The sequence below is a fragment of the Amycolatopsis antarctica genome, from assembly GCF_002262875.1.
Lineage (GTDB): Bacteria > Actinomycetota > Actinomycetes > Mycobacteriales > Pseudonocardiaceae > Amycolatopsis > Amycolatopsis antarctica.
Genome location: NZ_NKYE01000015.1, coordinates 57,032 through 172,072, shown reverse-complemented (window position 1 = coordinate 172,072; position 115,041 = coordinate 57,032). Strand labels below are relative to the sequence as shown.

Sequence of the window (115,041 nt, the reverse complement as noted above, 5' to 3'; positions counted from 1 at the left end):
AACTCGCCACCTCCCGGCAGGCCGAGGAGGCCGGCGAACTGCCGATCCACACCGACCGCGACCTGCTCTCCGCACGGCACGCCGTGCGGACCGCGGCGGTGGCCGAGGGCTTCGACCTGATCGGGCAGACGAAGCTGGTCACGGCCGCCAGCGAACTGGTCCGCAACGCCTACATCCACGGCAACGGGGGCGGCCTGACGATTCTCCCGCTGACCGGGCCCGGCGGCAGGCGCGGCCTGCGGCTGATCGTCCGGGACGACGGCCCCGGCATCCCGGACCTCGACGCGGCGCTCGCGGACGGCTTCACCACCGGCACCGGACTCGGGCACGGCCTCGGCGGCACCCGCAGGCTGGTGGACGAGTTCGACATCGACTCCACCGAGCGCGGCACCACGGTCGTCGTCACCCGGTGGACCACATGATCCCGGACCAGCAGGCACCGCTGTCCCGGCACATCCCGATCACCCATGTCAGCGCCGTGCACCGGGCGGCACAGACCGCCCGCTCCGTGGCCTTCGAACTGGGCCTGCCGTCCGCGCTGCCCGACCAGGCCGCGGTGATCGCCTCGGAACTGGCCAGCAACCTGGAGAAACACGCGGGCGGAGGCGAGGTGTACGTGCAGCCCGCGCTCGGCGCTCACGGCGTCGAGATCCTCGCCGCGGACGCGGGTCCGGGCATGGACGACCTGGCACGCTGCCTGGCCGACGGGCACACCACCACCGGCACGCTCGGTGCCGGACTGGGCGCGGTCCTGCGCATGGCCACCGACTTCGACGTGCACACCGTCCCCGGCGAGGGCACGCTGGCCGTCGCCCGGGTGCTGGTACCGCGTGGCCGGAACGAACCGCCGTACGGCAACGGGCGGCTCGGGTATCTGCGGCTCGCCGCCCCGGGCGAGGAGGTCAGCGGCGACACCCTCGCCCTCGCGGCGGACGGCGAGGAGCACACCCTGCTGATGGTGGACGGGCTCGGTCACGGACCCGACGCCGCCGAGGCCGCGCGGGCGGCCGCGGCGGTGTTCGCCGGCGACCCGCACCGGCCGCTGCCCGCACTGCTGAGCGCGGTGAACGCCGGTATCCGGCACACCCGCGGCGCCGCGGCGGCGGTGCTGCGCGTCCGTCCGGGGCTCGCCTCGTTCTGCGGGGTCGGCAACGTGAACGCGGTGCTGATCACCGGCGGCCGGACCCGGCACCTGCTCAGTCAGCCGGGGATCGTCGGCCGGGGAGCGGTGAAGCCGCTCGTGCGGCCGCTCGACCTCGAACCGGACGCGATCGCCGTCCTGCACACGGACGGCGTCGACGCCCGCTGGTCGCTGGGCGCCGGGCCGGGACCCGCGCTCGCTCCCGCGCTGCTCGCGGCGCGGCTGATGCACCGGCACCGCCGAAGCCGGGACGACGCCACCGTGCTCGCCCTCCGGGTCGACGGAGGCGCCGGTGCCGCCTGAGCACGCCACGGGGCGGCACACCGCCGCGTCGACGGACGCGCTGCGCACATTGTTGCGCTCGCTCTGCGACCGGCACGGCGTCCCGGTGGAAAGCCGGGCGCGGCTCGTCCTGTCGGTGCTGACGGTGGCACGTCCGTGCCTCGACGATGGTGGGACGGCGACACTCACCGCCTCGGTGGTCATGCCGGCCGGGGCCGTCGCCGATCCCGTCCGGGACGCCATCGCGGAACCCGCGGCGGATCCGGACGGGGATCCTGCCGAGCCGCGACCACTCCTGGTCGTGGGGTTGCGCCCGTGCACCGACATGCCGGTGCCGGCGGACACCGAACTGCCCCTGCCCGCGGTCACCGGGGAGGACGGGGACCTGGTGTGGCGCCTTCCGCTACCCGGACCGCCCGCACGGGACGGCACCGGGCCGGACGACCGCGGCGGTCCCGAGGAGGCGGAGCTGCGCGCCGTGCTCGCCCGTTCCGACGTGCTCGACCGCGACCAGCGCGCGCTCAAGCACGAGCTGGCGGAGACCAACCGCGGAGTACTCGCGATGTACGTGCAGCTCGAGGAACGCGACGAGCAGCTCCGGCGTGCGCACGCGGTCATCTTCCGGGAGCTGGAGGACGCCCTGCGCCCACCCCCGCCCTCGGTGGACGGGGTCGAGCTGGCGGTGCACTACGCCCCGGCGGGCGTCGACACGCCGGTCGGCGGCGACCTGTACGACTGGCTCGTCCTGCCCGACGGCACGGTGCACATCACGATCGTCGACGCCGTCGGGCACGGTGTCACCTCCACCCGCACGGCACTCGCGGTGGCGCACACCGTGCGAACTTTGGCGCTGGAGGGCCATCCGCTGCCGGAGCTGGTCGGCCACGCCGCCCGTACGCTCGCGCGGATCACCCCCGCGCACATGGCGACCGTCCTGCTGGCCCGCTTCTGCCCGCGTACCGGACTGCTCCAGCTCGCCAACGGCAGCCACCCTCCCGCGCTGATCACCGATGCCGCCGGGATCGGCGACTTCGCCCGCATCCGCGGCCGCGGCATCGGCTTCCCCAGCCCCGGCAGTGCCGAGGTCGAGTCCCGCACGCTCCGGCCGGGCGACCTCGCGCTGCTGTACACCGACGGGCTCACCGAAAGCCGGAAGGATCTCGACGAGGGAGAACGGCGGCTGCTCGCGGCCACCCGGCGGCACGCCGCGATGGACACCGCCCGCCTGCCCGCATCCATCGTCGAGGAGATGCACACCGAGGTACTGCACCAGGACGACACGCTCCTGCTTGCCCTGCGCTACACCGGGCCGCCCGCCTGACAATTCCGTCCATAGTGGACGGTCCCGCACCTGACCGTACTACCAGTGTCGAATCATTGTCCATTATGGACGCTCTGGGTGGCGTACCGAATCATTGGCGGGCAAGGGTTCCAGCGCCGGGACCCGCTCCGGCAGCGGACGACCCGTTCACGTCGAGGACCTGCCACACCGGTACCAGGAGGTCGTCGAGCGCGCGCAGGCACCGGTAACGGGCGAGCGGCACGGGGTCACGGTGACCGGCCCGTATCCCTCGACAAACCACGCCCGCTCGGTCGCGGACGCCGGTGCGGCCTCGACACCGAAATCCTCGTACAGCCACGTCGGCAGGACCGCCGGGTCCAGCTCGCGGGCACCTCGGGTCGGGTTCGTCGTGCGGCGACCCTGCCTGGCAGGCGACCCGATGACACCCGGAATCCCGCCGGACCGCGCCGCCCGCGAGACCTGGTGCCCCGAACCCGCCACCCGGCCCTACGCCGGCCCGGCAGCGGACCTCGAACCTGCGCCGGTCAGCCGACCTCGTTCAGCTTTCCGGTCGCGACGTCGAAGACGAAGCCGCGCACCGAGTCCTTCTTCGGGATGTACGGGCTGTTCCGGATGCGGGAGATCGACTGGCGCACGTCCGCGTCGAGGTCACTGAACGCCTCGGCGGCCCACGGCGGCTTCAGGCCGGTCTCCTCCTGGATCGACGCCTTGAACTCGTCGTCGGTGAAGGTCAGCATCCCGCAGTCGGTGTGGTGGATCAGCACGATCTCCTCGGTGCCGAGCAGACGCTGGCTGATCGCCAGCGAGCGGATCTCGTCCTCGGTGATCACCCCGCCCGCGTTGCGGATCACGTGCGCCTCGCCCTCGTTGAGCCCCAGGGCCCCGTAGACGTTGAGCCGCGCGTCCATGCACGCCACGACCGCGACGTGACGCGAGGGCGGCAAGGGCAGCGGCCCGGAGAATCCTTCCGCGTAACGCGCGTTGTTGCGTAGCAGTTCATCGGTGACCGACACGGTGATCGCTCCCTCGGAAGTTCGGAATCAGGCCGTCTCAGTCGAGTCGCCCATGCACACATGCGCAACCGGGACCGGATCGTGGAATCCCCGTCGGCCGCGCTCCGCACGGTGTAGGGGCGCTACTCGCCGCGGTATCGCGCGAGGTACCGCACGGTGGCGTCGTGCCCGGCCACCTCTCTGGCCTCCGCGCGGATTCGCTTGCCCGTCCCCCGCGGGATGCCGTTCTTGTGCAACCTGTGCTCGCAGCTCTCCTCGGCGTAGGCGAACGAGTAGAAGTAGCCGACGAGCGCCGCCATCAGCATCAGCGCCAGCCGCAGTCCGATGGGGGCCGGCAGCAGCAACCAGACCAGCACGAGCGGAGAGATCAGCACGGTGCTGCGCGCCGCGTGGCGGAGCAGCCAGGTGCTCGCGGTGACGTCGCGCAGGACCCATTCCCGGTGCACGGCGGGCAGGCGCCCGCCGACCGCGTACCAGAGCCACGCGAACGGACCGGGGCGGACTCGCTCCGCTGTCGCCACCATTCCTCCTCGTAGCACCGTGTTCTCCTGCCCGGCGTTCTCGCCGCGCTCTCGTCGCGCCGATGCCGGCACGCACGCCCGGTACCCCTAAGATAGTACCCTAATCATTAACGCGCTAAGCAATACGCACCGGAGGTCCTCCGGTGCCGGAGGGACGTAGCAGATGGCGATCGACCTCGGACCCAACCCGCTCGCGCTGGAGCGGCAGGTGTGCTTCGCGCTGTCGATCGCATCGCGCTCGGTCATCGCCATCTACCGGCCACTGCTCGAGCCGCACGGTCTCACTCATCCCCAGTACCTGGTGCTGCTCGCGCTGTGGGACAGCGCCCCCCGATCGGTCACCGAGCTGAGCCGGGTGCTGCGCGCGGAACCGGCCACGCTGTCGCCACTGCTCAAACGACTCGAGACGACCGGTTACATCTCCCGTGGACGCAGCGCCGAGGACGAACGGCAGCTCGCTGTCGACCTCACCGGCGCGGGCCGGGATCTACGTGCCGAGGCGGAGAAGATCCCGTACCGGGTGGTCGAGGAACTCGGCATGGGACTGGGCGAACTGGAGGACCTGCACGCCGCGCTCACCACCGTCATCCGCGCGACACGAGGCGCACCGGCGGGCTCACCCGGGCGTCGAGGGTCCCCGCAGGACCTCGACGGCGGCGAGCGCGGCGGGTGAGAGCAGATGCCGATCGGCCGGGCCGATCCACCGGACGTCCGCGATCTCGCCCGCTGGCCGGGGCGTGCCGGAACTTTCCGCGGTGTAACAGTGCATCCGCACGATCGCGCCGGCACGGCCGTGCGCCGGGGCGTCGACGGTGCCGACCCGGACGGCGGTCGCCGGATCCACCGCGACGGCCAGTTCCTCCGCCGCCTCCCGGACCAGGGCGTCCAGCCGGGACTCGCCCGGTTCGGGTTTGCCGCCCGGGAGGTAGTAGGCCTCGCGGCCACGGGTCCGTGCGGCGAGAATCGCGTCGCCGTCCCACCGGATCAGGGCGACCTTGTCGATGACGGACATGCTTCTCCCCTTCTCGTCCCGGAGTTCCCGTCGTCCCGGAGTCGACCGCACCGTCCGTCCGGGCCGAGCGGGACCACCGAGGCACCCCTGTGGCGCCGATGGTCGCACGGGCCGGGCGGCCGCCCGCGAACCCGGACGCCCCGGTGCACCGCACCGGGTGGGGTGCGACCATGGACAAGCACACGGGCCCGGTGACCGGGCGTCGCGACACCGGGGGGCACCGCGACCGATCACGTGTGACCCACGCGCTCGCAGGGTCTCCCCGGCGGCGCGGGGAGACCCGCGACAGCACGTCGGTGGCAGGCACCCGGCGGGAAGGCAGGCAGGCCGTGAAACGGACGTCCCCGCGCGTACCGTGCCCCCGCATCGACATCTTCCACCGGCACGTCCCGGCCACCGCGGCCGAGGTCAGCGCGGTGCGCCACGCCCTCGAACAGTGGGCCTCCGCCAACGGCTGCACCGGCGACACCGTCACCTCCATCGCGCTGGCCGCGCAGGAGGCGATGGCCAACGTCGTCGATCACGCCTACCCGGCCGGTCACGACGGATCGATGGCGGTGTTCGGCACCGTGGACGCCGCGACGGTGATGGTCACCGTGTCCGACCTGGGGCGCTGGAACCCGGCCGAACCGGCCCGTCCGGCCGTGGACGCTCCCGAACAGCAGCGCCGGGGCCGGGGCCTGATGCTGATCGACGCGCTGTGCGAGCACTCCGGGTTGATCAGCGACCGGTTCGGCACCACCCTGCGGATGCGGTGGACCACCGTGGAGGCAGACGCAGCCTGAGGTGATGGCACCGGCTCAGGCACCACGCAGGCCGTGCACGGACGGCGCCGGGAGCGGCTCCGGCGCGGGACGCAGCCCGGCCACCAGCAGCGCCAGGTAACGCCTGCGGTCCGCCCCGCCGGGATCGCAGGCGTGGACCGTCGCCAGGGTCATGACGACGATCGCGGCCAGATCGCGCACCTCGGCCTCCGGCCGCACGTGGCCGGCCTCGACCGCGCGGCCGAGCAGCCGGTCCATCGAGCGGAGATAGCGGTGCAGGCTGCCGACGTCGACAGCGTCCGTCTCGCGGGCGAGAGCCAGGATCACCCGCCGCCCGGCGAGCACGTCGACGGTGGCCTCGAGCGAGGCGACGAGATCCCGTAGCGGGTCTCCGGTTCCGGTGGCGATGGCCGGCTGGATCTCGACCGTCATCAGGTGGTCGAACACGGCGCGCACGACCTGCTCGCGATTGCGGAAACGGCGGTACACCGTCGCCACCCCGACCCCCGCGCGGCGGGCGACCTCGTCCAGTGTCGCGGTGGGCCCGATCTCCTCGAAGGCACGTCCGGCTGCCACCACGATCCGCTCGTAGTTGCGTGCCGCGTCGGCGCGCAGGTTCCGCCCCGGCGCCTCGGCGCTCACCCGGACCGGGCGCGCAGCGCGCCCGAGGGGCACAGTGACACGGCCTCCGCGGCGGCTTCGGCGTCACCGCCCGCGACGTCCTCGGCGAGTGCCAGCACGATGCCGTCGTCGTCCTGATCGAAGACCGCGGGCGCGGTCAGCACACACATTCCGGCACCGATGCAGGTGTCACGATCCGTTTCGATCCTCATCGTGTCCACTCTCCTGACTCACCAGGTGACGGGAAGCGTGTGCAGTCCGTAGACCACGTGATAGGCGCGGAATCCCACGTCCTCGTAGGGAACGGCGAGCGCCAGGTCGGGGAAACGCCGTAGTAGCGCGGGAAACGCGATCCGCATCTCCATCCGGGCAAGCGGCGCGCCGAGGCAGTGGTGCACGCCGTGCCCGAACGCGACGTGGCGCGGCGCGCCACGGGTGATGTCGAGTTCCTCCGGCCGTTCGACGAGCGCGGGGTCCCGGTTGGCGGCCGGGAGGGCCAGAATCACCTGTTCGCCTTCGGGGATCGTGTGCCCCGCGATCTCCACCTCGGTGGTCGTCGTTCGCGGCATGCCCGAGTGCACGATCGACAGCCAGCGCAGCAGTTCCTCCACCGCCGGCTCTACCCGGTCGGGATCGTCGCGCACCATGGCGAGCTGGTCCGGGTGGCGCAACAGCGCCAGAGTGCCGAGACCGAGCATGTTCGAGGTGGTCTCGTGCCCGGCGAGCAGCAGCAGCGAGGCGATGCCCGCGAGTTCGGAGGAGGTCAGGTCGTCGCCGTGTTCGCGCACCAGCATGCCGAGCATGTCCTCGCCGGGGGTGGCCCGCGCCCGCGCGACCAGCCCGGCCATGTACTCGCGGCTCTCCCGCTGCAACGCCATCCGCTCCTCGATCGGCAGCGAGACGTCGAGCAGGCGGCTGGTCCGGTGCTGGAACTCCGTGCGGTCGGCGTAGGGCACACCGAGCAGCTCGCAGATCACCAGCGAGGGCACCGGCAGGGCGAAGTCCGCCACCAGGTCCGCGGGAGCGCCGGTCCGGGCGAGCTCGTCGAGCGCGTCGTCCACGATCTCCACGATCCGTGGTTCCAGCCTGCGCATCCTGCGCACGGTGAACTCGGGGGTGAGCATGCGGCGCAGGCGCGTGTGGTCGGGCGGGTCGTACGCGAGCATCTGCCCCGCTCGCAGCTCGGCCTGTTCCTCCTCGGTGAACCGCGGTACGTCGGGCAGGGTGGACGGCCTGCGGGCGTTGCTGAACCGGCCCGCGTCCGAGAACACCTCGCGCACGTCCTCGTAGCGGCTCACCAGGTAGGCGGGAATGCCGAAGGGCGTCATCACCCGGGTCACGCCCTCGCTGTCGCGGGCCCTGGACAGTTCGTCGGTCGGATCGAACCGGGCGCGCCGCATCTGCAGGGGCAGCTCGGGAGCTTCCGTCATCGTCTGAATCCTCTCCGGCCGTGGTGGGGTCCTCACCGAACGTACCACCGAAGTGACAGTCACCTATCGCTTCGCCGGAGGCCACGCCGGGAACGGCGGCCCGTTCCCGGCGCGGTCGGTCAGCCGATGTCCGGAGCGGGGCCGACGGCGTTCAACGCGGTCACCACGGTCCGTTCCTCGTAGTCGAAATGCGCTTCCAGCCGGTCCGCCAGCCGTTCCAGTTCGCCGCGCAGCACCACTGGATCGCTCTCGCCGGGAACGTAGGACTCGACCAGCACACCGATCCGCTCCCGCAGGTCCGCCACCACCGCGTGTTCCGCACCGAGCCTGCGCAGGTCCGGGGCGAGCGCCGGAAAGCGTTGCGCCAGCATGGGAAACGCTCCCATGTCCTCCCCGATGTGGTGCTGTTCGAGCGCCGAGCAGAACTCGAGGCAGTGCGTACGCAGACGGTGCGCGGCACCGGGCGGAATCCGTTCCAGCGCACCGGGGGCAGCGTGCCCGTCGGCGATCCGGCCCACCTGACCGCGGAGTTCCGCCAGTTCACGCCGGAGCCAGTCGTGCCCCTCCACCAGGAAGTCACCCAGCCCGCGCAGCCGCTCCGCGCCCGGTCGCGGGTCGTCCCGGTGCAGGGTGACCACGGGGATGGCCCGGGTCGTTCTCGCCTGGTAGTCGGCGAATCCCGGCTCCGCCTCGACCACCCCGGCGAACAGCTCATCGCGTTCCCGTCCGGCGGGAATCGCGGCGATCGCCTGGTAGGTCTCGGTTCCGGTCTCGACGGTGACCACCGGGTCCCGGCGGATGTTGTGGTACCACGCGGGATGGGCGGGGCCGCCCATCGCCGAGGCGACGACGAGCGGCTGCCCGCCGATCTCCAGGTATGCCAGCGGAACCGTGCGGCGCAGACCGGTGCGCGCGCCGACGGTGGTCAGCAGGACGAGCGCCGATCCGGCGAACATGCCGCCGACGAGTCCCCGGTTCTCCCGGAACTCCGCGATCACGCCGCGCTGGAACCCGGCGATGTCGAATGGCTCGGGGTTGTCGGACGCCCGGTCCGGGGTCGCCCGGTCATCGGTGGCCCGGTTCGCAACCGTGTGGTGTTCGCTCATGTGGTCCTTTCGTCGAGATCGATCCGACCGGAGGCAGCCATCACCGGCAGGAGCGGGCACGACGAAGCCCCGTAGGCCGCTACGCGCAGGAAACCGCACTGTGCCGGGAAAACCGGAACGTCGGATGCGGAAGGCAGATGCGGAAAGAAACGGGAATGTGCCGTTCTCCGAGTGGTGGCTGAGTAGCCGCTACCTCCGTGCGTAGGCCCATACGGGGCTCGGTTCGAAGATTAACACGGTGCGCGCGGCCATCGTCAAGCGTCGGCACAGGCGGATTCCACGCGGTCAGCCGGGCTCCCCCGCACGCAGGCGGACGGTCAGCGGAAGCGCGGTCAGCACGACCACTGCGAGCACCACGAACAGGCCCCTCGGCCCGGACACCTGCGACACGGCGCCACCGGCGAGGGCGCCGAGTGGCCGTGCCGCCAGCGACAGCAGCCTGCTGCCCGCCGCGACCCGGCCGATCAGGTTCGCCGGCGCCAGCGTCTGGCGCAGGGACACCGTCATCACCCCACCGATGGCGGTGACGAAACCGGACGCGGCAAGCACCAGCGCCACCAGGGGTGGCGAGCTCGTCAGTACCGGCGTCGCGAAGCAGAGCCCCAGCGCCAGCACCACTCCGGTCAGCACGACCCGCGGCGACAGCGAACGGCATACCCGATCGGCCAGCGACGCCCCGGACACCGCTCCCGCCGCGGCCGCCGTGAGCAGCAGGCCGTACTGGAAGCTCGACAGTCCCATCGCCGAAGTGCCGCCCACGGCGAAGAGGATGAACACCGCGAAGAACGCGGAGTTGGTGAAATTGGAGATCGCCCCGTACATCGCGATCCGGCGGAGAACCACGTTGTCCCACAACGACTTCACCCCGGCCCACATCTCCTGCATCACCGTCGTGGGGGTGCCGCTCTCGGCGACGGCGGTGAACCTTCCGGCCAGCGGCAGCAGGGCGACGGCGGCGATCAGGTACAGCCCGGCGGGCGTGAGCACCGCGACGACGGTGGACAGGCCCAGCAGCGCCGCCCCGAGTGGCGCGCCGACGAAGTCGTTGGTGACGGTCTGCGTGCCGTAGATGCGGCCGTTGGCCCGGCGCAGTCCGTCCCGCTCCACCACCATCGGCACGATCGCCTGCCCCGCGGTGTCGCTGACGCATTCGGCGGTGCCGATGACGAAGGCCGCGACGAAGACCAGCGGCAGGGTGAGTGCGTCGAGCGCGATCGCGGCGGCGAGGCCGGCCATGGCCGCGCCCCTGATGGCACCCGCGTAGATGATCAGCTTCCGCCGGTCGAACCGGTCGACCAGGACGCCGACCGCCAGCCCGAAGATCAGCCCGGCCGCGGTCTGTGCCACCCGGACACCCGCGATCAGCGCGGGCGAGGTGGTCAGCGTGAGCGCGATCAGCGGCAGCACCATCAGGTACACCCCGTCGGCCAGGCCGGAGCACGCGGTGGACAGCCACAGCGGCAGGAACCGGGATCGCCGCGCGGGTTCGGCCGTCTCGGCCTGCCGGTCCTCGCTGCGGCCGGGGGCGCTCACGCGCGCACCCGGCCGGTGATGACCGAGAACGCGGGCAGATGCTGCGGGGCACCGGAGGCGACCCTGCGGATCGCCCTGGTCGGGGTGCCGCCGGCGTCCTGCCCGCGGGGCGCGCAGTACGTGCTGTAGAGGGCGGGCAGCGGATACAACCGGCAGAGGAGGCGGCCACCGCCGACGGTCACCGTCGCGAGCTGGTGGTGCACCAGATTGTCGATGATCTCCTGACCGCGGGCGGTGTCGCCGCCGGTCAGCGCGGCGACATCGGCCGCGTCGAACCCGCCCTCCCGCTCCCGCGCGGCGAGCAGCCGCACGGTGGGCATGTCGCGGGCACCCAGGTCGCGGTGGTGCGCGGCGATGCTCGACCGGACGCTCAGATCGCCCACCTGCAGGCGTTCCAGCCTGCCCGGGGCATCCGCCAGCAGGTTCGTCAGCGCGTGCAGCCCGCGATGCGGGCGGGCGGCGAGCCAGCAGCCCGCGATCCGCACCGCCAGCGGGAGGCCACCGCACTGCTCGACGATGGCGCGCGCCTCGGCGGGTTCGTCGGCGACCCGTCTCGCGCCGGCCACCCCGGCCAGCAGGGCGAGACCGTCGGCGGTGCCGAGTTCGTCCACCTGCCAGGTACGCCCCTGGGGCAGTGCCGGGAGCGGGCAGCGGCCGACCAGGATGAGGGCACTGCGGGCGGCGGCGGGCAGGAGCGACCGGACCTGTGCCTCGCCACCGACGTTGTCCACCACGACGATCACCCGTCGCGTGCTCAGCATCGCCCGCAGCAGCGCCGATCGCTCCTCCGCCCGCCGCGGCGGATCGGTGACGCCCAGCGATCGCAGTACCCGGCCGAGCACCGCGTCCGCGGACATCGGCTCGCATCGCGGTCCCTGGGCGTCGACGAAGATCTGGCCGTCCGGGAAGCGGGTGCGGACGCGGTGGGCGACATGCACCGCAAGGGCGGTCTTGCCCGCTCCCGGCTGCCCGGTCAGGATCGCCGGTCCCGCCGGGCCGGAGGGCGCCAGCAGGTGCTCCTCGATCCGTTCGACGAGCCCGGCCCGCCCGAACAGTTCGGGCGCGTCGGCGGGCAGTTCACAACGGGTGTCCCGCTCCTCCGGCCGCGCCTCGGCACCCGGGCAGGCCGGTCGTTCGGGGCGGACCCGGCGCCCGGTACGCAACAGCTCGTCGAGCACCGAGTCACTCAGACCGAGCGCATTGGCCAGCAGCACAACGGACTGCCGCTGCGGACGCCCGGTACGGCCGATCTCCATGTTCCGGATGGCGCGCACGCTGAGACAGGACAGCTCGGACAGTTCCTCCTGGGTCAGCCCGGCCGCGACCCGGTGGGTGCGCAACACCATGCCGAAGGTCTGCTCCGCGGTGAGAGCCGGCGCCGCGACGGCGAACTCGGCATTGTCCGCATCCATGAAATCGACAGACAACGCCAACCTCCGTGCTCATGACAATTTCTTGTTGTGAATGAACTCGCTCGAAAAAAGGTAATATGTGTCGCCGGTCATTACCGCGACCGGCATTGTCCGGCCCGTCGGCGCAAGCGTAGTCAAACGGCCGAAATCCTCCCGGGCAAGCATCCTCCGACCAATGCACTCTTTCAGAGCAATTTCCTTCCGCACTGTGACAGCACGCTTGCTGTGCGAGAAATCGATCGGGAGTACGACAAGTCACGAAGCCGTATCGATGCCGGATTGGGCCATCCGGCGCAGTTGGACGTTACTCGGCGCCACTTTCCTGATTCTGCCGACGACCGGTTCCATCGGCAGTGCCGCCGGTTCTGCCGGTAAAAGTACCTGGCGCACGGCACGGCTTCGCGGTTTCAATTTCCTCGCCCCGACGGCAGATCCTGCCGACCGGATCCACCGCTGCGAAAACGGCGTTATCCGCCCGTTCCCAGCAATCGGAACACATTCCCGAAGGGTGGTCCGGCCGGTCGTCCGGGGCAGGCGCGCGAACGAGACCGACCGGACGACCCGCGTACCGGCGCCCTCGCGCGGCTGACCAGCCGAATGGGGTTGTGATGAGCGAACTGGCGGACGTCGAGCAGCGGCTGCCCGCGACCGGGGCCGTGGCCGAACGTCGTGGGCTGCGGATCGACGGCGACCGGCTGCTCGGCCGGATCGACCGGCTCCGGCAGGTCGGCGGCACCGCCGACGGCGGCGTGCACCGGCTCGCCTTCACCAAGGAGGACGTCGCCGGCCGGGAGCTGGTCCGCGGCTTCATGCGGGAGGCCGGACTGGAGGTCCACACTGACGAGGCCGGCAACATCATCGGCAGCCGTCCGGCCGACTCGGCGCCCGCCGCGCCCACCCTGTTGATCGGCTCGCACACCGACACCGTCCCCGACGGCGGCGCCCTCGACGGGGCGTACGGCGTGCTCGCCGGCATCGAGGTGCTGCACACCCTGCACGACCACCGCGTCCGGCTCGAACGACCGGCGGCGGTGGTGGTGTTCGCCAACGAGGAGGGCGCCAGCGGCACCCGCGGCATGTGGGGCTCGCACGCCTTCGCCGGCGCACTGGAGCCCGGCGATCTGGCCATGTGCGACCGCGCCGGCACCCCGATCGCGGAGCTGGCCGCCCGGATCGGCGGCGACCTCGACCGGGTGGCCGACGCGGCCTGGCACCCCGACCGCATCGCCGCCTTCATCGAGTTGCACATCGAGCAGGGGCCGGTGCTGGAACACCTCGACGCGGAGATCGGCATCGTGGAGGCGATCAGCGGCAGGCTGACCGTCGACGTCATCGTCCGCGGCGAGGCGAACCACGCGGGCACCACCCCGATGGAACTGCGCCGGGACGCCCTGGCCGGGGCGGCCCACCTGATCGTCGAGGTACAGCGGCTGGCAGGCGCCGACGGCGTGGTCCGCGTCGCCACGGTCGGCAGCATCGCCATCGAACCGAACGCCTGGAACGTCGTGCCGGGCACCGCACGGATGCGTGTCGACCTGCGCGACGTGTCCGTGGAGGCGATCGAGGCGGGACTGGACCGGCTGCGCCGGGCGGCCGCGGAGATCGGGGACCGCACCGGCACGGTGATCGAGGTGCGGCCGGACCAGCTCGTCGACCCGGTCGCCTGCCATCCGCGTCTGCAGGGCCTGATCGCCGAGGCCGCCGACCGGCTCGGGTTCCGCCGGTTCGCCCTGCCCAGCGGCGCCGGGCACGACGCACAGGTGATCGGCAGGGTGGCACCCGCGGCGATGATCTTCGTCCCGAGTATCGGCGGCCTCAGTCACGTTCCGGCCGAGGACACCGCGCCGTGGCACCTCGTCGCGGGGGCCGACGTGCTGCTGCAGACCGTGCTGGGTTTCGACCCGGGCCCCGGCTGAGCCACCGGCGCCAGCGAGCACCGAGCCCGCCGTGCCGCGGGACCCGTCGACCGAGAGTGAGAGCGCGCATGTACGTCATCGGCATCAGCGGTATGCACAACAGCATCGACTTCAAGAAGCGTGAACTGCCCGGGCTCGATCCGCGGCACTACCGGATCGTGCAGGGCCTGGACGCCGCCGCCGCCCTCGTCTCCGACGAGGGCGTGGTGGCCGCGGCGGCCGAGGAACGGTTCACCGGGGAGAAGACCACGGGCGGCTTCCCGGTCAACGCCATCCGCTTCTGCCTGGAGCAGGCCGGAATCACGATGTCCGATGTGGACCACGTGGCGCACGGCTTCGACTACCGTCCCTCCGCGGCGCACGAGCTCAACGACTTCACCGCCGCGCGTTTCCACGAGGTCTACGCCTCCACGGTGCAGCGCGAGTCACTGGCCGCGCACTGGCCGGAACTGGACTGGGAGCGGCGTTTCGTCCCGGTGCCGCACCACCTGGCACACGCGGCGAGCACCTTCCACCTCAGCGGCTTCGACGAGTCGCTGATCCTGGTCGCCGACGGCATGGGCGAGACGGAGAGCATGACGGTCGCCGTCGGGCGCGGCAGGGACATCGAGGTGGTCCGGACCGTGCCCGCTCTGCACTCGCTCGGCACCCTCTACGGCGCCGTCACCCTGTACCTCGGGTTCGAGTTCGGCATGGACGAGTACAAGGTGATGGGCCTCGCGCCCTACGGCGACCGCGAACGCTTCTTCGCGGACGTGATGGGCATGATCCGGCTCGGTGAGCACGGTTCGTACCTGGTGCCCGCCCTCGCCGCGGCCAACCGCGACTGGCGCGAGCACGAGACGCTGGACGGTGTCGTCCGCACCCTGACCGAGCGCTTCGGCTCGCCGCGGTCACCCGGCGAGCCGATCGAGCAGCGGCACATGGACGTCGCCGCCGGCGTCCAGGCCGGGCTGCAGGCGACGCTGCTGCACGTGCTGCGGGCGGCGAAGGAGGACACCGGCCAGCGCAACCTGTGCATGGCCGGCGGGGTGGCACTGAACTGCACGGCGAACGGGCTCATCTCGCGCAGCCGGATGTTCGAAGGGCTGTTCGTCCAGCCCGCCTCGGGCGACGACGGTTCGGCGCTCGGCGCGGCGCTGCGGGTGCACACCCAGCGGTCCGGGATCGCCCCGGCCGGCCGCATGGCCATGCCGTTCTGGGGGCCGGGCTACTCCGGCGAGCGGCTGGCCGCCGCCGCCTCCGGTGACCCCGGCTGCCAGGCCCGCGCCTACCCGGACTTCGACGCGCTCGCCAAGGAGGTCTCCGGCCTGATCGCCGGCGGTGCGGTCGTCGCCTGGTTCCAGGACCGGATGGAGTTCGGCCCGCGCGCACTGGGCAACCGGAGCATCCTCGCCGACCCGCGCTCGGCCGGGATGCGCGACCACCTCAACGCGATCGTCAAGCAGCGGGAGGACTTCCGGCCGTTCGCGCCGGTGGTGCGGGCCGAGGACGTGCACCGGTTCTTCGAGATCGTGCCCGGGGTCGAGGAACGTTACGCGCACATGCTGTTCGTGGTCCGTACCCGACCGGAGCACCGCGACACCCTGCCCGCGGTGACGCACGTCGACGGGACCGCCCGGGTGCAGGTCGTCCGGCGGGAGGACAACGCGCGCCTGTGGACGCTGCTCGGCGCCTTCGGCGAGCGCACCGGCGTGCCGGTACTGCTGAACACCTCGTTCAACCTGCGTGGGCAGCCGGTGATCTGCGACCCCGAACTGGCCATGCGCACCTACGCGGGCTCGCGGCTCGACCACCTGGTCCTCGGCGACAACCTGGTCAGCAAGGTCGGTGCGGACGCGCGGGTGCCCGAGCCCGCCGCGGGCGGGAGCGTGCCGCGATGAGCGTCACCGTTCCGGCGGACCTGCCACCGCCCCCGGTACCCGGCTTCGTGCACGACCTGCACACTCACGAGCTCAGCCATCCGGTGCTGCCGGACGCGGGTCCGTGCTCCGCGGCGACAACCGTCGCCGCCGTCGGCGCGGTGCTCGCCCGCTACACCGGCACCACCGCCGTCACACTGCTGGCCGGGCTCGACGCCGCCGGGGAACCGGCCGCGCTGCTGCTGGACCTGCCCGATTCGGCCTGCCTCGGCGACCTCGCCATGGGCGCGGCGCGGGCGGCGACCGGTTCCGCCGCGGCGGCGAGGGTGGCGGTGTTCACCGGTCCGGCCGCGGCGCGCGATGGCATGCGCGCCCGTGCGGAGGCGCTGGTGGAACTGGACATCGTCCTCGTGCTGAATACCACGGGCACGGCCTGGACGCTGGACTGCCGGTACGACCCGGAGAAGTACCTGCCGGCGACCGTGCACGCACTGGCCGAGGACATCGACGGGGTCCTGTACGTCCTCGCCACGGCACCCGGGACGCGGCTGTCGGAGTTGCCGATCGCACCAAGGACGGCACCCGAGCCACGCCACGTCCCCTCCGCCGCACTCACGGTGGAACCGCCGCGCGGACGCTCGGAGACGCTGGTCGCGCAGACCTGGACCGAGGTGCTCGGCGAGACCGGTATCGGCCGCGAAGACAACTTCTTCGCGCTGGGCGGGCATTCGCTGGCCGCCATCGCGGTCTCCGGCAGGCTGCGCGAGCGCTTCGGTGTCGAGCTACCGGTCGACCTGCTGTTCGGCACGCCGACGGTGCGCGCGGCCGCCGAGGCGGTGGACCGGCTCCGTGCCGGGAACAAGCGCGTCGCGCTGCCGCCTCCGGTGCCGAGGGGGACTCCGCCGGCGGCGGCCCCGGTGTCGTTCAGTCAGGAACGGATCTGGTTCTTCGAGCAGTGGAGCCCGGGAACCGCGGCCTACAACCAGCCCTACGCGCTCGACATCGAGGGCGCGCTCGACCCGGCCGCGCTGGAGACCGCACTGCGCACGGTGCTGTCCCGGCACGACGTCCTGCGTACCACCTTCACCGTCACCGACGGCCTGCCCGTCCCGGTGTGCGGGCCCACTGGTGGCGTCCGGCTCGGCAGACACGAGGTGTCCGCGGCCGGCGACCGGCGGGCAGCGGCCGCGGATCTGGTCGCCGACCTGGCCCGGGAGCCCTTCGACCTGGCGAGCGGCCCGCTGCTGCGCGCGGACCTGGTGCGTCTGGGCACCGAGGAGCACGTCCTGCTGCTGACCCTGCATCACCTGGTCAACGACGGCTGGTCGTTCGACTTGGTTCTCGGTGAACTGGCCCGTGCGTACGAGTCCGCCGAGCGCGGGGACACGGCCCCGGCACCACGACCGGCGCTGCAGTTCGCCGACGTGGCCGCCTGGCAGCGTTCGGCCACCTACCGGGACGCGCTCGACGAGGCGGTGGGCCACTTCGAGGAGGCGCTGCGCGGCGCGCCCCCCGCCCTCGATCTGCCCGCCGACCACCCGCGTCCGCCGGTGCCCTCCTACGCGGGCGGCCAGGTGCCGTTCGCGGTGCCGGACGAACTCGCGGCCGACCTGCGCAGGCTGGCGGGCGCACACGGGACGACCCTGTTCTCGGTGCTGCTCGCCGCGTTCCAGACCCTGCTGCACCGGCTCAGCGGTCAGGACGACTTCCTGGTCGGCATCACCTGCGCCAATCGCGACCAGCGAGTACTGGAGGACGTGCCGGGCCCGATGTTCAACATGGTCGCGGTCCGCGCGGACCTGGCCCGGGATCTCCGGTTCACCGATCTGCTGGACCAGGCACGGCAGCGGGCACTGGGGGCGTTCGCCCGGCAGGAGGTGCCGTTCGAGCTGCTCGTCGAACGGCTCGCCCCGCGCCGCGACCCGAGCAGGTCGCCGTTGTTCCAGGTGCTGCTGGAACTGGAGGAGCCGGTCGGCGCCCGAGCGCCGGAAGGCCTGGTCTGGACCGGCCGGCCGGTCGGGACGGGCACGTCGAAACTCGACCTCACCCTGACGATGACGGGCGCCGCCGACTCGCTCACCGGGCTGTTCACCTACAGCACCGATCTGTTCGACCGGGCCACGGTACGGGGCATGGCCGGGAGCCTGCTGCTCGTGCTCGAGACGGTGTGCGCCGACCCCGACCTTCGAGTGTCCGAAGTGGACATACGGACCGAGAAGGATCGTGCCCTGCAGGCCGAGGTCAACCGCACCGCCCGCGCATATCCGGACACGGCGTGCCTGCACGAGCTGTTCCAGGAACAGGTGGCCAGGACGCCGGACGCGACAGCCGTGCGGGACTCCAGCTCCGCCCTGACCTTCCGCGAACTGGACGAACGGTCCAACGCGCTGGCGTGGCGGCTGCGCGGGCTCGGTGCCGGTGCCGAGACGCTGGTGGGCCTGTGCCTGGAGCGCTCGGCCGGGATGCTCGTCGGGATGCTCGGCATCCTCAAGGCGGGCGCCGCCTACGTGCCGATCGAGCCCGGGTACCCGGACGAGCGCAAACGGCTGCTCGCCGCCGACCTCGCGCTGGTGGCGGGCCACCGGGCCACGCTGGGCTGGCACGAGGGGGTCACCCTCCCGCTGGACGATCCGCGGGACACCGCGCCGGACGCCACGACCTGCCCGCCCCCGGTGGCGGGCCCGGGAAACCTCGCCTACGTCATCTACACCTCGGGCTCCACCGGCCGCCCCAAGGGAGTGCTGGTGGAACACCGGGGGCTGGTGAACTTCGTCGAATGGTGTGTGCGCTCCTACGTCGGCGAGGCCACCGGCGGCGCGCCGGTGTTCTCCTCGTTCGCCTTCGACATGCTGGTGCCGAACCTGTTCGCACCCCTGCTGTGCGGGCAGGCGGTGCACCTGCTGCCCGCGGATCTCTCCCCCGCCGAACTCGGCGAAGCCCTCGGCGCACACGCCCCGTACGCGTTCATCAAGCTGACGCCCGGACATCTCGACCTGCTCGCCGGGCAGCTCGGGGCGGCCGAGGCCGGCGCGCTGTGCTCGACCCTGGTCGTCGGCGCCGACGCCTTCTCCGCCAGGACTCTCGCCGCCTGGCGGGCACTCGACCCGCACACCCCCGTGCTCAACGAGTACGGCCCGACGGAGGCCTCGGTCGCCAACAGCGTGCTGCGCGTCGAACGGGCACCCGAGGGCGAACTGCTGCCCATCGGACGGCCGATCGACAACACCACGATGTACGTGCTCGACGCCGGGCTGCGGCCGGTCCCGGCCGGGACGCCGGGTGAGCTGTTCATCGGCGGCGGCTGTGTGGTCCGCGGCTACAGCGGGCGGGCATCGCTGACGGCGGAACGGTTCCTGCCGGACCCCTTCGCCGGATCGGCGGGCGCGCGGATGTACCGCACGGGTGACCGCGGACGGCTGCGCGGGGACGGTGCCTTCGAGTTTCTCGGCCGGCTCGACGACCAGGTGAAGATCGACGGCTATCGGATCGAACCCGGCGAGATCGAGGCCGCGCTGGCGTCCTGTCCGGGGGTGGACCGCGCCGTCGTCGTCCCGCGAGCCGACGCCACCGGCACGAACCGGCTGCTCGGCTGGATCGCGGCGGCCCCCGGGGTCGACGCCGATGCCGTCCGGGCGGTGGTCGCCGAACGGCTGCCCCGCCACCTGGTCCCGCACGCCGTCGTCCGGGTGGACGCGATCCCGTTGAACGCCAACGGAAAAGTCGATCGCGCGGCGCTGCCCGACCCGATTCCGCGACGGGCGGCAGCGGAGACGGCCCTGTCCGAACTCGAGGAGATCCTGCGGCACCTGTGGGGTGAGGTCCTCGCCCGTCCCGCCGAGACCATCGGCATCGGCGAGGACTTCTTCGGCCTGGGCGGGCGTTCCCTCGACGCCGTCCGGCTGATGTCCCGGACCAGGGAGCTGCTGCGCACCGCGGTGCCCACCGTCGCGCTGTTCCACGGACCCACCGTCGCCGCGCTGGCGCTTGCGATCGTCGCGCACGAGCGGGAACCGGGGATCAGCGCCCGGATGGCACGTGCCGCGCTACGGCTGCGGCGGTTGTCCCCCGCCGAACGCGCCGAATTGGCCCGCAGGCACCGGGCGAACGCCGAAGCGGCACCGATGCCCGATGCGGTGCCCGCCCAGGCCTGAGGCACACCACCGATCACGACACAACCACACACCGGACGGCCCGTGCGCCGCCGGCGAGGAGAAGGAGACGGCGATGCCGGAGACCACAGCGCAGCCGCGGTTCAAGGTCGTGCTCAACGACGAGGAGCAGTACTCGATCTGGCCTGCCGACCGGGACAACCCGCTCGGCTGGCGCGACGAGGGCGTCAGCGGAACCCGCGAGGAGTGCCTCGAGCACGTCGAGCGGGTGTGGACCGACCTGCGCCCGCGCAGCGTCCGCGAGCGCATGGCGGCACGGTGACCGATCCGTCAGCAAGCACGTGAGCGAGCGGACCCAGGAGGCGGCGTTGACGACGACCGGACGGATCGAGGTCGATCCCCTGCCACGGCACGGCCCCGCCGATCCCGGCTGCTGTGCGGCGACCTTCGACCTGCGCAGGCTCCAGGACGCACCGGGATGCGCCGCGGAATGCCCGCTCGGGCTGCTGCTGCGCGCCCGCGCGGCGCTGGGCGCCGCCGGGGCGACGGCCGATCCGGTGGCCGCGGCGGCGTCCACCGGGCTCGACGCGGCCATCCACCTGGTGGCGGCCACGGCGCGGCCGTCCGCCGATCCCGCGGGCGAACCGCTGATCTCGACCGGCCTCGCGGCCGCCAGGGCCGCCGTCGGCGCGGCACATTTCGCGCTGGTTCGCCTGCGCGACCGCCAACGGGATCCGGGTTCCTGACACCCGCCCCTCACTCCGTTTCCCACTCCCCCGACGCGGGCCCCGCGTGCGGCAAGCAGCGAAAGGCGCGGTTGGTCATGCGCGACAACACCGAGCAGTTCACCGACACCGACGAGGCCGACCTCCTGGCGCTCCTACTCGCCGAGGAGGACGGCGCCTCCGCGGCTCGCGGCACGACGGAGGTGGCGCCGGAGCCGGTGCCCGAGGTCGTCCCGCTGTCCTTCGCGCAGCGCCAGGTGTGGTTCTTCGAGCAGTGGCAACCGGGCACCCCCACCTACAACGTGGGCACCGCGCACTGGGTGGACGGCCCGCTGGACACCGATGAGCTGCGGCTGGCTCTGGCCGCCGTGATCGCCCGGCACGATGTGCTGCACAGCCACTACGAAGTCCGCGAGGGCACGCCCGTACAGGTGCTCGTGTCCGGGCCGGACGGCGCGGACGGCGCGCTGACGGTGGACGGGCTCGACGGCGTCGCCCCGGACTCGCGGGCGACCACCGCCGTCGAACGGGCCGAGCGCGAGGTGCGCCGTCCGTTCGCGCTGTCCGCGGAACTCCCGCTGCGCGCGCTGCTCCTCGCCGTCGCGCCGGAGCGCCACCTGCTCGTCCTGACCGTGCACCACATCGCCGTGGACGGGCTCTCGCTGGAGCTGCTGCTCACCGAGATCGCCACCGCCTACACCGATCCCAGTGCGGCCGCGGCCAGGCAGGCCCCCCGTTACCACGTCCTCGCCGCCCGGGAGCGCCGCCGCTGGGAAGCGGGCGAACTCGACGATCAGGTGCGGTACTGGCGGAACCAGCTCGCCGGGGCGCCCCCGCTGCTCGCCCTGCCCACCGACCGGCCCCGCCCCGCCATGCAGACCTTCACCGGCCGTACCCGCACGTTCGCCGTCCCCGCCTCCACCGCGGTGACGATGCGGGCCTACAGCGCCGCGGCCGGGGCGACACCGTTCGCCACGATGCTGGCCGCGTTCACCGTGCTGCTGGCCCGCACCAGCGGGCAGGAGGACGTCGTCGTCGGCACCCCGATGGCCACCCGGGACGGGCGGGACCTGGAGAACATGGTCGGCCTGCTCGTCAACACCGTCGCCCTGCGCACGGACGTCTCCGGCAACCCCGCCTTCACCGAGATCCTCGCCCGCGTCCGCGAGATCGTGGCGCAGGCGGTGGGCAACGCGGAGGTCCCGTTCGAGCGCCTGGTCACCGAGCTGGGCCTGGACCGGGTGCTCGACCACGGCCCGATCGCCCAGGTCGTGTTCGGGATGCAGGACGCGCCCGCAGAGCACCGCCTCGGCGCGGCGGGCCTGTCCGGTATCCCGGTGGAGCGCGGCACGGCCAAGTTCGACCTCACCTGGTCCGTCCTCGACGACGCAGGCGACATGCGAGTGGAGGTCGAGTACAACACCGACCTCTTCGACGAGGACACCGTGGAGCGGCTGATCGCGCGGTATCTGCGGGTCCTGGACCAGGTGCTGGCCGATCCGGCGCTGCGGGTCGGCGAGGTCGACCTGTTCACCGAGGCGGACCGGCGGCTGCTGCCCGCCGCCGGGGACGATCATCCGGTACGGGAGTGCCTGCACGAACTGGTCGCCGGGCACGCCGCCGCCAGCCCGCACGCGGTCGCCGTCACCGACGGCGCCGAGTCCCTCACCTACGCCGAACTGGACCGGCGGGCCAACCGGCTCGCACACGTCCTGCGGGCCCGCGGTGCGGGCCCGGAAACAGTGGTCGGGGTCTGCGCGGAACGCTCGGCCGGCCTCGTGGTGATGCTGCTTGCGGTGCTGAAGTCGGGTGGCGCGTACCTGCCGATAGATCCGCAGTATCCGTTGGAACGCAAGCGATTCCTGCTCGAGGACGCACGCGCGGCGATGGTGCTCGCCGATCCGGCGTCCGCGGGACTGCTACCGGAGGGCCCTTGGCCCGTACTCGGCCAGGACGATCTCGCTGCCGATCTCACCGCCGCGCCGGACACCGCCCCCCGCTGGCACGGTTCGCCGGACGATCTCGCCTACGTCATCCACACCTCCGGTTCCAGCGGCCTGCCCAAGGGGGTCGCGATCCCGCACCGCAACGTGGTGCGGCTGCTCGCGGCCACCCGGGACTGGTTCGCCTTCGGTGAGCAGGACGTGTGGACGATGTTCCATTCGTACGCCTTCGACTTCTCGGTGTGGGAACTGTGGGGCGCACTGTGTCACGGCGGGCGGCTGGTGACGGTTCCGCAGGCGGTCGCCCGGTCACCGCACGCCTTCCACGAGCTGGTCGCGGCCGAGGGGGTCACCGTGCTGAACCAGACCCCCTCGGCGTTCCGGGGCCTGGTCGAGGCCGACGCCGAGCGGGAGGACCTGCGCGAAGGGCTCGTCCTGCGGGTGGTGATCTTCGGCGGCGAGGCACTGGACGCGGGCAGCGTGCGGCGCTGGTTCGCCCGGCACGGCGAGACCGGTCCCCGGCTGGTCAACATGTACGGGATCACCGAGACGACCGTGCACGTCACCTACCGTCCGCTGTCGGCGTCCGATGTGGACGGTGAGGCGAGCCCGATCGGCGTGCCCATACCGGATCTGCGCGTGCACGTGATCGACCGCTGGGGCAGCCCGGTCCCGGTGGGCATCCCGGGCGAACTGCACGTCGGCGGCGCGGGAGTGGCCCGGGGTTACCTAGGCAGGCCCGGTCTGACGGCGGAGCGGTTCGTCCCTGACCCGTTCGGCGGCCTGCCGGGCGCCCGGCTCTACCGCACCGGCGACCTCGGCCGCTTCCGCGCCGACGGGCAACTCGAATATCTGGGGCGCAACGACGAACAGGTGAAGATCCGGGGATTCCGGATCGAGCTCGGCGAGGTCGAGGCCGAGCTGGGGCGGCATCCCGAGGTGCACGCGGCGGCGGTACGCGCCCAGGCGAACGCGGGTTCCGCCGCGCGGCTGGCCGGGTACGTCGTCGCCGGAGCAGGGGTCACCACCGGCGTGCTGCGGGAGTACCTGGCGCGCAGGCTGCCGGAGTACATGGTGCCCGCGGTCTTCGTCTTCCTCGACGAACTGCCGATGACGGTGAACGGCAAGGTCGACCGGCGCAGGCTGCCCGAACCCGAGTCGGTGCGGCCGGAACTCGCGCAGGCCTACCAGGCGCCGGCGACATCGGTGGAGGAGCGCCTGGCCGCGGTCTGGGGGGAGGTACTCGACGTCGACCGGGTCGGCGTGTGCGACAGCTTCTTCGACCTCGGCGGCGACTCCATCCGCAGCCTGCAGGTGCTGGGGCTGGCGAAGGAGCGCGGGCTGGAGTTCACCCTGCAGGACCTGTTCCGCACCCCGACGATCCGGGAACTGGCGGGCGCGGTGCGGGAAGTGGAGCGGACCGAGCGGGTGCGCACACCGTTCGCGCTGATCGCGGAGGACGACCGGGAGAAGCTGCCGGCCGGGCTGGTGGACGCCTACCCCATGTCGGTGCTGCAGGCGGGAATGGTCTACCACATGGTGGCCGACGCCGAGAACCTCCCGTACCACAACGTGAACAGCTTCCATCTGCGCGCGCGGTTCGACGCGGATCTCTTCGGCCGCGCCGTGGCCGACGTGGTGGAGCGGCACCCCATTCTGCGCACCGCCTTCGACATGGGCACCTATCGCGAGCCGATGCAGCTCGTGTACCCGACGGCCACGCTGCCCATCGAGGTGCACGACCTGCGCGGCCGTTCCGAGCGAGAGCAGGAGGCGGAGCTGCTGGACGTGCTGCACGCCGAGCGCCACCGCCCGTTCGAGCTGGCCGAGCCGCCCTTCCTGCGCTACCTGCTGCACCGGCGCACCGAGCACACCTTCCAGTGGACGGTCACCGAGCACCACGCGATCTTCGACGGCTGGAGTCTGTTCTCCACCCAGGCGGAGGTGCTGGGCCGCTACCTGGCGCTGCTGGACGACCCCGCGACCGCACCCACCCCGGCTCCGGCCTCCCAGTTCCGCGACTTCATCGAACTCGAACGCGCGGCCATCGCCTCGCCGGAGTCGAAGCGGTACTGGCAGGACACCCTGGACGGGTACGCGCCCGTCCCGCTGCCCCTGTGGCCGGCGCGGGCGTCCGGACCGGCCGGTGCGGACGACTACGACTCGGCGGTGCACGGCGAGACCGAGGGCGAGGTGCGGCAGTGGCGCTTCACCTCGACGCGCACCGCCAGCCACCGCTCGCTGGAGGCCCTGATCCCGCTGGAGGTGTGCGACGCGCTGCTGGAGCTGGCCGCGAAGGCCGGTGTGCCGTTCAAGAGCGTGCTGCTGGCCGCGCACATGAAGGTGATGAGCCAGTCGACCGGCCAGACCGACGTCGTGACCGGGCTGACCGCGCACGGCAGGCCGGAGGACGTGGACAGCACCGACGTGCGGGGCATGTTCCTGAACGTGCCGCCGATCCGGGCGGAGATCGCCGGGGGTACGTGGCTCGACCTGGTGCGCCGGGTCTTCCACGCGGAGGAGGACCTGCTGCCGCACCGGAGGTACCCGCTGGCCAGGATGCAGTGGGATCTCGGCGGCGTCGAACTGTTCGACAACACGTTCCTGTACAACCATTTCCACGTCATGCAGGACGTGATCGGCTCCGGCGTGGAGATCCTGGACGACCGGATCGAGTCGACCACCGAGTACCGCGCCGAACCGACCAGTTTCGCGCTGTCCACCGGTTTCCTGCGCAATCCGCGCTCCTCGCAGCTCCTGCTGCGGCTGGACTACTACACCGCGAAGCTCACCGACGAGCAGGCCGAGGCGATCCGCGGGTACTACCTCGCCGTGCTCACCGCGATGACCGAGGCCGAACAACGCCACGACACCTTCTCCCCGCTCGACACCGGGGAACGGGGAAAGGTCCTGCGCGACTGGAACATGCCCGCCGCCGAGTATCCCGTGGACCTGTGCGTGCACGAGCTGATCGAACGCCAGGCGTTGCGGACACCGGACGCGATCGCCGTGGTGGACGAGGACATCGAGCTGAGCTACGCCGAACTCGACGCCCGCGCCAATCGGCTCGCGCACCGGCTGCGCGCGCTGGGTGCCGGGCCGGAGTCCGTGGTCGGCGTCTGCCTGGAACGGGACGCGCACATGGTGGTCACGCTGCTCGGTGTGCTGAAGTCCGGTGCCGCGTACCTGCCGCTCGATCCGCAGTACCCGCACGAGCGCTTGCGGTTCCTGCTCGAGGACGCGGGCGCCGCGCTGGTGGTGACCCGCACGGCGGTGGCCGACCGGGTCCCCGGTGGCGAGTGGACGGTGCTCACCGCGGACGCCCCGGAGGCCGGGGTTGAGCCGCGGCCGTCGACCAGTCCCGGCCGGACCAGTGAGCCGGAGGACCTGGCGTACGTGATCTACACCTCCGGTTCCACCGGAAGGCCGAAGGGCGTGCTGGTGCCGCATTCCGGCGTGGTGAACTACCTCGGCTGGTGCGTGCAGGAGTACGCGAGCCGCGGCGACGGTGGCGCGCCGGTGTTCTCCTCCTTCGCCTTCGACATGATCGTGCCGAATCTGTACACCCCGCTGATCCTCGGGCAGCGCGTGTGCGTGCTGCCCGAGTCGCTGGACGCCGCGCGCCTGGGCAGGCGGCTGGCCGAACTCGCGCCCTTCTCGTTCATCAAGATGACACCCGGGCACCTGGACATGCTCGGGCAGCTTCTCGGCCGGGCGTCGGCCAGGAAACTCGCCGGGACGCTGGTGGTCGGCGCCGACGCGTTCCCGGCCCGCAACCTCGCCGCGTGGCGCGCGCTCGACCCGGACACCGTGGTGCTCAACGAGTACGGCCCCACCGAGGCCTCGGTGGGCAACACCGTCTACCACACGGACGGGCCGGTGGACTCCGATCTGCTGCCGATCGGCCGGGCGATCCCCAACACCACGATGTACGTGCTGGACGCAGCGATGAACCCGGCCCCGGTCGGTGTTCCCGGCGAGCTGTACATCGGCGGCGCCTGCGTCGTCCGCGGCTACGCCGGACGAGCCGCGCTCACCGCCGACCGGTTCGTCCCGGATCCGTTCGCCGACGGGCCAGGGGCCCGCATGTACCGCACCGGCGACCTCGGCCGCTGGCTGCCGGAGGGCAACCTGGAGTTCCACGGCCGGGTCGACGACCAGGTGAAGATCAACGGCTACCGGGTCGAGCCGGGCGAGGTGGAGATGGCGCTCGCCGCGCATCCCGCCGTCGCCCGGTCGGTGGCGGCCGTCGTCGGCAGGGATCGGGCCACCCGGCGCCTCGTCGGCTACTACGTGCCGAGGACCGAGGTCGATCCCGGTGAACTGATGGACTACCTGGCCGAGCGGTTGCCCGGCTACCTGGTGCCCTCCGCGCTGGTGGCGATCGAGGAGATCCCGCTCAACCCGAACGGCAAGGTCGACCGCAAGGCCCTGCCCGATCCGCGCATGCGCGGCGAGGAGGCGGCGCGCCGGTTCCGGGCACCACGGGTGCCGCTGGAGGAGCTGCTGGCGATGACCTGGGAAGAGCTGCTGGGGGTGGAGAGAGCCGGGGTCGACGACAACTTCTACGCGCTCGGCGGGAACTCGCTGCTCGCCACCCAGCTCGCGTTCCGCGTGTGCACCGCGCTGAACCTCGACATCGTGTTCGAGCCGTTCCTCGGCGCGCGAACGCTCGCGGAACTCTCCTCGGCGCTGGGCTCGGTGGTCCGCGAGCAGCACGGCGACGAGGTCGCCGCGGTGCTGCTCGAACCGGCGGAGGAGGTCGGGCGATGACGGTGGACAGTGCCGCCGGGGGCCGGGCCACCGCGGACGATCCGCTCGCCCGGCTGACCGGGCTCACGCCAGCGCAACGGGAACTGCTGGGCAGGCGGATGACGGCGCGGGCCGCCGGTCCGGCGCTGGTGGCCGCGCCACGGAACACCGGCACGCCGGTGTTCCCGGCATCGTCGGCGCAGCAACGGTTCTGGTACGCCCAGCAGCTCGACCCCGGCGGCGACGCCTACAACGTCCCGCTGGTGTGCGAGCTGACCGGGACGCTGGACGTCGCCGCGCTCGGCGACGCGGTGGCCGAGGTGGTGCGAAGGCACGAGATCCTGCGCACCGTCTTCGCCGAGGAGGACGGCGTGCTGACCCAGCACGTGCGCCCGGCACCGGCGGGGCCGCTGCTCCTGCTGGAGCCGCCGGCCGCGCGGATCGATGCGGAGGTGCACGCGCTGAGCACGCGCCCGTTCGATCTCCGCGAGGAGCCGCCGTTGCGCGCGGCACTCCTGCGCGCCGGGGCGCGGCGGCACGTGCTGGTGCTGGTCCTGCACCACATCGCCTTCGACGCCTGGTCCGAGCGGGTACTGCTGGACGCACTCGGCAGGTTCTACGCAGCCGGGGTGGCGGGCAACGCCGGGCGCGGCGCGGCGGACCTTCCGGCCGTGCCCCAGTACGGCGACCTCGCGGTCTGGGAACGTGACCGGCTGGCCGGCCCCGCGCTGGAGCGGCAGGCGGCGTACTGGCGGAGGCGGCTGGCCGGTCTGGTCGAGTACGAGCTGCCCGCAGACCGTCCCCGTCCACGGGTGCGGAGTCTCGCCGGTGACGCGGTGACGGTGGAACTCGGCGCGGACCTGTCGGCGGACCTGCGGGCACACTGTGCCCGGGAGTCGGTCACGCCGTTCGTGGCCACACTGGCCGCGTTCACCGCCGTGCTGCACCGCCGCACCGGCGACCGGGAGGTCACGGTCGGCTCGCTGGTCTCCGGGCGCACCCGGCCGGAGACAGAGCGGATGATCGGCCCGTTCCTGAACACCGTCGTGCTGCGCACGGACCTGGGTGACGATCCCGCGTTCGGCCAGCTGACCTCCCGGGTGGCCGAGGTGGTACGGGAGGCGCTGGCCAACCAGGAACTGCCGTTCGGTCGGGTCGTCGAGGACCTGGGCCCGGTGCGCGACCCGAGCCGGAGCCCGCTGTTCCAGGTGATGTTCCAGTTCGACGGGTCGGCCGCCGAGGCGATGCGGGAACTGCGGCTGGGAACGGCGCTGGCACGGCCGGTGGCACCGGCGTCCTCCCGCCTGGACACCGACCTGATCGTCGGCGTGACCGACGGGACGGCAGGCATGAGCGCGGTGTTCCAGTTCGCCGTGGACCTGTTCGACCGCGCGACGATCGAGACACTCGCGACGCAGTTCCGCACCGCCCTGCGGACGATGGTCGCGACACCAGGCACACTGGTGTCCACTGTGGACCTCGATGACGGGGCCCGGGCCGCCGTCACCGGTGGTACGCGCCGAGTGCTGGACCGGGCCGGGCGCCCGGTCCTGCTGGGCGGCACCGGGGAGCTGTGCACCGGCGAGGGGCCCGCCCGGCGCAGCGGCCTGCGGGCGCGTCTCGGTCCGGACGGCCTGATCACCGTGGCCGGGCCGCTCTCCCGGCGGGTGAAATCGGCGGGACTGCGGATCGACCTGGACCGGATCGACGCCGCCCTGCTCACCCATCCCGCCGTCGAGGACGCGGTCGTACTCGTCCACCCGCTCGGTGGCGGACGGCACGGGCTCACCGGCTACGTCACCGCCGGCACCGAAGTGTCCGAAGTGGACCTTCGAGAGCACCTGCGGCCGATCGTGCCGGGACACCTGGTACCGCAACGGATCATCGCGGTGGACACCATCGCGCGTACCGCCGCGGGCACGGTGGACGCCACCGCGCTGCCCGCACCCGCTCCGGCCGAACCCGGCGGGGAGGCCGACCCGTCCGAGCTGGCCGCCCTGTTCGCCGAAGTGCTGGACCTGCCCGGCGTCCGCGCCGAGGAGGACTTCTTCGAACTCGGCGGAAACAGCATCCTGGCGATCCGGCTGATCAACCGCGTCCGCGCGGAGTTCGGCCGGGACCTGGCCGTCGGCGACCTGTTCCAGGCGCCCACCGTCACCCGGTTGGCCGAGGTGCTGGCCGAGGCGGACGGGGCGGCCCCTGCCCTGCGCGCCACACCGCGGCCGGACCACGTCCCGCTCTCGCCGGGACAGCGGCGGCTCTGGTTCCTGGACCGGCTCGGCGAGCTGGGCTCCGCCTACCACATCTCGTTCGCCGTCCGGCTCTCCGGACCGGTGGACACCGCCGCACTGGACGCCGCTTTCGGCGACCTGCTGGCGCGGCACGAAACCCTGCGTACGGTGTTCCCCGAGGACGAGGACGGGCCCGTCCAGCAGGTGCTGCCCGCGCACCGGGCCGGGCCAGTACTGGACACGGCGACCGGTCCCACGCTCGACGAGTCTGGCCTGGCGGCGGCGATCGAGCGCGATGTGGCGATGCCCTTCGACCTGGCGAGCGGCATCCCGCTGCGCGCCCACCTCTACCGGCTCGACGACGGCGGGCACGCGCTCGCCGTGGTGCTGCACCACATCGCGGGCGACGGGGTGTCGGCGGCGGTACTCGGACGCGATCTCGCCGCCGCCTACGCCGCGCGGCGCGCCGGCAGGGCCCCGGACTGGGTGCCGCTACCGGTGCAGTACGCCGACTTCACCTTGTGGCAGCGGGACACGCTCGGCGACGACCGCGACCCGGACAGTCCCGCGGGCAGGCAACTCGCCTACTGGACCGCGGCACTGGACGGCCTGCCGGAGCGGCTCGCCCTGCCCGCCGATCGGCCGGGTACGGACACCGGCCACCGGGGCGGCAGCGTCGAGTTCGACATCGGCCGCGGCACGCACGCCCGGCTCACCGCGCTCGCCCGCGACACCGGCGCGACGCCGTTCATGGTGCTGCAGGCCGCTTTCGCCGCCCTGCTCACCCGGCTGGGTTGCGGCACCGACATCCCGTTCGGCACCGTCGTCGCGGGCCGTCCGGACACCGCGCTGGACGACCTGATCGGCTTCTTCGTCAACACACTCGTGCTCCGGACCGACACCTCCGGCGATCCCTCCTTCAGCGAGCTGGTCACCCGGGTGCGCGCGGCCGACCTCGCCGCGTTCGGCAACCAGGACGTCCCGTTCGACCGGCTGGTCGAGGAACTCAACCCCTCCAGGTCCGGTGCGCACCACCCGCTGTTCCAGGTGATGCTGACGCACGAACGCGAACCGGTACAGGACATGCCGCTCCTGCCCGGAACGCGGGCCGAGGCGCTGCCGATCGCAAGGGGCACCGCGAAGTTCGACCTCGCGCTCGATCTCGCCGAACGCTACGCCGAGGGCTCCCCGGCCGGGATCCGCGGCGTCCTGGACCACCGCGCCGACATGTTCGACCGGGACACCGCCCAGGCACTCGCCACCCGCTTCGTTCGCTTCCTCGGCTTCCTGCTCGACGATCCCAGTCAACCACTGTCCACTATGGACATCGTGGACGCAGGCGAACACGCCCGGATACTGGGCGAATGGGGCACCGCCCGGCCCTCCCCCGCTCCCCGTTCGCTACCCACCCTGTTCGAGGCGCAGGTCGCGCGAACCCCGGACGCTCCGGCGCTCACCTTCGACGGCGGCTCACTCAGCTACGCCGAACTCGACGCCCGGGCCAACCGGCTCGCCCGCTCGGTCCGTGCCGCCGGCACGGGCCCCGGTGACGCCGTCGGCCTGCTTCAGCACCGTTCGGCCGAGCTGGTGGTCTCGATCCTGGCCGTGCTGAAGGCCGGGGCCGCCTACGTGCCGCTGCCACCCGGGCAGCCCGCCGCCCGGCTGTGGCGGGTCACCGAGGACGCCGGGGTGCGACTGCTGGTCACCGGCCCCGGCGGCACCGACGAGTTCGCCGCCGCCTGGTCCGCGTCCGGACGCGCGGTACTGGACCGGAGCGCTCCCGCCGAGGCCACCTCCGCCCGGCCCGCCGGCCCGGAGCAGGACCCCGGCCAACTCGCCTACGTCATGTTCACCTCGGGGTCGACCGGGGTACCGAAGGCGGTCGGTGTCACCCACGCCAACGTGGCCGCGCTCGCCGCCGACCACCGGTTCGCCGGCGGCGGCCACACCCGGGTCCTGCTGCACTCCGCACAGGCCTTCGACGCCTCGACCTACGAGCTGTGGGTGCCGCTGCTCTCCGGCGGCGAGATCGTCCTCGCCCCCGAGGGCGAGGTGGACACCCGCGAACTGCGGCGGCTGGTGACCGGGTTCGGCGTGACGGCGATCTGGCTCACCGCCGGGCTGTTCACCCTGATCGCCGAGGAGGATCCGGGCTGCCTCACCGGCGTCCGGGAGGTCTGGACCGGGGGTGACGTGGTGCCGCCGGACGCGGTCCGCGCCGTGCGGGCGAGCTGCCCCGGGGTCCGGGTCGTGAACGGCTACGGGCCCACCGAGACCACCACCTTCGCCACGGCGGGCGCGGCCGAGCCCGAACCCGGCGGCGGGGTGCCCATCGGCCGCCCACTCGACGGCACCCGCGTGTCCGTTCTCGACCGGGCGTTGCGGCCGGTGCCCGCCGGGGTGCCCGGCGAGCTCTACGTCGCGGGAACCGGTCTGTCACGGGGATACCTGGGCGCACCGGCGGCCACCGCACTGCGGTTCGTGCCCGATCCGCACGGCCCCGCCGGGACCCGGATGTACCGCACCGGCGACACCGTCCGGTGGAACCGGCGCGGCACGCTGGATTTCCTGGGCCGCGCGGACGAGCAGGTGAAGATCCGCGGGTTCCGCATCGAGCCGGGTGAGATCAGGGCCACCCTGCTACGCCACCCCGCGGTGGCCCACGCGGCGGTCGTGGTCCGCGAGGACGTGCCAGGGGAGAAGCGGCTCGTCGGCTACGTGGTGCCCTCGGGCCCGTCCGGCGGCGACGGCACCGGCCTGCTCGCCTGGCTGGGGCGGGAACTGCCCGCGTACCTGGTGCCCTCCGCTGTGCTCACCGTGGACGCGATTCCGTTGACCGGCAACGGGAAACTGGATCGGCGGGCGCTGCCCGCGCCGGCCGACGGCCGATCGCCCACCGGGCGGGCGCCGCGCACGCCGAGGGAACAGATCCTGTGCGCGCTCTTCGCCGAGGTGCTGGGGGTCGCGACGGCCGGTGTCGACGACGGGTTCTTCGACCTCGGCGGGCATTCCCTGCTCGCCGCCCGCCTCGCCGCGCGCGTCCGGTCCACAATGGACTTACAGCTTCCGATCCGGGAGCTGTTCGAGCATCCGACGGTCGCGGCACTGGCCGGCAGGCTGACGACCGCGGATCCGGCCCGGCCGGTACTGGCGCCGAGAGAGCGGACCGGCCCGATCCCACTGTCCTTCGCGCAGGAACGACTGTGGTTCCTCGATTCGCTGGACCGCTCCGGCACCGCGGGGCGGCCACCGGGCTCACCGGACCCGGCCACCCCCTATGCGGTCACCTTCGCCACCCGGCTCACCGGCGCGCTCGACGAGGCCGCGCTGGGTGCCGCGCTCGGCGACCTGTGCGAGCGGCACGAGAGCCTGCGCACGGTGTTTCCCGCGTCCGGTGGGATCCCCCGGCAGGTCGTGCTCGACGCGGGGGACCCGGGTCCGTGTACCGCCGACGCCACCGAGGCCACCCTGCCCGACCTGCTCGCGGCGGCCCGAGCACGGCCCTTCGACCTCGCCACCGAGATCCCCTTCCGCGCCCACCTGTTCCGGCTCGGCCCGGAGGAACGTGTTCTGCTGCTGGTGCTGCACCACATCGCGGCGGACGGCTGGTCGATCACCCCGTTGTGCCGGGACCTGGCCACCGCCTACGTGGCGCGGGCAGACGGCCGGGCTCCGCGATGGTCGGCACTACCGGTGCAGTACGCCGACTACGCGGTCTGGCAGCGGGAACTGCTGGACGGCGGCTCCCGGGACGCACCCACCGGGCGGCTCGGCTACTGGACGGCCGCACTGGCCGGGCTGCCGGAGGAACTGGCGCTGCCCGGTGCCCGTCCCCGGCCGTCGGCCGCGCGCCATCACGGCGACGTCACCGGCTTCCGGCTCGACGCGCCCCTGCACCGCGCCGTCACCGCACTGGCGGTACGGCACCGGGCGACGACGTTCATGGTGCTGCAGGCGGCGGTCGCCGCGTTGCTCACCAGGATGGGGGCGGGCACCGACATCCCGCTCGGAACGCCGGTCGCCGGCCGGGACGAGGACGCACTGGACGATCTGGTCGGGTTCTTCGTCAACACCCTCGTGCTGCGTACCGACACCGCGGGCGACCCGGGGTTCGGCGAACTGCTCGACCGGGTGCGCACCGCGGATCTGGCCGCGTACGCACACGCCGAGGTGCCGTTCGAGCGGATCGTCGACGCGGTCAACCCGCCGCGTTCGATGGCCCGGCACCCCCTGTTCCAGGTGATGCTGACCTTCCAGAGCGATGCCGGGCCCGCCGTCGAACTCGCCGGGACCACTTCCACCGTGCAGCCACTCGGCAACCGGTCGGCGAAGTTCGACCTGACCTTCGACGTCGCCGAGACCCGCACCGCCGAGGGGGACCCGGACGGGATCGCCGGATCGATCGAGTTCGACACCGACCTCTTCGACCGGGAAACGGTGCGGCTGCTGGCTTCGCGGCTCGTCCGGCTGCTCACCGCCGCCGTCGCCGAACCCGACCGGCCGATCGGCGACCTGGTCCTGCTCGACGAGACGGAACGGGCGCGCCTCGCCTCCTGGAACAGCACCGGCCATCCGCACGCGTCCGGCACGCTCGACGAGTTGTTCCGGCGGCAGGCGGCGCGTACCCCGGAGGCCACCGCCCTGGTCTCCGAGGACGGCTCGCTCACCTACGCCGAACTGGACGCCCGCGTCGAGCGGTTGTCCCGGCTGCTGCGCGAACGTGGAGCCGGGCCGGAACGATTCGTCGCGGTGGCCGTCCCCCGGCGCACCGAACTCGTCGTCGCCCTGCACGCGATCCTGCGCTCGGGAGCCGCCTACCTGCCAGTGGACACCGGGTATCCCGCCGCGCGGATACGCGACCTGATCGAGGACGCCGGCGTCGCGCTCGTGCTGACCACGAGCGACACCGTCCCGCTCCTGCCGGACGACGGAACCGCCCGGCTGGTACTGGACGAGGCCGAACCGGCAGGGCCCGGCCCCTCCCACCCACAGTCCACTGTGGACCCCGACCCGGGTGCGGGCGAGCCCGGCCGCCCGGCGTACCTGATCTACACCTCGGGCTCGACCGGTAAGCCGAAGGGTGTGGTGGTGACCCACACGGCGATCGTCAATCGGCTGATGTGGATGCAGCACGAGTACCCGCTGGACGCGGGCGACCGGATCCTGCAGAAGACCCCGGCCGGGTTCGACGTCTCGGTCTGGGAGTTCTTCTGGCCGCTGACCACCGGCGCGACCCTGGTTCTCGCCCGTCCGGACGGTCATCGCGACCCGCACTACCTGGCGGAGCTGATCCGCTCCGAGCGCATCACCACCGTCCACTTCGTACCGTCGATGCTGCGGGAGTTCCTGCACTCCGGCGAGGCCGGGACGTGCACCAGCCTGCGCCGCGTGTTCTGCAGTGGGGAGGCGCTGCCCGCGGACCTGCTCGACCGGTACCTCACACTGCTGGACACACCGCTGTACAACCTCTACGGCCCCACCGAGGCCGCGGTCGACGTCACCCACTGGACCTGCACCCCCGCCGACGCCGACGCCGACGCGGGTCAGGTACCGATCGGGCGGCCGATCCACAACGTCGGCACCTACGTGCTCGACGCCGCGCTGCGCCCGCAGCCGCCCGGCGTTCCCGGCGAGCTGTACCTCGCCGGGGTCGCCCTGGCCCGCGGGTACCTCGGCCGGGGCGGGCTCACCGCCACCCGGTTCGTCGCGAACCCGGCGGGCCCCGAGGGCGCACGCATGTACCGCACCGGCGATCTGGCCCAGTGGAACGCCGACGGCTCCCTGCGGTACCTGGGCCGCACCGACGACCAGGTGAAGCTCCGTGGCCAGCGGATCGAACTCGGTGAGATCGAGGCGGCTCTGAGCCGCTGCCCGGGCGTTGCCCACGCCGCCGTCCTCGTCCGCGAGGAGCGGCCCGGCGACCCCGCCCTGGTGGCCTACGTGGTCGCGGACGGCGCCGCCCGCGAGCCGGCCGTGCTGCGCGCCCACCTGCGCACGCTGCTGCCGGAGCACATGGTGCCCGCCGCCTTCGTTCCCCTCGGTGCACTACCGGTGACCGTCAACGGCAAGCTCGACCGCCGGGCGCTGCCCGCGCCCCAGGCACCCTCCGGTAGCGGCCGGGCACCGCGGTCACCCGCCGAGGAGGTACTGCGAGGACTGTTCGCCGACACCCTCGGCCGCCCGGACATCGGCGTCGACGACGGATTCTTCGACCACGGCGGCCATTCACTGCTGGCCGCCAGACTGGTCGGCCGGATCCGGTCCGTGCTCGGCGTGACGCTGCCGGTCCGGTCGCTGTTCGACACTCCGACCGTGGCCGGGATGGCGGAGACACTGGGAACCCTGGATGCCGCGCCGTCCGGGACCGCGCTCGCGCCGCTGCTGCCGCTGCGCGCGGCGGGTACCCGGCCGCCTCTGTTCTGCGTGCATCCCGGGCGCGGCCTGAGCTGGTGCTACGCCGGGCTGCTGCCGTGGCTCGATCCCGGGCAGCCGGTGTACGGCCTGCAGGCCAGGGGCCTCGCCCCGGACGGCTCCCCCGCCCCGGACCTGGCCGCGATGGTCGCGGACTACCTCACCCTCATCCGCTCGGTCCAACCCGCCGGGCCCTACCACCTGCTCGGCTGGTCCTTCGGTGGCGACGTCGCGCACGCCCTCGCCACTTCCCTGCGGGAGCAGGGCGAGGAGGTCGCGCTGCTGGCCCTGCTGGACGCCTATCCCCCGATGCCCGGGCACCGGCCCGCCGAGGCGGAGATCGCGCGCGGCCTCCTGCACGATCTGGGTCTGCCAACGGAGGACGGGGCAACACCCTCGCGACAGGAGCTGATCGACGCACTCGGCGACGGGATCCTGGCCGATCTCGATGAGCACGAACGCGGGGCCGTCGTGGACGTCTTCTCGAACAACGCCCGTCTGCTGGCCGGATTCACACCCGGAGTCTTCGACGGCGACCTGCTGATGTTCACCGCCGCGCATACCGGTCCGGACGCCCGCGACTCCGCGGACTGGCTGCCCCACGTCGGCGGGCGGGTCGAGGTGCACCCGATCGACGCCGCGCATCGCGAGATGACCGGCCCTCGGGCCCTGGCCACGATCGGATCCGTGCTCGCGCGCCGGCTGGACGGCCGACCGGCCGCCGAACCGGTCAGCGAGCCGTCCGCCGATCCGCCGCCGTGACGGTGCGCCGGCCACCGTCCCGCGCCGCCGAGGGTGCGCGGCGTTAGAGTCGGGACCATGGACAGGCACGGACCCAGCGCCGCGGACATGCCGGATCTGCACGGACGGACGGTGGTGGTCACCGGGGCGAACAGCGGTGTCGGACTCGGCACCGCCACCCTGTTCGCCCGCGCCGGCGCCCACGTCGTGCTCGCCGTACGGGACGCCCGGCGCGGTGAGGAAGCGGCGCGGGAGATCGGCGGCAGCCCCGAGGTGCGGCGGCTCGATCTCGCGGACCTCGCCTCGGTACGCGCGTTCGCCGCGGCCTGGGATGGCGAGATCGCCGTCCTGGTGAACAACGCCGGCGTCGCCATGGTGCCCGAATCGCGGACCGCGGACGGTTTCGAGACCCAGTTCGGCACCAACCACCTCGGCCCCTTCGCGCTCACCAACCTGCTGCTGCCGCATGTCACCGGGCGCGTGGTCACCCTGTCCTCCGGCGCCCACCGTGCGGGCACTATTCACTTCGACGACCTCGACCTGCGGGCGGGCGGCTACGGCCTGGTGAAGGCCTACGGGCAGTCCAAGCTGGCGAATCTGCTGTTCACGCTCGAACTCCAGCGGCGCCTCGAAGAAACCGGCTCGGCGGTACGCGCGCTGGCGGCACATCCCGGCTACGCCGCGACCAACCTGGGCACCAAGGGCCGCAACAGGTTCCTGGTCGCCGGGGTGCACCTGGCCGGCCGGTTCTTCGCGCAGACCCGTGAACAGGCTGCGCTGCCCACGGTGTTCGCCGCGACCAGGGACCTGCCGGGTGCCAGTTACGTGGGCCCGGACGGGCGCTTCGAACTGCACGGCAAACCCGCGCTGGTCGGCCGCTCGGCGGAGGCCAGCGATCCGGCCGTCGCACGCCGGCTCTGGGACGTCTCCGAGGGGCTCACCGGCGTCACCTACGGCCTGGGGTAACGAGCACGGCCCTCTGCTTTCGTCCACTTCGGACGGACGCCGAACCTCTGCGCGGGCCGGCGCCCGGTCTTCCGCTCAGTGTTCGTCGTAGTGCCCGTCGTGGGCCGCGTGGCGGTGACCGTCGTGCAGGTAGTCGACATGGTCGCCGTGCGGCACGGCGACGTGCCCGCAGCCGTGTCCGTGCTCGTGCTCGTGCTCGTGCTCGTGCTCGTGCGCCGGATGCTCGCTGTGTGCCGCCGGTTCGCACTCGTCGTAGTGACCGTCGTGGGCCGCGTGCAGATGGCCGTCGTGCGCGTAGTCGACATGGTCACCGTGCGGCACCGCGACGTGCCCGCACCCCTCGCCGTGCTCGTGCTCGTGTTCCCGGTGCGTCATGTGGGCGCTCGTCATGGAATTCCCTCCATCGGCGGTGTCGGCGCCAGAATAACCACGCATGCGAACATGCGCATGACTCACCGAATCAGGTGACACCGGGTCGCGGGACAGCTGCGGAAGGCCGGGGTTCCGGCTCGACACTCGCGGCCAGGTACTCAGGGCAGGATCGTCCACGGAGGCGGCGGCTCGCAGTGTGCCCACCACCGCTCCGGAATCTCCGCGGTGTTCCCGATGATCCCGCCGACCATCGCGCAGATCGTGTCCCGGTCGCCGCCGACACTCGCCGCCGTCCACATCGCCTCCCTGAAATCGGCGAGATGCGTTGCGGCACACCAGATCGCGAACGGCACCGTATCCAGGGCCCGAGTCTCGGCTCCGTTGCCGACCGCCGCGGCCACGGCGTTCGCCGGTTCGCCGGTCATCCGCCCGGTGCGCAGAATCCGGTCGCGCACCGGGCCGCCCCGGACGACGGTCGCCACCTCGCCGAGGAACTCGGCAGGCTCCGTGTCCGGACCGGACACCGCGGCGGTAGCCGCGGCGACGGCGATCGCCTCGGCGTGGCTGTGAGTCACTTCCGCGCTCAGTGCGGCCTGGCTCGTCGTGGCACCGGGATCGCTCGCGAACCACGCACCCAGCGGTGCCACCCGCATCGCCGCTCCGTTGCCCCAGGATCCCCTGCCCCCGAACGATTCGGAGGCGGCGAGCCGCCAGTGCGCGCCGCCCCGGATCCGCCGCAACAGGTCCGTGGTGCCCCGGCCGTAGCCGCGCCGCGCGTCGTGGCGCTCGGCGAACCTGCGCACCAGCGAGTCCTGCTCGACGTGGTGGTGCTCGGCCAGTTCGCCGGCGATCGAGTAGGCCATCTCGCTGTCGTCGGTCCACTCCCACCGGCCCGGCGGGAGCGTGCGGCCCTCCGTGCGGGGTACCGCGTCGACGGCCGCACCGAAGGCGTCACCCACCACGAGCGCGCGCAGAGACCGGACCAACCGGCACCGTGCCGGGAGTCCGGCCGTCCGAACCGCGTCCCCGCCCCCGTGCACATCGCCCCCGCTTCCGCCGCGCCCGGTGCGGACGGCACTCCCGCACAGTAGTGCCATCCCACCCGGCCCCGGCGCCGCCGGGAGTCACATGTTCTTGGCGCCCGCCTTGATCGCCTCGCGGATGCGGAAATACGTACCGCAGCGGCAGATGTTGCGGATCTCGTCGAGGTCCGAGTCCGCGATCTCGCGGCCCGCCGCCCTGGCCTGCTCGACCTTGGCGACGGCCGCCATGATCTGCCCGGGCTGGCAGTAGCCGCACTGGGCGACGTCCTGCTCGATCCAGGCTTCCTGCATCGGATGCAGGTCCCGGCCGACCGTCGCGGGCAGACCCTCGATGGTGGTGACCTCGTCGGTCGGCTGGATGTCACCGACGCGCACCGAGCACGGATTGAAGGCCTTGCCGTTGATGTGCGAGGTGCACGCCTTGCAGACGTTGATCCCGCAGCCGTACTTCGGACCGTCGACGCCGAGGACGTCACGCAGTACCCAGAGCAGCCGGACGTCGTCCTCGATGTCGACGGTGACCAGCCGGCCGTTGAGCTTGAACGTGTGTTGTGGCAACAGATCTCTCCTCAGAACGCGAAGTTCAGGCCGTCGGTCGGCGATTCCGGCACGGGCGGGATGACGGACTTCGGCGTGAAGCCGAGCGTGCCGTGGTTGATCGGGAAGCTCGTCGGCACGGTGCCCGTCGCCCTGGCGTAGGCACAGGCCACGGCAGCCATCGACGCCGCGACGCCGAACTCTCCCGCGCCACCCGGCCGTCCGGTGGTGGGCGGCATGATGACGATCTCCATCTCCGGCGGGGTGTTCCACTGCCGGGTGTAGAAATAGTCGTCCCAGCTACCTTCGAGGAACACACCGTCCTGCAGGTGCAGACTGGACGTCAGCGCCTGCGCGATGCCGTCCATGATCCCGCCCTGCATCTGGGCTTCCAGCCCGCGCGGGTTGATCGTCAGGCCGGTGTCGATCGCGGTGACCACCTTCGTCACCCGTGGTCCGGTGACGCCGTCGCGGATCGGCCGGTTGACCGTCTCCGGGCGGCAGTCGATCTCCACCATCGTCGCGTTGACGCCCTTGTACTCCTTGTGCACACAGATTCCCTGCGCCGTGCCGGGTTCCATCGGCCTGCCCCACTTGCCGACCTCGGCGGCCTTGTTCAGCACATCGAGCAGGCGCTGCTCGTCGAGGTACTCCTTGCGGAACTCGTACGGGTCCTTGCCGAGCTTGCGTGCCACCTCGTCGACGACGATCTCCCGGGAGGTGACCACCTCGGAGTTGAACAGGTTCCGCACACTGCCGGTGGGGAAGGTGTCGAACTCGTAGATCTCGTTGAGAAGCTGGGTGGTGACCCCGAACTTGTACGGCACGTTCGCGGTCAGCAGGAAGATCGGGATGGACAGCCCCACCTCGTTGGGGATGCCCAGCGGCGGCAGCTTGGCCACCTGGTTCACCAGGATCTCGCCGAAACCCTGTGTGTAGTCGGTGGAGACCCCGGTGTGCCGCTGTTCGAAGGAGAGCACCGCGCCCCCGGAGTGGGCGACCCGGATCCGCGAGGTGCACATCGGGTGCGTCCGGCCCTGACGGCACTCGTCGGTGCGGTGCCACATCAGCTTGACCGGCTTGCCGATCTTCTGTGAGATCTCCGCCGCTTCCAGCGCGACATCGCTGAACATGCGTCGGCCGAAGGCGCCGCCCGCCTGCTGGACGTGCACTGCGACCTTCTCCTGGGGCATGCCGAGAAGCTTCGCCACCTCCTGCTTGGTCAGGATCGGCGACTGCAGCGGCGCCCAGAGTTCCGCGCTGTCCTCGCGAACGTCGGCGACCGCGGTGTTCGGCTCCAGTGCCGCGTTGTTGCGGAAGTGGAAGACGAAGTCGCCCTCGACGGTCTCGTACAGCGGGAGATTCGGTACGGCCAGAGGAATCTCGGCCTTGCGCAGGTCGGCGAGCACGGTCTCGTCGGACATCCCGTCGACGCTGCCCGGCCCCCATTCGGCGTCGATCGTCCGGACGGCGTCGATGCACTGGCCGAAGGTGCGGCCGCGTACCGCGACACCCGTCGCGATCGGCACGACGTCGGTGATGCCCGGCATCTGCCGCACGGCATCGAGATTGCGGACCGACTTGACCTTGCCCTTGATCGTGGGCGGCCGGCACACCATGGTCGGCAGCGCGTCCGGGATGTCGAGATCCATGGCGTACTGCTTCGTGCCGGTGACCGCCTCCCGGGAGTCGATCCGGTTCTGCGGCTTGCCGATGATGCGGAACTCGGACTCCGGCTTGAGGATCGCCTCGATCGGCTCGGTGGTGAGGCTGGCGGCGACCTCGGCCAGTTCGCCGTAGTTCAGCGCCGCGCCCGCGGTCGAGGTGATCACGCCCAGCTTGCTGGCCAGCGTGCCCACGGCCTCGCCGAGTTGGAGGGAGGCCGCCTTGAGTAGCTGCCCCTTCACGATGGCGGCCGCCGTGCGGATCGGCGTGTAGGTGGTCAGCACCGTGCTCGAACCCGCGGTGAACTGGTTGAACAGCAGTTCCGGGCGCGCGTCTGCCAGCGTGACGTTGACCTTCTCCAGTGGCAGGTCGAGCTCCTCCGCGATGAGCATCGCCGCCATGGTGGTGATGCCCTGGCCGCTCTCCTGCCGCGGCAGCTCGAACGAGGCCGTCCCATCCTTGTTCATCGTGACCGTGATGAGGTTCGAGGTCGGCAGGGCGGTCTCGACCAGCAGGTCACTGAGGTCGTAGACGTCGGAGGGCTCGGGTATCGGGAGCTGCGGGATGGGCAGGCCCTGTGCATCGGCGGCGGCCGGCCCACCGAGCTGCGCCGCCGCGGCGAGCGTGGGCGCGGCCAGCAGGTAACCCAGGAATCGGCGACGGCCGACATCGCGCGGTCCGCGCCGGTCGTCGGCCGGCGAATTGCTCTGCTCCATCGACAAAGTTCCTCTCCACGAACGCCAGTGCGGGTGCGGCCACCCGCGGTGCGGCACTGTTCGCCCCGTACGCGCGCCATGGCGCCGCGTGACCGGTCGAACCCGAGCATCATGACCGGCGGCGGCAGCAATTGGCGAGGGGCCAACTGCACAGCATCGGAGCCGGATGACTGTGCAGATGCGCGCGCATTTGTTCCCGACCACCATCGATCTGTTGACGCCCGACATGCGCACAGCCGGGATTGTGTTGCACAATGCGTAGTCAGGGCTGACGCAAGGGACACCCGTATGGGCAATGACGCCGACGAACAGCACCGCCTGCTCGCCGAACTCGCGCGTACCTCGCTGACCAGGCTGCCCGTACTCGCGGACAATCTCGTGGACCAGGTGTGGGGCGAGGTGTACACCCGGGACGGGCCGGTGCCCAAGGACGACCTGTGGCGGTCCTGCCGGGACAACCTCGACGGCATGCTGACCGCCCTGGACGGCTCCGGCCCCTCGCTGCCCGACCTGCTGCACGCCGCCCAGGAGACCGGGACCCGGCGCGCCTACCAGCACTGCCCGCTGGACTGGGTACTGCACGCCTGGCGGGTCGGCGGCCAGGTCATGTGGACCGACTTCGCGCACCAGGTCGGCGTCACCGACACCAGGCAGCTCGAACAGCTCGTGGCCTCCGCGACCGAGGTCTGGGGGGTCACCGAACGCTTCTCCATCGAGATGGCCGCGACCTACCAGAACCTGGAACAGGAACTGCATGCCACCACCGACACCCGGCTGATGGCCGTGGTGGACGCGCTGCTGGACGACCGGCTGGACGAGGTGCGCGCGGAAGCGGAGACCGCGCTGAAACTCGCACCCGAGGATCAGATCGTGGTGATCGCCGTGGAGAACTCGACGGAGTTCGCCGCGGCCCCGCACCACCTGTCCTATGTGTTGCACCAGCACGGTGTGCGCTCGGTGTGGCGGCTGCGGGCGGGCTGCCAGATCGGGCTGGCCGTCACCGGCCAGCTCGGCTCCGGCGAACTGGCCACCATCCTCGACGAGCACGCGGCGGGACGGATCGGCGTGTCACCGAGCACCGCGAACCTGCGCGGAGTCGGCGGCGCCTACCGGATGGCGATGCTGGCGATGACGACCCTGCCCGAGGGGCACGCCGCCGCGGAGGCGCTGGACGACTGCCTGCCGGACGCGCTACTTCTCAGCGCCCCGGAACTGGCCGAGCGGATCATCACCGTCACCTTCGGCCAGGTGCTCGCCCTGCCCGCCGCGGAGCGCGAGGAACTGCTGGACACGGTGTCGGTGTGGATCTCCTCGCTCGGCTCCACGGTCAACGCCGCGAAGGCACTGTTCTGTCACCGCAACACCGTGCTCAACCGGCTGCGCCGGGTCGAATCGCTGACCGGCCTGAATCTCGGCGAAGTCCGCGTCTGGCCACAGGTCATCATGGCGCTGTCCGCGCTCCGCAGGAACCGCACCGTTCCCGGCTTCACGGTCGTTCCCCGGGAACACTGAGAACCCCCGCCCCGGGACCGACCCGGTCCGCGGCCAGGGAAGCGCGCTCGGGTCAGCGTGGCGACAGGTACCGCTCAGCCGTCCGGCAGGCCCGGCGCGAAGGGCAGCGCGAGCTGACCCGGTACCTCGCGGGCCGCGGCGAGGAAGAGCACCACGCCCGCCAGGGTGACCCCGCGTCCGTCGTCCTCCCATCCGGTGCCCTCGAGCAGCCGCCGGGCCACCCGTTCGATCCCGGCCGGATCGGCCACGGCACCCGGCAGCGGGGCCCGGCCGGTCCGGATGGTGCCGTCGTCGAAACGCACGGTGACCTCGAGACGGCTCGGCCTGCGCGGATCGTGTCCGAGACGGTCCACGGCGAGCCCGACGACGGTGCCCAGCACCCCCAGCACCGTCGACCGGGTGCGGGTGGGCGGGCTGATCGTGCGCTGCGCGCTCACCGAACGGCGTGGGCCGGGAATCCGGACCGTGGCGTCGTCGGTACCCCTGGCGATGGCGAGCAGTGTGCGCACCATCGCGGTCGGCACGATCGCGGCCAGTGACGTCTCGTCGTGGCCGGCGAGGTCGGCGACGGTGAACAGCCCGGCCTCGTGCAACCTCGGCACCGTTCTCGGCCCGACGCCCCACAGGCCCTCGAGCCGGAGGGCGGGCCGCAACTCCGCCTCTCGCTCCGCGTCGATGACGACGAGACCATCCGGTTTGGCCCGCCGCCCGGCCAGTTTCGCCCACAGCTTCGAACGGGCGAGGCCGACGCTGACCGGCAGGCCGAGTTCCCGGCGCGCGGTCCGGCGCAGGCCGGCCGCCAGTGCGACGGGATCACCGCCGTCCCGGCCGGTCACGTCGAGGAACGCCTCCTCCATCGAACCCGGTTGCAGCAGCGGGGTGTACCGGCGGAACAACGCGAACAGTTCCTCCCCCGCCCGGCTGTAGCGTTCGTCCCTCGGCGGCGCGACCACGACCTCCGGCCAGCGGTGCAGTACCCGGGCCAGTGGCATGCCCGCGTGGACACCGAGTTCGCGCGCCTCGTAACTGGCACAGGCCACGACCTCGGCGGCGACAACGAACGGCCGGTCGCGGTAGCGGGGCGTGTCCCTGCGCTCCACCGAGACGAAGAAGGCGTCGACGTCCGCGTGCGCGATCACCACCGTCACGCCCCTTCCTCCGGTACGGCCAGAGTAGGCCTCGGCGGGGACATTCGAGGGCCGCGGCGGCGAGACCCGGTCGCCGGAACCCGGCGCCTTGCGGGAGCCGCCTCGCCGCCGCGTCCACGTTCTCCGCCGGCGGCGCTCGGCGACGACGTGGCCGTCCTTCACAGCGACCAGGTGGTCGGCGAGCCTGGTTGATGCCGTGCGGCATGGCGACGATCGTGCGGCCGTCGTCGTGCAGATCGGCACCCCGCCCCCGGGACGTTCGGTGAGCACCTCACCGAACGAGCCGGCGGAACTCAGTGCGAGGACTTCCAGTACCCGCAGAACATGATGTCCGCCTTGGGCATTCCCCCGGCGACCCAGTACCCGCGCAGGGCCACCGGCAACGCGGACTCGCCGGCCACCCAGGCGCAGCCGTCCCGGGGAACCGGCAGCGCGGTGGCGGCGGCCAGCGCGGCGCGGCCGGGCACCGCGTGCGCATCCTCCCGGACCACCCAGTCGACCTCGACGCCGGACGGCGTCAGGATGTCCTGCCGATCCTCGCCCGAGGGGATCTCGATGACGGCGCGGCCGGTGGTGCCGGGTGGCAACGAGGCGAGGATGCCCGCGGCGGCGGGCAGCGCGGATTCGTCGGCGACCAGCAGCACCTGCCGCGTCTCGCCCGGTGGGTGGAATCCGATGCCCTCGTCCAGAATGGCGACGGTGTCGCCGACGCCGCAGTCCTGCGCCCACGAGGCCGCAGGTCCCGCGGTGCCGTCCGCCGCGGAGCCGTGCAACACGAAGTCGACGTCCAGTTCCGGGCCACCTGGCCCGTCCGCCCGATACGCGCGAACGGTGTAGTTGCGCAGGACCGGCCGGGAGGTCTTGGCGATGGCCAGGTACCTGGCGTACGCGACCAGATTCAGCTTGGCCGGCAGCCGGGACAGCGAGTCCTCGCCGACCGGGATGAACAGCCGGAACCACTGGTCGAATCCCATGTGCCGGAAACGCTCCGCATCGCCGCCACCGAGCGTGACCCTGGTGAAATGCGGGGAGATCCGCTCCCTGCGCACCACGGCGAGGGTCAGCAGTTCCGAGCTCTCCGGCTTCACCCTGGTCGCCGACAGATTGCTGCGAGCCATCCCGCCTCCTTGGCAAGTGTTGCCTAACCTTACCTCGCGGTCGACGGAGCCGGGTAGCCCCAGGCCTGCCTGACCATCGATCACGGGAAGCCCCGGGGAAGCCGCCGGAGAGAGCTCCGCAGAACACCGCTCCGGCCAGGCCGGTCGATCGGCCCGAGTTCCTGTCCACACGGGACGGTCGCAGGGTGAGCGCCCGCGCCTCCACATCGGACGGTCCGCACGCCCGGTCAGCGCCGGATCGCCGCGTAGAGCAGCATGTCCCGCCGGGTGCCACCGATCGCCTGGTGACTGCGGAGCAGTCCCTCCCGCCGGTACCCGGCGGCTTCGGCCACGCGGATCGACGCCGTGTTCCACGGCTCGATGTACAGCTCGGCACGGAAGAGTTCCGGAACGGTCCACGCGAACGTGGTCAGTGCCGTCAGCGCGCTTCGGCCGACGCCCTGCGCACGATGTGCCGGAGACACCGAGTAGCCCACGATGGCGCGGCCCGCCGCCAGATCCCGCAGCCACAACCCGATCGCACCGACCGCGGTGCCCGACCGCCTGTCGGCGATGGCGAACGACAGACCGGTCCCCTCGGTGTACCGGGCGCGCTGGCGGCGAACCCATTCCAGGGCCTGCCCCGCGCCGGGATGCGGGGGAAGGCTGCCGATCAGTGGTACGTACGGATCCGAGCCCAGCTCGACGGCGAGATGCGTGTCCGCGTCGGTGAACGCGCGCAGCACCACCGGCCCGGCTCGCGGTGGTGCCACCGGCCAGGGCGGCAGTGGTGTCGTCACCACCCGACCGTAGCCACCGGCGGTCGTCCGCGTCGCGTGATATTCCCGGCCGTCCGCGATGACGGGGACCCGGTCGGTGGCCACGACGACCGCCGTCTCGCGCTCAGGTTGCGGTGCCACGGTTCGAACTATCGGGGGCGACGGCTTTCCTGCGCCGCGACGAGTTCGGCCAGGCGCGTGCCCGCGCCCGTGAGCACCCGAGCGGCGACGGCCCTGTCCCGCGCCGACAGCGAACCGAACAGCTCGACGGCCAGCGTCTCGCGGCCCCGTGCCATCGCGGTGACCGCCCGTTTCCCGGCGGCGGTGAGCGTCACCAGGCACGCGCGCCGGTCCGCGGGATGCGTTTCCCTGGAGACGAAACCACCCGAGACCAGCGCGTCGACCAGCGCCGTGACGTTGCGCGGACTGACCTCGAGATCGGACGCGAGCCGCTGTTGCATCGAAGGTCCCCGATCGGCCAGCACCCAGAGGACGTGGGCCCGCGACGAGGTCAAGCCGCTCCGTTCGAGCTCGAGGTCCATGTCCTTGCTCAGGGTCACGGTGATCTCGAGCAGGCGGTCGAGAAGCTCGGGGGCGGTCGTGGTCACAAATCTGAAGTTAGCACACAGTTACCGCACTACACAGTGACGGTGGTGCCGCCCGCGGCGCGGCCGTCCCGGCTCAGCCGATCTGCCCCATGAGACCGGCCAGGTCGGTGCAGATCCATTCCTCCGCGATCACGCCGCCGGAGACGCGGTAGAACTCGTTGCTCATCACCTCGACAACCCGGCCGGTCGGCGGCACTCCCTGGAACTCGCCGGTATGCGTACCGCGGAGAAGGTTGCGGACCGCGACGCGATCCCCGTGCCCGAAGATGTCCTGAACCTCCATGCGCATGTCGGGGAACCCCGCCCGCAGTACTTCGACCCCCTGCTTCCAGGCCTCCCGGCCGACGAGCTGGGCCGGCGCACCGGCCAGGTTGATCAGGAAGCCGGAGGCCATCCGTTCCAGACAACTCTCCGTATCGCCCCTGTTGAAGGCGTCGAAGGCCGAGTTCAGCAGCGCGACGTTCGCGGCGACGAAATCATTCATGATGCACTCCATAGTGAAGTAAATACATCATTACCGTATATCATATTTATGTACGCGTTCGTCGTGTCCATCGAAGTCACGGGCCGGCGGACCACGACCTCGTCCCGCGTGGCTGGCCCGCCGCGCGCCGACCGACTAAGGTTCGACTAACCAACGTTCGCGCGAAGGAGTGCTGTGGTGCCCGGTATGCGACGCGGTCCACGAGGTCGGCTCCGGCTCCTCGTCCTCGTGGTCACGGTCCTGTTGGCCATCGGCGCCTGCGGCCCGGTCGAGGAACGCGCACCGGTGGCCGACGGTCCGGCCATCGACACGATGTTCGGGCCGGTGACGGTCCCGTCGGCACCACAGCGGGTATTGGCGCTCGGCTGGTCGGATGCCGAGACGGCGCTTGCTCTGGGAGTGCAACCGATAGGCGCGAGCGACTGGCTGGGATTCGGCGGCGACGGGGTGGGCCCATGGGCTCAGGGCCGGTACACGACCCCGCCGCAGATGCTCGGCACCAGCGAACTGAGTTACGAGCAGGTGTCCAGCCTCGATCCCGACCTGATCCTGAATACCCGTTCCGACGGCAGCAGGGAGAAACACGAGGAACTGAGCAAGATCGCGCCGACGATCGCGCCGCCCGCGAACGTACCGGCGTACGGCACCAACTGGCGTCAGCAGATGAGCATGGTGTCCACCGCGCTCGGCCGGCCGAACGAGGGCGCCCGGCTGACCGCCGACCTTGACGCGAAGTTCGCCCGTGCGAAGGCGGACAATCCCGCGTTCGCCGGCAAGACCACGGTCGTCGGCACGCATTACCAGGACAAGTACGCCGCCTACCTGCGGGGAGACTCGCGACTCGATCTCATGGAGGAACTCGGTTTCCGCAACCGGCCCGAGGTGCAGGCACTGGCCAACGGCAGCTTCTCCGCCGACCTCTCCAGGGAACAGATCGAACTGCTCAGCGCGGACCTGTCCGTGGTGTTCCCACTGGACTCCGACGCGACCGTGCTGCGTGAGGACCAAGCGCTGAACCAGATTCCCGCCGCGCGAGCCGGCCATATGGTGCTCCTCGACGATCCGATGCTGGTCAACGCCATGGCGAGCGGATCGACCCTGGGCACCGCCCACACTCTCGACCGGCTCGTCCCGATGCTCGCCGCGGCGCTCGGCCGGGCACCCTGACCCACGCGAGGGGCGGGCCGGTACGACGTCGGTACTGAGCCATCGGGGTGACACCCGCGGGGGCCCGTCACAGTGCGCGGCGGGCGCGCATCCCATCCACGGGGTGTGCTGGATGAATGCGATCGACCCGGCCGAGCCGAGACCGGCCTGCCCACAGTGCTGCGGCAGCGGGTTCGCCGACGCCTGGGAGCAGTACCGCGCCGACTGGGGAGGCATGGTGACGGTCCGGCTCACCTGCACCGGATGCGATGGCAGCGGTCTGCAACCGCCGGCCGGTGGCACGCCGGGCCCGTAGACTCACGCCCATGCTCCGACTCGGTTTCCCGGTCATCGGCGTCACCGACCTCCCCCGTGCGGTCGCGTTCTGGACGGCGGCACTGAACCTGGTGGACACCGGGGAATGGGCGAGCGCGTCGTGGCGGACCCTGCGTCACGCCGATGGGTCCGGACGCGCACTCGGCCTGATGCTCAGCCGCTCCCCCGCCCAGACGCACCCCCGGATCCATCTCGACCTGCTCGTCGACACCACGGCCGAGCAGGAGTCCGAGGTCTCCAGGCTGATCACGCTCGGCGCGCGGAAACCGGACTGGGACTCGTACCCGCCGGCTCCGGATTTCGTCGTCCTCGCCGACCCGGACGGCAACGTGTTCTGTGTCGTCGACCTCAGCCGGGCCCCGTCCGGAGGCCCTGCCGCCTGAACCGAGGACCGCCGGGTTCACTCCCGTCCGGCGAGCCCGCCGATGGCGGTGTCGATGTCGGCGCACACGTCATGTGCCGCCGCCACACCCTGGTCCAGTGCCACGAACACCGGATCCGGCCCGGCAACGGCGTTCGGTGGGTAGCCGGCCTGCACCACCGTGAGCTGGTCGGCGATCTGCCGCGCACGCACGGCGAGATCCCGCAGGGTCGCGACGACCTCGTCCGGTACCGGGCTCTCCCGCTCCGCGGGCGACGTGGGCAGGGGGATGTCTCGTTGCGTGGGCATATCGGATCCCGTCGGTGCGTGTCGATGGTCGGTGGCCGGCCACCCGTGCCCGGCGGGACGCCGGCCTCGGGCCGTAGGCAGGTGCGGTGGACCTCAGGTGCCCGGCCGCAGAAGGATCTTCACGGCGCCGTCCTGCTTCTTCTGGAAGATGTCGTAGGCGTGCGGAGCCTGTTCCAGCGGTAGCCGGTGGGTCGCCAGGTCCTCGGTTCCCAGCGGGTCGGCGGGGTCGGCGATGAGCGGCATGAGGTCGTCGACCCAGCGCCGGACGTTGGCCTGCCCCATGTGCAAGCGGATCTGCTTGTCGAACATGGTGAGCATCGGCAGCGGATCGACCGCGCCACCGTAGACGCCGCTGAGCGAGATGGTTCCGCCCCGCCGCACCGAGTCGATCGCGGCGTAGAGAACGCTCAGCCGGTCGATACCCGCCTTCTCGGTGACCTTGGCCGCGATCGGGCCCGGCAGCATCCCGACGAGCTGGTGGGCGATCTTGCCGACGGGGGCACCGTGCGCCTCCATGCCGACGGCGTCGATGACCGAATCCGCCCCGCGTCCGCCGGTCAGGTCCCGGATGGCGGTGGCGATGTCCTCGTGGTCGCGCAGGTCCAGCGCCACGGCACCGTACCGGGCCGCGAGCGTGAGCCTCTCGTGTACGAGGTCGACACCGATGACGGTGCCCGCGCCCCGGTGCGCGGCGATCCGCGCGCACATCTGGCCGATCGGCCCGAGGCCGAACACCACGACGCTGCCGCCCTCCGGGATCGCCGCGTACTCGACCGCCTGCCACGCGGTCGGGACCACGTCGGAGAGGTAGACGAAACGTTCGTCCGGAGGGCCGTCCGGCACCACGATCGGGCCGTACTGCGCCTGCGGCACGCGCAGGTACTCCGCCTGACCACCCGGCACCTGGCCGTAGAGCTTGGTGTAGCCGAGCAGCGCCGCTCCCATCCCCTGCGCACGGACCTGGGTGGTCTCGCACTGCGACTGCAGGCCCCGGTCACACATGTAGCAATGACCGCAGGAGATGTTGAACGGCACGACCACCCGGTCGCCCACCTTCAGCTCCCCGGCGGACGGCCCGACCTCCTCGACGACGCCCATCGGTTCGTGACCGAGAATGTCGCCGGGCTCCATGAAAGCGCCGAGCACCTCGTACAGGTGCAGATCCGAGCCGCAGATCCCGGTCGACGTCACCCGCACGATCGCGTCGTTCGGCTCGATCAGCCGCGGATCGTCGACAGTGTCCACACTGACTTCACGCTTTCCTTGCCAGGTAACGGCTTTCATCGCAGGTCCTTCCACATCGAACATCACCACCGGAATACCCGCCGTCGCCGGGGGGGTGACCGCGGCTCGTGGGCGAGTCGGTGATGGCACGTGTTCCGCGGCAGGGGTTCCCGGTTATCGACGTCGCCACACCTGCCGATCACTACCAGCCGTTACGATTCCCGCTGTGAACTCCCGGGAAGTACGCGCCCTGGCCGCGATCATCGCGATCCTGACCGTGGTGGCGACACTGCTCATCGGGTACATCGGCGACTCGTGGGGAGCCGCGGCCTGGGTGGCGGGGATCGGCGCGGTACTGGTCGCGCTCGGCCTGCGCGCCGCGCACACCGCCACCGGACGCGGCGGTGCCGCGGAGGACTGACCGGCAGGCGGAGGACCGGGTCGGCGAGCCGCCGAACTCGCCTACACGGGCCTGCGGTTCGCGCTGATCGGCGGGATCGTGACCGCCGCGGACTGGGGCTCCCGGCTGATCCTGTTCGGTTTCGGTATGGCCCTGCCGGGAATCCGGCGGGTGGCCCGCCCGCGGAAGGTCAGGTTCCGGCGAGTTCGACGGCACGGGCGAGTGCCGCATCGGCCAGTTCCCGATCGCGGCGCCCCAGGCCGCACGAGTTGGCGACGGCGACCTCCCGGCGAGTGCACCGTTCCACCATGCCGAGCACCGCCCGCTGGTCACCGATCGACTGATCCTCGTGCGCCAGGCCGGCGATCAGGCGCACACCCTCGGGCAGTCTCAGCCCGGCGAGCGGGCGGTAGAACGCCTCCCCGGTCACCGGCGGACGGTCACCGAAGGCAAGTGGGAGGTGCACGAACTCCAGCGGGTATCCGGCCGGCCACGCTCGGCCGAGCGCGTTCGTCAGCGTGGCCAGGGCAGCCGCGTCCGCCGGGTACACCAGCGACTTCCGATTCAGGTCACCGAAGCACAGGTGCAGACCGAACCGGGTGCCGCGCGGCATGGCGGTGACGGTGGCGGCGACGCCCCGGGCCAGCACCCCCGCCATCGCACCCCGCAGCGGACCCGGCGGCTTGCCCGCGAGCACCGTCTCCACCGGCAGTTCGATCTGGAACACGGCGTCGTCGCCGGTGTGCGTGCGGATCTCGGTGACCTCGCGGGCGAGCGCGGCACGGAACAGCCCGCGTTTGGCGAAGGCCGGCACCGGGCCGAAGGAGAAGAACGAGAACGCGAGGTCGCTGGGCAGGCCGACCTGGAAGGCGGTGTGTTCCAGAGCAGGCGTCGCCTGTCGGAGTTCGGTGAACTCCCGGTAGCTCCGCTCGGCGGCGGCCGCGTACCCGAGGTCGATCGTCTCCGGGTCCACCCGGTGGCCGCGCCGCACCCGGAACCGCATGTCGTCCTGGTAGTCCGCCCACCGTCCTTCTTTGACCATCTCCAGGTCCGGATGATCGGCCAGACCGTTGATGACCTTGACCACCCAGTCCAGCCGATCCCCCACCTCGCCGTCCGGCAAGGTCCGCAGGCCGCATCCGGCCGCGGCACGCGTCATCGTCTCCATGGCCTCACGCGTGGTCGGCGCCGGATAGGTGCCCACCATATGCACGTCCCGTGTCAACTCGCACACCCTTCGCATCGACCTGCCCGCCCGGTGATCGGGCAACCGTACGGAACGCCGGCCGGGCCGTCCACAGTGGAGGAACGCGGGGCGGTGGCAGGTTACTGCCGTCGTCCGGGGGCGCCGAACAAGCGGCGTGCGAAACTGCGCGGGTGACCGCGCAGCCACCGTGGGCGATGACCCCTCCGTCCCGGCGTCCGCCCTGGTGGTTGCTGGCGCTGCTGGTCGTGGTGGCCGCGGGCGCCGGAATCGGCGTCGGGGCGCTGCTGTGGGCGGGCGGGCCGGAGACGCCGGTGGCCGAACGGCCGCCCGCCTACCCGTCCGGTTACGTCCGGCTCACGCCCGAGGAATACGACCGGTGTGTACGTGAGGTCAGCGTGCATTTCGACGGGGACGCACCCGACCCGGTGATGCGGGCGGCCGCCGACCGGCTGCGGGACGATCCGCGGTTCGAGAGCGCACGGCCGCGGACCAGGCAGGAGTCGTACGAGGAGTTCCGGAGGGTCTTCGCGGACCAGCCGGAGGTCGTCGCACTCGCCCGCCCGGAGTCGCTGCCCGCGACGGTGATCCTGCTCGTCCGCCGAGGCGGGGTGGGGGTGCGGGCGCAGGGTGACCTGCGCGCCGAGTTCCCGGACGCCGAGGTCGCCGTGCAGAAGGCCTGTCCCCGGTAGGCCCGCATACCGCCGGCTTGGCCGTCCCCTCGCTGTTCGTTCCGGGTTCACGTGGTGGTCATCGCGGATGTGTTCGATGATCGGCGAGCGCGGTGGACGACCACAGCCGAGACGAAGGGGCCGACTCGTGCCGATCAATCGCAGGGATCTCCTCCGCGGCGCGGCCGCCGCGGGCATGCTCGGCGCGGCCTGGCCGTTGAGCGACGCGCTGACGCCCGCCCAGGCCGAGGCCGCCGCCCGGGATCTGGGCGTCCGGTGGGACGAAGCCCCGTTCACGCTCGGGGTCGCCTCCGGCGATCCCCTGCCGGACAGCGTGATCCTGTGGACCAGGCTGGCACCCGAACCGCTGGCCGAGGAGCAGTCGCTGCCGGACACGGTGGAGGTCGACTGGGTGGTGGCCCGGGATCGCGAGCTGCGCCGAGTGGTGTGCTCGGGCACGGTCGCCGCTACCGCGGGACAGGCGCACAGCGTGCACGTCCCGGTGCACGGCCTGGAACCGGGAGGGCGGTACTACTACTCGTTCCGGGCGCTGGGCAGGCGCAGCCGGATCGGCCGGACTCGGACGGCGCCGGTCGGCCCGGTACCGCGGGTCCGCTTCGCGTCGGCGAACTGCCAGGCTTTCCACGACGGCTTCTACGCCGCGCACCGCGGGATCGCGCGCGAGAACCTCGACTTCGTCGTCCATCTCGGCGACTACATCTACGAGCACGGCCAGGTCGGCGGGACCCCGGTGCGTGACCACGAGGGCCCCGAGGTGCTGACGCTGCCGGACTACCGCAGGCGCCATGCCCTCTACAAGGGCGACCCCTCGTTGCGCGCCGCGCACGCCGCCCATCCCTGGTACCTGACCTGGGACGACCACGAGGTGGTCAACGACTACAGCGGCACCACCCCGTCGCTGCGGGCCCGGCGCGCCGCGGCCTACCAGGCGTGGTTCGAGCACCTGCCGGTGCGCGACGGAACGCCTGCCGCGCCCAGGATCCACCAGCGACGACAGTGGGGCGACCTGCTCGAACTGTCCATTTTGGACCTCCGTCAGTACAGGTCCGAGCAGAACCTGCCCGGCGGCACCATCCTCGGCGCCGAGCAGAAGGCGTGGCTCTACGACAATCTGGACGACGCGGGCGACTCCTGGCACTGCTGGGTCAACTCGATCATGCTCAGCCGGCTCGCGAAACCGGACGGTGGCTACTACTTCACCGACCAGTGGGACGGATTCGTGTCCGAACGCAGGGAGGTCCTCACCCGCGTCCACGACGCCGGGTTGCGGGATCTCGTGGTCATCACCGGCGACTGGCACTCCGCGTTCGTCGACGACATCCGGCCGGACTTCGACGAGCCGGACACACCGGTGATCGGCACCGAGTTCACCGCCCACTCGGTGACCTCCGGGGCGTACTCCGCGGAGTGGAACGCGGAGAACGGGCCCGTCATGGGTGCGGCCAACCCGCACCTGAAGTACTTCGAGGGCAACCGGTACGGGTACGACGTCTACGAGGTGACCCCGCACCGGTGGAGCACCCACATGCGGGTGATCGGCGACCGTGCGCACGCGAACTCGCCCGTCCGCACCCTGACCACCTTCCACGTCGACCGCGGCACTCCGGGAAGCCACGAGGATCCGGCCACCGCGGGATCGCCGGCCCAGTACCGCCGCCGCTGACCGGGAAACCGGGCGGCGGCCGGGTGTCGGGTACCGGCGCTCACGACGGCGAGAACTCAGACGCTGCGCAGCACCGAGACGACCGCGCCAAGGACGACTGCCTGGTCGCCGTCGATGACCTCGTAGGCCGGATTGCGCGGTTCCAGGAAGACGTGGCCGTTGCGACGGCGGTACACCTTGACGGTGGCCTCCTCGTCGATCATCGCGGCGACGATCTGTCCCGAATGAGCCTCGGACTGCTGCCGGACGACGACGATGTCGCCATCGCAGATCGCGGCGTCGACCATCGAGTCGCCCCGCACACGCAGGCCGAACACGTTGCCCCGCCCGGTGAGCCCCCGCGGCAGGCTCAGCACGTCGTCGACGTGTTCCTCGGCCGCGATCGGGGTCCCGGCGGCGATGTGCCCGACCACCGGAACAGGCACCGAGTCCTCGGCCGGTTCCCGCGTACCGGGTTCACGCAGGAAGGCGCGCACGTCGATCGGCCGGGACACCGAGCTGCCGCGGCGCAGGAATCCCCTGTCCTCCAGGCTCGCCAGGTGCTTCGACACCGAGGACGGGGACCGCAGGCCCACGGCGTTCCCGATCTCCCGGGTGCTTGGCGAGTACCCGTGCCTGATCACCCAGTCCTGGATGGTGCGCAGGATTCGCTGCTGTCGCTGCGGAAGGGCCGAGGTGTCCAGGTGGTCGAACGTGTCGGGATCGTCGTAGGCGGTCACTCGCGGAATCGTAGAGGTCGGCGTGGCGCGGGTGTCCCCTCGGGCCGGTCGTTCAGCCGGAACGCGACGTGAGTCTGCGCCACCACGGATCCGCCGCGGAACGGTCCCCGTCACGACGACCGGAAAGCCGTCCGGCGACGGCGTCCTCGATCAGCGCGCCGACCGTCTCCCTGGCGCACGCCCGGTTGGCGCCGATCCCGCCCGAGGGGCCGCGCTTGATCCAGCCGACGACGTACCCACCCGGCAGGTGATCGATCCGTCCACCGGAATGCCGGATCGTGCCCGTCGTCTCGTCGAAAGGCAGCCCCGGCAACGGCGTTCCGCGATAGCCCACGGCACTGATCACCTGCCCGGCCGGGATCTCGACGTCGCCCCGGACGCCGGTGACGCGAAGCCCGCGCACCCGGCTCTCGCCGGTGAACTCCAGCGGGGCCGAGTTGAACCGCAGCACGATCCGCCGCGACCCGTGTCCCGGCGGCACCGACCAGTCGACCGATTCGTGCGGAAGACCGTGCAGCAGTCCGGCCTTCGCAGTGGGCTCGGCGGCACGGATGGTGCTCCCGATGTCCGGATCGTGGTCGTCGACGACGAGCCGCACGCCGGGCCGCTCGGTCAGCGCCACCAGCTCCGGCCGGGTGTAGGCGGCGGCATCGGGGCCGCGGCGGCCGAGCACCACCACCTCACGAACCTTGCTGGCGAACAGATCCGCCAGCGGGCCGCGCGCGATCGCGGTGTCCGCGAGTGCCGCCGGGTCCGTGGTCAGAATCCGGGCCACGTCGAGCGCGACGTTTCCGTTGCCCACCACGACCACCCGCTCGGCAGACAGGTCGACCGCGTCCGCCGGGACGTCGGGATGCCCGTTGTACCAGGCGACCGCGGTGGTGGCGGCGATGCTGCCGCTCAGGTCCTCCCCCGGGATGCCCAGTCGGCGCGCGGAGGCCGCGCCGACGGCGTAGATCACCGCGTCGTGCCGCGCGGACAGTTCGTCGACCGTGACGTCCGTGCCGACCTCGACGCCGAGCCGCATCCGCAGACGGGGGTGGTTGTGGAAGCGCGCGAAGGTGTCACCGATCTTCTTGGTGGACGCGTGGTCGGGCGCGACCCCGTAGCGCACCAGTCCGCCCGCCGTGTCCAGCCGGTCGATCAGGGTGACCCGGCAGTTGGTGTGCAGCAGCAGATCTTCGACGGCGTACATCCCGGCGGGGCCGGTACCGACCACCGCGACGTTCAGCGGCTCGAAGTCGCTCGGGATGCTCCGGTCGAACACCGGCGGAGTCCAGGCGTGAAAGTTCGGCGAGCCGGCCGGCCGAGCGGCGGACGGGCCGCGGTCGGCGTAGTAGGCGGCGTTGACCTCGGCGTAGGACCGCAACGGGCCGGACAGGACGTCGACCGGGAAGATCGCGTCGACCGGGCAGGCGTCCACGCAGGCGCTGCAGTCGATGCAGCTTCGCGGGTCGATGTAGAGCATGTCGGTGGTACCGAAATCGGGCTCGTCCGGTGTCGGGTGGATGCAGTTGACCGGGCAGACGGCCACACACGAGGCGTCGTTGCAGCAGGTCTGGGTGATCGCGAACGCCATGGGTTCAGATCAGGTTCGCGCGCTTGTAGAACCAGGCGGAGGCCTTGGTGAGCAGTCCGGCGGAGTCGAGGAACTCCATCAGCCCGGAACATCCCGAGCGCAGCAGCGACTTGTGGTGCTCGTTGGCCTTCGCTTCCCGGATTGCCCGGTCCGCGTCCAGGCCGGCGTTGGCGTAGACCTGCTTGCTCACCATGCTGCGGACGATGACGTAGGACGCCGCGGCGACGACCACCGCGTTGATCTGCTTGCGCAGCCTGCCCGCACCCTTCATCCGCGCCCGCGCCTCCTCGCGGGCGAACCGCATGTGCCGCGATTCCTCGACGACGTGGATGTTGTTCACCGTCCGCACGAACGGGACGACCCGCTCGTCGCGCATCCAGTCCCGCTGCATGACGTCGAGGACCTCCTCGGCGACCAGGATCGCGGCGTACGCCGCCTCGCCGAAGGCGATCGTCTTGAACGCACGCCCGAGTTCGATGGTCACCCGGCTCGGCCGGTACGCCGGTGCCCGCAGCTTCGCAGCCCCGCGCGCGAACATGATGGAGTGCCTGCATTCGTCGGCGATCTCGGTCAGCGCCCACTGGAACGCCGGATCGGTCGGGTCCTTCGCGTAGAAGTCCCGCAGCATCATCTGCTGCAGGATCATCTCGAACCAGATGCCGGTGCTCGCCACCGAGGCCGCTTCCTGGCGGGTGAGTTCCCGTTGCTGCTCCGGCGTCATGTCGGCCCAGTACCCGGTGCCGTACAGAGTGCTCCACTCCGGGCTCGCGCCGTGGTAGGCCGTGTCCAGCGGAGTCTCCCAGTCGACCTCGCGAACGGGGTCGTAGGACAGCGTCTCCGACGAGTCCAGCAGCCTGCGCGCCACATCCTGGCGCTCGGTCGGCGCATCGGCGGCGGCGTTCCCGCCGAGCTTCGGTGCTCCATCACGGCTGGTCATCGAATGCCCCTCACGACGGCGACTTAGCTGTTACCTCGAGTAGCTACTACCCAAAAGTAACATATAAATTCGTCTTCGTGGTACCGGGCACCCGGCGGGCGGTGGCCGCGCTCCTCGCGCGGCACCGGCCCTCCGGTCGGCAGGTTCAGAACCGCTTACGCCCGATGACGAACCACAGCACGCTCCCCAGGAACGGAGCGAGGAACACGAGGATCACCCAGACGAGTTTCATCCCGCCGTCGACCCGGGAGCGCAGAATCGACACCAGCGCGGCGATCACGAACACGACGTACGCCACGAGCAGCAGGATCAGGACCGCACCCAGTCCCAGGCCCAGGAACCGGGCGGCGCCCGACTCGTCAGCGGCAAGCAAGAACGGCAAGATTTCGTACCTTCCAATGGATCGGCGAACGAACGGCAACCTACACCGGCCGTGCCCGCACATCCGGCAGGCCGCTCAGGCGCGCCGCCATGATCGGCGTCCGGTGTGGACAGTCGATACCGCGTCCCGGTTCGCCGGGGTCCCCCACGTCCAGCCGAGTCGCGGCGCGTCCCGTCCGAGGTGCGATCGACATGCCTAGACTCACGCCGTCCCGCGGAAGCGAGCGTCAACCGAAGGAGAGTCGTGAGCACAGCGGACCTGGACTTCGCCGGCCGCGTCCGGCGCGCGATCAGGCTGACCGAGGAACTCAACGCGCTGCGCTACGAGGAACGGGAGCGCATCCGGGCGGCGTGGAGCGAGCTGACGGACCGGCCGGTCGACGAGACCTTCCATCTCATCCCGCCGGTCTACTCAGACCACGGGATCAACATCCGTGTCGGGCGGGACGTGTTCGTCAATCAGGGTTGCCGGTTCAACGACATCGGCGGCATCGAGATCGGCGACGAGGTGATGATCGGGCCGGACGTCTCGCTGATCAGTTCGGGTCATCCGCTCGCACCGGCGGAGCGGCGCAGCGGGGTCACCTCGGCCCCGATCACGATCGGCCGCAACGTCTGGATCGGCGCCTCGGCCATCATCCTGCAGGGCGTCACGATCGGCGTGGACGCAGTCGTCGCCGCCGGCTCGGTCGTGACCCGGGACGTTCCACCGCGCTCGCTCGTCGCCGGCAACCCGGCACGGGTCCTGCGGGAATTCGACCAGGACCGGCGAGCCGATCAGGGTGATCCGGCCTAACGAACCTCGCTGGATCCGGACCAGATGTTGATGCCTCGATCCCGTGCGAGTCCGTCGATACGCGCGAGTTCGTCCACATCGAAGTCGAGCCCGCGGGTCGCCGCGAGGTTGTCGTCGAGCTGTTCCACAGAGGACGCTCCGATCAGTACGCTGGTGACCCGCTGATCGCGCAGCACCCAGGACAGCGCGAGCTGGGCGAGCGTCTGCCCCCGGGACGCGGCGATCTCGTTCAGCTCACGGACCGCGCCGAGCTTCTCCTCGGTGATCATCGCGGTGCTCAGCGAGCCGGCACGGGCGGCACGGGAATCGTCCGGGACGCCGTTCAGGTAGCGATCGGTGAGCAGTCCCTGCGCCAGCGGGGAGAAGGCGATGCACCCGGCGCCGAGCTCGCCGAGGGCGTCGAGCAGGCCGTCCTCGACCCACCGGTTGAACATCGAGTACGAGGGCTGGTGGATGAGCAGCGGGGTACCCAGGTCGGCAAGGATCTCCGCGGCCTTCCTCGTGCGTTCCGGGGAATAGCTGGAGATGCCGGCGTAGAGCGCGCGCCCCGAGGTCACGGCGGTGTGCAGCGCACCCATCGTCTCCTCCAGCGGAGTGTCCGGGTCGGCCCGGTGCGAGTAGAAGATGTCGACGTAGTCCACACCCATCCGCGCCAGGGACTGGTCCAGGCTGGCGAGCAGGTACTTGCGCGAGCCGTGATCGCCGTACGGGCCGGGCCACATGTCGTAACCGGCCTTGGTCGAGATCACCAGTTCGTCGCGGTACGGGCGGAAGTCCTCGGCCAGGATCCTGCCGAAGTTGATCTCCGCGCTGCCGTAGGGCGGGCCGTAGTTGTTCGCCAGGTCGAAATGCGTGACACCCTGGTCGAACGCCCTGCGCAGGATCGCCCGCTGGGTCTCCAGTGGCGCGCTGTCGCCGAAGTTCTGCCACAGGCCGAGCGAGACCGCGGGCAGCAGCAGGCCACTGCGACCGGTGCGGCGGTAGGGCAGCGACTCGTACCGGCCGTCAGCGGCGACATAGGTCATGGGGATCCTTCCGACTTCCGGGCACGGTCATCGCCACGCTATCGAACGCACCCCCGCACACAAGTGCGGCGCCGATCGGAAACGTCGTGAGTACATTCGCCATGGCGATCGTCCGAGCTCGGCCAAGGCGAAGGAGCATCCCATGGCAACCGGTGCGAGCCCACTCGACATCACGTTCACCGCAACCCTCGGAAAGGTGCGCGACGGCGACACGTGGACATGCGTGACCCTGCCGGACTCGGCGGTCATCTTCGGCACGCGCGGTCTGGTGAAGGTCGCGGGCACCGTCGACGGCGAGCCATTCCGGGGTGCGTTCATGGCGCTCGGCGACGGCACGCACAAGCTGCCGGTCGCCGCCACCATCCGACGAGCCATCGGCAAGTCCGACGGCGATGCGGTGACGATCCGGCTGACCGAGCGGTTGCGCTGACCGGCCCCGAGTTCCCCCCGCTACGCCACGGCCAGGGACCACTGACGGCGGGGACGCCGGAGTGACGAGCGGCAAATGCGCGTGCGGATCGGGAGCGCCGTTGGCAGGCTGGCCCCATGAACCGCGAGCACGACGTCCCCACCTCCCGCGCGACGACCGGACCGGCGGACTGGATCAGCACACCCGTCACGGCGGAGCTTATGCACGGCGCCCTCGAACTGGAACGCACCGAACGCGGAGTGCGGCCGCACCGGCTGCCCGCCAGAGCCCGCGCGCAGTGTGCCGACAGTCAGCTCGCCACGGCCGAGGCCCAGCCCTCCGGCGTGCGGGTGGTCCTCCGCACCCGCGCCACCGCGGTCGAACTGGACACCCTGCCCACCAAGGTGGTGTACCGCGGTGCCCCGCGCCGCCCGGATGGTGTGTACGACCTGCTCGTCGATCGCACTCTGGCCGCCCAGGACAGTGTCGCCGGGGGCGACGTGCTGACGGTGGACATGACCACCGGCTCCGCCGAGACCACCCCCGGCCCGGCCGGTACCGTCCGTTTCTCCGGGCTGCCCGACCGGGTCAAGGACCTGGAGATCTGGCTGCCGCACAACGAACTCACCGAGTTGGTCGCGCTGCGCACCGACGCGCCCGTGCAACCCGTTCCGCCCGGCCGCCGGCCGGTGTGGCTGCACCACGGCAGTTCCATCAGCCAGGGCTCCAACGCCGCCAGCCCCAGCGGAACCTGGCCCGCTCTCGCGTCCGCGCTGGGTGGTACCGAACTGATCAACCTCGGGTTTTCCGGCAGCGCCCTGCTGGACGCGTTCACCGCGCGCACGATGCGCGACACCCCCGCCGATCTGATCAGCGTCAAGATCGGCATCAATCTGGTGAACAGTGACGGAATGCGGTTGCGAACGTTCACCTCGGCCGTGCACGGCTTCCTGGACACCATCCGCGAGGGCCATCCCACCGCGCCGCTGCTCGTCGTCTCCCCCATCTTCTGTCCCATCCACGAGGACACCCCGGGGCCGGGCGCTTTCGACCTCGACGCCCTGCGCGTCGGCGAGGTGCGGTTCCGGGCCACCGGCGACCCCGCCGAACGTTCCGCCGGCAAGCTGACGCTGACCGTGATCCGGGACGAGCTGGCCCGGATTCTGCGCCGTCGCGCGGACGGCGACCCGAACCTGCACCACATCGACGGCCTGGACCTGTACGGCGAGGCGGACTTCGCCGAACTGCCGCTGCCGGACCGGCTCCACCCCGACGCCGCCACGCACCGGCGCATCGGTGAACGTTTCGCGGCGCGGGCTTTCGGCCCCGGTGGTCCGTTCGCCGCCGATCCCGCCTGAGGCCGGGTCCGCGCTCGGCGGTCGGACGTCGCTCGGCGGTCAGCCGTCGCTCACCGGTCAGACATGGTCGCGGGGAATCGTGGTCTGCCAGTCGAGCGACTCGACGCGCTGGTCGTTCTCGTAGGCGTCGAGTTGCGCGTGCAGCACGAACCGTTCGCGGTCGGAGGTCAGCACCGTCCGGGTGCGGGTCCGCGCGTGCCAGTCGTCCCGCCGGTATCCGACCTCCCACACCGTCTCCGCGCGCACCGAGTCGAAGTCGTCCCCGGTCCAGCGGTACCGTTCCTCGCCGCGCTGGGACACCTCGAGGTCGATGTCGTCGAAGCGGACGGTGCCGGAGTCCTTCACCACCTCCAGTTCCGAGCAGTAGTCGACGAGGTCCCGGGAGACCCGCCAGCGGTGCTCGCCCGGGGCGACCGGTGTCGTCCTCAGCGGAGCCGCGCCCTCGGGTGGGTCGAACGGCCGGAGCGTGACGTCGTCGGACTCGGCGGTCGGGCGCCTGGGCAGGATCAGGGCGCTGTTCGCCGGGAAGACGGTGAGGCGAACGGGTTCCGGGGGTGGCCATGCGAGCGGCCAGTACGAGGTGGACAGCGACACCCTGATCCGGTGGCCCGCCGGGAACGCCTGCGCCACACCGTTCAGCGCGACGCGGACCCGGTATCGCTCGCCGGGTACCAAGGTTTCCGGCTCGGCGTGGGAGTCCCGGTGGGTGAGGTTGAGCAGCCCGTAGGTGACCCTGGTCGCGCTGCCGTCCTCGGCGATGTCGGACAGCCGCGCCGCGATCATCGCCACCGGCCGGTCCACCGTCACGTCCAACTCCACCACGGGTGCGCCCAGGATCTCCAGCCGGGAGGTCAGGACGTCACTGTCGAAGACGAGCGAGCCGCCGTCCTCCTCACGCTGGTCGTACGGCAGGTCCGGCGGCGCGTTGTAGGAACACCACTTGCCGGCGAACTGCCCCACCGACAGCGGCGACTGCACGGACAGCGCGAAGTCGCCACCCCCGCCGGTGTCACCTCCGATGCCGGCTTCGGTGTCATCGACACCGAGAATCCTGTTGCGTCCCAACGGGAACGTCCGATGGGTCACGTGCGGGGAGGGCCAGGCGGGCTCGCCGACCCAGCGGCCGGGACGCTCCGCGTAGGCGGTGGACGGCGGCACGCTCTCCTGCATCCAGGTGCGCAGCATCGGCTCGTCCATCACGCCGTTCTCCCGGCCTTTCAGCCAGCGGTCCCACCAGCGCACCATCTCCTGGAGGAAGCCGATGGCCGGGCCGGGCTCGCCCAGGTGCGGGTACTTGTGCGACCACGGCCCGATCAGGCCCTTGCGCGGGACGTCGAGTTCCTCCATCAGCCGGAAGACGGAGTTGGAGTAGCCGTCCGCCCAGCCGCTCACCGCCAGCACGGGACAGTTCACCCGCGAACTGTCCTCACAGATCGAGCCGTGCCGCCAGAACTCGTCCCGGCGCTGGTGCCGCATCCAGTCCTCGAGCCACAGTCCGCTGCCCCGCAGGCGTTCGTGCCACATCTCGCGCCACCGCTCGCCCACCAGCGCCGGGTCCGGTGGCGTCGAGTTCTGCGCGAACATCGTCGACGCCCAGGACAGGTTGTCACCGAGCAGGCACCCGCCCATGTAGTGGACGTCGTCGGCGTAGCGGTCGTCGGTGGAGCACACGGTGACGATCGCGCCCAGGCTGCGCGGGCGGCGGGCGGCGACCTGCAGCGCGTTGAAACCGCCCCAGGAGATGCCCATCATCCCCGTGTTGCCGTCGCACCAGCGCTGCCCGGCGAGCCAGGACAACACGTCCTCCGCGTCGGCGAGTTCCTGTTCCAGGTACTCGCCGGTGAGCACACCCTCCGAATCGCCGCTGCCGCGCAGGTCCACCCGGACCGCGGCGTACCCGTGCCCCGCCAGGTACGGGTGGTGGATCGAGTCGCGCTTCGCGGTGCCGTCGCGTTTGCGGTACGGGATGAACTCCAGGATCGCGGGCACCGGATCCTGATCGGAGGTGGTCGGTCGCCAGATCCGCGCCGCCAGCCGGGTGCCGCCGGCGGTCGGGATCCAGACGTGCTCCTCCTCGGTGATCTCGTGCGGGAAAGTGGTCACTTCACGCATGGGGCTCGTCATCTCCGAATTCGAACGGGAGGGCGTCGAGGCACTGGGCGTACTTGGTGGCGAGTTCCTCCTCGCTGTCCGCGCCCACGTGCACCGTGGCGTACGCATAGCTGTAGCTGTCCTGCTCGGGCAGATCGGAAAGCCGGTCGCCCTCGTGTGCGAGCACTTCCGCGACGCACCCGGGAATCGTACGCTCCATAGTGGACAATTCCTCGGGGGTGGGGCCGCGGTGGACGACACCGTCGGCGAACCGGCGGACAAACCATTTCGCGGCGAACTGGTACGGCCCCTTCCGGTACGGCATGTCGGGATCGATGCCCAGCGCGAGGTTGACCACGCACTGGTGATTGGGCACCCCGTCGACGTAGTCGAAGAGCATCGCGTGCGACTGCGAGTGCCTGGGGTTGATCTCCAGCAGGTTGATCTCGTCGGTCTGCGGGTCCCAGAAGTACTCGATGTTGAACGCCACCGAGGTCAGGCCGATGTGCTCGATCACCCGGCGCGAGATGTCCGCCATCTGCCGCTGCGTCTGCTCGGGAAGCGACGAGGGGTACTGGTACCGCTGGAAACTCGACGTACCGGGATAGTCGTGCGAATCGATCACCCCGTACACGTGGACACCGTCGCCGTTGTCGTAACCCTCCACGGTCACCTGGCGACCGCCCACCGCTTCCTCGGCCACGCACACCTGCGCACCGATCTCGGCGATGTCTGCGGGCAGGTCCGCCCGGTCCAGGACGTACTGGAACGCCTCGCCGACCCTGCCGATGCCGTCCCGCACTTCCGCGAGTGCCGCCACGAACTGATCCCGGTCTGTCACCCGGAACGCGAGTTCGGAGGAGAACGCCTTGACCGGCTTGACCCACATCGGGAAACCCACCCCCGCGGGGGGCTCGGTGCTGTCCAGGGGCACCAGGCCGAATCGGGGATACTCGTCGATCACCTTCGCCTGTTCCACCCGGCTCCAGTACTTGTGCTCACACTTGAGCACCGACTCCAGCGACGCGGATCTGAGCTTCCGCCGCGCGCACAGGATCGGCACCATCGAACTCACCGGGAAGTCCCAGTAGCCCACGATCGCGTCGACCGTGCCGTCGAACTCGTCGAGCTGGCGCTCAGCCTTCGCCAGCAACTCGGCCATCGGGAACCGGTCCGCCTCCAGCATTTCCTCGAACGACAGCAGCGGATGGAACTCGTAACCGGCCAGGCCCTCGATGTCGGCGAACGTACGGAAGTTCTTGGAATCCAGCCCCAGAACGAAAATGTCTCGTGTCATCGGTCTCGCGTACCCGTGCGCACCGCCCGCTACACCTCCCGGATGCGGATGTCCGAGTGGCTCGCCGGGCGTCGCGGACCCGGCTGGCCCAACCGGAGCAGGGTGTCCGTCCAGATGCGATACGGCTCATCCGCGAGCCGGCCGTCCGGCTCCGTACCGGACCGCGCGATCGCACTCGGGTCGCGGCGTTTTCGGGCAGTCCGGGCCCGCCGGCGAGCGGCGGGCCCGGACTCCGGTGGATCAGGAGAGGTCGAACCGGTCGAGGTTCATCACCTTGTCCCAGGCGGCGACGAAATCGCCGACGAACTTCGCCTGCGAGTCATCGCTCGCGTAGACCTCGGCCAGTGCGCGCAGCTCCGAGTTCGAACCGAACACGAGGTCGACCCGGCTGCCCGTCCACTTGACCTCACCCGTGCCGAGATCGCGGGCCTCGAAGGTCTCCGCCTCCGAGCCGGACCCCTCCGCCGCCTTCCACTCCGTGCCCATGTCGAGCAGGTTCACGAAGAAGTCGTTGGTCAGCGAGCCGGGTGCCGAGGTGAGCACACCGAGCGAGGACTGCCGGTGGTTCGCGCCGAGCACCCGCAGACCGCCGACGAGGACGGTCATCTCGGGCGCGCTCAGGTTCAGCAGGTTCGCGCGGTCGACGAGCAGGTACTCCGAGGGCAGGCGGTGACCCTTGCCGCGGTAGTTGCGGAAACCGTCGGCGGCGGGCTCGAGCGGCGCGAAGGACTCCGCGTCGGTCTGCTCCGGCGTGGCGTCCGTCCGGCCGGGGGTGAACGGCACCTCGACCTCGTGGCCCGCCTCCCTCGCCGCCCGCTCGACGGCGGCACACCCACCGAGCACGATCAGGTCGGCCAGCGAGATCCTCTTCCCGGCGGACTGCGCACCGTTGAACGACTCCTGGACTCCCTCCAGCGTGCGCAGCACGGTCGTCACCGTCTCGGGGTCGTTGACCTCCCAGTCGCGCTGGGGCTCGAAGCGGATGCGCGCGCCGTTCGCCCCGCCGCGCTTGTCGCTGCCGCGGAAGGTGGAGGCCGAGGCCCACGCGGTGGAGACGAGCTGGGCGACCGACAGCCCGGAGTCCAGCAGCGTGTCCTTGAGCGTCCTGATGTCGGAGTCGTCCACCAGCTCGTGGTCCACCGCGGGGACGGGGTCCTGCCAGATCAGGGTTTCGCTCGGGACCAGCGGTCCGAGGTAACGCTGGATCGGCCCCATGTCGCGGTGGGTGAGCTTGAACCAGGCCCGGGCGAAGGCGTCGGCGAAGACCTCGGGGTTCTCGTGGAATCGCCGCGAGATCGGCTCGTAGACCGGGTCGAACCGCAGCGCGAGGTCGGTCGTCAGCATCGTCGGGGGACGGCTCAGCGAACCGTCCTCGGGGTCGGGCACCGTGCCGGTGCCCGCGCCGTCCTTCGGCTGCCACTGGTTGGCTCCTGCGGGGCTGGCGGTCAGCTCCCACTCGTAACCGAACAGGTTGTCGAAGAAGCTGTTGCTCCACCTGGTCGGCGTCGCCGTCCAGGTGACCTCGAGACCACTGGTGATCGCGTCCCGGCCCTTGCCGCTGCCGAAGGTGTTCTTCCAGCCCAGGCTCTGCTCCTCCAGCGGCGCCCCCTCGGGCTCGGGGCCGACGTACTGGTCCGGATCGGCGGCACCGTGGGTCTTGCCGAAGGTGTGGCCGCCCGCGATCAGCGCGACGGTCTCCTCGTCGTTCATCGCCATCCGCCCGAAGGTCTCGCGGATGTCGCGGGCCGCGGCGAGCGGATCCGGGTTTCCGTTGGGGCCCTCGGGGTTGACGTAGATCAGGCCCATCTGGACGGCGGCCAGCGGGCTCTCCAGCTCCCGGTCACCGGTGTAGCGCTCGTCGCCGAGCCAGGTGCGCTCGGGGCCCCAGTACACGTCCTCGTCGGGTTCCCACACGTCGGCCCGGCCACCGGCGAAACCGAAGGTCTTCAGTCCCATCGTCTCCAGCGCGCGATTGCCGGTGAAGATCATCAGGTCGGCCCACGAGATCGTCCGGCCGTACTTCTTCTTGACCGGCCACAGCAGACGGCGCGCCTTGTCCAGGTTCCCGTTGTCCGGCCAGCTGTTCAGCGGCGCGAAGCGCTGCATTCCGGCGCCCGCCCCACCGCGGCCGTCGTCGACGCGGTACGTACCGGCGCTGTGCCAGGCCATCCGGATCATCAGCGGGCCGTAGTGACCGAAGTCCGCCGGCCACCACTCCTGGGAGGTCGTCAGCACCTCGTCGACATCCTTGGCCAGCGCGTCGAGGTCGACCGAGCCGAACGCGGCGGCGTAGTCGAAGTCCTCGCCCATGGGGTTGGCCACGGCGGGGTGCTTGCGCAGGATCTTCAGGTTGAGCTGGTTCGGCCACCACTCGTTGTTGCTCCCGCCCTCGGCGGGGTGCTTGAAGCGTCCGGCGGAGACCGGGCAACCGCCGGCGCTCTCCTCGTTCATCTCGCCAACGACGGCGTCAGGGCTGTCAGACACGGTAGTCCTTTCGGGATCGGAACGGTGTGCTCAGGATTCGAGCGTGGTGGAGCAGTCGGGGCACCGGCCCCAGAAGACGACCTCGGCCTCGTCGATCGCGAAACCATGATCATCGGACGCAGTCAAACAGGGCGCGGGACCGACGGCGCAATCGACGTCGGCGATGACGCCGCACGACCGGCACACGACGTGGTGGTGGTTGTCCCCCACCCGCGCCTCATACCGTGCCGCCGAGCCCGAGGGCTCGATGCGCCGCACCAGGCCCGCGCCGGTCAACGCGCGCAGCACGTCGTAGACGGCCTGGTGGGACACTGTGCCGAGATCCTCGCGCACGACACCGATGATCGAGTCGGTGTCGGCGTGCGGGTGGCCGTGCACCGCGGAGAGAACCGCCACCCGGGGGCGCGTCACCCGCAGGGCGACCCCGCGCAGCATGCGCTCGAAGTCCGTGGGCGTGGGCACGCGGCGCAGTCTCGCAGGTTTTCTGGAGTCAATCAAGAATCCGGACGCTTCCTCGCGCGCCGTCACCCGCACCGTCCACTGTGGACCGAGCTGTCGCGGACCCGGCCTCGACTACGGGCCGGCCCTCAGTCCGCCGTCCGGCCGGTCAGGTCGTCCACCTCGGCCGCGAAGAGCAGCGCCGGATCGAATTCCATCCCGGTGAAGTGTCCCGCGAGTTCCAGGGACAGGGCCCCGTGCAGCCGGATCCAGAACGCCAGCGCCGTGCGCAGGGCCGCGGACGAGGCCGGATGCTCGCCCACCCATCGCCGATGCTCTTCGAGGTGCTCGACGAAGGGTGTGACCGGACCGTCCGAGGGCAGCGCGGCACAGGCGTCGAGCAGGGTGGCCAGGATCTGGCCCGCGATCGCGGTGACGTCCTGCGGCGCGTGGTAACCGGGAATGGGCGTGCCGTAGACGAGAAGGTATCGATGAGGGTCGTCCAGGGCCCACCTTCGCAGGGTCCCCGCCAGCGCCACGAGGTCGGCACCGCGTCCGGCCGCCGCCTCGAAGGCGTCGGCGAGGCTTCGGTAGGCGTCCCTGATGAGTTCGGTGATGAGGTCGTCCCTGCCGCTGAAGTACCGGTACAGGGACGGGCCGCTCATGCCCATCCGTTTGGCGATCGCGTTCAGCGAGAGCGCGGACGCTCCCGCCGTGGCGATCTGCTCCCAGGCGTGGCCCTTGATCTCCGAACGCACCTGTATCCGGTAACGCTCGCGCGGGGTCGTCGTCTCGGACTCTGCCACGGCCACCTCCTGACATCTCCGCCCGGCTGCTTACCGGCCGGAAGCTATCACGTAACCCTGGAACTGCTTTCCACAGTTATATAGTCTAACTTTCCCAACACGCACTCGCTTCCCGTGTGTCCACCTACCTCGAAGGGGTCACCATCATGACCATCACGTCCGACGCACTGGCTCACTCGCGAGGAAGCGTTCCGCTGCCGGTGACCATCGCCGCGTGGGCGGTCCCCATCATGGTTCTCGGCCAGTTCGCGATGCTGGCGATCATCCCGGTGGCGATCGCGCTGGCCGGTGCCGTCCTCCGCACCCGCGATCGGCTCGTTCGCGCGGCGGCCGTTCTGCTCGCCGTCACGTACGCGATCCCGCTCCTGGCGTGGCTCACCCGTGCCGACGGTGCACCGAGCCTGTCCAAGGACATCCATCCCGCGTTCGTCGTGCTGATCACCGGCGTGTCCGCCGTGCTGCTTCTCGCCGTCCACCGCCGAGACCGTCAGCGCTGAGGACGAGGGGGCGTACCGCCATGCCGATCGGATCGACCACCCGTCCGGCCGTACCGAGCCGAAGAGCCGACCTGCTCGGCCGCGGCCTGATGACCCTCGCCGCCGCCAGCACGCTGCTCGCGTTCGCCGACGGAGTCACCGCGATGCCCGGCACGTCCGACGAACGTCTTCTCGTCGAGGGCTGGCGGACCTTCGGCTACACCGTCTTCGCGGGCCTGTGGGCCATCCTCGCCGCCTGGCCACGCCGGGCGCCGGGTATCTGGGAACTTCTGCTCGTCCACAAGGCGGCGGTCTGCGTGCTCGCGTTCACGCTCGGCGACGCTCCCGGCGCCCGGACGACCGCGTGGATCGACCTCATCCTGGTGGCGGCGACCGGACTCGCCTACGTGCTCTGCCGCGGCTGGCATCCATGGCGGGGACACGCCGTGCGGAGAACGGGGGCGTGCCGGCGTGGCCGGACCCGTCGAGTAACGCCGCACCGGACGAGCCCTGCCGGGCACCACCCGGCACAGCGCGGTCCGCCCGTCACGAGCGCGGCCCGATGACAGCGGGCAGGCCGGGACATCCGTGACTCCGCGACGCCGGCCCCGACATCCCGGCCTTTCGGACGACAGGCACGCTCGGAATCGGCCTTTCGGCCGAGGTGCGGGGCACCGTCGTCGGCGATCGTCACTGTCGCCGGCCGCGTCCCCCCGGCGCGGCACACCTCATCGTGCCACCGGAATGCCCGCAGAAGGAGTTCAGCGATGCCCGCCCACCACCACCTCCGGACAGCGGTACTCGCCGCCACCGTCACCGCCGCGACGGCATCGCTGAGCGGCTGCGGCCTGTTTGGATCCAGTTGGGACGTCCGAATGGAGGTGCAGGGGCCCGGGCAGGCCACCGTCTCGTCGAGGTTCGCCGGTGACGACGGCAGCGTCGCGCCCCCGTCGGCAATGGAGCGACTGCCGTGGCAGCGCACGGCGAACGTGGGCTTCGGCTTCAACGACCTGGACGTCACCGGTGCAGCCCCCGGGACGGTGTGCCGGATCATCGTGGACGGCGAGACCTACCATGAGCAGAACGTCGACGGCGAGGGCAACGCCTCCTGCCGGGCCAACCTGCAGAACGACTGAACCGGCGGCGCGCGCCCGTCCCGCCGGGCGACCGGAACCGGCCGAAGCGTCCATTGTGTACGGACGTCATGTCCACTGTGCACGGACGCACGCGCCGGCACGGTGCGCGCTTATCGCCGGGCCAGTCGGCGTTCCCCGCTCACTCCGGGGTGATACACCAGTCCGTAGTGGTCGAAGATCGCCGCCTCCTCGGTAGCGAGGAGTTCGCCGTCGGTGTCCATCGCGGGCGAGTCCTTCGCCTGGCTCTTGCCGACCGGCACCCGCACCTGCTTCGGGCTCACCGTCGCGCCGTCCAGCGGCACGAACACGAGGCGATGCCGTCCGATGATGCCGATTTTCACCGTGGCGAACGCGGGACGGTCGCTCGCGGTGTCGAAGTAGATGGAGTCCATCTCACCGATCTTGTCCCCATCGGCGTCGACCACCGTCAGGCCGCACCAGTCCGAGATGTTCTCTGCCACAAACATGGTGACTCCACTCCTGATGGAAGAAATCCGTGACCACATGATCGGGCACCGGCGGTTCCGGCGCAGCGTCGAGGTCGTTCCGGCACTCCCGCCGGGACAAGGTGAGCCGACCGCCCGGTAGCCGGGCACCTCCCATGGATCGGGCGGCGTCGCCCGAGAGGTCAGGCCACCGGTTCCTGGGACTCCGGCCGCGGTGTCTCGGCCGGTGCCGGATCGGTGGCCGGCTTGTCGGGCGGCGAGGCCTTGAGCAACGGCCCCATGAGTCCGAGGACCTTGACCTGACCGGCGTTGTAGAGGTCCCGGATGGCCGTGTTCATCGTGTTGTTGGCGAAGCGCGTTCCGCGGGGCGCGTCGGCGCTCGCGGTCCGCAGGCCCGGGTGGTCGGCGAACATCGCGCGGACGTACGGGGCCAGCCGCTCGGCGAGGTCCTGGCAGGTCTCGTCGTCCGCGTCCTCGGGCAGGTTCTCGAACGCTGCGTACACCGGATTGGCGAGACCGTCGCGCAGCAGGTCCGCGTGGGCCTGCAGGCCCTCCGGGCCCAGAACCCGGGTCAGCACCACCATGAAGGACCGGTCGGCCTCGGTCATGTCGGTTTCCACGGTGGCCGAGGTCAGCTCCAGTTCGGCCGGCAGGTCGGTCGGCGTGCCCTGTCGCAGGATCGATGCCAGCTCCACTCGTGCCTGCTGCAGCCGCTCGATCGTCTCGGCGAGTTCGGCGTCGAGTGTGCGCAGAGCTTCGTGCGGGTGCTCGTCGTCGTCGCCCATCTCGGCGATCTGCGAGAGGGAGAGTCCGAGGTCGGTCAGCCGCTTGACCCGCAGCAGCCGAAGCAGGTGCGCCACGCCGTAGCGCTTGTAGCCGTTGGAGCCGCGCTCGGGCTCGGCGAGCAGACCGACCTCGTGGTAGTGCCGCACCGCCCGCACGCTCGTGCCCGCGAGCTCGGCGATTTCGCGAGTGCTCCACGCCATGACGTCCACTCCTCCGATATCCAGTTCACCGCTACCCAGTTCACCGCAACCGGCCCCCGCCCGGCAACCCGGCCGGACCGGTCAGGGACAAACGTATCGACTTTCTGAACGTTTCGTTGGCAGGTAACCGATCGTGCTCGTGGCGCCACCCGGCGCCGAAAGTCCACATCGGACATGCTCAGCCGGGTCCGGCCAGGGTCATCGACAGAGAGGCGCATGCCTGCCGCAGCGCGTCGAGACCGGCGGCGATCGTGGGCTGCTCCTGCGAGCCCGCCCTGACCGCGGCGATGACCCGGCGGATCGGCACCGGGGGGACACCGACCGCGATCCGCCGGGTGTCGTGGCGGTGGGGCAGCTCGGCCAGGCGTGGCACCAGAGCGACCCCGAAACCGCGCGAGACGAGGGCGGCACCGGTGTCCCACTCATCGGCGTAGTGCGCGACGTCCGGCGCGAATCCCGCGCTGGTGCAGGCAAGCATGACGAGCTGGTGGTATGCGTGGCCGGGATTGCTGCAGATCCACGGGTCGGCGGCGAGGTCGCTCAGAGCGACGTCGTCGCGGCCGACCAGCGGGTGCTCCGGCCCGACGAGCACGTCCAGCGGCTCGTCGTAGAGGGCCCGCTGGTCGAAGGCGGCGTCGGTCACCGGCGGGATGTCCGGGGTCGCGACGACCACGGCGATGTCGGCGTCGCCCGCGGCCAGCAGGTCGAAGGAACGGGCCGGCTCGGTCTCCAGCAACTGTAGCTCCAGGCCCGGCCGCTCGCGCCGCAGCCGTTCGAGTGCCTGGGGCACGACGGCGGCGGCCGCCGTGGAGAACCCGCAGAACCGCAGTCGCCCACCCACATCGCCCGCGCGGTGCGCGGCCAGGTCGGCCTTCGCGCGTTCCCACTGCGCGGTGAGCGTCTCGCCGTGGGCGAGCAGGGTGCGCGCCGCGGGGGTGAGCCGCACCCCACGGCCCTGCTGCTCCATTAGCACGAGGCCGAGCTCGCGGCCGAACGCCTGCATCTGATGCGAGGCCGCGGCCGTGGTCATCCGGCACACCTCGGCGGCCGCGGTCACCGTCCCGTGCCGGGCGATGGCCCGGAGCACCTTCAGCCGACGATCGATCATGTACGGAATGTACAAGATCACACGCCTTTTTCTTCGATAGACGCGAACAGTTCATGGCGCTGACACTTTCCTCAGCACCGTGACGCGGATCACCGCGACGCGGCCCCACCACCGAGCCGGGGCCAACTCCGGCACCAGCGGGAGTCCGAAGTGGACAGTTATCGTGTGATCGTCATCGGTTGTGGCGGGCTGGGCTCGTCCGCGCTGTACCGGCTCGCGTCCGAACTGGGGCCGGGCGTACTGGGAATCGAGCAGTTCGAGCTGGGGCACCACCGCGGCGCCTCACAGGACCACTCCCGGATCATCCGGCTTGCCCAGCACGAACCGCACTACGCGGCGCTCGCCGCGCCCGCGTACAAAGCCTGGGACGAGGTCGAGGCCGAATCCGGTCAGCAGATCGTCACCCGTACCGGCGGGCTGGTCGTCGAGGACCGGGTCGCGCGCCGCGGCGCCGCCACCGGCAGCCGCAACATCGAGGGCTACACCGACATGTTCGACCAGTACGGGGTGGCCTACGAGCGTCTCGACGCCGACGAACTCGTCGCGCGGTGGCCGCAGTTCCGCGTCGACGGCGGGGAACAGGCGCTGTACCAGGCCGAGTCGGGCATCGTGGACGCCGCGCGGGCGAACGCCGTGCACATCGCACTCGCCCGCGCGCACGGTGCGGAGATCGTCGCCGGCACCCCCGTGCGCGCGATACGACCCGACGGCGAGGGGGTCGCCGTGGTCACCGACACCCGCACCTTCCGTGCCGACCGGGTGGTCGTGGCCAGCGATGCCTGGACCAACCGCGTGCTCGCCGGAACGGGGGTCACGCTGCCGCTGTCCGTGCTGCAGGAGCAGGTGACCTACTACTCCACCCCGCACCTGGCCGAGTTCGCCCCGTCCCGCTTCCCGATCTTCATGTGGCACGGCACGCACAACTTCTACGGTTTCCCGGTCTACGGCGAGGTCGCCACGAAGCTCGGGCAGCACATGGGCGGGCACGAGACCACCGCCGAGGAGCGCACCTTCGAACCGGACCCGGTGCGACGCGAACGGTACGCCGCGTTCGTCGACCGGCACCTGCCACGGTTCGGCGGGCCCGAGCTCTACTCCAAGACCTGCCTGTACACCGTGCCGCCGGACCAGAACTTCATCCTCGACACCCTGCCCGAGCATCCGCAGATCGTCGTCGCGAACGGGGCCGGGCACGCCTTCAAGTTCGCCGCGCTCATCGGGCGGTTGCTCGCCGATCTGGCCCTCGAACGCAGGCCATCCCAGCCCATCGACGCCTTCACGATCACCCGCCCGGCACTGACCGACCCGTCCTTCCCGCGCAGCTTCCACGTCTGACCAATCACCTCCCGGAAGGAGACCGCTCGCGATGACCACGGAGTTCACCACGGCCGCCATCGACCCGCAGACCGCACTGCCCGCTCGGCCGCTCGATCCGGCGCGGTTCACCGAGGAGGCCTCGTACCGGCAGACCCGCCTCCCGGTGGAGCTGGCCTCCACGCTGCTGCCGGACGCCTACAGCTCCCCCGCCTTCTTCGCCCTCGAACAGGAGAAGGTGTTCACCACCGGCTGGGTCGCGGTCGGGTTCGCCAACGACGTCGACCGCCCCGGCGCCTGCGTCGTCGTCGAGGTGGCCGGCCGGTCGATCATCGTGACCCGGGACCGGCAGGGCGGGCTGCGCGGGTTCCACAACCTCTGCCGGCACCGCGCCACGAAACTGCTGGACGCCACCGCCCGGCAGGTCGGGCACCGAGGGCGCATCCGCTGCCCGTACCACAACTGGACCTACGACACCGACGGAACGTGCCTGGGCACGCCCTTGTTCGAGGACTCCGACGTTCCCGCGGGCCAGGAGGCGATCTTCGACACCTCGGTGGCCAAGGGCTTCGACCGCGCCGACTACGGCCTGCTCACGGTCGCCGTCGACACCTGGGGATTCCTGCTGTTCGTCAACCTCGACGCCGATCCCGCCCCACTGTCCGACCAGCTCGGCGACCTGCCGCGGCGATTCGCCGACTACCGGCTCGACCAGTGGACGCCGCGGCGCCGCCGCACCTACGACGTCGCCGCGAACTACAAGCTCATCGGCGAGAACTTCATGGAGTACTACCACCTGCCCTGGGTTCATCCGGAGCTGAACCAGGTCTCCCGCTTCTCCGATCACTACCGCTGGCAGGGGCCCGGAATGTACACGGGGATGTGCACGACGCCGGTGTCGCGCAACTCCGACTCCGGTGGCTGGGACGGCCTGTCCCCGCTGAGTTCGCTCGGCGCCCAGGACGCGGACAGCGGACGGTTCGTGTGGCTGTTCCCGAGCTGCGCGCTGGTGGTGCTGCCCAACCACGCATTCGTACTGCTCAACCGCCCGGTCGCGGCGAACCGGACGGTCGAGACCGCCGTGCTGCTCACCCATCCCGAGTCGGCCGACGACGAGCGTGCCGAGGCCGACCTCGACCAGCTCGAGCAGTTCTGGGACATCGTCAACCGCCAGGACGTCGAGATCGTCGAGCGGGTACAGGAGGGGATCGAGAATCCCGCCTACCGGGGCGGCCGGATGTGCTTCCGTTTCGAGGAACCGCTGCACCGCTTCCAGAACATGGTCATCGACAGGATGGTCGGCCTCGACCGGGTGCCCGACGGCGACGAGGACACCATGACGCGCATGTTCCCGGACCCGGCATGAGCGCGCCCAGGACGGCCCCGGTCACGGCGGAGCCCCGGCACTACGTCGACGGAACGTGGACCCCGCCTCGAGAGGAGGGCACCCTCCCGGTCGAGGATCCCTCCACGGCCACGACGATCGGCCGGATCGCGCGCGGTGGCGCGGCCGATGTCGACGACGCCGTGCGCGCGGCCCGCGCCTGCGCCCGCCGGATCCGCGAGGCCACACCCGCCGACCGGGGACGGGCACTGCGGGCACTCGCCCGTGCCCTCGACGAGCGCCGGGAGGAGTTCGCCCGCCTGGAGACCCTCGACACCGGCAAACCGTTGTCGCTGGCCCGTTCCGAGATCGGCGGGTGCGTCGGCTACCTGGACTACTACGCGGGCGCGGCCGACAAGCTGCACGGCGAGACGATCCCGATCGGGCCGGGCTCGCTCGCGTACACCGTGCGCGAGCCGGTCGGGGTCACCGCGCACATCGTCCCGTGGAACGCACCTCTGTCGATGCTGTGCCGGGGCCTCGCCCCGGCGCTGGCCGCGGGAAACACCGCGGTCGTCAAGCCCGCCGAGCAGACCGCGCTGACCGCGTTGCGGTTCGCCGAACTCGTCGAGACGGCCGGCTACCCGTCCGGCACGTACAACGTCGTGACCGGGCTCGGAGCCGAGGCGGGGCACGCGCTCGCCGCGCATCCCGGCATCGGCTCGCTGACCTTCACCGGCTCAGTCGCCACCGGGCGGGCGGTGCTGCGCGCCGCGGCCGAGCACATCACCCCGGTGGTGACCGAACTCGGCGGTAAGTCCCCGCAGATCGTGTTCGCCGACGCCGACCTCGACGAGGTCGCCGCGCAGGTCGTCACCGGCTTCACCGCCAACACCGGCCAGTACTGCGACGCGGGGTCGCGGCTGCTCGTCGAGCGCTCCGTCCACGACGAGCTGGTCGACCGGATCACGGCCCGCACCGCGGAGCTCACCATCGGGCCGGGCGCGGACGATCCCGACCTGGGCCCGCTCGTTTCCGCCGAGCACCATCGCCGGGTCGCCGGCTACATCGAACTGGGCAGGGCGGAGGGGGCGACCGTCGCCGGGGAACCGGGACCGGTTCCCGGTCGCGGTCACTTCCTCGCGCCCGTCACGTTCACCGGCGTCGCCCCCGGGATGCGCATCGCCCGGGAGGAGATCTTCGGGCCGGTGCTGACGGTGCTGCCGTTCGACGACGAGGACCACGCCGCCGGCCTGGCGGACGCCACCGATTACGGCCTCGGCGTCGGCATCCACACCCGCGACATCGACCGCGCGCTGCGGGTGGCGGGCCGGGTCGACGCCGGCTACATCATGATCAACGAGTACTTCGGCGGTGGAACGGCGGTCCCCTTCGGCGGCACCAAGCTCAGTGGCACCGGCCGGGAACGGGGACTGGTCGCCCTCGAGGGCTACGTCAGCCTCCGAACCGTCGTCGCCCGTGTCGGCCCCGCACGCTGACCACCGCGACAGCGTCCGGCGCGCCCGCCGTCCGTATCCCGAGGAGTTTAAGGAGGTCCGCGATGCAGATGATCGTCCACGAACGCCGCGACGAGGCCGACGGCGTCCTGTCCCTGTCCCTGGTGCCCGCCGGCGGCGGCGAACTGCCGCGCTGGACCCCGGGCGCGCACGTCGACGTAGTGCTCGGCAACGGCATCACCCGGCAGTACTCGCTGTGCTCCGACCCGGCCGACCGGTATCGGTGGCGCATCGGCGTGCTGCGGGAGCCGCGCGGTCGCGGGGGTTCGGAGTACGTGTTCGACAAGGTCCACAGCGGCGACATCGTCGAGGTCGGCGCACCCCGCAACCACTTCGAGCTCGCCCGGGCGGATCGCTACGTCTTCGTCGCCGGCGGTATCGGCATCACCCCGATCCTGCCGATGATCACCCACGCCGAGCGCGAAGGCGCGCAGTGGACGCTGCTCTACGGTGGCCGCACGCGAACCTCGATGGCGTTCACCGAGGAACTGGCCCACCACGGTGACCGGGTGACGATCGCACCCCAGGACGAGTCCGGCCTGCTCGACCTGGCCGGCCTCCTCGGCACTGCGGCTCCGGGCACGCTGGTCTACGCCTGCGGCCCCGAGCCACTGCTGGGCGCCGTCGCCGACCGGATGCGGGGCTGGCAGCCAGGCGCCCTGCGCGTCGAGCGCTTCGCGCCCCTGGCCGTCGAACCGGCCGGGGCGGAGGAGGCCTTCGAGGTCGAGTTCCACGCCAGCGGCATCACTGCCGTCGTACCGCCCGGGGCGAGCATTCTCTCCGTGGCGGAGGACGCGGGAATCATCGCCGACTGGTCGTGCAGGGAGGGCACCTGCGGATCCTGCGAGGCTCCGCTGCTCGCGGGGCGTGCCGAACATCGCGACTCGCTGCTGTCCGAGGAGGAGCGGGAACGTCAGGACGCGATGATGATCTGCGTGTCGCGCGCCGAACGTGGCTGTTCCAGGCTGCGGCTCGACCTGTGAGCGGCGGCGGGCGCGGTGTGGACACCGCCCGGTCTCCCGCCGGTAGACCGGGCACCGGTTTCATTCGTCCACTGTAGACAGACGTGCCGGGGTGAGGGCCGGGATCCTCGGCAGGGGCCCGGGTGCGGACCGGATCCGGCCCGCACCCGGCAGTGACCACAGGGTCAGGAGATGCCCTGCACGTAGGAACCAGGGCTGGTCGCACCGTCCTGGCGCAACACCGGCAGGTCCTCGGACCACTCGAGGATCAACGGAGCGGTCTGGCCCGGAGGCGTGGCCTCGATGGTCTCCGGCGTCCAGGCGTCGTCCTCGCCCTCCTCGGAGGTCAGCACGGTCACCTGGGCGACCTCCTCTGCCTGGCCGGGGACGAGGGCGAGGAACTCGCCGGGCTGCCCGCCGTTCGTCAACCGGTAGCGGTCGCCGTAGGGCGCCTGTTCGGGGCCCACCAGATCGACGGCGGGAAGGCCGGCCACCCCGCAGCTACGATCGGAGATGTTCTTGAAGCTGAGCATCAGCTCGTACTGGGCGTCCGAACCCTCGCTCTGCTCCGGTTCGCTGGCGGACAGCTTGAGTTGCTCGGAGGTGCACGGCGGGACCTCACCGGGACCGCTCGTCTCCATCGGAGAAGCCGAGGCGGTGGTGACCCCCATGACGAGAGCACCTGCCGCCGCGACGGATCCGATGGTCACACGCTTCACGAGATCCTGATTCATGAATTCTCCTCTTGTCTCTCAGGCCTTTCCTGCCGTCGCCGGAATGCTGTTACCCCACTCCGGACAGGTCAAACCGAGCGAAGTCGATCACTCCACAGTGGCAGGTGGGCGAGGTGTGCATTGGCTCCGCGCGGCGAATCGACCCCGGGAGACGCCTGCTCACGGCGGTGTGCCGAGTGTCTGCGGGCGTGATCACAGATACCGGACCGGCCAGTGACACACACATCCACGTTGTGGTTACACGCGCCGGTATCGCCCCTCTTTGTGACGCCGAAGTTCGCACAGGGAGGTGAAAGGCGGCGTGGACAGGACGACGCCGGGACACCGGCGGCCGGGACCCGACCGGGCGACGTGAGTCCACTCTTTCGATCCACCATGGCGGCGTCGCTCGACCAAGATCCACGCCCGGGAGGGCCGGCGGGTACCGCCAGGCCCGAATGCCCGGGCGTACCGCGCGGGAGTTCCCCACGGCCTCGACTGCCCGAACGTCACCAAGCGCCGGCACCTGCGCCACGGAGGTCGGCGCCGCCGGGCAGGAAGTCCATTGTGGATGGTCAAGACTCCGAGATCGGAGATTCGCGTGGCGGGCTCGACCTCGGCGGGTCAGGTGAGACGCTCGGTGGTGCGGCGGAACGCTGGAAACACCACCAGCCGAGCCAGCCCCGGTGACGGCGTGCCCGATTCCACGCAGCACCACCCAGCCCGCCGCCAGGCGTGCTCACCACCGTGCCACGCGTTCCCGGTCGATCAGGAATCCGCCGGCCGAACACGGCGTACGGCGCGATAATCGATTCCCACGAATCGCGTCGATGTGGACGATGAGAGAAAGCGACAAATTCGAGAGCGCCGCGAGATCCGTGGAAACTCGCGACGCCTCACCTTCAGTACCGATCAGATCGGATACTCAATACCGAACCCACAATTCGACCCTGCGCTGCACACTGTTCCTGCACTGGTAGCGGCCCGGATAGAACCGCTGACCCTCGAGCTTGCACAAGGCAGCAGCCGAGGTCGGGTACCACTTGTGGTACACCCAGGTCGCCTGGGTGGTGACCGGACTCGGCGCGTTGACGGTCGCCGGACCCGCCGCGACGGCGGCACCCGGAACGGAAACGGCGATACCGAGGGCCGCGACCGCGACACCGGAACGGATCATCATTTTACGAAGCACGCGAGCTCCTTTGTCGGGAATAAAACGAGGTGTGCGCTGCAGAAAGAAGCTAGCAAGATTCATCGTCAACCCACCGAACGTAGGTACTTCTGCCATCAGATTTGACCGGATTCGCCCGAGCCGGACAGAGCGGAGATTTTCGGGCGAACAAGGTCTCCGGATCGGAGCGGTACCGGGACGACGAATGAGGCGACCGAGGTGCATGTCCGCCCGGGCACGCCCGGTGTATCGGTGAGCCAGCATCCGCGGCACTTCCGTCCGCACCGTTTCGGCGGAGGGCGGGGAGGGATCCGCCTGCGCGGGCCGCGGCGGGGCCTCGGATCAGGTCTGTGCGACCGGGGCCGCCGTCACCGGCCCGTCCCGGCGACGGGCACGGTCCGCTCGTCGGCCGGATGCCAGAACCGTCCGCACTCGCTGGTGATCTTGAGTTCCGTGGCGAGCCCGGGCGCGGCTGGCCAGATCCGCAGCAGGCACCGGCCGACGCCCTGCCCGTCGCCGGTTCCCGAGTCCATGTCGCGGAGGTGGTACCGCAGCCGGTAACTGCCCGGCCCTCCGGGCATCGGCGGCAGCGCCAGCACATGGCGACTCGCCCAGTCGACGACGGTCAACCGCCCCCGCGGCGATTCGTAGCTCGTCTCCACGACGTCCTCGTACTCGTCGAGAGCGTCGTCCGGGCACGCGGTGGCGATCTCGACGGTGACGTGCATCCGGCCGATCCGCGCGCCGGTCGTGCACCAGATCTGCCCCGGCGAAGCGTCGAGCAGGCCGGTTTTCGCCGGGCTACGGGAGTTCGCCAGCCGGCCGGATTCGATGAGGTGGAACCGCGCGAACCTGATACCGACCACGCCGTGGACCGGCCGGGTCTCCCCCTCTTCAGCATGGAACACGCGATCGGACTATAGGGCTCCCAGGCCTGCCGGGAACGCGGCACGCATCGGAGGCGCCCCTTCGGGCAGATGCGCTGGCTCTGCGGGAAGCCACCGGCACGGGCGGTTACGAGGACGGGTCGAGTCCATGGCGGACGGTGATCGTCGCGGTGCCGCGCAACTGTGATCCACACCATTCATCCGGATCGGGGCTCCGGCTTGACCTTGCCGCGACGGCAGGGTTTCTACTGCGGTCGTCGGCACGGCCGTGCCGTTCACACCCGACGTCCGAAGCGAGGTGCCGCACGTGGCCTGGAGTACGCGTGAGATCGCCGAGCTCGCAGGCACGAGTCTGCGAGCCGTACGCCACTACCACGAGATCGGCCTGGTCGCCGAGCCCGAACGGCGTGCCAACGGCTACAAGCAGTACGGCGTCGCCCACCTGGTGCGGCTGTTGCGCATCAAACGGCTCACCGATCTCGGGTTCTCGCTGACTCAGATCGCGGCCATGGGCGAGGCCGACGACCACCCCGAGGAGGCGCTGCGAACCCTCGATGCCGAGCTCTCGGCCACCATCGAACGGCTGCAGAGGGCCCGCGTCGAACTCGGTCTCATCCTGCGCCAGTCCGTACCGACGGACCTGCCGCCCGACCTGGCCCCGGTGGCCGCGGAGGGTCAGATGTCCGAGGCCGACCGCTCCCTCGTTGTCGTCCTGTCCCGTGTGCTCGGGCCACAGGGGCTGCAGTCCTATGCCGACATGCTGCAGAACCTTCCCCAGGATCCGGTGGCAGCCGAGTTCGACAGTCTGCCCGCCGACACCGGCGAGACGGTCCGCCAGGATCTCGCCGAGCGCCTTGTCCCCTACTTCCGCGCGCTCCACTCCGAGAACCCGACGCTGCGCGATGCCGGCGCCGATGCCCCGCATGGGGCGAACTTCGCCCAGGACACGGTCGACAAGGCACTCAACGACGTCTACAACCCGGCGCAACTCGACGTCATGCGCCGTTTGCGGCCACTGCTGCGCGAGGCGAAACACGCCGGCGAGGTGCGGGGGGTCTCGTGAAACCGTCGCTGGCGCGCCGGATGTACCTGCTCTGCTGGGACAAGGACAAGCACCGGCTCGAGACCAACAGTTCCCTTGTTCACGGTCCGCTGCTGCGCGCCGCCGCGGTGGCGGACCTGACCATCGACGGCCTGCTCCGCGACCGGGGCGGCAAGGCCGAACGTGTCGGTGGCGCAGCCAGCCCGCCGGACGACGACTTCCTCTCGAAGGTGCTCGACGATGTTCCGCCGGACCGTCCGCGACGCTGGTTCACCGTGGTGGACCGGGACTGGCACACCGCGGAGCGGTCGGTCCGCGACGGGCTCGCCGCCACCGGCGACATCGAGATCAGCCGCCGCCGGGCGCTGGGGCTGTTCCCGGTCCGCCGGGTCGCCGTGTCCGACCACGAAGGACTGGCGACGTTGCGCGATCGGGTACGGAGCACGGTGCTCGATGGTCACGCCCCGGCCGACGTCGCGATCGAGGACGCGACGCTCGCCGCGTTCGCCATCGACGGCGACGTCCGTATCGTGTTCACCCCTGCCGAACGGCGCGCGCACAAGACCTCGTGCCGGGCGGTCACCGACCACGTCGATACGGTGCTCCCCGGAATCCGGAAAGCGCTGGTGTGGTCCATCGTGGCGCGCCGGACACCGCCGAGCAGCTCCTGAACCGGTCACCCGGAGCGGCATCGGGCAACACGCTTACACGTCCACTATCAACGTCCATAAAGGACGTCCACAAGGGACGATCGAGACTCCGGACGTGCCATCCCGTCCGGGCATGGCCGTCTGCGCCTCGGCCCCGATCCCGATGGTCAGTTCCAGTAGTCGGTCACCGCGTCGGCGATCATCCGGTGCCCCTGTCGTTCGAACCGCTCATCGCCCACCTGGTGGGCCCACACCGCGGTGGCGACCGCTTCCCGGAACCGGTTGCGCCGCCAGGCCGCGGACTCCCGGGGATCGTGCCCGTAGCCGTCCAGGAACGCGGCTTCGAGCGCAGGCCCGTTCCGGAACTGCTGAGCGGCGAGCCGTGCGAGATCGGTCAGCGCCGGGCGCGGGGCGGCGCGGCCGAAGTCGATGACGGCCACGACGCCCTCATGCACGAGCCAGTTCCGCGGCTGCCAGTCCCCGTGCGTCGGCACCAGCGTCACCACCGGGGCAGGCCAGGACTCCATCTCCGCGCGCAGCCGCCGCACGACCTCGGGCGTGATGCGGTGCGGCCGCGCCAGCCAGCTCAGCGCCTTGTCCCTCGCCTCGGCTTCGAACCGCTCGTCCTCGACCGACGACTGACCGTGCAGAACCGCGAGGAGTTCACCGGCCTGCCGGTAGATCTCGGGATCACGCTCCTCGTCACGGCCCTGCACCAGCTCGCCCGGCAGGTGACGAGTGACCAGCAGCTTGGCCTCCTCGTCGGCGTACTCGAGAACGGGTGCGCGTCCGCGCGAGGTCCACGGGGCGAGCCAGTCGCGGTGCGCCCGCGACTCCCGGGCCAGGTGGTGGTCCTGCTCGTCCCCGGCCTTGACGATGTACCGGCGCCCATGGTGGACCAGTTCCAGCACCGTGGTCCCGACCAGCCCCCAGCTGTGGTCCCGGACGATCTTCGCACCGGGCAGCCATCCATCCAGCAGGTCCCGTTGCCGCGTGCTGAGCGTATGTCCCGGCCCCATCGCGCGATGGTAGGCCGCCACACAGCAGGCAGCGAACCCGACGGTGGGACTCATCCCGGCGCGACCGGTGTGGTGCGCGTCATCGGAGTCCGGCACGAGGTGCTTGCCGGGCACGCAGGGAGTTGCGCCTGCCGGTAGGGCACAACGTCCTTCCCCGGCCGCGTTTCCGCCGTCCGCGAAAGGGAACCTCGTCCCCCGTCTCGCCGCCTACGGTGTCGAGACGCGCATCGAGGGAGACAGCCGTGCAGACGATCACCGGTACCGCGGCGGGAGTGCCGTTCACCGCGCTCCCACCCGAAGGAAGCGCCGACGGCTCCGCGCCGTTGATCGTGACCTGGCACATGCTGGACGCGCCCCGTACGGACGCGGCGTTCGCGGCCGCGCTGCCGCTGACCGGCGTGCCCGCCTGGCGGGTCCACCTCGGTATGCCCATGTGCGGCGACCGGATGGTCGACGGCAGGGTCGACGCCGTCGTCGACCTCGTCCGAGAGGACGCGCTGGCGGCATTTCTGGTCCCGTTCACCCGGCAGGCCGCCGAGGAGTTCCCGGCCGCGCTCGCCGCGCTGCGCGACCGGCTTCCGGTCGACGAGGAGCCGATCGGTGTTCTCGGCGCCTCGCTCGGCGGAGCCGTGGCGCTGCAGGTACTGGCGACCTCGGACATCCCGATCAGCGCGGTCGCCCTGGTCAACCCGGCCGTGCGGATACGGTCCGCGGTCGGGCTCGCCGAATCCCTCGCCGGACACGCCTACCGGTGGACCGCGGAGTCCCGCAGGCTGGCCGATGAACTGGACTTCGTCGCCAGGGCGGCGAATTTCCCCGCGCAGCCCCCACTGCTGCTCGTCAGCGGGGAACAGGATCATCCGGACCTGCGCGCGGACGCCGCCGCGATGGTCGATGTGCTGCGCGAGCGGCATGCGCACCCGAACCTGATCGAACTGAGCACCGTGCCGGGCCTGGCGCACGCACTGGCCGATGAACCCGGCCTGGAACCAGCCCCGCAATCGCCCGCTGCCAGGGCGGTGGACGAGATCCTCACGCGCTGGTTCCGCCGGCGGTTCACGGGTTGATCGCTGCCGCCGAAGACCGCAGCGGCGAATCGGCAGCGCCCGGCGACGGTCGGACCGGGAACTCCGCCGGCCACCTGCCACCCATGGGACAACATGGACCACCGCTGCCCACCGGTCGTCGACCACTCGATCTCGACGCACGGTTTCCCTTGGGGCACACCGGTTTCGAGTGAGAAATTCCACACACACCTGACCCGCGCCGTGCGAGGTCCCCGAACAGCTGTACTCCAGGTGCTGATACACCCGGTTCACCTCGGTCAGATCGAGATGCGGTCCGGTCATGACGAAATGACCCACACTCGGCAGCGTCCGCGGAGCGTTCGCCTGGCACCCAGCCGGTGGCGGTTATGGAACGCATCGGACGTGCGCACCCGGCACACGAGGATTCCGGATCCCTTGCCGTGCACGATGTTCCGGCAGCACTGCCGACCGGCGTCCGGACACTCGCGCCGAGCCTGACCGGACATCGCACATCGGCCACGGCGCTAGGAACCCGGCTCCGCCGACCGCACGGATGGACGCGACACCGGACAGGACGCACTGTCCCCGGCCGGCTCCCGCGAGGCTCGAGGGCGTCGCGTCCACCGGCCCGCGGACGAGCGGCCGAGAAGGATTCCCGCCAGCACGAGGAGGATTCCCACTATCTGCCTGCCGCCGAGGCTCTCCCCGGCCAGCGCGGTGCCCAGCAGCACGCCGGCGACCGGGTTGAGCAAGCCGACGAGACCCACGGTGCCGGCCGTGAGATTCCGCAGGCCGGAGAACCAGGCGGCGAAGGCGATCGCGGTCGCGACCACGCTCACGTAGGCGAACCCGGCGACCGCCGCCCCGTCCAGAGCAGGCGGCGCGCCTTCGACCACGACGGCGACCGGCACCAGGACCAGCCCCCCGGCGACGAGCTGCCAGGAGGTCGAGGCCAGCACCGGCACCTGGCCACCCCACTTCTTGGCCAGGACGTAACCGAAGGACGACATCACCATCGCGGCGACGGAGGCGAGCACGCCCCGGAGGTCGGCGGGCCCGGCCCCGCCGAGAAACATCGTGCCCACTCCGGCGATGCCGAGCCCGACCCCGAGCACGGGCAGGACACCCGGGCGCTCGGACAGCAGCGCCCAGGCGATCAGCACCATCGCCGCCGGGGAGGTCGCCATGATCACGGTCGCGGTGCTCGTGGGCAGCAACTGAGCGGCCAGATAGACCAGCGCGAAGAACGCGCTCATGTTCAGCACGCCCAGCACGATCGACCGCCACCACCACGAACCCCGCGGCCGCGTCCGGCACACCAGCAGGAGCAGCAGGCCGGCGGGCAGCGCGCGGATCGCTGCCCCGTACAGCGGACTGCCGGCGGGCAGGAACTCACGTGTCACGTAGTAGGTGCTGCCCCATGCCACCGGAGCGATCGCCGTCACCAGCACCCAACGCCAGGTACCTTCCATGGAAGGAACTATACCTTCCTTGGAAGCTATAGTGAAGGAATGGACGCACGCCTCGATCACGTGGCCCGGATTCAGGCCGAATGGGCGCGGGAACGCCCGGATGTCGACGTCTCACCCCAGGGCGTCCTCGGGCGGCTGCACCGGCTCGCCGCCCATCTGACCGAGGAACTGTGCGTCGTCTACCGCAGACACGGACTGAGCGAGGGCGAGTTCGACGTCCTCGCCGCGCTGCGCCGCGCGGGCGAGCCCTTCGAGCGCGCGCCCGGAGAACTCGCCCGGTTCACCATGGTCACCACCGGCGCCATGACGAAACGCGTCGACCGCCTGGAGAACGCGGGCCTCGTCGCCCGTCGCCGCACCGCGGACGACGGACGGGGCCGCGTCATCGCCCTCACCCCGGCGGGCCGGGCCCTCATCGACCGGGCGTTCACCGAGCACATGCGCAATGAACGGCGGCTGCTGGACGCCCTCAGCGCCGAGGAGGCCGAACTGTTCGAAAACCTGCTGACATCCTGGCTCGCCCGCGTCGAACCGGCCTGACGCCCGCGTCCGGAATCGGTACGGGTCAGCCGGAGCCGGCGAGGCGGAAGTCCAGCAGACACCGCTGGTCGGTCAGTTCGGTCACGCCGTCCAGGACCAGACCGTGGTCCGCGGCGAGGGAACGGAACTCCTCGACGCGGCGTTCACGGCCGCCGAAGATCGCCAGCATCGCGAGGTCCATCCCGGTGTCGGCCCGGCGATCGCCGACCGGCTCGACGACCAGGACACGACCGGCCGGATGGGCGGCCTCGGCACACCGCGCCAGGATGCGGCGAGCGTGCTCGTCGTCCCAGTCGTGCAGGATGTCGCACAACAGGTAGGCGCTCGCCCCGGCCGGCAGCGGGTCGAAGAAGCTGCCCTCGGTGACCTCGGTCCGAGCGCCGAGCCGGTGCGCGGCGAAGGTGCGCCGGGCCGCGGCCGCGGTGGGTGGAAGGTCGACCAGGTGACCGTGGATCTGCCCGTACGCGGCCAGGATCGCGGCCAGCACGGTGCCGTTTCCCCCGCCCACGTCGACGATGCTGGGGAAACGTGCCCAGTCGTGACCGGCGACGATCCGCGGGAGCTGTTCCCGGAAGCGGTCGGTCATCTGCTGGTCGAAGGATTCACGAAGATGGGGCTGTGCGGTGAGATCCGCCCAGAAGTCCCGGCCGTAGCGGCGCGGGTATCCGGCGTCGCCGGTGGTGATGCTGTGCAGGAGTTCGACGAAGGCCAGTTCGGCCCGGCCACCCGCCATCTCCAGATGCAGGAAGTTGGTCAGGCCGTTGCCGGTACCGGTGCGGAGCGTCGCTCCGAAGGCGGTGGCCCGGTAACCGCCTGCTGTCCGCTCGACGATCCCGAGCGTCGCCAGGTGAGCCAGCAACAGCTCCAGCGCGACCGGCGAGACCTCCAGTTCGGTCGCGAGCCGCTCGGTACTCGCGCCGTCGCCGAGCAGCCGGTCCGGCAGGCCCAGAGTCACCGCGACCCGCAGGGCCATCGGTGTGGCCAGCCCGGCCATGTCCCGGATCGCGGCGATGTCGTCATGATGGTTCACGACGATCAATGCTGGCACACTCGTCAACCGGATTCTGCGGTGGACAGTGGCGGGCCGGTGGTCGCACCGTCTGCCCACTGTCCATTCAGAACACTGTCCGGCCGGAGTGCCGTCGGCTCCGCGCACCGCTGGGCACCGGCCCTGCAGCAGAGCGGGCACCGGAGGCGGTGGCACCGGCGCCACACTCCGCACGCCGAGCCGTCCGTGCGGGCTTGACCCCGACGCGACGTCGGGGCTTTGACTGTCCATATGCCACCGGTCGCCATCGCCTACCTCTGCTCGCATTTCCTGAGCCTGCTCGGCAACGGGATCGTCGCGGTGGCGTTGCCGCTGATCGTCCTGCAGACCACCGGCAGTCCGCTCAGCGTGAGTGCGGTGTCCGCCGCGACCGCGGTACCGGCGCTGCTGGCCGGCCTGTTCGCGGGCGTGGTGCTCGACCGGGTCAACCGTCGTACCTGCTCGGTACTCGCCGACATCGTCTCGGCCGGGGCGGTCGCGGCGATCCCGGCGGCCGAACTGTTGTGGGGCCTGAACCTGTGGTGGTTCGTCGCGCTCGCGGTCGTGGGCTCGCTCGGCGATGTGCCGGGGATGACCGCGCGCGAGGTGCTGGTCCCGGCCGTGGCCAGGCACGCCGGTGTGCCGCTGGAACGGCTGGTCGGTGTCCGTCAGTCGATGACCTCGATGGCACTGGTGATCGGACCCGCGGCCGCGGGCACCCTGCTGGTGGCGTTCGAGGGAAGTACCGTCCTGCTCATCACCGCCATCACCTCGGCGGCGGCAGCGGTCCTCACCCTGGCCGTTCCGCACAGCTTCGGCCACACCGACCTCGACCCCGGCCACCGCGGCTCCTCGGTGTGGGCCCAACTCGGGGCGGGGGTGGCGGTGCTGCGCCGCAGCAGGCTGCTGGCAGGCACGGTGACCTTGACCGTCGGCGGAGCGGTGGTTCTCGGCGGCATGCAGGGCCTGGTGCTGCCGCTGTACTTCAGCGTCGTCTCCCGCCCGGACCTGCTGGGCTTCGTCCTGACCGCGCTCGCCGCCGGAATGCTGGCCGGGGCCGGCGTGTTCGCCGCCATCGGCGCCAGAATGTCGCGCGGGTTCTGGATGGGCACCGCACTGATCGGAACGACGGCCGGATTCGTGCTGATCGCGACACTGAGTTCACCGGCGGTGGTGTTCGCCGGCGCGGCTCTGGTCGGTGTGGCCAACGCCATGCTGGGGGCCGTGGTGGGGGTGTTGCAGGCCGAGCGGATCCCGGACGCGGTCCGTGGCCGGGTACTCGGCCTGCAGAACGCGATCCTGCAGGTCGCCGCCCCGATCGGCATCGGCCTCGCCGGGGTCGTCGCCGAGGCCGGTTCGCCGCTCGCGGCCGGGCTCGCCGTCACCGCCGTGTGGCCCGTCCTCACCGTCGTGGTCGTCATGTCCCGTGCCCTTACCGGACTGGAACCGAAGGAGAAAGTCCTTGCGCAGCAGTGAACTCGCCGCACTCGCCGGTGTCACCGTCCGCGCTCTGCGGCACTACCACCAGATCGGGCTCCTCGACGAGCCCGGACGCTCGGTCAACGGGTACCGGGACTACGACGTGCGTCACCTGGTCCGGATCCTGCGTATCGCCCGCCTGACGGGACTCGGTGTGCCACTCGCGGGGCTTCCGGCCGTGCTCGACGACCCCGGGGCGGCCGAGGCGGTGCTCGACGAACTGGACCAGCGGGCCGCCGCCGAGATCGAACTCCTCACCGACCGGCGAGCGGTGATCGCCGGGCTCCGCAGCCAGGGCGGGATGCCCGATCTGCCGCCGGAGCTGGCGAGCTACGGACCTACCCTCAACGCCGCCGCGGACATAGCCCCGGATCTGGCCCGCTTCGAACGCGACCAGATCGTCCTGCTCGCGCATCTGATCGGAAAGAGCGCGACCGCGGACCTGGCCTGCGCCCTGGCCGAACTCGCCGTGCTCACCCCGGCGATCACGGCACTGCTCCGCCGCTTCGCCGCACTCGGGCCGGACACGCCGGGCGAGGCGACCGACCAGTTGGCGGAGGAGCTCGCGGCGCACTACCGGCCAATGCTCGAGCACGTTCCGGACGTCGAGATCGGTGCCGAGGTCCCCTGCCTGCTCGGCGAGCACACCGAGTACATCCTCAACGAGCAGCAGCGCAGGGCGAGCCGGATCTTCCAGGAACGAGTCGAACGTGCGGGAAGGTAGCCACCCGGCCGGGAGCACCGTGTGGTCCACAGTGGACACCGGCGCCGGCTGACGCGACGAGACACGTATGACACAGCGTCACTACCGGCCCCACGGTCGGGCGCGGACACTTCGGGGTGCCAGTCAGCCTGCCCGACGACGGAGACCGCCCATGGATCCCAGAGCCGTGCGCATCGTGCTGGTGGCCACCATGGTTGCCTTCCTCCTGGTCTGCGTGGTGTGCCTCGTTCACTTCCTGGACCTCGGTATCCTTCCCGGCGAGGTGGGATCGTGGATCGAGGACAACCAATGGCTGGCGTGGACGGCCGCGGCCATCGCCGGGATGAGCGCCCTGATGCTCATGCCGGCCCTGGTGGTTTCCCGGCGGCCGGATCACGAACGGTGAGACTGTCCGGGAACGAGGCGCACACGACGTCCGAGCAGGTCAAGACGATCAGGGGACGGTTGCACCGGCTCAATCTCGCCGTCCTGCTGCCGCTGCTCGGCACGGTCGGGACGCTGCTGCTCGTCGCCGATTCCGAGACCTGGTGGGAAGCCGCGGTCCTGGCGCTGGGTGTGGTGGTGGCCCTGACCGTCCTCGGGCACTGGGTGGGCGAGGACATCTCCAGGGTGGCGATCCCCGGCATGATCATCACCGCCGCCGTGTGGCCGTTCGGCACCCTGGTGTCCGGCAGTCATACCGCGTCGTTCTGCCTCTCGATCGTGGGTGCCATCGTCGTGGTCCACCGGCCCCGTCACCGGGGGGCGGCCGCCTTCGGGTTGATCGCCTACGTCGCCGCCGTCGGTGCGGCGAGACTGCTGGTGTCCTCGAGCGGTACCACCGACGTTCTCGTCAACTACGTCCTCCTGCCGACCGGGAGTGCCGTTCTGACCCTCGCCGCCATTTTCGTCAGCAAGCTGTTCTACGACCTCGTCGGCGAACTGGAACAGGCCCGGGGACGGGAAGCGGAGCTGGCCGTCACCCGCGAGCGCGTGCGCTTCGCCAGCGATCTGCACGACATCCAGGGGCACACGCTCCACGTCGTGAAGCTGAAGACTGCGCTGGCCCGGAAATTGGTACGCCGCGACGCCGAGCGAGCTGAGGAGGAGCTGGGCGAGATCCATCTCCTGGTCGCCGACACGATCAGCCAGACCAAGGAACTGGCGTACGCGCAGCGAAGGCTCAATCTCTCCGCCGAGCTGGAGAACGCGAAGAACCTCTTCGAGGCAGCGGGCATTCTCGTGCGCGTGAACCGTGAGGCGGACGCCGACCCACGCCGGAGCGAGATGCTCGGCCAGGTGCTCCGCGAGACCACGACCAACATTCTGCGCCACGCTCAGGCGACCCGGGTGCGAATCACCCTGTCGGACACGGGCATCGTCATCACCAACGACGGTGCCCGCGGGGACTCGGTGCCCGAACTCAGCGGACTGCGCACGCTGAAGCGGCGGGTGGCCGACGACGGGGGCGAGCTCAGGGTGGAGCAGCGGGAGGGCAGGTTCACCACCGCGGCGGAGTTCCCGGCCCCCGCTGGCGGAGGAAACCGCTGACGGCGGAGGCCGGGTCGTGCCGGCGGAGGGTGGCCCTTGTCAGCCCCGGTACTCCCGGCCACCCAGGTGCTGGGCGAGGAAGCGCTCGGCCGCCCGGAACATCGTGACCAGGTTCTCCGGGTTGACGATGAAGTGACCCTCGTCGTCGAACACCAGGTAGTCCACGTCGACCCCACGGGCGCGCAGGGCGTCAACGATCTGGTCGGACTCGGTCCGCACCACGCGGGTGTCGTTGGCCCCCTGCACGACCATCAACGGAGTGCGGATGGCCTCGACCCTGCTGATCGGTGAGCGGGCGAGAATGTCCGCCTCCTGCACGGGGTCGGCGGGGTCGCCGACGTAGCGGTACCAGTTCACCCCCAGCGACGGCTTCGCGTATTCGGGCACGCTGCGCATGAAGGTGGCCAGGTTGGAGATGCCGACGTACTCGACGGCGGCGGCGAAACGGTCCGGGGTGAAGCTGACCCCGACCAGGGTCGCGTAACCACCGTACGACCCGCCGAAGATCCCGACCCGGTCCGGGTCGGCGTATCCCTGTTCGACCGCCCAGTCGACGGCGTCGATGAGGTCGTCGTGCATCTTCCCGGCGAACTCGCCGACTGCGGCCTGCATGTGGGCCTTGCCGAACCCGGCCGAGCCGCGGAAGTTGACCTGCAGTACCGCGTAGCCGCGATTGGCCAGCACCTGCACGGACCGGTCGCCGCCCCAGGCGTCACGGGTCCACGGCCCGCCGTGCACCAGCAACACCATCGGCAGATTCGACGGCTCCACGCCGACCGGCAGGGTGAGGTACGAGGGAAGCCGGAGTCCGTCGCGGGCGGTGATCGTGACCGGGACGGTCGGGGCCATCACGTCCGGGTCGAGGTGCGGGTTCGGCCGGAACAGCATCCGGCTCTCCCCGGTGGAGTGGTCGTAGAACCAGGTCACGCCGGGATCGCGGTCGTGGGAGAAGGAGACGACCCACCGCCGCCCGTCCCGGTCGGAGGAGATCGACGCCAGGTCACCATCGGAGAGGGACTCCAAATTGGCCAGTACCTCCGCGAAACCCGGCTCCAGCGCATGGATCACCTGCCGCTGCCCGAGATAGCGCGCCCCCAGCAACTCCCCCGTCCGCCGATCCCGGATCAGCGGTGCGGGCAACTTGGTCAGTGCCTGCGCGCGGCCGTCCAGGTCGAAGGTGGGATGGCTGTCGACCTCGGTCTCCTCGCCGGTGGCGAGGTCGATGCGGACGAGCCTGGTGCGGTCGGTACCGCGGTTCGATCCGACCCAGAGGCCGGTGCCGTCGGGGGTGACCACGAAGGGGTAGACGCCCACCGGGTAATCGGTACCCGCGAAGGTCGTGACGTGGCGCGGCTCGCCGGCACCATCGCAGGCGCGCAGGACCTCGGTGTCCCCCTCGTCGTTCAGGCGCTCGACGAGCAGCGACCCGTCACCGACGTAGTGCACGGCCTTGACCGCGTCGACGTCACCGGAGAGCAGGGTGAGCTCGCCGGTCGCGATGTCGAGTTCGTGCAGCTCGACCGCGATCCCCTCCCGGCCGGTGAGCTGCACGATCGCCGTGCCCGGCCGCTGCGGCGGCAACTGGAGATCGAGCACGCGGGAACCGGGGAACGGCGTCAGGTCGACCGTGTCCGCGCCCGGATCGTCGAGATCGACCCGGAAGATGTGCCAGTTCTCGTCACCGCCGTCGTCCTGCAGATAGAGCAGCCAACGCGGGTCATCGGTCCACCGGTAGTCCTGGACCGTACGGGTTTCGTCGGCGGTCACACAGCGGGCTTCCGCATCGGAGTCGAGATCCTGGATCCACACATTGAGCCGGTTCTTCCACGGAGCCAGGAAAGCCAGTCGCGTGCCGTCGGGCGAAATGGTCGCGCCGGTCCGCTCCGGCGGGCGCAGAAAGTCCTCGACGGCGATCGTCTCGGGCAGTGCCATGATCGTTCTCCTCGGTCGTCGACGGTGTTGCCTCCTCCCGTCAGCAGACGCTGTGCCGCAACGGCATACGCAACCACCAAACGTTGTGAACGTGGTCACTCCACCGATGCTCGTGTCCACAAGGGACGCGGAGCTCTGGGGCTCGGCCGAGGCAGAGCAGGCGACGACGGCTCCGGCGCGAACGCCGAGAATTCGGCGGGTGACCGACCCTCACGGGCGAGCCTGTGCCGCGACCGAGACGGAGAACTCACCGTCAGCGGGCCGAGGTGGCGTGCCCGGCTGTCAGGTCACGGCCTCCCGGGCCGAGCCGGCGGAAGCGCCGGAGGACAGGCTGGTGACACGCCGGGTATCGGAGGCATCCGAGCGGATGCCTTCGTCGCGGATCTGCATGTGGTCCAGCCATCCGAGCAGGCGCAGTGGACGGCTGACGGCCCGGCTGAACGCGAACCGGCACGGCCGATGCGACTCGGCACATCGCTGCGACAGGTGCATGAGCAGCGTCAGCCCGTCGGTGCAGCAGAACGACACCCGAGTGAGGTCGATCTCCAGAGCCGCCGTACGGGACTGCGGCTCGTTTTCCAGCGCTCCGCAGAGGGCACCGAGCGAACACGGATCGACGTCGCCGTCGGCCGTCACCAGGATGCCACCGGCCTTGGCGCGGACGTGGACCACCAAGCCGGTCGCGCGAAACTCTGTCGCCGCCTCTCGCGGCATTGTCGGCTGCCGCGACCCGGCGCTGTACGCGTTACTCACTTGTTCCTCCGCGAGGACACATGCGGAGACGGCAACAGCGTCGCCGCACGTGTCCGACCTCGGCCCACTGCGAGGTGGGCGTGTGTTCGGACGTACAACCGCTGCTGCTCAACGGAATGACAGCCACCCTCGACGCTACTACGCCGACCTGCGAGGTCAACCCTCTCGCCGGGTACGAGCGACCAGCCCGCATTCCTTCCGGTCCTGGTTCGCCGTATCGCGTGTGGCATCTCCGTTCGCCGCTCCCCCGCCGCCCCGCTCCGGCAGCGGATTCGTGCCGCCCCTGGCTGGGTATCACTCGCGGAACGCCGATGAAGGAGGAATCCAGTGGCCGACTCGCCGCAACCGGAACAACAGCAGAACCCACCAGGTACCACGGACCGGATGGATCCGGCGCCGCGGGACACCATGGGCGACTACCAGGGCCGCGACCTGCTCCGTGACCGGCGTGCACTGATCACCGGTGGCGATTCCGGCATCGGCCGTGCCGTGGCCATCGCCTTCGCCAAGGAAGGCGCCGACATCGCGATCGCCTACCTCGATGAACACGAGGACGCGGAGCGGACCGCCGAACACGTGCGTGCCGAAGGGCGCGCCTGCGTGCTGCTGCCGGGCGATTTGGCGAGCGCCGAGCAGTGTGCCGCCGTGGTCGACCAGACCACGCGGCAACTCGGCGGTCTCGACGTACTGGTGAACAACGTGGCCGTCCAGTGGCCGCTGGACTCGCCCGAGCAACTGACCGAAGAGCAGTGGATGCGCACCTTCGACGTCAACATCCACAGCTACTTCCGGGTGACCGCCGCCGCGCTTCCCCACCTGGGTGAGGGGGCCGCCATCATCAACACCGGCTCGGTCAACGGCCTGCGCGGCAACAAGTCACTCATCGACTACTCGGCCACCAAGGGCGCCGTGCACGCCTGGACCTACTCCATGGCACAAGCCCTTGCCTCGCGCGGTGTCCGGATAAACTGTGTCGCCCCCGGTCCGGTGTGGACACCACTCATACCCTCGACGTTCTCGGCGGAGAAGACGGCCGACTTCGGCACCCAGGTCCCCTACGGACGACCGGCCCAGCCCGACGAACTCGCGCCCTCCTACGTGTTCCTCGCGTCGAATCGCATGTCGTCGTACTACACCGGCGAAGTGCTCGCCCCCCTCGGCGGTGAGACCACCCCGGGCTGAGCGGACACCGGCGCCGACGACGGGGGCGTCGGCGCCGGTGCCCGGCATCGGCGTGCTCGCGGCGCCCGCTGCGACGGGCCGGGATTCAGTCTATGGCCCCGAAAATGCCGGTGAGACTGCGTTCCGTGTCAACGCCCACCTTCTCGAACACGCCCTTGGCAATGGGCGCGGCCAGCTTCGCGGCACCGAGGAACTCGATGGTGGCGTGGTAGGCGATCTCGGTCGTCCCCGGGCGGTCACCGGGCGCGATCCGGATGTCGTCGGCCGTGGTCGCGGTGTCGTTGTTGCCGGTGAACACCAGGTTCCCCGGCTTCAGTGTGGTGAGTTCGTAGGTCAGGGCCGTCTCGATACCGGCGATCTTCGACACGTTGCGCCACTGGGTACCGATCTCGACGGGGCCGCTCCCGATCCGTTCGCAGGACACGGTCCCGGGGTCCCATTCGGCGGCGTTCGAGAAGTCCCGCAGGTAATCGTGCACCTGCTCGGGCGGGGTGCTGACGGTGAACGTACGGGTGACCTCGACCATGACTTCAATCCTTTGTCCAGGGGAACAGGAGTGACGCCGGAATGCCCGGTACCCGGCCCGCGCAAACGGTGCGCACGAGCAGGCCGAAGCCGGAAAGGCGGCTCGCCACACATGGGAGGTCGGTCCGGACGCGCCGGGGCGGGTCACGCGGACACGAGTGTCCGCCAGAGCGCACGGGTGTACACCAGGTTCCAGGCGGCCACCAGTGCCAAGGTGCCCCAGAGCAGCACATCCGACACCGCCACCATGACGTCGACCGGAAGCGTGTAGACCAGCGGGACGCGCAGGACGGCCTCCGTGAGCAGAGCGACACCCCAGACGACGGCGCTGATGATCATCCGCCGCCGCACGTCCGCGTCGTGTTGGAACATCTCGTCGAGCCGGCCCGCCCACCACGGTTGGGCGGTCTGGGCGGCCGACAGGGTCAGCGGACGCCCGGTCACGGCGCTGAGCAGGAAGACGAGGCCGAGCCCGGCGGTGAGGATCGAATCCTTGAACAGCAGGAAGCGGGCGTCGCCGGACAGGAAGGTCAGCAACAGGCCCAGGCCGAAGACCGCGAGCATGGTCGCGGCGAACCAGGTGACCTGTCGCCGTCGTATCGCCACCCAGACCAGCCGGGTCGCCGCCAGGACGCCGGCGACCAGCAGCGCGGTCCGCTCGGAGACGCCGGCGAGCCGCAGGACGTAGTAGGTGCCGACCGTGGCGCCGATGTCCCATGCGGCCGTGAAGAGTGCGGCCGATCGGGCACTCATAGGATCCCCTGTCTTAAGTCAATCGTATTGCTACACTTGACGCTAGCAGTACAACTGACTTGCCACCAGTGGCGGGCTCGTATCGCCGGAGCGCCCGAGGATCGGTCCACGGGGGCCGGAATTCGGCCGAGGACAGGGAGGAGCACACATGGCCCAGCGGGTGGACCACGAGCAGCGCAGGAACCGGATCGCCGATGCGCTGACCCGGATCGCGGTCGATCGTGGTCTCGACGACGTCGGGTTGCGCGAGATCGCCGGCGAGGCCGAGGTCTCCCTCGGACAGTTGCAGCACTACTTCCGCAGCAAGGACGAACTCCTGTTGTTCGCACTGCGGCGGGTCGGCGAGCTCGCCACACAGCGAGTGGGTGAGCGGCTCGCGTCCGATGGGCCCACGACCCCGTACCTGCTCATCCGCACGACCCTGCGGGAGATGCTGCCACTCGACCCGCAAAGCCGCTCCGGGCTGCTCGTGCACGTGGCCTTTCTGTCCAGGGCGGTGCACGACGAGGAGCTACGGACGATCACCCGCGACGGCACGCGTCCGCTGGCCGCACTGTTCGCCGGCCAGCTGCACCGCGCGGCCGAGGCGCGCGCTCTGACCCCCGGCCGGGATCCGGACACCGAAGCGGAACTGCTGGTCTGCCTGGCCGAGGGACTGGCCAATTACGTGCTGCTCGACGTACACGATCCCGGCACCGCGATGGCCCTGATGGACCGCCATCTGGACGCCCTGTTCACCGCCACCGCGCGCGCGTGACATGCCCGTCATCCACGTCGCGACCAGCCATCAAAGGTCGGCACGCAAGGATTCGTCCAAAGTGGACATGAGCTGCGCGACACGGTTCCGTCCCGCCGGGGCAGGCGGGTAGCGCCGAAGTACGTCGATCAGGACCGGGGTGGCACGTCGCCCGGCCTGCTCGATCGACTCGGTTCCGGCTTCGGGATCGTCGCCCGCGCGCAACTCTGCTATCCGCGCCACGCAGGCCGCGGCACGCAGGATGTGGCCGACCTGGGTAGCTCTGGCGATCGGATGGAGGTACGCGGCGGACGCGGCATCGCCCGCGGCCCGGGCGGCGAGGCGCCCAGTCTCGGTGGCCGCGTCCTTCGCGGCCCTGTGTGCGTCCAGCGAGGTGACGCGCTGCAGCCTCGTCCTGTTCGCGCCGCCGACGAACTCCCGGGCGGCGTCGACGGCGGCACGGGGCCGGGCGTCATCAGGATGGAGTTCCTCGAATACGGGCAGGACGGCTTCCGCGCTCTCCACCACGTAACGTGCGACCACTCGCAGCTCGCTCATCGTCAGTTCGAAGTCCCCGGACACGACCGTCATGACATGACTCTCCCATGGCCGACACGCGACCCGGCCGAGACTCGGCACACCCGTTCGGACCACCCGGCGACAGCTTCCGTCCGGCCGCGCCGGGATGCTCGCCTGCCCGACGCCCGAAAGCCACGATGGAAACGTGATGACGTCGGAGATCCGCCTCGCCCGCCCTGCCGAACTCGACGCCGTGGCCCGGCTGCGGTGGCGCTGGGTCGCCGAGCGGGACGGCCTGCCGGACGACGGACGCGACCGGTTCGTGCGGGAGTTCACCGCGTGGGCGAGAAGGAACGAGGCCACGCACCGGGGCATGGTTCTCGTGCGCGGTGGTGAGGTCATCGGGATGGCGTTCCTCGTCGTCATCGCGCGGGTTCCGAGCCCGCGGGTGTTCTCGCGGGCCTCCGGAGACCTCCAGTGCGTCTACGTGGTACCGGAGGCCCGCGACGACGGCCTCGGTGGCCGGCTGATCGACGCGATTCTGCGTCTGGCCGCAGAATTGGGACTGGAACGGGTCACCGTGCATTCCTCGATGCGCGCTGTACCGGTGTACGAACGGCACGGATTCTCCGCGTCGCCGCATTTGCTGCAGACCGAGCTGACTGCCCGTGCAAGCCACGCGACAGACCATCCCCTCGGAACCGGCAACACACCGAGCTGACCGTGGAGTGGACGCGGTTGCGCTCCTGTTGCGGCACAAGCAATGCCGTGCACGGCAAGTCCGCTGATCGATGACCGCGACACGCCGGAAACTCCGAAAACAACGCCGGCACACCCCTCCTCCTGTTGCCCGAAAATGCTTTTCTTCGGACAACAAGGGACATGGCGAATGAACCCGAAGCCGCTTACCGTCACCAATACGGTCAGAAAAAAACGCAATGCCAGCGCATGGCGTTTCGCACTGACACGGCGATCACAGGAGGTTCAGTCGATGCCCATGAAACGTACGCTGCTGGCAGCCGTCGTAGCGCCCACCGTGATCGGGGCGGGCATCATCGCCACCACGGGCGTGAGCCAGGCGGAGAGTACCTACAACTTCCGGCTGTCGAACTTCTCCGCCACCGTGGCCGACATCTGTGTTCACACCGACACCGACAAGGTCTGCTCGGGCGAGTGGCCCCAAGGAAAGTCCACAGTAGTCGAGGTGAGGGCGAACAGCGCCAACGACTGGAAGTGCGAAGCCAAGGTCGTGATGGGCGGGAACGTGTCCTCCGGTCTCTTCGACCGGTCCGAGGCCAAGGAGTGCTACCTGGAAGGCCCTCTGTTCGCCACCACGCTGAAGACCAAGGCGCCGTAACCAGCCCTGTCCGACCGAGGAGGTTCCATTGATCAGGATGAAACGTACGCTGCTGACCGCCGTCGTCGCGCCCACCGTGATCGGGGCGGGCATCATCGCCACCACGGGCGTGAGCCAGGCGGAGAGTACCTACAACTTCCGATTGTCGAACTTCTCCGCGACCGTGGCCGAGATCTGCGTCGAGACAGATGCCGACAAGGCCTGCACCGGAGCTTGGAACACCGGGAAATCCGAAGTGTTCGAGGTGAAGGCGAACAGCGCCAACGACTGGAAGTGCACCGCACACATCCACGGCGCCGCCAATGATCCCGACATCTCCTCCGCGAACTTCGATCGCGCCGACGTCAAGGAGTGCAAGGTGAACGGCACCGCGTTTCACACGGTCATCAACCTCGAAGAACCCTGAGGCCCGTGAGTCGTTTCCGGTGAGCGGCTACCCGCGCCCGGTCGTGACACGGCGTGCTTCCTCTGCGGCGGCCGATGTGCGCGGCCATTCGGTCAAGACGGTTCTACTCTTCGGGCAACCACGTTGACCGGGGTGACCGCTACTGGAAGTCTTCAACTCGTTGCACGAACACGCGGAACTCATCGACGTCAACCAGAAAGGTCATCGCGAATGGCTATCTCGCGTGAGTTCGGAACGGCCGGTCTTCTCATCGCGGCGTCCGCGGCGCTCGCACTGTCGACCGCGGGCACCGGAAAGCGCGCCTGGGAACTGATCATCCTGTCGTGACAGCGGCGACAACTGCCGGATCGCCGGTCAGGACGACTTGGCAATATGGTCCATTGTGGACAGTTGGTCGAGTTCGGCGCGGACGTCGTCGGCCATCGCGTCCCCGAGCTGTTCGAAGATGATGAGAGCGCGAGACAGGGTGTCCAGGGCCTCGGTATGCCGGCCGGGCAGTCTCAGGTACGCATCGCCGAGGGCGCGCAGGGACAGAGCCTCTTCGCGGTGGGCGCCAACTTTTCGCGCCAGCCAGCGTGCCTCGATGAAGCAGGTCACCGCGGCACGCAGGTCGCCCGCGCGTACCTCCAGCTCGCCGATACCGCGCAGACTGGAACTCTGCCCGCTCAGCTCTCCCTGCTCCTTGCGCATCGCCAGCGCCTGCTCGTGACACTGCCGAGCCTCGGCCAACCTGCCCATCGCGGTGTACGCCTCGCCCAGGCTCGCCCGCAACCCCGACAACCGGGCGGCCTGCTCGCCGAACTCCCCCAGCAGCGCGTCCTCAAGCTGTTCGGCGGCCTCGGCGGGCCTGCCGAGGCCGAGCAGGGCGTAGGCGATGGCGTTGAGCACGTACGGACGTATACGCGGTTCGAGCCGGATCGCGTCCGAGGACAGCAGCTCCGAGGCCTCGGTCAGCACCCGTTCGAACTGACTGACCTGGGTGTAGGCGAGCAGCCGGTTGAACCGGCAGCGAACCTCGGCTTTCGCGTCGCCGAGGGCGCGGCACTGCTCCACCGCAACGGTCATCGCCTGCACCCATTCGGAGACGTTGCAGCGCAGGATGAAGAAGCCCATGAAGAAGTTGGGAATGTGCCAGGCGTACCGGAGAAAACCCGCGGACGCCGCGAGATCGATCGTCTCCAGCATGTTCGGCAGTTCCGCCTCACACCAGTCCGCCGCCGTTTCCGGATCCGCGAACACCGGCGGGACGACGTACTCGGGCAGGCTTCCCATGGACTCGGTGGATGCACGCCCCGGAGCGGACAGCCACTCGTCCGCCGCGCGCGCGCCGTGCAGATACCAGTCGAGCAGCCTGTGCAGGACCGCTTCCTTGTCCTCCTCCCGCTCCTCGATGTCGAAGCGCTCCAGCGCGTACGAGCGCAACAGGTCGTGCAGTTGGTAACGCCCCGTCGCCGGCACCACCTCGAGCAGGTGGGCCTCCCGCAACGCCTCGGTGGCGCGTTCGGCGTCCCGGTGCGCCACGCCGGCCAGCGCCGCGGCTATCGCCACCGAGATCTCCTTGCCCGGAAACCGTCCGAGCAGACGGAACATCCGCGCGTGCTCGGGCGGGAGCGCGGCGTACGACCAGGAGAAGACCGCGCGCAGGGTGGTGCTCTCCTCCCCCACGGACAGCGCGTCGAGCCGCCGTTCCTGCTCGTCGAGTTCGGCGACCATCTCGGCGAGATCACGACGTGAGCGCAAAGCCGCACGCTCCGCGACGATCCGCAGGGCCAAGGGCATCAACCCGCACCGATGCACCAGCTGCACGGCGGCCCTCCGCTCGGCCGCGACCCGCCGCCGCCCGGCGACCTCGGCGAGCAGGGCGAGCGCTTCGGACTCGGTGAGCACCCCGACCGGCAACCGCAACGCTCCCTCGCTGACCACGAGCCCGCGCAGCCACCGGCGACTGGTGACGATGGTCAGGCAGCCGTCCGTGCCGGGCAGCAGCGGACGAACCTGCTCGGCATCCAGCGCGTTGTCCAGCACGAGCAGGGTCCGGGTCCCGGCGAGCAGCGTGCGCAGGTGGGCCACCCGCGCGTCGGCGTGCGCCGGTATCCGGTTCGACGGCACCCCGAGGTCGCGCAGCAAACGTCCCGCCGCGTCACCGGCGGACAGCGGGCCGGCCGCCCCGGCGAATCCGCGCAGGTCGACGTACAGCCGTCCGTCCGGGAACCGGTCGGCGACCTCGTTCACGAAGTGCACCGCGAGTGCGGTCTTTCCGGCACCGCCGGCGCCGTGCAGCACGATCAGCCGGGGAGAACCGGCCGGTGCCCGCATGAACTCGTGCATCCGGGCCAGTTCGGCGTCCCTGCCGACGTAGGAGCGCACGTCCGCCGGGAGATGCACCGGCGGGAGGTTGACGACCTGCGCGGTCTGCGCGTCACCGGTCACCCGGTCCCGCAGCGACACCAGCTCGGCCGTCGGCAGCACGCCGAGTTCCTCGCGCAGCGTCCGCTCGACGAGCTCGTAGTGGGCCAGGGCCTCGTCGTCCCGGCCGCATTGGTGCATGGCCTCGATGAGACACACGGCGAGCCGTTCCCGCATCAGGTGCGCCGCGGCGGGCTCGTGCAGGGTGGCCACGACTTCGGCCGCCCCGCCCAGTTCCAGCATCGCGGGCGCCCAGGCCTCGAGCGCGTTCAGGTACTGCTCGGTACACGCGTCCCGTTGCACCTGGGCGAACGGGCCGGGGACGTCCGTGAGCGGTACGCCCCGCCATTTCGACAGGGCCGCGCCAAGAGAGGCCGCCGCCTCGTCCAGCCTGCCTTCGGCCGCGGCGTACCTCCCCGCGTCCGCCAGTTCGGTGAACTGGTGGACGTCGACCGCGCCCATGGGAAGGAGAAGCTGATACCCGCGACCTACCCGCACCAGCAGGTTGGACGGCTCGCTGGGCGGCCGCTCCGGCTCCAGCGCCCGACGGAGGCCGGACACGTAGGTCTGCACGTTGCCTGCCGCGCTCGGCGGCGCGGCCACTCCCCAGACCAGGGTGATCAGATCGTCCAGCGGGACGACGTCCGGGCTGCGCATCGCCAGTACCGCCAGCACCGCCTGCCTGGTGGGGCTGCCGAGGGCGACCGGCCTGCCCTCCACGAGCGCCTGGACCGGGCCGAGCAGATCGATCTGGACGGTCACAGCACACCCCCGTCGTGCGAGTCGGGCTGCCGCGCGAGCCTGCGGCCATAGGTGCGAACCAGGTTCGGCAACCGGTAGCGATCCTCTCCGCAGCGATCCAGCAGGCAGGTTTCGAGCAGCTCGTCCAGCACGGCCGACGGCTCGGCGGAGGGGCCCGGCCAGTCCGGGTCAGTCCGGCGGAGCGTGTCGAATGAGAACTCCTGATCGGCCCTCGTGCTCAACCGGGAGAGCCCGGTGCGAGCGTCCCGGGACAGCGACGCGCCGGCGTGCTCCAGTCCGGCCAGGACGGACAGGCCGGTCCCGTCGCCCTCCGGCGAGAGCACTTCGAGTGGATCCTCGTGGTCGCCCTGCTCGTTGACGAAACCGCGAACCGCGTCCGCGTCGGCGCCGGCCTCGGCGAGGCGCACCGCGAGAACCCGCAGAGCCAGCGGAACGTGACCGCAGAAGGCCGCCGCGCGAGCCAGCCACGGATCCGCCGGATCGACGTCCAGTTTGTTGCCGCAGCCATCAGCGAGCAGTTCCGTGGCCGAGGCCGGGGACAGCTCGGTCAACGGCACGCTCCGTACCTCGCGCAGGGAGGACAGCCGGCGGCGGCTGGTGACGATGGCCGCGCTGTTGCCGCCTTCCGGCAGCAGCCGTGCGAGCTGCTCCGGGTCCGCGGCATCGTCGAACAGGACGAGGACCCGGCGGGCGGCCAGCAGCGCGCGCAACCGCGCGGCCTTCTGGTCGACCGCACCGGGGAGGTCGTCCACGTGCACGCCGAACGCGAGCAACTGGCGGTCGAGCACCTCGGCCACCGGGGCGGCCCCTGAATCCAGCGAGCCGGCCAGGTCCACGTAGAGCTGCCCGTCCGGGAACCGCTCCAGGTGGTCGTGCGCCAGCCGCAGAGCCAGCGCCGATTTTCCGATGCCGGCGTGCCCGCTGATCACCAGCGGCAGGCCCGGCTCCGGGGCGAGCCCGGCCAGCTCGTTGTCCCGGCCCACGAATCCCCACGGGCCGTGCGGGAGGTGGGCGGGGCCGGAACGTGTGGCCGCGCGTGCTCCGGCAGCGGGCGTGGGCGGGGTCTCCGGTTTCGCCGTGCCGGCACCGCCGTGCTCGGAGTCGACCTCACCAGTGAGCATCTGTTCGTAGAACCTGCCGAGCTCGGCGCCGGGCTTGGCACCCATCTCCTCGCGAAGCCGCCTGCGGAACGCGTCGAGTTCGGCGAGCGCCTCGGCGACCTGCCCATCGCAGTACAGACTTCTGCTGCGCAGCATGGCGACCCGCTCGTCCAGCGGATGGGCGTGGGCGAGGCTCGTGCTCTCGGCGAGGGATTCGGCGATACGCCCGGAGGCGAGCAGGGCCTGCGCGCGCAGCCTGCGCAGGGTCAGCCAGCGTTCGTCCAGTTTGTGCCGTTCCGCTTCGGCGAACGGGCCCTCGACGCCGGGAAGCGGGACGCCCTGCCACAGGCGCGCGGCCTCGGCGACGGCGGCCAGGCACGCCTCGCCGTCGTCGCCGGCCCAGGCATCGGTGGCCCGGTCGGCCCAGCGGTCGAACTCCAGTGCGTCCACGTCCCTGGCCGGCACGTCGAACCGGTAACCGTCCGGCTCCGTGCGCAGCACCTGGGGCGAGCCGAGCACCTTCCGCAACCCCGAGACGTAGGTGTGCACGTTGCCGGGGGCACTGCGCGGTGGATCCTGGCCCCACACGGCCCGGACGAGTTCGTCGCGTCGCACGGAATGCCCGGCGCGCAATGCCAGCGCGGCCAGTACCGCGCGCTGCCGAGGCCGGTCGACCGGTAACGCGACACCGTCACGCATGACCGCGACAGCACCGATCAGCCGGACGGACAGCGAGCCTTCAGCTTGCACACAACTGATCCTTCCACACCGGCGGGCCGGGACCCGCGCCTCCGTGCGCTCCGACGAGCCACTCGGCTGCTTACGCGAGGGCGAACCGCAGGCTGCTACCCTACGGCTCCGGAGCGCGCCAGAAGGACAACAATGGGTTACGGCAGTGCTATTTCGATCGAACTTTTGCGACCACTGCGACTCTGGGTAGCGGGCTCCGAGGTCGTGGCCGGGCCGCCCCGTCAACAGGCCGTCCTGGCTTTCCTCGCCGCGCACACGGGTGCCGTCCTGTCGCGGAGCGAGGTGATCGACGCGGTCTGGGGCGAGTCCGCCCCGGCATCGGTCACCGGCAATCTGCACACATACATGTCCGCTTTGCGCAGAATTCTTCGTGACGACACGGACAATGGCGAATCTTATTCACCATTGTTCACCAAGCGATCCGGATACGGACTGGAACTCAAAGACGACCAGGTCGATATTCGTCAGTTTGAGCGGGAGCTGGTAATGGCCTCCCATCTCCGGGCCGTCGGCTCACCCGAGGAGGCCATACCGCTGTGGCGGGGAGCGCTGCGACGGTGGGCGTCGACGCCGTTCGCCGGGATCGAAGCACCGTTCGTCGAAGCCGAACGGGCGCGCCTGACCACACTGTGGCTGGCCGCGATCGCCGATCTCGCCGAGACCTCCCTGAACAGCGGCAGTGAGGCCGACGTGCTCGACGCGCTCACCCGCCTCGAGGGGGCGATCAGCGAGCACCCGCTGCACGAACGGCTCGCCGAACTGCGCATCAGGATCCTGAACGCGCGCGGCCGCCGTGCGGACGCGCTGGCACAGTTCGAGCGCACCAGCGAGCAGCTCGCGGAGGTGCTCGGCATCGAGCCGGGGGATCCACTGCGGGACGCCCGCCGGGAGGCGATCGCCGGCCCCGCGACCCCGGCCGCCGCCCCGGGATCCCGGCGCAGCGGCACGAGAAGCACCGAACTGCCGCCGAAGGCGGCCGGCTTCGTCGGCAGGAACGCCGAGCGCACCGAACTGTTCGACCAGGTAGCGGAGCTGGCGGCGAACACCCAGGTCGTGTGTTCGATCGATGGTGCGCCCGGAGTCGGCAAGACGGCGCTCGCCCTCGAGTTCGCGCACCAGGCCGGTGACCTGTTTCCCGATGGCTGCCACTACGTCGACCTGCGCGGGCGGCACGGTACGAAACCGCCGATCACGGCCGCCGAGGCGCTGCGGGTGCTGCTGGAATCGGTCGGCGGGAACACCTTCGCCGTGCCGGACGGTCTCGACGAGCGAATCGGCGCTTACCACGGCCTGATGGCGGACAAGCGAGCACTGGTGCTGCTCGACGACGCCAGGGAGATCGGCCAGGTGCGGCCACTGCTCGCCGCGGGTGCGGGCACGATGGTCGTGATCACCAGCAGGCGCCGGCTCGGCGGACTCGTCGCCCGGGACGGGGCGGTACGGATCTCCCTCGACGTGCTGCCGCGCGGTGACGCCGTCGACATGCTCGCCGAGTCGCTCCCGCACACCACGGCGGAACGCGACGCCGAGGATCGGCATGAGAAGGATCTGGACGAGCTGGCGCACCTGTGCGGAGACCTGCCACTGGCCCTCTCCCTCGCGGCCGACCAATTGCACGGCATGCCATACCCGGACGTGCCCCTGCTACTGGAATGGTTGCGAGACAGGCGAACCCGGCTGTCCCGGCTCAGCTCGGCCGCCGAGGACAGTCCGCGCTACACACTGGAAGAAGCGTTCTTCTCGGCCTATTCCATTTTGGACACCGACAGCGCCGCGTTGTTCGTTCGCCTCGGGAAGATGGAGAACGACACGACCGCCGCCGCGGCGGCCGCCGCGACCGGCTGGACCGTCGAGCGTGCCCGGCACGCACTCGAGGAACTCGCGATGGCCAGCCTGCTCGACTGGGGCAGGCTGGACACCTACCACATTCCGCCGTTGGTGCACCTGTATGCCGGTGGGCTGCGCCGCGCCCGGCAGTAGCCGGAGGACGGCGGGCGACCGGCGACACCTCGACAGGAAACCACCGGCGGAACCCCTCCGTACGACCGTGAGTTCACCGGAGGATCAGTCGAACGACCACGAACGCCGCGAATGCCGAAGGCAGGGTTGCCACCGCGGTCGCACACCACGGCAGCCCGTCGACGGTCAGCACCATTACCAGGCCGCTCGACGTGTGGTGCGAGGCGTCCGCGCACCGTCGAGCAAGCACTCCCCCGGCGACCGGGTCCGGGATTGACTGTTCCGGGTTCGGGTACCCCTGGTTCACGGCCATGGCGTGCACCGCCGAAACGTTCCGGGGCAAACCGGGGCAACTTCCGCCGACGCGAAAGCAGGAATGACATGTCGAAAGAGCGCTACCGGCCCGGAGACGAGGTCGAGTGGTCCAGCCACGGCTCGCGGACGCACGGCGAGGTGGTGGAGGAGATCACCGAGAGCACCACGGCCGCCGGCCGGACCGTCGACGCCTCGCCGGACGAACCGCAGTACCGGGTGCGCAGTGCGAAAAGCGGAAAGGACGCGGTGCACAAGCCCGAGGCCATCCGTCCACATCGGACTCGTGACGACTAGGCCCTGTCCGGTAGTTTTCGGTCGATGGGTTTCGTGATCGAGGCCGCGACCGGCTGTACGACGGGAAGTCTTCGTACCGGTGTCGTACTCGGGCTTTCCGCCGCGACCACGCCAATTGCCGGACGGGGCCCGGTCACCGGTTTCCGGCCTCCGCGATCCCCGGCCCGATCCTCACCCTCCCGCGACCGAGTTCGCGGTCCGCGGGAGCAGGATGTGCAGTCGGCGCATCACGTCCTGTTGAGCCGGGTTGTAGAGCTCCCGTTTCGCCGCCTCGGTGGCCGACTTCGAACGGTCACTCCCGAACGGGGCGCCGGCGTGCAGATCACGGAGCGCGGGGTGTCTGATGTGGATTCCGTGGACCGCTGGCACCATTCGCTCGGCAAGGTCCCGGCAGGTGCGGTCGTCGGCGTCGGCATCGAGGCCGGTGAACTCGAGACCGGCCGGATCGGTGGCCTGCTCGCGAAGCAGGTCGGCGTAGGCGCGGCGCCGTTCCACACCGAGCACCCTGGACATGACGACCAGGAACGACCGGTCGGCGTGGTTCAACTGCCTGCCAACGGTGGCCGGGGCGAACCCCGAGGGCAGCTCGATCGGCACGCGCTCCCGCAGGATGGTGGTGACCTCGGCCTGAACCCGGCGCAGCCGGTCCATGGTGCCGGTGAGTTCGGCGTCGAGGAAGCGCCGTGCTTCCTCCGGCCGGTCGCCGAGAGCGTCCAGGACCGAGATCCTGGACAGCGAGAGGCCGAGTTCGGTCAGTCGCTTGATCCGCAGCAGGCGTGCCAGGTGGTTCTCGCCGTATCGCTTGTGCCCGTTGGCCGTTCGGGCAGGCGGCTCCAGCAAACCGATCTCGTTGTAGTGCCGGACCGCCCGCTGGCTCGTTTCCGCCAACTCGGCGATCTCGCGGATACTCCACACCATGCCGCCTCCGTTCTCGATTGGCACCAATACACACTGTGCCGCTTCGGCACGGCCAAGAAGGACACCGGGCGAGCTGCCTACGAGTGCCTGCTCCGCCGTCTGGGTGATCCGAATCACTCGATTTCGACTGGAGTGTGCCGTTACGTCCAGGTGCAAGCTTCCCGTATGTTCATCTCACGTCGCTCCCGACGGTGGCCGGTGGCCGCCGTCCTGCCAGTACTGCTGACGCTCGGCGCCTGTTCCGAATCGGCGCCGGCTCCCTCCGACGTTGCCCAGTCGCCTCCCGAGCTGGCCCGGTTCTACGACCAGAAGCTGCAGTTCGGTTCCTGCGAGGGGTACGCGACCACCGCCGCGGACGAGAAGGCGTTCGCCGCCAAGCCGGGGTTCCAGTGCGCCCGGCTGGAGGTACCGCTGGACTACGCGAATCCGGACGGCCCGACCGGGCAGATCGCGATGCTGCGGGCTCCCGCACGGGGTGAGTCGCAGGGGCCGTTGCTGCTCAACTCCGGCGGCCCCGGCGGCGCGGGCATGGTTTTCGCGGCCACCACGGCCGAGAATCTCGCCCAGAGCGCGGTGACCGAGAAGTTCGACCTGATCGGTTTCGATCCCCGCGGCGTCGGCGCCTCCACCCCCGCCGTCGAGTGCTTCACCACCGAGCAGTATCTCAAGGGCGACACCTCGACCGAGTTCTTCCTCACCGCGGGCGACTGGACCGCGGACGACGCGCGCAGGCTCACCGAGCAGTGCGGCGAGCGCTCCGGCGGAGCGCAGACGCTGGCGAGCGTCGGTTCCCGCGACACCGCCCGCGACATGGACGTCCTGCGCGGCGCGCTCCAGCAGGAGAAGCTGAACTTCCTTGGCCAGAGCTACGGAACCCGGATCGGCGCCCTGTACGCCGAGCAGTTCCCGCAGAACGTGCGCGCGATGGTGCTCGACGGTGCCGTCGATCCCCGTGCCGGCAACGAACGCAGGCTGGGCCAGTACACGGGTTTCCAGCAGACGTTCGACGCGATGGCCGCCCAGTGCGCGGCGGGCCCGGACTGTCCGCTCGGCACCGACCCGGCAGGCGCAACCGAACGGTTCCAGGAGATCGTCCGGCCGCTGCTCGATCAGCCGCTGCAGTACGGCGACGGACGGCAGTTCACCTACCAGGACGCGGTCAACGCCACCATCTACGCCCTCTACGACCCGGAGGCGTGGCCCGCGGTCCCGATGGGACTCGCCGGGATCCAGGCCGGCGACCCCTCCCTCTTCGTCGAACTTCTCCAACTCGGCAGCGGACGCGAAGCGGACGGCCGCGGCAGCAACATGACCAGCGCGAACTACGCCATCACTTGCATGGACGAGCAGCGCATGAACAAGGAGCGGGCCGCCGACTTCCGGGCTCAGATCTATCAGGCCGCTCCGTTCGCCGACCCTGGTCGCGACACCGACGGCACCGTGGACTCCTGTGAGGTGTGGCCCGCCGCGCCGAAGCCCGCGTATCCGTTGCCGGAACACATCGAGGGCCTGGCCCCGACGCTGACCGTCTCGTTCACCAGGGACCCGACCACGCCCTACGACGGTGCGACCCGCATGGCCGAGATGCTGAAGGGCAGCTTGCTCAGCGTCGACGGTGACGGGCACACGATGGCCGCCGCCGGTGCGAACCCCTGCGTCAACCAGGCCGTGGCCGACTACCTGACGACTCTCAAGACCCCTGCCACCGACGCGCGCTGCGCCACCTGATCCGTTCACGACCCCGTCGTGAGGCGGTCGCCCGGTTCGCCGGGCGACCGCCTTCACCGTCCACATCCGACACGGCACCCGAACGGCCGTGGTGGCGGTCGCTCTCAGCGGGCGGGCGGGGCGATGACGTCGATGATCCAGGTGCCGCCGAAGCGGTCGGTCAACTCGCCCTAGAGCGTCGAGAACACAGAGGGCCCAAGGGGTTCGACGATCGTCGAACCCCTGGCCAGTGTGTTCCAGTAGCCGGTGCTCTCCCCCGCGTCCGCTCCGCGCAAGGAAAGGTAGAACGGGATCTCCCCCGGGTTCCACGACTCGGCCTTCCATACGTCGTAGGCCATGACGTGGGATGGGCCTCGCCGCCACTCTCGCCCGGTTCGACGCCGACATCACCGTCCCCTCCCCACCCGCGCTCCGGGACGCCTTCGCCACCCGGCCCGGCGCCGCCCGGACCGCGGGGTGAGCGTCCGTGGGGTCAGCTCAGGACGAGGGCGAGCCGGGCACCGGGGTGCGGGCGCTGCTCGGGTCTGCTCGTCCGGTACTCGAAGTGCCACCACTCGTTGCGGTAGGTGCGGTACAGGCCATAGGCGGCGCCGTGGTCCTCCAGCCAGCGCGCGCCCTCGACGGGGCGTACATCGACGGCGATTCCCTTGACGTGCGCGGATTCCTCGGCAGGCAGCACCCGGGTGCGGGCCGCATGCGGCGAGCCCAGCCTGGCGACCTCCTCGGCGAACAGTTCACGCTGCCGCGCGTGGTCGCGGTGCCCCGAGGTGACGCCGATGAGCCGGCGGTCCCGCCAGAAGGCCACGGCGCGGGCAGCCGTCAGCGCGTCACGCGTCGTCGCGGTGAGCCCGGCCAGGTCCTCGTCCGGGAAGCGCAGCCCCAGAGCCCATTGGCAGGCAAGGAAGCGGGCCCTTCCCGGCGCGCAGACGAACGCGAACGGAAGCAGTGCCAGCGCGAGAAACCTGGTCAGTATCGCGAAAATCCGATCGCGGCTGGTGTCGGAAACAATCATGGAGCCGAGTCTCGGCGGTAAATGTGCCGCCGCGGCGCGGGTTCCGTGACGGCCGCGCGACGGTCGTGTCATGGTTTCGCACGGACGCCACGGATCACCGTGCGGCCGGGAAGACTGTGACACGACGATGACACGGCGCGGACCGTCCGGGAACGAGCCGTCGTCATGGTGGAGGGCATGACTGCGCACCTGATGACCAGGCCACCCGATGCGCGGACGGCGAGCAGGTACGGACTGTTCGGGGCCGCACTGGGGTTCGGCGCCGCCGCGGCCGTCGTCTGCGCGGTGTTCGTGTGGACGTCCGCGGGCCAGTCGGTGGACCGCGATCTTCTTCCCCGCGCAGAACGTGGCGGCGGCTACGAGCAGACCACCGGGCTGGTGGCGCCCGCGAAGACCGTACTGGAGTCCTTCGGCGACACGGCGACGCTGCTGACGCTGGTGGGAGCCGTGCTGCTGACCGGAATCGCGAGCGGGCGAGCACGGGCCGGGGTGGCCGGGGTGCTGGTCTTCCTCGGCTCGGCGGGTCTGGCGAGAGCGCTGAAGCCGATGATCGAGCGACCGGACTTCGGCCTTCTCGGGTCGACCACGCACAACAGTTTTCCCAGCGGCCACGTCGCCGCGGCGGCGGGCCTGTTGGTGGGGTTGCTGGTCGCGGTACCCGCGCGGATGCGCGGGCTGGTGGCCGTGCCGGGAGCCGCCGGGGTATCGGTGATCGCCGCCGCGACCATGGTGGCGGGCTGGCACCGGCTCAGCGACGTCGTCGCCGCGGTGCTGCTCGCCGCCGCACTCGGTTGCCTCGCCGTGGCCGTCCTGCGGCCCGCCACCGAACCGTACCGGGTCTCCGACGCCGCGAACTGGCTGGCGGCCGTGCTGATGCTGCCGCTGTCGCTGGCGCCCGTGGTCTACGCGGGCGTCCTCGCACCCGGGCCCGCCCCACTGCTGATCGCCATGTCGGTGGCGGGAGCGGTGGTCACCGCGACCACCCTGGTGCTCGTGCACGTACTGGGTTCGGCCGGGGCTCGGGCCGAACCCGCACGGGGGCGGTCGGCCGCGGCCGCGAGCGGGACACGGCCGTGAAGGACGCGCGAAACCCGCCAGGTTTTGCGATGCTTCAGCGCGTGTCCCGAATTCTGCTGATCGAAGACGACCCGGCGGTGCGCGACGGACTGCAGCTCGCGCTCGGCAGAGCGGGCCACGCCGTGGAGGTCGCGGAGTCCGGCGAGCGGGGCCTCACGCTGCTGGCCGGGACATCACCGGACGTGGTGGTGCTGGACCTGCTGCTGCCCGGCATCGACGGGTTCGAGGTCTGCCGCCGGATCAGGGCGGGCGGGGACCTGCCGATCATCATGCTCACCGCGCGCAACGACGACATCGACGTGGTGGCAGGTCTGGAGGCCGGTGCCGACGACTACGTGGTCAAACCGGTCCGGCCCAGGGTGCTGGACGCCAGGATCCGCGCCGTGCTGCGCAGGACCACCGCCGAACGGGCAGCCGGCGAGGACCACGCTGGACCGAAGCCCGAACGGTACGGCACTCTGACCGTGGACCGGGACGGGCTCGTGGTGAGCAAGGACGGCGTGCCGGTGAGCCTCGCGCCGACGGAACTGCGCCTGCTGCTCGAGCTTTCCGCCGCGCCGGGGCGCGTGCTGAGCAGGCGGCAGCTCCTGTCCGCGGTGTGGGAGCACGACTACCTGGGCGACTCGCGGCTCGTCGACGCGTGCGTGCAGCGGCTGCGCGCGAAGATCGAGAACGACTCGACGGCACCGGTGTACGTGCAGACCGTGCGCGGCTTCGGCTACCGTTTCGGGCCGGTGTGAACAACATCTTCGGTCACGACCGGGCACCGTGGGGTCTGCGGGCCCGGCTGCTGACCGCGTTCGCGGTGCTCGTCGTGGTCACCACGGCCGGGGTCGCGGGTGTGATGTACGTGCAGGCGCGCGGTGTGATCCTGCAGAAGGCACAGGACACGGCGGTACTGGCGTTGATCGAGCGGGTCAGGAGAATGCCGCCGATCGCCGAGATGCCACCGAGCCAGGACCAGCTCGACTGGATCTCCAACTCCCTGTCCGAGGGGAAGGAACACGCGAGCGCCGTCTACGGCACGCTGCGGTCCCGGTCCGCAGGCGACGTCGCCGCGGCCTCCCCGGAACTGCGGGCAACGGTGGGAGCAGGCACGGTCGCGTGGCAGCGGGTATCCCGTTCCCGCGGCACGGCACTGGTCATCGGTGTCCCGCTGCGCATCGAGGATTCCTCGTACCGCTCCGGCATCGAGGTCTACAGCACCTACGACCTCACCGCGGAGGACGAGGCCGTCAAGCAACTGTCACTGCTGGCCTGGTTGACCGGTGGGGGCGCGATGGTGCTCGCGGTGGGGCTCGCGCTGTTCGCCGCGCGCGGGGTGCTGCGGCCGGTGCGCGAGCTCGGCGATGCGGCACGACGGCTCGGTGAGGGTGATCTCGCGACCAGGCTGGAGGTCCGTGGTGCGGACGAACTGGCCGGTGTGGCGGGCACCTTCAACACCACCGCGAGCGCGCTGGAACGGCACATCGAGGACCTGCGCCGGATGGAGTCCGACGCCAAGCGCTTCGTCGCGGACGTCTCGCACGAGTTGCGGACGCCGCTGGCCGCCATGACCGCGGTCGCCGACGTGCTCGAGGAGGACACCGCGCTGCTGCCCGGGGACGCGGGCCGTGCGGCACGGCTGGTCAGCCAGGAGGTACACAACCTGACCCGGCTGGTGAACGACCTGATCGAGGTCAGCAGATTCGACTCCGGTGCCGCCGCGCTCGCACTGGAGGATGTGGATCTCGCCGAGGCCGTGCGGGCCACCCTGCACGCCCGCGGCTGGGCCGACGAGATACGGACCGAGTTGCCCGAAGGCCTGACCGCACGGCTCGACCCGCGGCGGCTCGACGTCATCGTGGCGAACCTGGCTGGCAACGCACTGAAGCACGGGGCACCGCCGGTGGTCCTCACGGTCCGGGCCGGAGCGGGCGAGGTGGTGGTCGAGGTCGGTGACGACGGTCCCGGCCTTTCCGGGGAGGTGCTCCCGCAGGTGTTCGATCGCTTCTACAAGGCCGACAGTGCCAGGACACGGTCCGAGGGCAGCGGGCTCGGGCTCGCCATCGCCTGGGAGAACGCCCGCCTGCACGGGGGAAGCCTGGTGGCCGCGAACCACCCACGCGGCGGCGCGCTGTTCATTCTCCGCCTGCCGAGCCACCAGGGAGGAGCGTCATGAGGCGTGGACCGGCTGCCGTCGTGCTGTTGCTCGCCGTCTGCACGGGTTGCGGTGTCGGTGCGAGCGAGGTCATTCCCGGTGCGCCCGGCCCTGACGTCGCCACCGAGGGAACCCCGCTGTACTTCGTCCGCGACGGAGAGCTGGCCATGGTGCTGCGATCGTCGGCGGGCACGGACGTCGCCACGGCGCTCGCGATCCTGCCGGACGGGGTGAGCCCGGACGAGGCCGCGCGCGGCTTCACCACCGAGGTGTCTCCTTCCGCCGCACCGATCGACCTCGTCCAGGGGCCCGACGGCGCGGCGACGGTGTCCCTGGCGATCGCACCGGACTCGCTGTCGCCCACCGCGATGCACCAGATCGCGTGCACCGCGCGGACCACGGTCCGGCTGACCGGTGACGGCATCACCACCGATCCGGTGCGCTGCCCCGTCCGGT

General features: G+C 70.9%; 101 protein-coding genes (2 of these 101 only partly in view). 50 read left to right on the top strand and 51 right to left on the bottom strand.

Annotation, left to right across the window (positions count from 1 at the left end):
- The 3 genes in view from CFN78_RS22170 to CFN78_RS22160 are tightly spaced (each overlapping or abutting the next) and all read left to right on the top strand, a layout consistent with a single transcriptional unit that may run on beyond the window.
- On the top strand, window positions 1–422 hold the 3' portion of the coding sequence (locus tag CFN78_RS22170; RefSeq protein WP_094864780.1) for an ATP-binding protein. Its footprint begins 13 nt before the window's first position; the window shows 422 of its 435 coding nt (coding positions 14–435); its start codon lies beyond the left edge, outside the window; it ends in the stop codon at window positions 420–422.
- On the top strand, window positions 419–1,444 hold the full coding sequence (locus CFN78_RS22165; RefSeq protein WP_094864779.1) for an ATP-binding protein: 1,026 nt from the start codon (window positions 419–421) through the stop codon (window positions 1,442–1,444). The genes CFN78_RS22170 and CFN78_RS22165 overlap by 4 nt, the downstream gene beginning before the upstream one ends.
- On the top strand, window positions 1,434–2,744 hold the full coding sequence (locus tag CFN78_RS22160) for a PP2C family protein-serine/threonine phosphatase (protein WP_240519617.1): 1,311 nt from the start codon (window positions 1,434–1,436) through the stop codon (window positions 2,742–2,744). The genes CFN78_RS22165 and CFN78_RS22160 overlap by 11 nt, the downstream gene beginning before the upstream one ends.
- A 506-nt stretch (window positions 2,745–3,250) precedes the next feature.
- On the opposite strand, the gene CFN78_RS22150 is transcribed toward CFN78_RS22160, so the two are convergent.
- Both CFN78_RS22150 and CFN78_RS22145 read right to left on the bottom strand, forming a co-directional pair.
- Window positions 3,251–3,739 (bottom strand): beta-class carbonic anhydrase, encoded by a 489-nt coding sequence (locus CFN78_RS22150; protein ID WP_094864777.1) that lies wholly within the window; start codon window positions 3,737–3,739, stop codon window positions 3,251–3,253.
- Window positions 3,740–3,861: 122 nt separating this feature from the next.
- On the bottom strand, window positions 3,862–4,260 hold the full coding sequence (locus CFN78_RS22145) for a DUF5313 family protein (protein WP_240519616.1): 399 nt from the start codon (window positions 4,258–4,260) through the stop codon (window positions 3,862–3,864).
- Window positions 4,261–4,423: 163 nt separating this feature from the next.
- Here CFN78_RS22145 and CFN78_RS22140 point away from each other — a divergent pair, with 163 nt between their 5' ends.
- Complete coding sequence (locus tag CFN78_RS22140; protein WP_094864775.1) at window positions 4,424–4,933, top strand: MarR family winged helix-turn-helix transcriptional regulator; 510 nt, start codon at window positions 4,424–4,426, stop codon at window positions 4,931–4,933.
- On the opposite strand, the gene CFN78_RS22135 is transcribed toward CFN78_RS22140, so the two are convergent.
- Window positions 4,877–5,272, bottom strand: a complete 396-nt coding sequence (locus CFN78_RS22135; RefSeq protein ID WP_094864774.1) for an NUDIX hydrolase — start codon at window positions 5,270–5,272, stop codon at window positions 4,877–4,879. The two genes, CFN78_RS22140 and CFN78_RS22135, sit on opposite strands and share 57 nt — an antisense overlap.
- Before the next feature lie 296 nt (window positions 5,273–5,568).
- Between CFN78_RS22135 and CFN78_RS22130 the strand changes: the two genes are divergently transcribed.
- On the top strand, window positions 5,569–6,057 hold the full coding sequence (locus CFN78_RS22130) for an ATP-binding protein (RefSeq protein ID WP_165777667.1): 489 nt from the start codon (window positions 5,569–5,571) through the stop codon (window positions 6,055–6,057).
- A gap of 15 nt (window positions 6,058–6,072) precedes the next feature.
- Here the strand turns inward: CFN78_RS22130 and CFN78_RS22125 are convergent, their stop codons facing one another.
- The 6 genes from CFN78_RS22125 to CFN78_RS22100 form a co-directional block, all read right to left on the bottom strand.
- Window positions 6,073–6,678: a TetR/AcrR family transcriptional regulator gene (locus CFN78_RS22125; RefSeq protein ID WP_205660610.1), complete on the bottom strand. Its 606-nt coding sequence runs from the start codon at window positions 6,676–6,678 to the stop codon at window positions 6,073–6,075.
- Window positions 6,675–6,869 (bottom strand): ferredoxin, encoded by a 195-nt coding sequence (locus tag CFN78_RS22120; RefSeq protein ID WP_094864772.1) that lies wholly within the window; start codon window positions 6,867–6,869, stop codon window positions 6,675–6,677. The genes CFN78_RS22125 and CFN78_RS22120 overlap by 4 nt, the downstream gene beginning before the upstream one ends.
- Before the next feature lie 18 nt (window positions 6,870–6,887).
- Window positions 6,888–8,087, bottom strand: coding sequence for a cytochrome P450 (locus CFN78_RS22115; protein WP_094864771.1), 1,200 nt, complete (start codon window positions 8,085–8,087; stop codon window positions 6,888–6,890).
- A gap of 119 nt (window positions 8,088–8,206) precedes the next feature.
- Entirely contained in the window at window positions 8,207–9,106 is a 900-nt protein-coding gene (locus CFN78_RS22110) for a nitroreductase/quinone reductase family protein (protein ID WP_420807915.1), read from the bottom strand.
- Between the two features lie 372 nt (window positions 9,107–9,478).
- Entirely contained in the window at window positions 9,479–10,726 is a 1,248-nt protein-coding gene (locus CFN78_RS22105; protein WP_165777666.1) for an MFS transporter, read from the bottom strand.
- Window positions 10,723–12,153 (bottom strand): XRE family transcriptional regulator, encoded by a 1,431-nt coding sequence (locus CFN78_RS22100; RefSeq protein ID WP_133116421.1) that lies wholly within the window; start codon window positions 12,151–12,153, stop codon window positions 10,723–10,725. The genes CFN78_RS22105 and CFN78_RS22100 overlap by 4 nt, the downstream gene beginning before the upstream one ends.
- Window positions 12,154–12,746: 593 nt before the next feature.
- Between CFN78_RS22100 and CFN78_RS22095 the strand changes: the two genes are divergently transcribed.
- From CFN78_RS22095 to CFN78_RS22065, 8 genes are all read left to right on the top strand, one after another.
- Entirely contained in the window at window positions 12,747–14,054 is a 1,308-nt protein-coding gene (locus tag CFN78_RS22095; protein WP_094864768.1) for a Zn-dependent hydrolase, read from the top strand.
- Between the two features lie 68 nt (window positions 14,055–14,122).
- A complete protein-coding gene (locus CFN78_RS22090; protein ID WP_094864767.1) occupies window positions 14,123–15,937 on the top strand; it encodes a carbamoyltransferase family protein in 1,815 nt (604 codons plus the stop codon).
- On the top strand, window positions 15,934–20,067 hold the full coding sequence (locus tag CFN78_RS22085) for a non-ribosomal peptide synthetase (protein ID WP_094864766.1): 4,134 nt from the start codon (window positions 15,934–15,936) through the stop codon (window positions 20,065–20,067). The genes CFN78_RS22090 and CFN78_RS22085 overlap by 4 nt, the downstream gene beginning before the upstream one ends.
- Before the next feature lie 73 nt (window positions 20,068–20,140).
- Window positions 20,141–20,347 carry an MbtH family protein gene (locus tag CFN78_RS22080; RefSeq protein ID WP_094864765.1) on the top strand — a complete coding sequence of 69 codons (207 nt, stop codon included), beginning with the start codon at window positions 20,141–20,143 and terminating at the stop codon, window positions 20,345–20,347.
- Between the two features lie 46 nt (window positions 20,348–20,393).
- A complete protein-coding gene (locus CFN78_RS29290) occupies window positions 20,394–20,771 on the top strand; it encodes a hypothetical protein (protein WP_165777665.1) in 378 nt (125 codons plus the stop codon).
- A 77-nt stretch (window positions 20,772–20,848) separates the two neighbouring features.
- Entirely contained in the window at window positions 20,849–27,466 is a 6,618-nt protein-coding gene (locus tag CFN78_RS22075) for a non-ribosomal peptide synthetase (RefSeq protein ID WP_165777664.1), read from the top strand.
- A complete protein-coding gene (locus tag CFN78_RS22070; RefSeq protein WP_094864763.1) occupies window positions 27,463–36,849 on the top strand; it encodes a non-ribosomal peptide synthetase in 9,387 nt (3,128 codons plus the stop codon). Before CFN78_RS22075 ends, CFN78_RS22070 begins: the two co-directional genes overlap by 4 nt.
- 57 nt (window positions 36,850–36,906) lie before the next feature.
- On the top strand, window positions 36,907–37,794 hold the full coding sequence (locus tag CFN78_RS22065; protein WP_094864762.1) for an oxidoreductase: 888 nt from the start codon (window positions 36,907–36,909) through the stop codon (window positions 37,792–37,794).
- A gap of 75 nt (window positions 37,795–37,869) precedes the next feature.
- Here CFN78_RS22065 and CFN78_RS22060 read toward each other — a convergent pair whose 3' ends face one another.
- The 4 genes from CFN78_RS22060 to CFN78_RS22045 all read right to left on the bottom strand — a co-directional run bounded on the left by CFN78_RS22060 (window position 37,870) and on the right by CFN78_RS22045 (window position 42,127).
- Window positions 37,870–38,184: a hypothetical protein gene (locus tag CFN78_RS22060; RefSeq protein WP_094864761.1), complete on the bottom strand. Its 315-nt coding sequence runs from the start codon at window positions 38,182–38,184 to the stop codon at window positions 37,870–37,872.
- 140 nt (window positions 38,185–38,324) lie between these two features.
- Window positions 38,325–39,152, bottom strand: a complete 828-nt coding sequence (locus tag CFN78_RS22055; RefSeq protein WP_165777663.1) for an ADP-ribosylglycohydrolase family protein — start codon at window positions 39,150–39,152, stop codon at window positions 38,325–38,327.
- A gap of 138 nt (window positions 39,153–39,290) precedes the next feature.
- The gene (locus CFN78_RS22050; RefSeq protein WP_094864759.1) at window positions 39,291–39,767 is read right to left on the bottom strand and encodes a (2Fe-2S)-binding protein; all 477 of its coding nucleotides are present in this window, start codon (window positions 39,765–39,767) and stop codon (window positions 39,291–39,293) included.
- An 11-nt stretch (window positions 39,768–39,778) separates the two neighbouring features.
- Window positions 39,779–42,127, bottom strand: coding sequence for a xanthine dehydrogenase family protein molybdopterin-binding subunit (locus CFN78_RS22045; RefSeq protein WP_094864758.1), 2,349 nt, complete (start codon window positions 42,125–42,127; stop codon window positions 39,779–39,781).
- A 288-nt stretch (window positions 42,128–42,415) separates the two neighbouring features.
- On the opposite strand from CFN78_RS22045, the gene CFN78_RS22040 reads away from it, so the two are divergent.
- Window positions 42,416–43,639: a PucR family transcriptional regulator gene (locus CFN78_RS22040; RefSeq protein ID WP_165777662.1), complete on the top strand. Its 1,224-nt coding sequence runs from the start codon at window positions 42,416–42,418 to the stop codon at window positions 43,637–43,639.
- A 74-nt stretch (window positions 43,640–43,713) separates the two neighbouring features.
- Here CFN78_RS22040 and CFN78_RS22035 read toward each other — a convergent pair whose 3' ends face one another.
- The 5 genes from CFN78_RS22035 to CFN78_RS22015 all read right to left on the bottom strand — a co-directional run bounded on the left by CFN78_RS22035 (window position 43,714) and on the right by CFN78_RS22015 (window position 47,755).
- Window positions 43,714–44,787, bottom strand: a complete 1,074-nt coding sequence (locus tag CFN78_RS22035) for a Y-family DNA polymerase (protein ID WP_205660609.1) — start codon at window positions 44,785–44,787, stop codon at window positions 43,714–43,716.
- Window positions 44,788–45,080: 293 nt separating this feature from the next.
- Entirely contained in the window at window positions 45,081–45,905 is an 825-nt protein-coding gene (locus tag CFN78_RS22030; protein WP_205660608.1) for a siderophore-interacting protein, read from the bottom strand.
- Between the two features lie 227 nt (window positions 45,906–46,132).
- Window positions 46,133–46,804, bottom strand: coding sequence for a GNAT family N-acetyltransferase (locus tag CFN78_RS22025; protein ID WP_338065546.1), 672 nt, complete (start codon window positions 46,802–46,804; stop codon window positions 46,133–46,135).
- Window positions 46,805–46,812: 8 nt separating this feature from the next.
- Window positions 46,813–47,271, bottom strand: coding sequence for a MarR family winged helix-turn-helix transcriptional regulator (locus CFN78_RS22020; RefSeq protein WP_110495022.1), 459 nt, complete (start codon window positions 47,269–47,271; stop codon window positions 46,813–46,815).
- Window positions 47,272–47,344: 73 nt separating this feature from the next.
- A complete protein-coding gene (locus CFN78_RS22015; RefSeq protein WP_094864812.1) occupies window positions 47,345–47,755 on the bottom strand; it encodes an ester cyclase in 411 nt (136 codons plus the stop codon).
- A gap of 186 nt (window positions 47,756–47,941) precedes the next feature.
- On the opposite strand from CFN78_RS22015, the gene CFN78_RS22010 reads away from it, so the two are divergent.
- The 3 genes from CFN78_RS22010 (at window position 47,942) to CFN78_RS22000 (ending at window position 49,620) form a co-directional block, all read left to right on the top strand.
- Entirely contained in the window at window positions 47,942–48,922 is a 981-nt protein-coding gene (locus CFN78_RS22010) for an iron-siderophore ABC transporter substrate-binding protein (protein ID WP_094864756.1), read from the top strand.
- Window positions 48,923–49,034: 112 nt separating this feature from the next.
- Window positions 49,035–49,217: a hypothetical protein gene (locus tag CFN78_RS22005; RefSeq protein ID WP_094864755.1), complete on the top strand. Its 183-nt coding sequence runs from the start codon at window positions 49,035–49,037 to the stop codon at window positions 49,215–49,217.
- A gap of 10 nt (window positions 49,218–49,227) precedes the next feature.
- On the top strand, window positions 49,228–49,620 hold the full coding sequence (locus CFN78_RS22000; RefSeq protein ID WP_094864754.1) for a VOC family protein: 393 nt from the start codon (window positions 49,228–49,230) through the stop codon (window positions 49,618–49,620).
- Between the two features lie 17 nt (window positions 49,621–49,637).
- Here CFN78_RS22000 and CFN78_RS21995 read toward each other — a convergent pair whose 3' ends face one another.
- On the bottom strand, window positions 49,638–49,907 hold the full coding sequence (locus CFN78_RS21995) for a hypothetical protein (RefSeq protein ID WP_094864753.1): 270 nt from the start codon (window positions 49,905–49,907) through the stop codon (window positions 49,638–49,640).
- 93 nt (window positions 49,908–50,000) lie between these two features.
- Entirely contained in the window at window positions 50,001–51,191 is a 1,191-nt protein-coding gene (locus CFN78_RS21990) for a zinc-dependent alcohol dehydrogenase (protein ID WP_094864811.1), read from the bottom strand.
- Between the two features lie 166 nt (window positions 51,192–51,357).
- Between CFN78_RS21990 and CFN78_RS21985 the strand changes: the two genes are divergently transcribed.
- Complete coding sequence (locus CFN78_RS21985; protein WP_094864752.1) at window positions 51,358–51,552, top strand: hypothetical protein; 195 nt, start codon at window positions 51,358–51,360, stop codon at window positions 51,550–51,552.
- Window positions 51,553–51,721: 169 nt separating this feature from the next.
- Here the strand turns inward: CFN78_RS21985 and CFN78_RS21980 are convergent, their stop codons facing one another.
- Entirely contained in the window at window positions 51,722–52,690 is a 969-nt protein-coding gene (locus tag CFN78_RS21980) for a hypothetical protein (protein WP_165777661.1), read from the bottom strand.
- Between the two features lie 218 nt (window positions 52,691–52,908).
- Between CFN78_RS21980 and CFN78_RS21975 the strand changes: the two genes are divergently transcribed.
- Entirely contained in the window at window positions 52,909–53,427 is a 519-nt protein-coding gene (locus CFN78_RS21975; RefSeq protein WP_094864750.1) for a permease-like cell division protein FtsX, read from the top strand.
- Window positions 53,428–53,554: 127 nt separating this feature from the next.
- Window positions 53,555–55,090: an alkaline phosphatase D family protein gene (locus CFN78_RS21970; protein WP_094864749.1), complete on the top strand. Its 1,536-nt coding sequence runs from the start codon at window positions 53,555–53,557 to the stop codon at window positions 55,088–55,090.
- 56 nt (window positions 55,091–55,146) lie between these two features.
- On the opposite strand, the gene lexA is transcribed toward CFN78_RS21970, so the two are convergent.
- The 4 genes from lexA to CFN78_RS21950 form a co-directional block, all read right to left on the bottom strand.
- Window positions 55,147–55,809, bottom strand: a complete 663-nt coding sequence (lexA, locus tag CFN78_RS21965; protein ID WP_094864748.1) for a transcriptional repressor LexA — start codon at window positions 55,807–55,809, stop codon at window positions 55,147–55,149.
- A 52-nt stretch (window positions 55,810–55,861) separates the two neighbouring features.
- Window positions 55,862–57,388 carry an FAD-dependent oxidoreductase gene (locus CFN78_RS21960; RefSeq protein ID WP_094864747.1) on the bottom strand — a complete coding sequence of 509 codons (1,527 nt, stop codon included), beginning with the start codon at window positions 57,386–57,388 and terminating at the stop codon, window positions 55,862–55,864.
- A 4-nt stretch (window positions 57,389–57,392) separates the two neighbouring features.
- Window positions 57,393–58,325 carry an AurF N-oxygenase family protein gene (locus CFN78_RS21955; RefSeq protein ID WP_094864746.1) on the bottom strand — a complete coding sequence of 311 codons (933 nt, stop codon included), beginning with the start codon at window positions 58,323–58,325 and terminating at the stop codon, window positions 57,393–57,395.
- 145 nt (window positions 58,326–58,470) lie between these two features.
- On the bottom strand, window positions 58,471–58,707 hold the full coding sequence (locus CFN78_RS21950; RefSeq protein WP_240519615.1) for a PLD nuclease N-terminal domain-containing protein: 237 nt from the start codon (window positions 58,705–58,707) through the stop codon (window positions 58,471–58,473).
- A 243-nt stretch (window positions 58,708–58,950) separates the two neighbouring features.
- On the opposite strand from CFN78_RS21950, the gene CFN78_RS21945 reads away from it, so the two are divergent.
- A complete protein-coding gene (locus CFN78_RS21945) occupies window positions 58,951–59,502 on the top strand; it encodes a sugar O-acetyltransferase (RefSeq protein WP_094864744.1) in 552 nt (183 codons plus the stop codon).
- Here the strand turns inward: CFN78_RS21945 and mgrA are convergent.
- Window positions 59,499–60,527, bottom strand: coding sequence for an L-glyceraldehyde 3-phosphate reductase (mgrA, locus tag CFN78_RS21940; protein ID WP_094864743.1), 1,029 nt, complete (start codon window positions 60,525–60,527; stop codon window positions 59,499–59,501). The genes CFN78_RS21945 and mgrA overlap by 4 nt on opposite strands.
- A 142-nt stretch (window positions 60,528–60,669) precedes the next feature.
- On the opposite strand from mgrA, the gene CFN78_RS21935 reads away from it, so the two are divergent.
- Both CFN78_RS21935 and CFN78_RS21930 read left to right on the top strand, forming a co-directional pair.
- Window positions 60,670–60,957: a DUF1905 domain-containing protein gene (locus CFN78_RS21935; protein WP_094864742.1), complete on the top strand. Its 288-nt coding sequence runs from the start codon at window positions 60,670–60,672 to the stop codon at window positions 60,955–60,957.
- A 116-nt stretch (window positions 60,958–61,073) separates the two neighbouring features.
- The gene (locus tag CFN78_RS21930) at window positions 61,074–62,294 is read left to right on the top strand and encodes an SGNH/GDSL hydrolase family protein (protein ID WP_094864741.1); all 1,221 of its coding nucleotides are present in this window, start codon (window positions 61,074–61,076) and stop codon (window positions 62,292–62,294) included.
- 57 nt (window positions 62,295–62,351) lie between these two features.
- Here the strand turns inward: CFN78_RS21930 and CFN78_RS21925 are convergent, their stop codons facing one another.
- The 5 genes from CFN78_RS21925 to CFN78_RS21905 all read right to left on the bottom strand — a co-directional run bounded on the left by CFN78_RS21925 (window position 62,352) and on the right by CFN78_RS21905 (window position 69,410).
- The gene (locus CFN78_RS21925) at window positions 62,352–64,406 is read right to left on the bottom strand and encodes a CocE/NonD family hydrolase (RefSeq protein WP_094864740.1); all 2,055 of its coding nucleotides are present in this window, start codon (window positions 64,404–64,406) and stop codon (window positions 62,352–62,354) included.
- The gene (locus CFN78_RS21920; RefSeq protein ID WP_094864739.1) at window positions 64,399–65,682 is read right to left on the bottom strand and encodes an ATP-grasp domain-containing protein; all 1,284 of its coding nucleotides are present in this window, start codon (window positions 65,680–65,682) and stop codon (window positions 64,399–64,401) included. The genes CFN78_RS21925 and CFN78_RS21920 overlap by 8 nt, the downstream gene beginning before the upstream one ends.
- A 240-nt stretch (window positions 65,683–65,922) precedes the next feature.
- Window positions 65,923–68,166 (bottom strand): catalase/peroxidase HPI, encoded by a 2,244-nt coding sequence (katG, locus tag CFN78_RS21915; RefSeq protein ID WP_094864738.1) that lies wholly within the window; start codon window positions 68,164–68,166, stop codon window positions 65,923–65,925.
- A gap of 30 nt (window positions 68,167–68,196) precedes the next feature.
- Complete coding sequence (locus CFN78_RS21910) at window positions 68,197–68,628, bottom strand: Fur family transcriptional regulator (RefSeq protein ID WP_094864737.1); 432 nt, start codon at window positions 68,626–68,628, stop codon at window positions 68,197–68,199.
- A 125-nt stretch (window positions 68,629–68,753) separates the two neighbouring features.
- Window positions 68,754–69,410, bottom strand: a complete 657-nt coding sequence (locus tag CFN78_RS21905) for a TetR/AcrR family transcriptional regulator (protein ID WP_094864810.1) — start codon at window positions 69,408–69,410, stop codon at window positions 68,754–68,756.
- A gap of 146 nt (window positions 69,411–69,556) precedes the next feature.
- Between CFN78_RS21905 and CFN78_RS21900 the strand changes: the two genes are divergently transcribed.
- From CFN78_RS21900 to CFN78_RS21890, 3 genes are all read left to right on the top strand, one after another.
- Window positions 69,557–69,907 (top strand): hypothetical protein, encoded by a 351-nt coding sequence (locus CFN78_RS21900; protein WP_094864736.1) that lies wholly within the window; start codon window positions 69,557–69,559, stop codon window positions 69,905–69,907.
- Window positions 69,908–69,927: 20 nt separating this feature from the next.
- Complete coding sequence (locus CFN78_RS29590) at window positions 69,928–70,452, top strand: hypothetical protein (protein ID WP_205660607.1); 525 nt, start codon at window positions 69,928–69,930, stop codon at window positions 70,450–70,452.
- A gap of 201 nt (window positions 70,453–70,653) precedes the next feature.
- Window positions 70,654–71,022 (top strand): hypothetical protein, encoded by a 369-nt coding sequence (locus CFN78_RS21890; RefSeq protein WP_094864735.1) that lies wholly within the window; start codon window positions 70,654–70,656, stop codon window positions 71,020–71,022.
- Window positions 71,023–71,132: 110 nt separating this feature from the next.
- Here CFN78_RS21890 and CFN78_RS21885 read toward each other — a convergent pair whose 3' ends face one another.
- The 3 genes from CFN78_RS21885 to CFN78_RS21875 form a co-directional block, all read right to left on the bottom strand.
- Entirely contained in the window at window positions 71,133–71,489 is a 357-nt protein-coding gene (locus tag CFN78_RS21885; RefSeq protein ID WP_094864734.1) for a PRC-barrel domain-containing protein, read from the bottom strand.
- A gap of 161 nt (window positions 71,490–71,650) precedes the next feature.
- Entirely contained in the window at window positions 71,651–72,454 is an 804-nt protein-coding gene (locus CFN78_RS21880) for a helix-turn-helix domain-containing protein (protein ID WP_094864809.1), read from the bottom strand.
- 178 nt (window positions 72,455–72,632) lie between these two features.
- Window positions 72,633–73,562 carry a LysR family transcriptional regulator gene (locus CFN78_RS21875; protein ID WP_094864808.1) on the bottom strand — a complete coding sequence of 310 codons (930 nt, stop codon included), beginning with the start codon at window positions 73,560–73,562 and terminating at the stop codon, window positions 72,633–72,635.
- Window positions 73,563–73,712: 150 nt separating this feature from the next.
- On the opposite strand from CFN78_RS21875, the gene solA reads away from it, so the two are divergent.
- The 4 genes from solA (at window position 73,713) to CFN78_RS21855 (ending at window position 78,700) form a co-directional block, all read left to right on the top strand.
- Window positions 73,713–74,897, top strand: coding sequence for an N-methyl-L-tryptophan oxidase (gene solA / locus CFN78_RS21870; RefSeq protein WP_094864733.1), 1,185 nt, complete (start codon window positions 73,713–73,715; stop codon window positions 74,895–74,897).
- A 31-nt stretch (window positions 74,898–74,928) separates the two neighbouring features.
- Window positions 74,929–76,242: an aromatic ring-hydroxylating oxygenase subunit alpha gene (locus CFN78_RS21865; RefSeq protein ID WP_094864732.1), complete on the top strand. Its 1,314-nt coding sequence runs from the start codon at window positions 74,929–74,931 to the stop codon at window positions 76,240–76,242.
- Window positions 76,239–77,699 carry an aldehyde dehydrogenase family protein gene (locus CFN78_RS21860; RefSeq protein WP_094864731.1) on the top strand — a complete coding sequence of 487 codons (1,461 nt, stop codon included), beginning with the start codon at window positions 76,239–76,241 and terminating at the stop codon, window positions 77,697–77,699. The genes CFN78_RS21865 and CFN78_RS21860 overlap by 4 nt, the downstream gene beginning before the upstream one ends.
- A gap of 62 nt (window positions 77,700–77,761) precedes the next feature.
- Window positions 77,762–78,700 (top strand): PDR/VanB family oxidoreductase, encoded by a 939-nt coding sequence (locus CFN78_RS21855; RefSeq protein ID WP_094864730.1) that lies wholly within the window; start codon window positions 77,762–77,764, stop codon window positions 78,698–78,700.
- Window positions 78,701–78,864: 164 nt separating this feature from the next.
- Here the strand turns inward: CFN78_RS21855 and CFN78_RS21850 are convergent, their stop codons facing one another.
- From CFN78_RS21850 to CFN78_RS21840, 3 genes are all read right to left on the bottom strand, one after another.
- Window positions 78,865–79,413, bottom strand: coding sequence for a DUF4232 domain-containing protein (locus CFN78_RS21850; RefSeq protein WP_094864729.1), 549 nt, complete (start codon window positions 79,411–79,413; stop codon window positions 78,865–78,867).
- Between the two features lie 904 nt (window positions 79,414–80,317).
- Complete coding sequence (locus CFN78_RS21845; protein WP_133116419.1) at window positions 80,318–80,653, bottom strand: hypothetical protein; 336 nt, start codon at window positions 80,651–80,653, stop codon at window positions 80,318–80,320.
- A 278-nt stretch (window positions 80,654–80,931) separates the two neighbouring features.
- Window positions 80,932–81,471 (bottom strand): hypothetical protein, encoded by a 540-nt coding sequence (locus CFN78_RS21840; RefSeq protein WP_133116418.1) that lies wholly within the window; start codon window positions 81,469–81,471, stop codon window positions 80,932–80,934.
- A 286-nt stretch (window positions 81,472–81,757) separates the two neighbouring features.
- Here CFN78_RS21840 and CFN78_RS21835 point away from each other — a divergent pair, with 286 nt between their 5' ends.
- Both CFN78_RS21835 and CFN78_RS21830 read left to right on the top strand, forming a co-directional pair.
- Entirely contained in the window at window positions 81,758–82,513 is a 756-nt protein-coding gene (locus tag CFN78_RS21835; protein ID WP_094864807.1) for a helix-turn-helix domain-containing protein, read from the top strand.
- Window positions 82,510–83,163 (top strand): GOLPH3/VPS74 family protein, encoded by a 654-nt coding sequence (locus tag CFN78_RS21830; protein WP_094864726.1) that lies wholly within the window; start codon window positions 82,510–82,512, stop codon window positions 83,161–83,163. Before CFN78_RS21835 ends, CFN78_RS21830 begins: the two co-directional genes overlap by 4 nt.
- A 146-nt stretch (window positions 83,164–83,309) precedes the next feature.
- Here CFN78_RS21830 and CFN78_RS21825 read toward each other — a convergent pair whose 3' ends face one another.
- Window positions 83,310–84,161 (bottom strand): phosphotransferase family protein, encoded by an 852-nt coding sequence (locus tag CFN78_RS21825; protein WP_094864806.1) that lies wholly within the window; start codon window positions 84,159–84,161, stop codon window positions 83,310–83,312.
- Window positions 84,162–84,403: 242 nt separating this feature from the next.
- Between CFN78_RS21825 and CFN78_RS21820 the strand changes: the two genes are divergently transcribed.
- Window positions 84,404–85,228, top strand: a complete 825-nt coding sequence (locus CFN78_RS21820; protein WP_094864725.1) for an alpha/beta hydrolase family protein — start codon at window positions 84,404–84,406, stop codon at window positions 85,226–85,228.
- A gap of 485 nt (window positions 85,229–85,713) precedes the next feature.
- Here CFN78_RS21820 and CFN78_RS21815 read toward each other — a convergent pair whose 3' ends face one another.
- Complete coding sequence (locus CFN78_RS21815) at window positions 85,714–86,661, bottom strand: DMT family transporter (RefSeq protein ID WP_094864724.1); 948 nt, start codon at window positions 86,659–86,661, stop codon at window positions 85,714–85,716.
- 39 nt (window positions 86,662–86,700) lie between these two features.
- On the opposite strand from CFN78_RS21815, the gene CFN78_RS21810 reads away from it, so the two are divergent.
- Window positions 86,701–87,201, top strand: a complete 501-nt coding sequence (locus CFN78_RS21810; RefSeq protein ID WP_094864723.1) for a MarR family winged helix-turn-helix transcriptional regulator — start codon at window positions 86,701–86,703, stop codon at window positions 87,199–87,201.
- Window positions 87,202–87,226: 25 nt separating this feature from the next.
- Here the strand turns inward: CFN78_RS21810 and CFN78_RS21805 are convergent, their stop codons facing one another.
- Window positions 87,227–88,195 carry a methyltransferase gene (locus CFN78_RS21805; protein ID WP_094864805.1) on the bottom strand — a complete coding sequence of 323 codons (969 nt, stop codon included), beginning with the start codon at window positions 88,193–88,195 and terminating at the stop codon, window positions 87,227–87,229.
- A 285-nt stretch (window positions 88,196–88,480) separates the two neighbouring features.
- Here CFN78_RS21805 and CFN78_RS21800 point away from each other — a divergent pair, with 285 nt between their 5' ends.
- The 4 genes from CFN78_RS21800 (at window position 88,481) to CFN78_RS21790 (ending at window position 91,961) form a co-directional block, all read left to right on the top strand.
- Complete coding sequence (locus CFN78_RS21800) at window positions 88,481–89,704, top strand: MFS transporter (protein WP_094864722.1); 1,224 nt, start codon at window positions 88,481–88,483, stop codon at window positions 89,702–89,704.
- On the top strand, window positions 89,691–90,431 hold the full coding sequence (locus CFN78_RS21795; protein ID WP_094864721.1) for a MerR family transcriptional regulator: 741 nt from the start codon (window positions 89,691–89,693) through the stop codon (window positions 90,429–90,431). Before CFN78_RS21800 ends, CFN78_RS21795 begins: the two co-directional genes overlap by 14 nt.
- 151 nt (window positions 90,432–90,582) lie before the next feature.
- A complete protein-coding gene (locus CFN78_RS29285; protein ID WP_165777660.1) occupies window positions 90,583–90,816 on the top strand; it encodes a hypothetical protein in 234 nt (77 codons plus the stop codon).
- A complete protein-coding gene (locus tag CFN78_RS21790) occupies window positions 90,813–91,961 on the top strand; it encodes a sensor histidine kinase (RefSeq protein ID WP_240519614.1) in 1,149 nt (382 codons plus the stop codon). Before CFN78_RS29285 ends, CFN78_RS21790 begins: the two co-directional genes overlap by 4 nt.
- Before the next feature lie 39 nt (window positions 91,962–92,000).
- Here the strand turns inward: CFN78_RS21790 and CFN78_RS21785 are convergent, their stop codons facing one another.
- Both CFN78_RS21785 and CFN78_RS21780 read right to left on the bottom strand, forming a co-directional pair.
- Window positions 92,001–93,893, bottom strand: a complete 1,893-nt coding sequence (locus CFN78_RS21785; RefSeq protein WP_094864719.1) for a S9 family peptidase — start codon at window positions 93,891–93,893, stop codon at window positions 92,001–92,003.
- 282 nt (window positions 93,894–94,175) lie between these two features.
- A complete protein-coding gene (locus CFN78_RS21780; protein WP_133116417.1) occupies window positions 94,176–94,646 on the bottom strand; it encodes an STAS domain-containing protein in 471 nt (156 codons plus the stop codon).
- A 384-nt stretch (window positions 94,647–95,030) separates the two neighbouring features.
- On the opposite strand from CFN78_RS21780, the gene CFN78_RS21775 reads away from it, so the two are divergent.
- Window positions 95,031–95,828, top strand: a complete 798-nt coding sequence (locus tag CFN78_RS21775; RefSeq protein WP_094864804.1) for an SDR family oxidoreductase — start codon at window positions 95,031–95,033, stop codon at window positions 95,826–95,828.
- 85 nt (window positions 95,829–95,913) lie between these two features.
- Here CFN78_RS21775 and CFN78_RS21770 read toward each other — a convergent pair whose 3' ends face one another.
- Entirely contained in the window at window positions 95,914–96,354 is a 441-nt protein-coding gene (locus tag CFN78_RS21770; protein ID WP_094864717.1) for an SRPBCC family protein, read from the bottom strand.
- A gap of 143 nt (window positions 96,355–96,497) precedes the next feature.
- The gene (locus CFN78_RS21765) at window positions 96,498–97,106 is read right to left on the bottom strand and encodes a VC0807 family protein (protein WP_094864716.1); all 609 of its coding nucleotides are present in this window, start codon (window positions 97,104–97,106) and stop codon (window positions 96,498–96,500) included.
- Window positions 97,107–97,254: 148 nt separating this feature from the next.
- Between CFN78_RS21765 and CFN78_RS21760 the strand changes: the two genes are divergently transcribed.
- On the top strand, window positions 97,255–97,863 hold the full coding sequence (locus CFN78_RS21760; protein ID WP_094864715.1) for a TetR/AcrR family transcriptional regulator: 609 nt from the start codon (window positions 97,255–97,257) through the stop codon (window positions 97,861–97,863).
- Window positions 97,864–97,893: 30 nt separating this feature from the next.
- Here CFN78_RS21760 and CFN78_RS21755 read toward each other — a convergent pair whose 3' ends face one another.
- Complete coding sequence (locus CFN78_RS21755; RefSeq protein ID WP_094864714.1) at window positions 97,894–98,433, bottom strand: putative immunity protein; 540 nt, start codon at window positions 98,431–98,433, stop codon at window positions 97,894–97,896.
- Window positions 98,434–98,569: 136 nt separating this feature from the next.
- Between CFN78_RS21755 and CFN78_RS21750 the strand changes: the two genes are divergently transcribed.
- From CFN78_RS21750 to CFN78_RS21740, 3 genes are all read left to right on the top strand, one after another.
- Window positions 98,570–99,082 (top strand): GNAT family N-acetyltransferase, encoded by a 513-nt coding sequence (locus CFN78_RS21750; RefSeq protein WP_094864713.1) that lies wholly within the window; start codon window positions 98,570–98,572, stop codon window positions 99,080–99,082.
- 270 nt (window positions 99,083–99,352) lie between these two features.
- Complete coding sequence (locus tag CFN78_RS21745) at window positions 99,353–99,718, top strand: hypothetical protein (protein ID WP_133116416.1); 366 nt, start codon at window positions 99,353–99,355, stop codon at window positions 99,716–99,718.
- Between the two features lie 37 nt (window positions 99,719–99,755).
- Complete coding sequence (locus CFN78_RS21740) at window positions 99,756–100,124, top strand: hypothetical protein (RefSeq protein ID WP_094864711.1); 369 nt, start codon at window positions 99,756–99,758, stop codon at window positions 100,122–100,124.
- A gap of 354 nt (window positions 100,125–100,478) precedes the next feature.
- On the opposite strand, the gene CFN78_RS21735 is transcribed toward CFN78_RS21740, so the two are convergent.
- Together CFN78_RS21735 and CFN78_RS21730 are read right to left on the bottom strand one after the other, a co-directional pair.
- A complete protein-coding gene (locus CFN78_RS21735; RefSeq protein ID WP_094864710.1) occupies window positions 100,479–103,292 on the bottom strand; it encodes an AfsR/SARP family transcriptional regulator in 2,814 nt (937 codons plus the stop codon).
- Complete coding sequence (locus CFN78_RS21730) at window positions 103,289–105,142, bottom strand: AfsR/SARP family transcriptional regulator (protein ID WP_094864709.1); 1,854 nt, start codon at window positions 105,140–105,142, stop codon at window positions 103,289–103,291. The genes CFN78_RS21735 and CFN78_RS21730 overlap by 4 nt, the downstream gene beginning before the upstream one ends.
- Before the next feature lie 132 nt (window positions 105,143–105,274).
- Here CFN78_RS21730 and CFN78_RS21725 point away from each other — a divergent pair, with 132 nt between their 5' ends.
- Window positions 105,275–107,122: an AfsR/SARP family transcriptional regulator gene (locus CFN78_RS21725; protein WP_094864708.1), complete on the top strand. Its 1,848-nt coding sequence runs from the start codon at window positions 105,275–105,277 to the stop codon at window positions 107,120–107,122.
- Window positions 107,123–107,195: 73 nt separating this feature from the next.
- Here CFN78_RS21725 and CFN78_RS28805 read toward each other — a convergent pair whose 3' ends face one another.
- On the bottom strand, window positions 107,196–107,414 hold the full coding sequence (locus CFN78_RS28805) for a hypothetical protein (protein WP_133116415.1): 219 nt from the start codon (window positions 107,412–107,414) through the stop codon (window positions 107,196–107,198).
- A 68-nt stretch (window positions 107,415–107,482) separates the two neighbouring features.
- On the opposite strand from CFN78_RS28805, the gene CFN78_RS21720 reads away from it, so the two are divergent.
- Entirely contained in the window at window positions 107,483–107,710 is a 228-nt protein-coding gene (locus CFN78_RS21720) for a hypervirulence associated TUDOR domain-containing protein (RefSeq protein ID WP_094864707.1), read from the top strand.
- Window positions 107,711–107,881: 171 nt separating this feature from the next.
- Here CFN78_RS21720 and CFN78_RS21715 read toward each other — a convergent pair whose 3' ends face one another.
- Window positions 107,882–108,652 carry a helix-turn-helix domain-containing protein gene (locus CFN78_RS21715; RefSeq protein WP_240519611.1) on the bottom strand — a complete coding sequence of 257 codons (771 nt, stop codon included), beginning with the start codon at window positions 108,650–108,652 and terminating at the stop codon, window positions 107,882–107,884.
- Between the two features lie 141 nt (window positions 108,653–108,793).
- Between CFN78_RS21715 and CFN78_RS21710 the strand changes: the two genes are divergently transcribed.
- On the top strand, window positions 108,794–110,356 hold the full coding sequence (locus tag CFN78_RS21710) for an alpha/beta hydrolase (protein ID WP_094864705.1): 1,563 nt from the start codon (window positions 108,794–108,796) through the stop codon (window positions 110,354–110,356).
- 170 nt (window positions 110,357–110,526) lie between these two features.
- Here the strand turns inward: CFN78_RS21710 and CFN78_RS29280 are convergent, their stop codons facing one another.
- Both CFN78_RS29280 and CFN78_RS21705 read right to left on the bottom strand, forming a co-directional pair.
- Window positions 110,527–110,694 (bottom strand): hypothetical protein, encoded by a 168-nt coding sequence (locus tag CFN78_RS29280; RefSeq protein WP_165777658.1) that lies wholly within the window; start codon window positions 110,692–110,694, stop codon window positions 110,527–110,529.
- A 134-nt stretch (window positions 110,695–110,828) separates the two neighbouring features.
- Window positions 110,829–111,368 carry a M15 family metallopeptidase domain-containing protein gene (locus CFN78_RS21705; RefSeq protein WP_094864704.1) on the bottom strand — a complete coding sequence of 180 codons (540 nt, stop codon included), beginning with the start codon at window positions 111,366–111,368 and terminating at the stop codon, window positions 110,829–110,831.
- 177 nt (window positions 111,369–111,545) lie between these two features.
- Between CFN78_RS21705 and CFN78_RS21700 the strand changes: the two genes are divergently transcribed.
- The 4 genes in view from CFN78_RS21700 to CFN78_RS21685 are tightly spaced (at most 29 nt apart) and all read left to right on the top strand, a layout consistent with a single transcriptional unit that may run on beyond the window.
- Window positions 111,546–112,445, top strand: a complete 900-nt coding sequence (locus CFN78_RS21700; protein ID WP_165777657.1) for a phosphatase PAP2 family protein — start codon at window positions 111,546–111,548, stop codon at window positions 112,443–112,445.
- Between the two features lie 29 nt (window positions 112,446–112,474).
- Window positions 112,475–113,185 (top strand): response regulator transcription factor, encoded by a 711-nt coding sequence (locus CFN78_RS21695; RefSeq protein ID WP_094864702.1) that lies wholly within the window; start codon window positions 112,475–112,477, stop codon window positions 113,183–113,185.
- Window positions 113,182–114,606, top strand: coding sequence for an ATP-binding protein (locus CFN78_RS21690; protein WP_240519610.1), 1,425 nt, complete (start codon window positions 113,182–113,184; stop codon window positions 114,604–114,606). Before CFN78_RS21695 ends, CFN78_RS21690 begins: the two co-directional genes overlap by 4 nt.
- Window positions 114,603–115,041 carry the 5' portion of a hypothetical protein gene (locus tag CFN78_RS21685; protein ID WP_133116414.1) on the top strand. 2 nt of this gene lie beyond the right edge of the window, so 439 of the gene's 441 nt are visible here — the first part of the coding sequence; its start codon is at window positions 114,603–114,605; its stop codon straddles the right edge of the window (only 1 of its three bases is visible, at window position 115,041). Before CFN78_RS21690 ends, CFN78_RS21685 begins: the two co-directional genes overlap by 4 nt.

What these genes read in the sequence shown, in the direction of transcription:
- CFN78_RS21755 (WP_094864714.1), bottom strand. Translation starts at nt 98,433, where the DNA reads ATGACGGTCGTGTCCGGGGACTTCGAACTGACGATGAGCGAGCTGCGA.
- CFN78_RS22030 (WP_205660608.1), bottom strand. Translation starts at nt 45,905, where the DNA reads ATGGCTCGCAGCAATCTGTCGGCGACCAGGGTGAAGCCGGAGAGCTCG.
- CFN78_RS29285 (WP_165777660.1), top strand. Translation starts at nt 90,583, where the DNA reads ATGGATCCCAGAGCCGTGCGCATCGTGCTGGTGGCCACCATGGTTGCC.
- CFN78_RS21825 (WP_094864806.1), bottom strand. Translation starts at nt 84,161, where the DNA reads ATGGGGCCGGGACATACGCTCAGCACGCGGCAACGGGACCTGCTGGAT.
- CFN78_RS21955 (WP_094864746.1), bottom strand. Translation starts at nt 58,325, where the DNA reads ATGACCAGCCGTGATGGAGCACCGAAGCTCGGCGGGAACGCCGCCGCC.
- CFN78_RS21740 (WP_094864711.1), top strand. Translation starts at nt 99,756, where the DNA reads ATGAAACGTACGCTGCTGACCGCCGTCGTCGCGCCCACCGTGATCGGG.
- CFN78_RS22135 (WP_094864774.1), bottom strand. Translation starts at nt 5,272, where the DNA reads ATGTCCGTCATCGACAAGGTCGCCCTGATCCGGTGGGACGGCGACGCG.
- CFN78_RS21785 (WP_094864719.1), bottom strand. Translation starts at nt 93,893, where the DNA reads ATGGCACTGCCCGAGACGATCGCCGTCGAGGACTTTCTGCGCCCGCCG.
- CFN78_RS21760 (WP_094864715.1), top strand. Translation starts at nt 97,255, where the DNA reads ATGGCCCAGCGGGTGGACCACGAGCAGCGCAGGAACCGGATCGCCGAT.
- CFN78_RS22010 (WP_094864756.1), top strand. Translation starts at nt 47,942, where the DNA reads ATGCGACGCGGTCCACGAGGTCGGCTCCGGCTCCTCGTCCTCGTGGTC.
- CFN78_RS29590 (WP_205660607.1), top strand. Translation starts at nt 69,928, where the DNA reads ATGCCGATCGGATCGACCACCCGTCCGGCCGTACCGAGCCGAAGAGCC.
- CFN78_RS22000 (WP_094864754.1), top strand. Translation starts at nt 49,228, where the DNA reads ATGCTCCGACTCGGTTTCCCGGTCATCGGCGTCACCGACCTCCCCCGT.
- CFN78_RS21750 (WP_094864713.1), top strand. Translation starts at nt 98,570, where the DNA reads ATGACGTCGGAGATCCGCCTCGCCCGCCCTGCCGAACTCGACGCCGTG.
- CFN78_RS21700 (WP_165777657.1), top strand. Translation starts at nt 111,546, where the DNA reads ATGACTGCGCACCTGATGACCAGGCCACCCGATGCGCGGACGGCGAGC.
- CFN78_RS21710 (WP_094864705.1), top strand. Translation starts at nt 108,794, where the DNA reads ATGTTCATCTCACGTCGCTCCCGACGGTGGCCGGTGGCCGCCGTCCTG.
- CFN78_RS21770 (WP_094864717.1), bottom strand. Translation starts at nt 96,354, where the DNA reads ATGGTCGAGGTCACCCGTACGTTCACCGTCAGCACCCCGCCCGAGCAG.
- CFN78_RS22005 (WP_094864755.1), top strand. Translation starts at nt 49,035, where the DNA reads ATGAATGCGATCGACCCGGCCGAGCCGAGACCGGCCTGCCCACAGTGC.
- CFN78_RS21775 (WP_094864804.1), top strand. Translation starts at nt 95,031, where the DNA reads ATGGATCCGGCGCCGCGGGACACCATGGGCGACTACCAGGGCCGCGAC.
- CFN78_RS21850 (WP_094864729.1), bottom strand. Translation starts at nt 79,413, where the DNA reads ATGAATCAGGATCTCGTGAAGCGTGTGACCATCGGATCCGTCGCGGCG.
- CFN78_RS21745 (WP_133116416.1), top strand. Translation starts at nt 99,353, where the DNA reads ATGCCCATGAAACGTACGCTGCTGGCAGCCGTCGTAGCGCCCACCGTG.
- CFN78_RS21815 (WP_094864724.1), bottom strand. Translation starts at nt 86,661, where the DNA reads ATGGAAGGTACCTGGCGTTGGGTGCTGGTGACGGCGATCGCTCCGGTG.
- CFN78_RS21880 (WP_094864809.1), bottom strand. Translation starts at nt 72,454, where the DNA reads ATGGCGTGGAGCACTCGCGAAATCGCCGAGCTCGCGGGCACGAGCGTG.
- CFN78_RS22120 (WP_094864772.1), bottom strand. Translation starts at nt 6,869, where the DNA reads ATGAGGATCGAAACGGATCGTGACACCTGCATCGGTGCCGGAATGTGT.
- CFN78_RS21705 (WP_094864704.1), bottom strand. Translation starts at nt 111,368, where the DNA reads ATGATTGTTTCCGACACCAGCCGCGATCGGATTTTCGCGATACTGACC.
- CFN78_RS29280 (WP_165777658.1), bottom strand. Translation starts at nt 110,694, where the DNA reads ATGGCCTACGACGTATGGAAGGCCGAGTCGTGGAACCCGGGGGAGATC.
- CFN78_RS22015 (WP_094864812.1), bottom strand. Translation starts at nt 47,755, where the DNA reads ATGAATGATTTCGTCGCCGCGAACGTCGCGCTGCTGAACTCGGCCTTC.
- CFN78_RS21980 (WP_165777661.1), bottom strand. Translation starts at nt 52,690, where the DNA reads ATGACGCGTGCCGCGGCCGGATGCGGCCTGCGGACCTTGCCGGACGGC.
- CFN78_RS21810 (WP_094864723.1), top strand. Translation starts at nt 86,701, where the DNA reads ATGGACGCACGCCTCGATCACGTGGCCCGGATTCAGGCCGAATGGGCG.
- CFN78_RS22040 (WP_165777662.1), top strand. Translation starts at nt 42,416, where the DNA reads ATGGGCAATGACGCCGACGAACAGCACCGCCTGCTCGCCGAACTCGCG.
- CFN78_RS21925 (WP_094864740.1), bottom strand. Translation starts at nt 64,406, where the DNA reads ATGCGTGAAGTGACCACTTTCCCGCACGAGATCACCGAGGAGGAGCAC.
- CFN78_RS22090 (WP_094864767.1), top strand. Translation starts at nt 14,123, where the DNA reads ATGTACGTCATCGGCATCAGCGGTATGCACAACAGCATCGACTTCAAG.
- CFN78_RS28805 (WP_133116415.1), bottom strand. Translation starts at nt 107,414, where the DNA reads ATGGCCGTGAACCAGGGGTACCCGAACCCGGAACAGTCAATCCCGGAC.
- CFN78_RS22115 (WP_094864771.1), bottom strand. Translation starts at nt 8,087, where the DNA reads ATGACGGAAGCTCCCGAGCTGCCCCTGCAGATGCGGCGCGCCCGGTTC.
- CFN78_RS22095 (WP_094864768.1), top strand. Translation starts at nt 12,747, where the DNA reads ATGAGCGAACTGGCGGACGTCGAGCAGCGGCTGCCCGCGACCGGGGCC.
- CFN78_RS22075 (WP_165777664.1), top strand. Translation starts at nt 20,849, where the DNA reads ATGCGCGACAACACCGAGCAGTTCACCGACACCGACGAGGCCGACCTC.
- CFN78_RS21890 (WP_094864735.1), top strand. Translation starts at nt 70,654, where the DNA reads ATGCCCGCCCACCACCACCTCCGGACAGCGGTACTCGCCGCCACCGTC.
- CFN78_RS21960 (WP_094864747.1), bottom strand. Translation starts at nt 57,388, where the DNA reads ATGGCGTTCGCGATCACCCAGACCTGCTGCAACGACGCCTCGTGTGTG.
- CFN78_RS21875 (WP_094864808.1), bottom strand. Translation starts at nt 73,562, where the DNA reads ATGATCGATCGTCGGCTGAAGGTGCTCCGGGCCATCGCCCGGCACGGG.
- CFN78_RS21995 (WP_094864753.1), bottom strand. Translation starts at nt 49,907, where the DNA reads ATGCCCACGCAACGAGACATCCCCCTGCCCACGTCGCCCGCGGAGCGG.
- CFN78_RS21930 (WP_094864741.1), top strand. Translation starts at nt 61,074, where the DNA reads ATGAACCGCGAGCACGACGTCCCCACCTCCCGCGCGACGACCGGACCG.
- mgrA (WP_094864743.1), bottom strand. Translation starts at nt 60,527, where the DNA reads ATGACCTATGTCGCCGCTGACGGCCGGTACGAGTCGCTGCCCTACCGC.
- CFN78_RS21990 (WP_094864811.1), bottom strand. Translation starts at nt 51,191, where the DNA reads ATGAAAGCCGTTACCTGGCAAGGAAAGCGTGAAGTCAGTGTGGACACT.
- CFN78_RS21695 (WP_094864702.1), top strand. Translation starts at nt 112,475, where the DNA reads ATGCTTCAGCGCGTGTCCCGAATTCTGCTGATCGAAGACGACCCGGCG.
- CFN78_RS22165 (WP_094864779.1), top strand. Translation starts at nt 419, where the DNA reads ATGATCCCGGACCAGCAGGCACCGCTGTCCCGGCACATCCCGATCACC.
- CFN78_RS22085 (WP_094864766.1), top strand. Translation starts at nt 15,934, where the DNA reads ATGAGCGTCACCGTTCCGGCGGACCTGCCACCGCCCCCGGTACCCGGC.
- CFN78_RS21855 (WP_094864730.1), top strand. Translation starts at nt 77,762, where the DNA reads ATGCAGATGATCGTCCACGAACGCCGCGACGAGGCCGACGGCGTCCTG.
- CFN78_RS22140 (WP_094864775.1), top strand. Translation starts at nt 4,424, where the DNA reads ATGGCGATCGACCTCGGACCCAACCCGCTCGCGCTGGAGCGGCAGGTG.
- CFN78_RS21725 (WP_094864708.1), top strand. Translation starts at nt 105,275, where the DNA reads ATGGGTTACGGCAGTGCTATTTCGATCGAACTTTTGCGACCACTGCGA.
- CFN78_RS21935 (WP_094864742.1), top strand. Translation starts at nt 60,670, where the DNA reads ATGGCAACCGGTGCGAGCCCACTCGACATCACGTTCACCGCAACCCTC.
- CFN78_RS21720 (WP_094864707.1), top strand. Translation starts at nt 107,483, where the DNA reads ATGTCGAAAGAGCGCTACCGGCCCGGAGACGAGGTCGAGTGGTCCAGC.
- CFN78_RS21860 (WP_094864731.1), top strand. Translation starts at nt 76,239, where the DNA reads ATGAGCGCGCCCAGGACGGCCCCGGTCACGGCGGAGCCCCGGCACTAC.
- CFN78_RS21800 (WP_094864722.1), top strand. Translation starts at nt 88,481, where the DNA reads ATGCCACCGGTCGCCATCGCCTACCTCTGCTCGCATTTCCTGAGCCTG.
- CFN78_RS21885 (WP_094864734.1), bottom strand. Translation starts at nt 71,489, where the DNA reads ATGTTTGTGGCAGAGAACATCTCGGACTGGTGCGGCCTGACGGTGGTC.
- CFN78_RS22080 (WP_094864765.1), top strand. Translation starts at nt 20,141, where the DNA reads ATGCCGGAGACCACAGCGCAGCCGCGGTTCAAGGTCGTGCTCAACGAC.
- CFN78_RS22045 (WP_094864758.1), bottom strand. Translation starts at nt 42,127, where the DNA reads ATGGAGCAGAGCAATTCGCCGGCCGACGACCGGCGCGGACCGCGCGAT.
- CFN78_RS22060 (WP_094864761.1), bottom strand. Translation starts at nt 38,184, where the DNA reads ATGACGAGCGCCCACATGACGCACCGGGAACACGAGCACGAGCACGGC.
- CFN78_RS22070 (WP_094864763.1), top strand. Translation starts at nt 27,463, where the DNA reads ATGACGGTGGACAGTGCCGCCGGGGGCCGGGCCACCGCGGACGATCCG.
- CFN78_RS21865 (WP_094864732.1), top strand. Translation starts at nt 74,929, where the DNA reads ATGACCACGGAGTTCACCACGGCCGCCATCGACCCGCAGACCGCACTG.
- CFN78_RS21920 (WP_094864739.1), bottom strand. Translation starts at nt 65,682, where the DNA reads ATGACACGAGACATTTTCGTTCTGGGGCTGGATTCCAAGAACTTCCGT.
- CFN78_RS21900 (WP_094864736.1), top strand. Translation starts at nt 69,557, where the DNA reads ATGACCATCACGTCCGACGCACTGGCTCACTCGCGAGGAAGCGTTCCG.
- CFN78_RS22065 (WP_094864762.1), top strand. Translation starts at nt 36,907, where the DNA reads ATGGACAGGCACGGACCCAGCGCCGCGGACATGCCGGATCTGCACGGA.
- CFN78_RS21805 (WP_094864805.1), bottom strand. Translation starts at nt 88,195, where the DNA reads ATGGCCGGGCTGGCCACACCGATGGCCCTGCGGGTCGCGGTGACTCTG.
- CFN78_RS21765 (WP_094864716.1), bottom strand. Translation starts at nt 97,106, where the DNA reads ATGAGTGCCCGATCGGCCGCACTCTTCACGGCCGCATGGGACATCGGC.